General features: G+C 70.2%; 82 protein-coding genes (2 of these 82 cut by a window edge). 46 read left to right on the forward strand and 36 right to left on the reverse strand.

Annotated elements, in window-relative coordinates:
• The 4 genes from AB0B97_RS10310 to AB0B97_RS10325 form a co-directional block, all read right to left on the reverse strand.
• A protein-coding gene (locus tag AB0B97_RS10310; RefSeq protein ID WP_355066448.1) for a branched-chain amino acid ABC transporter permease crosses the window boundary here: on the reverse strand, window positions 1-464 show its 5' portion. 415 nt of this gene lie to the left of the window's left edge; only the first 464 of its 879 coding nucleotides appear in the window; it begins with the start codon at window positions 462-464; the stop codon falls past the left edge of the window.
• 28 nt (window positions 465-492) lie between these two features.
• Complete coding sequence (locus AB0B97_RS10315; RefSeq protein ID WP_234588867.1) at window positions 493-1,215, reverse strand: ABC transporter ATP-binding protein; 723 nt, start codon at window positions 1,213-1,215, stop codon at window positions 493-495.
• A 120-nt stretch (window positions 1,216-1,335) separates the two neighbouring features.
• Window positions 1,336-2,121: an ATP-binding cassette domain-containing protein gene (locus tag AB0B97_RS10320; RefSeq protein ID WP_357492390.1), complete on the reverse strand. Its 786-nt coding sequence runs from the start codon at window positions 2,119-2,121 to the stop codon at window positions 1,336-1,338.
• A gap of 131 nt (window positions 2,122-2,252) precedes the next feature.
• Entirely contained in the window at window positions 2,253-3,149 is an 897-nt protein-coding gene (locus tag AB0B97_RS10325) for an alpha/beta hydrolase (RefSeq protein WP_357492392.1), read from the reverse strand.
• Window positions 3,150-3,331: 182 nt separating this feature from the next.
• On the opposite strand from AB0B97_RS10325, the gene AB0B97_RS10330 reads away from it, so the two are divergent.
• Window positions 3,332-5,593: a catalase gene (locus tag AB0B97_RS10330; protein ID WP_357492394.1), complete on the forward strand. Its 2,262-nt coding sequence runs from the start codon at window positions 3,332-3,334 to the stop codon at window positions 5,591-5,593.
• 271 nt (window positions 5,594-5,864) lie between these two features.
• On the opposite strand, the gene AB0B97_RS10335 is transcribed toward AB0B97_RS10330, so the two are convergent.
• Window positions 5,865-6,734 carry an LLM class F420-dependent oxidoreductase gene (locus tag AB0B97_RS10335; RefSeq protein WP_357492396.1) on the reverse strand — a complete coding sequence of 290 codons (870 nt, stop codon included), beginning with the start codon at window positions 6,732-6,734 and terminating at the stop codon, window positions 5,865-5,867.
• Window positions 6,735-7,016: 282 nt separating this feature from the next.
• Between AB0B97_RS10335 and AB0B97_RS10340 the strand changes: the two genes are divergently transcribed.
• The 3 genes from AB0B97_RS10340 to AB0B97_RS10350 are packed head-to-tail and all read left to right on the forward strand — an operon-like array spanning window position 7,017 to window position 10,197.
• Window positions 7,017-8,042, forward strand: a complete 1,026-nt coding sequence (locus AB0B97_RS10340) for an acyltransferase family protein (RefSeq protein WP_357492398.1) — start codon at window positions 7,017-7,019, stop codon at window positions 8,040-8,042.
• Window positions 8,039-9,181: an alanine racemase gene (gene alr / locus AB0B97_RS10345; protein WP_357492400.1), complete on the forward strand. Its 1,143-nt coding sequence runs from the start codon at window positions 8,039-8,041 to the stop codon at window positions 9,179-9,181. Before AB0B97_RS10340 ends, alr begins: the two co-directional genes overlap by 4 nt.
• Window positions 9,178-10,197: a D-alanine--D-alanine ligase family protein gene (locus AB0B97_RS10350; protein ID WP_357492402.1), complete on the forward strand. Its 1,020-nt coding sequence runs from the start codon at window positions 9,178-9,180 to the stop codon at window positions 10,195-10,197. Before alr ends, AB0B97_RS10350 begins: the two co-directional genes overlap by 4 nt.
• 16 nt (window positions 10,198-10,213) lie before the next feature.
• Here the strand turns inward: AB0B97_RS10350 and AB0B97_RS10355 are convergent, their stop codons facing one another.
• The 4 genes from AB0B97_RS10355 to AB0B97_RS10370 all read right to left on the reverse strand — a co-directional run bounded on the left by AB0B97_RS10355 (window position 10,214) and on the right by AB0B97_RS10370 (window position 13,973).
• Window positions 10,214-10,696, reverse strand: a complete 483-nt coding sequence (locus AB0B97_RS10355) for a hypothetical protein (RefSeq protein WP_234588851.1) — start codon at window positions 10,694-10,696, stop codon at window positions 10,214-10,216.
• Between the two features lie 38 nt (window positions 10,697-10,734).
• Window positions 10,735-12,204 carry a HAMP domain-containing sensor histidine kinase gene (locus AB0B97_RS10360; protein WP_357492404.1) on the reverse strand — a complete coding sequence of 490 codons (1,470 nt, stop codon included), beginning with the start codon at window positions 12,202-12,204 and terminating at the stop codon, window positions 10,735-10,737.
• Window positions 12,201-12,896, reverse strand: a complete 696-nt coding sequence (locus AB0B97_RS10365) for a response regulator transcription factor (protein ID WP_234588846.1) — start codon at window positions 12,894-12,896, stop codon at window positions 12,201-12,203. The genes AB0B97_RS10360 and AB0B97_RS10365 overlap by 4 nt, the downstream gene beginning before the upstream one ends.
• Before the next feature lie 69 nt (window positions 12,897-12,965).
• On the reverse strand, window positions 12,966-13,973 hold the full coding sequence (locus AB0B97_RS10370) for a phosphatase PAP2 family protein (RefSeq protein WP_357492407.1): 1,008 nt from the start codon (window positions 13,971-13,973) through the stop codon (window positions 12,966-12,968).
• A gap of 302 nt (window positions 13,974-14,275) precedes the next feature.
• Here AB0B97_RS10370 and AB0B97_RS10375 point away from each other — a divergent pair, with 302 nt between their 5' ends.
• Window positions 14,276-14,779 (forward strand): winged helix-turn-helix domain-containing protein, encoded by a 504-nt coding sequence (locus tag AB0B97_RS10375; protein ID WP_234588844.1) that lies wholly within the window; start codon window positions 14,276-14,278, stop codon window positions 14,777-14,779.
• Between the two features lie 90 nt (window positions 14,780-14,869).
• On the opposite strand, the gene AB0B97_RS10380 is transcribed toward AB0B97_RS10375, so the two are convergent.
• On the reverse strand, window positions 14,870-19,282 hold the full coding sequence (locus tag AB0B97_RS10380; RefSeq protein ID WP_357492409.1) for a S8 family serine peptidase: 4,413 nt from the start codon (window positions 19,280-19,282) through the stop codon (window positions 14,870-14,872).
• Window positions 19,283-19,525: 243 nt separating this feature from the next.
• On the opposite strand from AB0B97_RS10380, the gene AB0B97_RS10385 reads away from it, so the two are divergent.
• The gene (locus tag AB0B97_RS10385) at window positions 19,526-20,125 is read left to right on the forward strand and encodes a winged helix-turn-helix domain-containing protein (RefSeq protein WP_234588842.1); all 600 of its coding nucleotides are present in this window, start codon (window positions 19,526-19,528) and stop codon (window positions 20,123-20,125) included.
• Between the two features lie 84 nt (window positions 20,126-20,209).
• Here AB0B97_RS10385 and AB0B97_RS10390 read toward each other — a convergent pair whose 3' ends face one another.
• Window positions 20,210-21,100, reverse strand: coding sequence for a diiron oxygenase (locus tag AB0B97_RS10390; protein ID WP_234588841.1), 891 nt, complete (start codon window positions 21,098-21,100; stop codon window positions 20,210-20,212).
• 48 nt (window positions 21,101-21,148) lie between these two features.
• On the opposite strand from AB0B97_RS10390, the gene AB0B97_RS10395 reads away from it, so the two are divergent.
• The 6 genes from AB0B97_RS10395 to AB0B97_RS10420 all read left to right on the forward strand — a co-directional run bounded on the left by AB0B97_RS10395 (window position 21,149) and on the right by AB0B97_RS10420 (window position 27,139).
• Window positions 21,149-21,877: a TetR/AcrR family transcriptional regulator gene (locus AB0B97_RS10395; protein ID WP_357492412.1), complete on the forward strand. Its 729-nt coding sequence runs from the start codon at window positions 21,149-21,151 to the stop codon at window positions 21,875-21,877.
• Window positions 21,874-22,173, forward strand: a complete 300-nt coding sequence (locus tag AB0B97_RS10400; protein ID WP_357492414.1) for a DUF4873 domain-containing protein — start codon at window positions 21,874-21,876, stop codon at window positions 22,171-22,173. Before AB0B97_RS10395 ends, AB0B97_RS10400 begins: the two co-directional genes overlap by 4 nt.
• The gene (locus tag AB0B97_RS10405) at window positions 22,173-23,666 is read left to right on the forward strand and encodes an NAD(P)/FAD-dependent oxidoreductase (RefSeq protein WP_357492416.1); all 1,494 of its coding nucleotides are present in this window, start codon (window positions 22,173-22,175) and stop codon (window positions 23,664-23,666) included. The genes AB0B97_RS10400 and AB0B97_RS10405 overlap by 1 nt, the downstream gene beginning before the upstream one ends.
• On the forward strand, window positions 23,656-24,528 hold the full coding sequence (locus AB0B97_RS10410) for an SDR family oxidoreductase (RefSeq protein WP_357492418.1): 873 nt from the start codon (window positions 23,656-23,658) through the stop codon (window positions 24,526-24,528). The genes AB0B97_RS10405 and AB0B97_RS10410 overlap by 11 nt, the downstream gene beginning before the upstream one ends.
• Window positions 24,525-25,352: an alpha/beta fold hydrolase gene (locus tag AB0B97_RS10415; protein WP_357492420.1), complete on the forward strand. Its 828-nt coding sequence runs from the start codon at window positions 24,525-24,527 to the stop codon at window positions 25,350-25,352. The genes AB0B97_RS10410 and AB0B97_RS10415 overlap by 4 nt, the downstream gene beginning before the upstream one ends.
• A gap of 230 nt (window positions 25,353-25,582) precedes the next feature.
• Window positions 25,583-27,139 (forward strand): OFA family MFS transporter, encoded by a 1,557-nt coding sequence (locus tag AB0B97_RS10420; RefSeq protein WP_357492422.1) that lies wholly within the window; start codon window positions 25,583-25,585, stop codon window positions 27,137-27,139.
• 14 nt (window positions 27,140-27,153) lie between these two features.
• Here AB0B97_RS10420 and nrfD read toward each other — a convergent pair whose 3' ends face one another.
• The 4 genes from nrfD to AB0B97_RS10440 form a co-directional block, all read right to left on the reverse strand.
• Window positions 27,154-28,164, reverse strand: a complete 1,011-nt coding sequence (nrfD, locus tag AB0B97_RS10425; protein WP_357492424.1) for an NrfD/PsrC family molybdoenzyme membrane anchor subunit — start codon at window positions 28,162-28,164, stop codon at window positions 27,154-27,156.
• Window positions 28,161-29,204: a 4Fe-4S dicluster domain-containing protein gene (locus tag AB0B97_RS10430; RefSeq protein ID WP_357492426.1), complete on the reverse strand. Its 1,044-nt coding sequence runs from the start codon at window positions 29,202-29,204 to the stop codon at window positions 28,161-28,163. Before AB0B97_RS10430 ends, nrfD begins: the two co-directional genes overlap by 4 nt.
• 3 nt (window positions 29,205-29,207) lie before the next feature.
• Window positions 29,208-32,483, reverse strand: coding sequence for a formate dehydrogenase (fdh, locus tag AB0B97_RS10435; protein WP_357492427.1), 3,276 nt, complete (start codon window positions 32,481-32,483; stop codon window positions 29,208-29,210).
• A 147-nt stretch (window positions 32,484-32,630) separates the two neighbouring features.
• Window positions 32,631-33,428 carry a PrsW family glutamic-type intramembrane protease gene (locus AB0B97_RS10440; RefSeq protein WP_357492429.1) on the reverse strand — a complete coding sequence of 266 codons (798 nt, stop codon included), beginning with the start codon at window positions 33,426-33,428 and terminating at the stop codon, window positions 32,631-32,633.
• A 116-nt stretch (window positions 33,429-33,544) separates the two neighbouring features.
• Between AB0B97_RS10440 and AB0B97_RS10445 the strand changes: the two genes are divergently transcribed.
• The 3 genes from AB0B97_RS10445 (at window position 33,545) to AB0B97_RS10455 (ending at window position 41,705) form a co-directional block, all read left to right on the forward strand.
• Complete coding sequence (locus tag AB0B97_RS10445) at window positions 33,545-33,943, forward strand: NUDIX domain-containing protein (protein ID WP_357492431.1); 399 nt, start codon at window positions 33,545-33,547, stop codon at window positions 33,941-33,943.
• A gap of 719 nt (window positions 33,944-34,662) precedes the next feature.
• Complete coding sequence (locus tag AB0B97_RS10450; RefSeq protein WP_357492433.1) at window positions 34,663-36,192, forward strand: TROVE domain-containing protein; 1,530 nt, start codon at window positions 34,663-34,665, stop codon at window positions 36,190-36,192.
• Window positions 36,193-36,713: 521 nt separating this feature from the next.
• On the forward strand, window positions 36,714-41,705 hold the full coding sequence (locus AB0B97_RS10455; protein WP_357492435.1) for a hypothetical protein: 4,992 nt from the start codon (window positions 36,714-36,716) through the stop codon (window positions 41,703-41,705).
• Between the two features lie 38 nt (window positions 41,706-41,743).
• Here AB0B97_RS10455 and AB0B97_RS10460 read toward each other — a convergent pair whose 3' ends face one another.
• A complete protein-coding gene (locus tag AB0B97_RS10460) occupies window positions 41,744-42,163 on the reverse strand; it encodes an ASCH domain-containing protein (RefSeq protein WP_357492437.1) in 420 nt (139 codons plus the stop codon).
• Between the two features lie 29 nt (window positions 42,164-42,192).
• Window positions 42,193-42,945, reverse strand: a complete 753-nt coding sequence (locus AB0B97_RS10465) for a glyoxalase (protein WP_357492439.1) — start codon at window positions 42,943-42,945, stop codon at window positions 42,193-42,195.
• 164 nt (window positions 42,946-43,109) lie between these two features.
• On the opposite strand from AB0B97_RS10465, the gene AB0B97_RS10470 reads away from it, so the two are divergent.
• From AB0B97_RS10470 to AB0B97_RS10485, 4 genes are read left to right on the forward strand one after another with little or no spacing between them, the layout of a single operon-like run.
• On the forward strand, window positions 43,110-44,036 hold the full coding sequence (locus AB0B97_RS10470) for a hypothetical protein (protein WP_357492441.1): 927 nt from the start codon (window positions 43,110-43,112) through the stop codon (window positions 44,034-44,036).
• Window positions 44,033-44,485 carry an ABA4-like family protein gene (locus AB0B97_RS10475; protein WP_234582807.1) on the forward strand — a complete coding sequence of 151 codons (453 nt, stop codon included), beginning with the start codon at window positions 44,033-44,035 and terminating at the stop codon, window positions 44,483-44,485. The genes AB0B97_RS10470 and AB0B97_RS10475 overlap by 4 nt, the downstream gene beginning before the upstream one ends.
• A 5-nt stretch (window positions 44,486-44,490) precedes the next feature.
• Window positions 44,491-45,744 (forward strand): histidine kinase, encoded by a 1,254-nt coding sequence (locus AB0B97_RS10480; protein WP_357492443.1) that lies wholly within the window; start codon window positions 44,491-44,493, stop codon window positions 45,742-45,744.
• Window positions 45,741-46,367 carry a response regulator transcription factor gene (locus AB0B97_RS10485; RefSeq protein ID WP_357492445.1) on the forward strand — a complete coding sequence of 209 codons (627 nt, stop codon included), beginning with the start codon at window positions 45,741-45,743 and terminating at the stop codon, window positions 46,365-46,367. Before AB0B97_RS10480 ends, AB0B97_RS10485 begins: the two co-directional genes overlap by 4 nt.
• 3 nt (window positions 46,368-46,370) lie before the next feature.
• On the opposite strand, the gene AB0B97_RS10490 is transcribed toward AB0B97_RS10485, so the two are convergent.
• The 3 genes from AB0B97_RS10490 to AB0B97_RS10500 form a co-directional block, all read right to left on the reverse strand.
• Window positions 46,371-48,161 (reverse strand): gamma-glutamyltransferase family protein, encoded by a 1,791-nt coding sequence (locus tag AB0B97_RS10490; protein WP_357492447.1) that lies wholly within the window; start codon window positions 48,159-48,161, stop codon window positions 46,371-46,373.
• A gap of 70 nt (window positions 48,162-48,231) precedes the next feature.
• Window positions 48,232-52,263, reverse strand: a complete 4,032-nt coding sequence (locus AB0B97_RS10495) for a discoidin domain-containing protein (RefSeq protein ID WP_357492449.1) — start codon at window positions 52,261-52,263, stop codon at window positions 48,232-48,234.
• A 119-nt stretch (window positions 52,264-52,382) separates the two neighbouring features.
• Complete coding sequence (locus tag AB0B97_RS10500) at window positions 52,383-54,308, reverse strand: Na+/H+ antiporter NhaA (protein WP_357492451.1); 1,926 nt, start codon at window positions 54,306-54,308, stop codon at window positions 52,383-52,385.
• A 169-nt stretch (window positions 54,309-54,477) separates the two neighbouring features.
• On the opposite strand from AB0B97_RS10500, the gene AB0B97_RS10505 reads away from it, so the two are divergent.
• From AB0B97_RS10505 to AB0B97_RS10525, 5 genes are all read left to right on the forward strand, one after another.
• Complete coding sequence (locus AB0B97_RS10505; RefSeq protein WP_357492453.1) at window positions 54,478-54,876, forward strand: YbaB/EbfC family DNA-binding protein; 399 nt, start codon at window positions 54,478-54,480, stop codon at window positions 54,874-54,876.
• Complete coding sequence (locus tag AB0B97_RS10510; RefSeq protein ID WP_357492455.1) at window positions 54,863-55,183, forward strand: type VII secretion target; 321 nt, start codon at window positions 54,863-54,865, stop codon at window positions 55,181-55,183. Before AB0B97_RS10505 ends, AB0B97_RS10510 begins: the two co-directional genes overlap by 14 nt.
• A 134-nt stretch (window positions 55,184-55,317) precedes the next feature.
• Complete coding sequence (locus AB0B97_RS10515; protein ID WP_357492457.1) at window positions 55,318-56,493, forward strand: WXG100 family type VII secretion target; 1,176 nt, start codon at window positions 55,318-55,320, stop codon at window positions 56,491-56,493.
• A complete protein-coding gene (locus AB0B97_RS10520) occupies window positions 56,490-56,882 on the forward strand; it encodes a hypothetical protein (protein WP_357492459.1) in 393 nt (130 codons plus the stop codon). The genes AB0B97_RS10515 and AB0B97_RS10520 overlap by 4 nt, the downstream gene beginning before the upstream one ends.
• Window positions 56,883-57,016: 134 nt before the next feature.
• Window positions 57,017-57,364, forward strand: a complete 348-nt coding sequence (locus tag AB0B97_RS10525) for a hypothetical protein (protein ID WP_357492461.1) — start codon at window positions 57,017-57,019, stop codon at window positions 57,362-57,364.
• Window positions 57,365-57,513: 149 nt separating this feature from the next.
• Here the strand turns inward: AB0B97_RS10525 and AB0B97_RS10530 are convergent, their stop codons facing one another.
• From AB0B97_RS10530 to AB0B97_RS10545, 4 genes are read right to left on the reverse strand one after another with little or no spacing between them, the layout of a single operon-like run.
• Complete coding sequence (locus AB0B97_RS10530; protein WP_357492463.1) at window positions 57,514-57,888, reverse strand: hypothetical protein; 375 nt, start codon at window positions 57,886-57,888, stop codon at window positions 57,514-57,516.
• Window positions 57,878-61,339, reverse strand: coding sequence for a DEAD/DEAH box helicase family protein (locus AB0B97_RS10535; protein ID WP_357492465.1), 3,462 nt, complete (start codon window positions 61,337-61,339; stop codon window positions 57,878-57,880). Before AB0B97_RS10535 ends, AB0B97_RS10530 begins: the two co-directional genes overlap by 11 nt.
• Window positions 61,336-63,327 (reverse strand): hypothetical protein, encoded by a 1,992-nt coding sequence (locus AB0B97_RS10540; RefSeq protein WP_357492467.1) that lies wholly within the window; start codon window positions 63,325-63,327, stop codon window positions 61,336-61,338. Before AB0B97_RS10540 ends, AB0B97_RS10535 begins: the two co-directional genes overlap by 4 nt.
• Window positions 63,324-64,610, reverse strand: a complete 1,287-nt coding sequence (locus AB0B97_RS10545; protein WP_357492469.1) for a hypothetical protein — start codon at window positions 64,608-64,610, stop codon at window positions 63,324-63,326. The genes AB0B97_RS10540 and AB0B97_RS10545 overlap by 4 nt, the downstream gene beginning before the upstream one ends.
• Window positions 64,611-64,771: 161 nt before the next feature.
• Here AB0B97_RS10545 and AB0B97_RS10550 point away from each other — a divergent pair, with 161 nt between their 5' ends.
• Window positions 64,772-65,599 (forward strand): DUF429 domain-containing protein, encoded by an 828-nt coding sequence (locus AB0B97_RS10550; protein WP_357492471.1) that lies wholly within the window; start codon window positions 64,772-64,774, stop codon window positions 65,597-65,599.
• 78 nt (window positions 65,600-65,677) lie between these two features.
• Here AB0B97_RS10550 and AB0B97_RS10555 read toward each other — a convergent pair whose 3' ends face one another.
• Window positions 65,678-66,526, reverse strand: a complete 849-nt coding sequence (locus tag AB0B97_RS10555; RefSeq protein WP_357492473.1) for a hypothetical protein — start codon at window positions 66,524-66,526, stop codon at window positions 65,678-65,680.
• 198 nt (window positions 66,527-66,724) lie between these two features.
• Between AB0B97_RS10555 and AB0B97_RS10560 the strand changes: the two genes are divergently transcribed.
• The gene (locus AB0B97_RS10560) at window positions 66,725-67,519 is read left to right on the forward strand and encodes a winged helix-turn-helix domain-containing protein (protein WP_357492475.1); all 795 of its coding nucleotides are present in this window, start codon (window positions 66,725-66,727) and stop codon (window positions 67,517-67,519) included.
• Between the two features lie 128 nt (window positions 67,520-67,647).
• On the opposite strand, the gene AB0B97_RS10565 is transcribed toward AB0B97_RS10560, so the two are convergent.
• The gene (locus AB0B97_RS10565; RefSeq protein ID WP_357492477.1) at window positions 67,648-69,789 is read right to left on the reverse strand and encodes a UvrD-helicase domain-containing protein; all 2,142 of its coding nucleotides are present in this window, start codon (window positions 69,787-69,789) and stop codon (window positions 67,648-67,650) included.
• A 310-nt stretch (window positions 69,790-70,099) separates the two neighbouring features.
• Here AB0B97_RS10565 and AB0B97_RS10570 point away from each other — a divergent pair, with 310 nt between their 5' ends.
• A complete protein-coding gene (locus tag AB0B97_RS10570; protein ID WP_357492479.1) occupies window positions 70,100-73,111 on the forward strand; it encodes an N-6 DNA methylase in 3,012 nt (1,003 codons plus the stop codon).
• Here AB0B97_RS10570 and AB0B97_RS10575 read toward each other — a convergent pair.
• Complete coding sequence (locus AB0B97_RS10575) at window positions 73,092-73,526, reverse strand: hypothetical protein (protein ID WP_357492481.1); 435 nt, start codon at window positions 73,524-73,526, stop codon at window positions 73,092-73,094. The genes AB0B97_RS10570 and AB0B97_RS10575 overlap by 20 nt on opposite strands.
• Window positions 73,523-73,999, reverse strand: coding sequence for a hypothetical protein (locus AB0B97_RS10580; protein ID WP_357492483.1), 477 nt, complete (start codon window positions 73,997-73,999; stop codon window positions 73,523-73,525). Before AB0B97_RS10580 ends, AB0B97_RS10575 begins: the two co-directional genes overlap by 4 nt.
• A 185-nt stretch (window positions 74,000-74,184) precedes the next feature.
• Here AB0B97_RS10580 and AB0B97_RS10585 point away from each other — a divergent pair, with 185 nt between their 5' ends.
• The gene (locus tag AB0B97_RS10585; RefSeq protein ID WP_357492485.1) at window positions 74,185-74,385 is read left to right on the forward strand and encodes an AlpA family phage regulatory protein; all 201 of its coding nucleotides are present in this window, start codon (window positions 74,185-74,187) and stop codon (window positions 74,383-74,385) included.
• A gap of 64 nt (window positions 74,386-74,449) precedes the next feature.
• Here AB0B97_RS10585 and AB0B97_RS10590 read toward each other — a convergent pair whose 3' ends face one another.
• The 4 genes from AB0B97_RS10590 to AB0B97_RS10605 all read right to left on the reverse strand — a co-directional run bounded on the left by AB0B97_RS10590 (window position 74,450) and on the right by AB0B97_RS10605 (window position 90,093).
• A complete protein-coding gene (locus tag AB0B97_RS10590; RefSeq protein ID WP_357492487.1) occupies window positions 74,450-78,574 on the reverse strand; it encodes a DNA methyltransferase in 4,125 nt (1,374 codons plus the stop codon).
• Window positions 78,574-81,507 carry a DEAD/DEAH box helicase gene (locus AB0B97_RS10595; RefSeq protein WP_357492489.1) on the reverse strand — a complete coding sequence of 978 codons (2,934 nt, stop codon included), beginning with the start codon at window positions 81,505-81,507 and terminating at the stop codon, window positions 78,574-78,576. The genes AB0B97_RS10590 and AB0B97_RS10595 overlap by 1 nt, the downstream gene beginning before the upstream one ends.
• Before the next feature lie 51 nt (window positions 81,508-81,558).
• Window positions 81,559-87,798: a protein kinase gene (locus AB0B97_RS10600; protein WP_357492491.1), complete on the reverse strand. Its 6,240-nt coding sequence runs from the start codon at window positions 87,796-87,798 to the stop codon at window positions 81,559-81,561.
• A gap of 402 nt (window positions 87,799-88,200) precedes the next feature.
• On the reverse strand, window positions 88,201-90,093 hold the full coding sequence (locus AB0B97_RS10605) for an N-6 DNA methylase (RefSeq protein ID WP_357492493.1): 1,893 nt from the start codon (window positions 90,091-90,093) through the stop codon (window positions 88,201-88,203).
• Window positions 90,094-90,195: 102 nt separating this feature from the next.
• Here AB0B97_RS10605 and AB0B97_RS10610 point away from each other — a divergent pair, with 102 nt between their 5' ends.
• From AB0B97_RS10610 to AB0B97_RS10670, 13 genes are all read left to right on the forward strand, one after another.
• Window positions 90,196-90,756, forward strand: coding sequence for a DUF4352 domain-containing protein (locus tag AB0B97_RS10610; protein ID WP_357492494.1), 561 nt, complete (start codon window positions 90,196-90,198; stop codon window positions 90,754-90,756).
• A 167-nt stretch (window positions 90,757-90,923) separates the two neighbouring features.
• Window positions 90,924-91,460, forward strand: coding sequence for a hypothetical protein (locus AB0B97_RS10615; protein ID WP_357492496.1), 537 nt, complete (start codon window positions 90,924-90,926; stop codon window positions 91,458-91,460).
• A gap of 118 nt (window positions 91,461-91,578) precedes the next feature.
• On the forward strand, window positions 91,579-94,029 hold the full coding sequence (locus AB0B97_RS10620) for an AAA family ATPase (protein WP_357492498.1): 2,451 nt from the start codon (window positions 91,579-91,581) through the stop codon (window positions 94,027-94,029).
• Window positions 94,026-94,430: a hypothetical protein gene (locus AB0B97_RS10625; RefSeq protein ID WP_357492500.1), complete on the forward strand. Its 405-nt coding sequence runs from the start codon at window positions 94,026-94,028 to the stop codon at window positions 94,428-94,430. The genes AB0B97_RS10620 and AB0B97_RS10625 overlap by 4 nt, the downstream gene beginning before the upstream one ends.
• Window positions 94,431-94,434: 4 nt before the next feature.
• Complete coding sequence (locus tag AB0B97_RS10630; protein WP_357492502.1) at window positions 94,435-95,304, forward strand: DUF6218 family protein; 870 nt, start codon at window positions 94,435-94,437, stop codon at window positions 95,302-95,304.
• 58 nt (window positions 95,305-95,362) lie between these two features.
• Complete coding sequence (locus tag AB0B97_RS10635; RefSeq protein WP_357492504.1) at window positions 95,363-96,532, forward strand: exonuclease domain-containing protein; 1,170 nt, start codon at window positions 95,363-95,365, stop codon at window positions 96,530-96,532.
• Between the two features lie 44 nt (window positions 96,533-96,576).
• Window positions 96,577-97,263: a hypothetical protein gene (locus AB0B97_RS10640; RefSeq protein ID WP_357492506.1), complete on the forward strand. Its 687-nt coding sequence runs from the start codon at window positions 96,577-96,579 to the stop codon at window positions 97,261-97,263.
• Window positions 97,264-97,454: 191 nt separating this feature from the next.
• Window positions 97,455-97,931: a hypothetical protein gene (locus AB0B97_RS10645; protein WP_357492508.1), complete on the forward strand. Its 477-nt coding sequence runs from the start codon at window positions 97,455-97,457 to the stop codon at window positions 97,929-97,931.
• Between the two features lie 22 nt (window positions 97,932-97,953).
• A complete protein-coding gene (locus AB0B97_RS10650; protein ID WP_357492510.1) occupies window positions 97,954-99,753 on the forward strand; it encodes a glycoside hydrolase family 15 protein in 1,800 nt (599 codons plus the stop codon).
• Between the two features lie 59 nt (window positions 99,754-99,812).
• A complete protein-coding gene (locus AB0B97_RS10655) occupies window positions 99,813-100,649 on the forward strand; it encodes an aldo/keto reductase (RefSeq protein WP_357492512.1) in 837 nt (278 codons plus the stop codon).
• Between the two features lie 41 nt (window positions 100,650-100,690).
• A complete protein-coding gene (locus AB0B97_RS10660; protein ID WP_357492514.1) occupies window positions 100,691-101,359 on the forward strand; it encodes a response regulator transcription factor in 669 nt (222 codons plus the stop codon).
• 4 nt (window positions 101,360-101,363) lie between these two features.
• Window positions 101,364-102,554: a HAMP domain-containing sensor histidine kinase gene (locus tag AB0B97_RS10665; protein ID WP_357492516.1), complete on the forward strand. Its 1,191-nt coding sequence runs from the start codon at window positions 101,364-101,366 to the stop codon at window positions 102,552-102,554.
• Window positions 102,555-102,666: 112 nt separating this feature from the next.
• Window positions 102,667-103,158 (forward strand): DUF2231 domain-containing protein, encoded by a 492-nt coding sequence (locus tag AB0B97_RS10670; RefSeq protein WP_357492518.1) that lies wholly within the window; start codon window positions 102,667-102,669, stop codon window positions 103,156-103,158.
• Between the two features lie 48 nt (window positions 103,159-103,206).
• Here the strand turns inward: AB0B97_RS10670 and AB0B97_RS10675 are convergent, their stop codons facing one another.
• Window positions 103,207-105,276, reverse strand: a complete 2,070-nt coding sequence (locus AB0B97_RS10675; protein ID WP_357492520.1) for a phosphocholine-specific phospholipase C — start codon at window positions 105,274-105,276, stop codon at window positions 103,207-103,209.
• Between the two features lie 117 nt (window positions 105,277-105,393).
• On the opposite strand from AB0B97_RS10675, the gene AB0B97_RS10680 reads away from it, so the two are divergent.
• Window positions 105,394-106,410 (forward strand): SEC-C metal-binding domain-containing protein, encoded by a 1,017-nt coding sequence (locus AB0B97_RS10680; RefSeq protein ID WP_357492522.1) that lies wholly within the window; start codon window positions 105,394-105,396, stop codon window positions 106,408-106,410.
• An 85-nt stretch (window positions 106,411-106,495) separates the two neighbouring features.
• A complete protein-coding gene (locus AB0B97_RS10685) occupies window positions 106,496-106,981 on the forward strand; it encodes a DUF2231 domain-containing protein (RefSeq protein WP_357492524.1) in 486 nt (161 codons plus the stop codon).
• Between the two features lie 51 nt (window positions 106,982-107,032).
• Here the strand turns inward: AB0B97_RS10685 and AB0B97_RS10690 are convergent, their stop codons facing one another.
• Window positions 107,033-110,383, reverse strand: a complete 3,351-nt coding sequence (locus AB0B97_RS10690) for a S8 family peptidase (RefSeq protein WP_357492526.1) — start codon at window positions 110,381-110,383, stop codon at window positions 107,033-107,035.
• 318 nt (window positions 110,384-110,701) lie between these two features.
• On the opposite strand from AB0B97_RS10690, the gene AB0B97_RS10695 reads away from it, so the two are divergent.
• The 3 genes from AB0B97_RS10695 (at window position 110,702) to AB0B97_RS10705 (ending at window position 114,382) form a co-directional block, all read left to right on the forward strand.
• Window positions 110,702-112,585 carry a Xaa-Pro dipeptidyl-peptidase gene (locus AB0B97_RS10695; RefSeq protein ID WP_357492528.1) on the forward strand — a complete coding sequence of 628 codons (1,884 nt, stop codon included), beginning with the start codon at window positions 110,702-110,704 and terminating at the stop codon, window positions 112,583-112,585.
• A 235-nt stretch (window positions 112,586-112,820) separates the two neighbouring features.
• The gene (locus AB0B97_RS10700) at window positions 112,821-113,714 is read left to right on the forward strand and encodes a DUF1996 domain-containing protein (RefSeq protein WP_357492530.1); all 894 of its coding nucleotides are present in this window, start codon (window positions 112,821-112,823) and stop codon (window positions 113,712-113,714) included.
• A 74-nt stretch (window positions 113,715-113,788) separates the two neighbouring features.
• A complete protein-coding gene (locus tag AB0B97_RS10705; RefSeq protein WP_357492532.1) occupies window positions 113,789-114,382 on the forward strand; it encodes a DUF305 domain-containing protein in 594 nt (197 codons plus the stop codon).
• A gap of 242 nt (window positions 114,383-114,624) precedes the next feature.
• Here AB0B97_RS10705 and AB0B97_RS10710 read toward each other — a convergent pair whose 3' ends face one another.
• The gene (locus tag AB0B97_RS10710) at window positions 114,625-114,804 is read right to left on the reverse strand and encodes a hypothetical protein (RefSeq protein ID WP_357492534.1); all 180 of its coding nucleotides are present in this window, start codon (window positions 114,802-114,804) and stop codon (window positions 114,625-114,627) included.
• Between the two features lie 54 nt (window positions 114,805-114,858).
• Window positions 114,859-115,343 carry the 3' portion of a TetR/AcrR family transcriptional regulator gene (locus AB0B97_RS10715; protein ID WP_357492536.1) on the reverse strand. 130 nt of this gene lie beyond the right edge of the window, so only the last 485 of its 615 coding nucleotides appear in the window; the start codon falls outside the window, past its right edge; its stop codon occupies window positions 114,859-114,861.

The raw sequence follows: 115,343 nt of genomic DNA on the forward strand, positions 1-115,343 counted from the left end.
AACGCGCTGACCACCACCCCGATCGTGGCGAAGACGAACAGGTCGTACGGCGACAGCACGGCGACCCCGCCGACGGTGAGGGCGGACCGACTGAACGGGACGTCGGCGGGTCGGAACTCGTTGCCGTACACCATGCCCAGCACGGCCTGGAGCACCAGCACCAGCCCGAGCGCGACGATCACCGGGTTGAGCGGCGACGCGTGGTCGACGTGCCGCATCACGACCCGGTCCACCAGCGCGCCGAGCAGCAGGCCGGCGACGATCGCGACCAGGAAGCCGAGCCAGTAGGAGCCGGTCGCGGCGGACACCGAGTACGCGACGTACGCGGCGGCGACGGCCATCGCCCCCTGGGCGAAGTTGACGACCCGCGCCGCCCGCCAGATGAGCACCAGCGCCAGCGCGAACGCGGCATACACCGCGCCCCGCGACAGACCGTCGACGGTGAGGAAGACGAAGCGGTCCAACAGTCCTCCCTCCAGGGGACGAGGTGGGTCAGAAACCGAGGTACGCGTGGCGCAGGTCGTCGTCGTCCCGCAGCGTCGCCGCCGGGGCGGCGATCACCACCTGGCCCAGTGACATCACGACGCCCTGGTCGGCCACGGCGAGCGCGCTGCGCACGTTCTGCTCGACGAGCAGCACGGTCAGGCCCGTGCGGTCGCGCAGGTGGCGCAGCAGCGCCATGGTCCGGGCGACCACCCGGGGCGCCAGGCCGAGCGACGGCTCGTCGAGCAGCAGCAGGCGCGGCCGGCCGACCAGCGCCCGGCCCAGCGCGAGCATCTGCCGCTCACCACCGGAGAGCTGGTGGCCGAGGTGCCGGCGGCGCCTGGCGAGTGGCTCGAAGAGCTGGTAGACCTCGTCGAGGGCACGGCCGGCGTCCGCCCGGTCCCGCCGCCACAGCCCGCCGAGCCGCAGGTTCTCGTCGACGGTCAACTCGCTGATCACGCCCCGCCCCTCCGGCACGTGCGCCATGCCGCGCCGGACGAGCTGCTCCACAGGCGTACCCCCCAGGTCCTCCCCCGCGAGGACGACCTGGCCGGCGGACGGGCGGATCATGCCGGAGAGCGCGCGCAGCAGCGTCGTCTTGCCGGCGCCGTTGGCGCCGACGACGGCGGCGATCGTGCCGGCGGGCACGGTGAGGTCGACGGCCCGCAACACCGGCGCGGCACCGTAACCGGCCACCAGCCCCCGCACCACGAGCAGATCGGCCGCGCTCACGCTGAGCCACCTTTCGTTCGCGACTGCGGGGCTCGCAAACCCGGCTCACTCCTCGCGCTCACGGTGAGCCACCTTTCGTTCGCGACTGCGGGGCTCGCAAACCCGGCTCACTCCTCGCGCTCACGGTGCGGCCTCCTCGACGAGGGCGCCGAGGTAGGCGTCGGCGACAGTCGTGTCGTCGCGGATCTCGTCCGGCGTGCCGGCGGCGATCACCCGACCGAAGTCGAGCACCACGAGCTCGTCGCAGACGGCCATCACCAGGTCCATGTGGTGCTCGACGAGCAGCACCGCGCACGGGTCGGCGTCACGCCGGGGAAGCTGCCGCACCAGCTCGGCGAGCTCGGCGATGTCGTCGGCGCCGAGGCCGCCCGCGGGTTCGTCGAGCAGCAGCAGCCGGGGCCGCGCGGCGAGCGCGCGGGCCAGGGCGACCCGCTGGCGTACGGCGAAGGGCAGCGTGCCCGGCGCGGCGTCGGCGTGCCGGGCGATCCCCAGGTCGTCGAGGACGTCCAGGGCGTGCTCGCGCAGCCGGCGCTCGTCGCGGTCGCTGCGGGGCAGCCCGAACAGCGCCGACGCGAAGCCGGCGCGGGCGGTGTGCGACGCGCCGGTCATCACGTTCTCCAGGACGCTGAGGCCGGCGAAGAGCCCGGTCCCCTGCAGGGTCCGGGCGATGCCCAGTCTGGTCAGCCGGTGCGGCCGTGGTCGCAGCGGACGACCGTCCAGCGTGAGCGAACCCGACTCGGGCGTCACGAAGCCGCAGATCACGTTGAACAACGTGGTCTTGCCGGCGCCGTTGGGCCCGATCACGCCCACCACCCGGTTGGGTGGCACCCGCAGCGAGACGTCGTCGAGGGCGGTGAGGCCGCCGAAACGGACGCCGATGCCGTGCAGTTCGAGCCCGCGCTCCATCACCCATCCCTCTGCCGTGGCGGGTGTTATTTACACTCGCAGTGTACGTTTCTCGGTTGCGGCGTCAAGACCTTCAATGCGCCGACGCGACCGGGGCGGCCGCCACCGGCGACCGCCCCGAACCGACCCGCTCAGTAGCTGGGGCAGGTGTTGCGGTACTCCTCGATCGCCGACCCGCTCGGGCCCGGGCAGAGGAACTGCTCGTAGCGGGTGTCGTCGTCGACGAACCGCTTCAACCAGGCCACCATCTGCCGGGCCGTCGGCGTGTTGACCGTCTGGGGGAAGAAGTGGCTCGCGCCGTTCAACTCCAGGTACGCCTTCTCGGCCGAGGCCGGGATGCTGGTGTAGAACGGCACCGAGTGCGACGCGACAGGCGCGACAGTGTCGCTCTCGCCTCCGATGATCAGCGTGGGCACCCGCAACTCGGACCAGCTCTTGTCCAGGTTCCACGGCGCCAGCGGCACGGCGGCCTGGAGCGACGGCCGAGCCGACGCGGCCTCCAGGGTGCCGCCGCCACCCATCGAGTGGCCGGCGACCGCGAGGCGGCTGCTGTCGATCCGGCTACGCACCGAGCTGCGCTCGGTGAGGTAGTCGAGCGCGGCGAGCAGCTGCCGGCCGCGGCTGTCCGGCTGGTCGAGCCGGGTGTTGGTCTCGATCCCGATCACCACGAAGCCGTGCGAGGCGATGCGCGGTCCGAGCCAGCTGATGCTGGACCAGGCGGCCGTGTAGCCGGGCGAGATGGCGATGGCGCCGAACGTGCCCTCGCTGGTGCTGGTCGGGTAGTAGATGACCCCGCCGCCGAAGCCGGTGACGCTCAGCGAGGACACGCTCTGCGAGGCGGTGGCGAAGGGGCCGCGGCTGGCCTCCAGGATCGCGGCGGTCGGGGCGGGGCCCCGCTCGTACGGGCTCGCCGCCTGCGCGGGGGCGGGACCGGCGAGGACGCCGGCGGCGAGCAGTGTGGCGGCCAGCGCGAGCCGGACGGCCCGAGCGGGCCCGGAACGGGGACGGGTGGTGGTTGGTGACGACACGTCGGGCACTCCCTAGAGTCGAGCGATATCGACGTTCGTCAGTCTTCGCCGCTTCGCTCGACCCCCGCATCGGTGAAATCACCAGTCCCACCCGCAGATCGGATCTACCGCGCGTTTCGACCCTCCGACCAGGGGTAGGGGTGCAGGGGCCTGCCCAAACGCTCCATGGAGAGGTTCACCCAGTGGATTCCAGCAAGCCCGCCGAGGCGGTCAAGAACGTCGTGAAGACCGCCTCCGAGAAGATCGCCGACGCTCTGACGCCCGAGGTGCCCGGCGCCCCGGGCAGCGCACCCCCACCGGTCGAGGAACCGACCACGCCCCACGACCCGCTGCCGCCGAAGCCGGAGCAGGGCCAACCGCAGACCCGTACGCCGACCGGCGCCGAGACCGGCGTGCCTTCGACCGCGAAGGGCCAGCAGGGCGCGTACCTCACCACGGCCAACGGGGCCCGACTGCGCGACACCGACCACTCGCTCAAGGCCGGACCCCGGGGGCCGGTGCTGCTCCAGGACCACCACCTGCGCGAGAAGATCACGCACTTCGACCACGAGCGCATTCCGGAGCGTGTGGTGCACGCCCGGGGCGCCGGCGCGCACGGGGTGTTCACGGCCTACGGCACCGCCGAGGCGGTCACCCGGGCCGGCTTCCTCGCCAAGGGGCGCGAGACGGACGTCTTCGTCCGGTTCTCCACCGTGCTCGGATCGCGCGGCTCGGCCGACACCGTCCGGGACACCCGTGGCTTCGCGACGAAGTTCTACACCGACGAGGGCACCTTCGACCTGGTCGGCAACAACATGCCGGTCTTCTTCATCCAGGACGCCATCAAGTTCCCCGACATCATCCACGCCGCGAAGCCGCATCCCGACCGGGAGATCCCGCAGGCGCAGAGCGCGCACGACACCTTCTGGGACTTCGTCTCGCTGCACACCGAGGCGCAGCACCACACCATGTGGAACATGTCCGACCGGGGCATCCCGCGCTCGTACCGGACGATGGAGGGCTTCGGTGTGCACACCTTCCGCCTCGTCAACGAGGCCGGGGAGACGGTGCTGGCGAAGTTCCACTGGAAGCCGAAGCTCGGCGTGCACTCCCTGACCTGGGAGGAGGCGCAGATGCTCGGCGGCATCGACCCCGACTTCCACCGTCGGGACCTCTACGACGCGATCGAGGCCGGCGCGTTCCCCGAGTGGGAACTCGGCATCCAGGTCTTCCCCGACACCCCCGAGGAGACCTTCGCCGGGATCGACCTGCTGGACGCCACCAAGATCGTCCCGGAGGAACTGGCCGAGGTGCAGCCGATCGGCAGGCTCGTCCTCAACCGGACGCCGACGAACTTCTTCGCCGAGACCGAGCAGGTCGCCTTCCACCTCGGCCACCTGCCGCCGGGCATCGACGTCACGAACGACCCGCTGTTGCAGGGCCGGCTCTTCTCGTACGTCGACACGCAGCTCACCCGCCTCGGCGGGCCGAACTTCGCGCAGATCCCGATCAACCGCCCGCACGCCGCCGTCAACGACATGCTGCGCGACGGCTTCCACCAGCACGCCGTACACGCCGGAGTGGCGCCGTACCGGCCGAACTCGCTCGACGGTGGCAACCCCTTCCCGGCCGGCGACGCCCAGCACGCGTTCCTGGACGTGCCGGTGACCGTGGCGCAGGCGCCCAAGGTCCGCGCCAACCCGGCCTCGTTCGACGACCACTACAGCCAGGTCCGCCTGTTCTGGCTGAGCATGTCGCCGGTCGAGAAGGAGCACATCATCCGGGCGTACACCTTCGAGCTGGGCAAGTGCTACCACCAGGCGATCAAGGAGCGCCAGCTCCAGTGCCTCGCCAACATCGACCCGGTGCTGTGCGAGCAGGTCGCCACCGGCCTGGGGCTGCCCGCGCCGCAGCCGACGGTGCCGCTGGCCGACGTCGCGCCGAGCCCGGCCCTGTCGCAGGTCGGCAAGGCATGGCCCGCCGACGGTCGCATGGTCGGGATCGTCGTGGACCCCGACGGTGACCTGGACGGCGTCCACGAGGTCCGCCGGGCCGTGTTCGAGGCCGGCATGGTGCCGCTGCTGATCGCCCCGCACGGCGGGATGGTGGGCGACATGCCCGTCCAGCGGACCTTCGCCACCGGCCGGTCGGTCGAGCTGGACGCGCTCCTGCTGGCCGGGGCGCCGGTGCCCGCGCCGGACGCGCTGCCCGCCCGCGACGCCAAGGCCGGCCGGCCGGACGCGTCGACAGTCGATCCCCGCGTGCTGCTCCTGGTCGAGGAGTGCTGGCGGCACGCCAAGGCGATCGGCGCCTGGGGCGCCGGCGTCACCGTGCTGGAGCAGGCCGGGGTGGCCGGCACCCCGGGCATCGTGTCCGCCGGCTCGGGCGCCGAGGCGCTGACCGGAGTGCAGCAGTTGATGGCCGCGCACCGGGTGTGGGAGAGGTTCCCCGCCTCGGTCCGCTGACCGGTCACCGACGAGGGCCGTCCCCCCGCTCCGGCGGGAGGGCGGCCCTCGTCGTCGTGGGCGAGCAGCCGGCTCCTCGTCAGCAATTCGCCCTGGATCGGGCGACTCCAGATCGGTGGCGGTCGGCGAGGCTGCCCGACCCGCCGGAAAAACAATTTCCGACGGGCGGAGCAGCCATTTGTTTGAACCTTGTCATTGCGACTCGGCGGGTGCCGCACCAGCAATCCACCGCGAATTGGCCTTGCGTTCACAATGCTCGGCCACGCCCGCGTCAGCCGATGTCGGCCAGCCGCGGCAGCACCTCGTCGCCGAGCCGCCGGGCGAACTCCACGGGGTGCCGGTCCGGCGTGACCTGCACCTCGCTGACGCCGAGCGCGGCGTAGTCGGACACCTCGGCGAGGAACGCGTCGAGATCCTCCAGCGGCGGCTTGCTGGCCAGCACGGTCTTCTCGATGCTGTCGTAGTCGCGGCCCTCGGCGGCGCAGTGCCCGCGCAGCACGTCCAGCTTGTGCGCGATCCCCTCGGCGCCCGTGCCGAACAGGTTGCAGGCGTCGGCGTACCGGGCGACCAGCAGCAGCGTCTTCTTCTCGCCGCTGCCGCCGATCATGATCGGCGGGTGCGGACGGCGCAACGGCTGGGGCGAGTTGATCGTCTCCGTAAGCTGGTAGTGCCGCCCGTCGAACGGCCCGTTGTCGTCGCTCCACATCTGCCGGCAGATCCGCAGCGTCTCCTCCAGCCGCTCGAACCGCTCGGCGACCGGCACCACGGGCACGCCGAGCCCGCGCTGCTCCCGCTCGTACCAGGACGCCCCGATGCCGAGCCGGGCCCGGCCGCCGGAGAGCACGTCGAGGGTCGTCACGGTCTTGGCCAGCAGCCCCGGATAGCGGTACATCACACCGGTGACCAGCACACCGAGCGTCATGCGGCGGGTCTGCGCCGCGACGTAGCCCAGCGTCGTGTACGCCTCCAGCATCGGCTCCTCGGCCGGGGCCAGCGCCTCCATCTGGAAGAAGTGGTCCATGACCGTGAACGAGGCCACGCCGGCCTGTTCGGCGACGGTCGCCGCCTCGGTGAGGGTCGGCGCGATGGCGGCCGGATCGGCCGGAGTCGAGAAATTCCAGTAGTGCAGCCCGAGCTTCATGTTCGGCACCTCCGCGATCGAGCCTAGTAGCGCTCCCCCCGGTTCCCAACGCGTCGCCGGCTCGATGGTCGTGGTTCCCGCACGACGATCCGGCCGAGTCCATTACCGGTTCATGACAATTCGTGGATCGGGCGCGGATATCCGGCTGGCACCTTCTGCTGAGTGATCCAAGAGCTGTCTTTCACCGAATCGCGGCCAGAGGGGTACGACGCCGACACGCGCGTCCGGTTCCGCCACCGACGGCGGCCCGAGGCCGGCGTCGCCTCGGGCCGGTCACCGCGCGTGCAGTGGGCCGACGCCGCGAAGGGCGTGTGCATCATCCTCGTCGTCGCGTGGCACGTCGTCGTCAAGGACTACCTCCAGATCGACTGGCACGTCGGCCTGCCGGTGCCCGGCCTGTGGGGCACGCTCGGCGAGCAGTTCCTGCCGCTGCGGATGCCGCTCTTCTTCACCATCTCCGGCGTCTTCGCGGCCAACGCCGTGCAGCGGCCCTGGCGCACCGTCGGCCGCAGCCGCATCGCCGGGTTCCTCTACCTGTACGCGGTGTGGTTGCTGATCCACACGGCGGTCCTCGCCCTGGCACCGGACTTCCCGACCGACCGGGCCACGTCCGTCCTCGGTCTGCTGGCGCAGCTCACGGTCACGCCCTCCAACCTCTGGTACCTGTACGCCCTGGCGCTCTACTTCACGCTCGCCAAGGCGACCCGCCGGCTGCCCCGGTTGCTGGTGGGCGTACCCGCGGCAGTGTTGTCCGCCGTCGCGGCCGCCGGCCTGCTGGCCACCCCGGGCAACCGCGCGGGTCTCTATCAGAACCTGGTCTTCTTCCTCGCCGGCCTCTACCTGCGGCCGTGGATCGAGCGGTGGGCGGCCACGGCCACCCGGCGGCGACTCGTGCTGACGTCCGGGGCGTACGCCGTCGCACTCGTCGCGATGGCGGCGGCCGGCGCCCAGCGGTGGTTCGGCGTGTGGCCGGTGGTCTCCGTCGTGGCGGTGGCGTTCGGCGTCACCGCCGCCGCCCGGCTGGCGCGGCGGCCCGCCCTCAGCGACCGGCTGGCCGCGCTCGGGCGCATCACGCTGCCCATCTACGTCATCCACATGCCGCTCCTCGCGCTGCTGCACCGGCTGCTGTCCGCCCCGGTCTCGGGGCTGGACCCGGTCGCCCAGAGCCTGCTCGTGCTCGGCTACCCGATCCTGCTGACCGCGCTCGTGATCGGCCTGAGCCTGGCCGTGCACCGCGGCGTGCTGCGGCTGCACGGCCATTGGCTGTTCGCGCTCCCCGGCACGCGTCGCGCGGCGGTGGCCGGATGAGCGCGCTGGCCGAGGCGGTGATCGACCTCGGGGCGATCGCCGACAACGTGCGCACGGTCGCCGCGGTCACCGACACCGAACTGATGGCAGTGGTGAAGGCGGACGGGTTCGGCCACGGGGCGGTGCCGGTCGCCCGGGCCGCGCTGCGCGCCGGCGCCACCTGGCTGGGGGTGACCTCGGCGTCCGAGGCGCTGGCCCTGCGGGACGCGGGCATCACCGCGCCCACCTTGAGCTGGCTGCACCGACCGGACGACGACTTCGACAGGTTGATCGACGCGGGCGTCGACGTCGGCGTCTCGACGATCACCCACCTGCACGCCGTGGCCGACGCGGCAGTGCGCCTCGGCGTGCCCGCGACGGTGCAGCTCAAGGCCGACACCGGCCTGACCCGCAACGGCGCCGGCCGCGACGACTGGCCCGACCTGGTCACCTGGGCCCGCAAGTACGAGGTGGAGGGCACCGTCCGGGTGCGCGGCGTGTGGTCGCACCTGGCCGACGCGGACGTGCCCGGCACCCCCGGGCTGGCCCGTCAGGTGCGGACGTTCGCCGAGGCGCTGCACATCGCCCGCGGCGCCGGCCTCGATCCCGACCTCGTGCACCTGGCCAACTCGGCGGCGGCGCTGTCGGCGCCCCGGACCCGCTTCGACCTCTGCCGGATCGGGCTGGCCCTCTACGGCGTCGACCCGTTCGGCGCGCTCGGCCCCGGCGCGTTCGGGCTGCGTGCGGCCCTGACGCTGCGGACGACAGTGGTCAACGTGAAGCGGGTGGCCGCCGGCACGGGTGTCTCCTACGGGCCGGAGCACGTGACCTCCGCGCCGACGACGCTGGCGCTGCTGCCACTCGGTTACGCCGACGGGCTGCCCCGGGCCACCGAGGGCCGCGCCGAGGTGTGGCTCGGCGGCCGGCGCTGCCCGATCGTCGGGCGCATCGCCATGGACCAGTGCGTGGTCGACGCCGGTGACCTGCCGGTGACCATCGGCGATCCGGTCGTCGTGCTCGGCCCCGCCGGCGACGACGCCACCCCGCCGACCGCCACCGAGTGGGCGCGCTGGGCCGGCACCAACCCAAACGAGATCTTGACCGGCATCGGGGCCCGGGTGGGCCGCGATCATCTCCACGAAAGGGCGGACGTCGCATGACAACGCGACTGGCAGTGCTGTACGGCGGACAGAGCGGCGAGCACGAGGTGTCGCGGCGCTCGGGAGAGAGCATTCTGGCCGGGCTGGACCACGAGCGGTACCAGGTCACCGAGGTGCTCATCGACACCGACGGCGGGTGGCACGTCGACGGCCGTCCCACTCCCCTGCCGCAGGCGCTTCGGGTGCTGCGCGCCCAGGACGTGGTGTTCCCGGCCCTGCACGGTCCGTACGGCGAGGACGGCACCGTCGCGTCGCTGCTGGAATGGCTCGGCGTGCCGTACGTCGGCAACGGCGTCTTCGCCAGCGCGGCGGGCATGGACAAGGGCGTCACCAAGCGGCTCCTCGCCGCGGACGGCCTGCGGGTGAGCCCGGGTGTGACCCTGCGACCCGGGGAGCACCTGTCGCCGGCCGAGCGGCAGCGACTGGACCTGCCGGTCTTCGTCAAGCCGGCGCGGGCCGGCTCCAGCCTGGGCGTGGTCCGGGTGACGGACTGGGCGGCGCTGCCCGCCGCCGTCGAGCAGGCCCGCGAGGTCGATCCGAAGGTGCTCGTCGAGCAGGGGGCACGCGGACGGGAGATCGACGTCGCCGTCCTGCAGTACCCCGACGGCCGGGTGCAGGCCGGGCCGCCCCTGGAGATCCGGGTGAACGGCGCGGGCTTCTTCGACTACGACGCGAAGTACGACGGCGGGGCCGTCTTTGAGATCCCCGCCCCGCTCGATCCGGCCACCACCGAGGTGCTCCAGGACCGGGCGATCCGCGCCTTCCACGCCCTCGACTGCCGAGGCCTGCTGCGGGTCGACTTCTTCCTCTCCGGCGAGGGCGCGGAGCCCATCGTGAACGAGGTCAACACCTTCCCGGGATTCACCGCCGCGTCGCAGTTCCCGCAGATCTGGCAGCGGGCCGGGATCGAGTTTCCCGCCCTGCTCGACATCCTGATCTCCGGCGCGCTCGTCGACGGTCCCCGGGTCGCCTCGTTCGGGCTGCCCCGGCCGGCACGGGCTGTCGATCTGGTGTGAGCGGCGTTCGCCCCGGTCACTCGAGCCAGCAGGGCCACGCTGGCCGGGTGCCGTCCGGCCCGACGAGGGTGACCGGGGTGGCACCGTTTCCCGACATGGAGAACACCACGGTGCAGATGATCTGGTTGGCCGCGACTGTCGACAGCGGCAGCACGGCACCCGACATCGTCACCGTGATGCCGGGCTCGTCGACGCTCGGCGCCACCTTGGCCGGCGCGGCGTCGGATGGCACCTCGCTGCTGAGCCCCGCCTCCCGCTCGGTCGGGGTGGGACCGGCCGCGAGCAGCGCGAGCGCGTCGGCCGGCGACGAGGGACCGGGGCCGGGTTTCGTCGCGCGCAGGACGAGCGCCAGCTCGCCGTGCGAGATGAGGTAGAGACCCGCGCCCGCGGACGGCCCGCTCACCGCGGCGCGGCCGGTGATGACGTCGCTGGGCCGGACTCCGCAGCCGGCAGTGAGCAGGGTGAGCAGAAGCCCGACCGCGAGCAGCGTCCGCGTCACACGTCGGCGCGGCGCCGGACGTGTCCGCCACGCGCCGATCACCGTACGCCTCCGGCGTCCACGGTCTCCGACGCCACCCGGGGCAGGCGCAGCGTGAACACCGCTCCGCAGTCGGGGGTGTTGCCCGCCACCAGACTTCCCGGCTGACCGGCGTGCCGGTGCAGTCGCGCGTTCTCCCACGCGATGGCGAGGCCCAGGCCGCTGCCCTCGGAGCGGGTCCGCGCGGTGTCGGCCTTGTAGAAGCGGTCGAAGACGTGCGGCAGCACCTCCGGGTCCAGCCCCGGCCCGTGGTCGGCGACCTCGATGGTGATCCAGTCCGGTTCGGCGCGCAGGCGTACGGACACCGGCTCGTGGCCGTGCCGGAAGGCGTTGCCGACCAGGTTGGCGACGATGACGTCCAGCCGGCGGGGATCGAGCCGGGCGATGACACCGGACGGCAGATCCGCCTCCACCCGATCGGCCCACCGGCGCAGCCGCAGGGTCGCGTTGACCGCCGCCGCGACGTCGACGTCGTCGAGGGCGAGCCGGGCGGTGCCGGAGTCGAACCTGCTGACCTCGATGAGGTCGTTGACCAGCTGGGTGAGGTTCTGGGTCTCCTGACTGACGAGCCGGGCGGCCTGGCCGGCGTCCCCCGGCAGCCGGTCCGCCTCCTCGTCCAGCACGTCGGTGACCGCCGTCATCGCGGCCAGGGGCGTACGGAGTTCGTGCGACACGTCGGCCACGAAGCGCCGCGCGTCGGCCTCCATCCGCCGCAGCTCCCCGACCTGACGCTCCAGGGTCCCAGCGGTGTCGTTGAAGGTGCGGGCCACGTCGGCCAGTTCGTCGACACCCCGAACGGTCAACCGCGTGGACAGGTCGCCCTCGCCGAGCCGGCGTGCCGCGCGGCCCAGCTCCCGTACCGGCCGCAACACGCCCCGCGCGGCCAGCAGGGCCAGCAGGACGGCGAGGATCAGGGAGAGACCGCCGGTCACCCACGCCAGCATGGCGAGCCGGTCGATGCTCTGCTGTTCGGAGTCGAGGCTGCGCACCGAGTAGACCTCCACGCCCGACGGCACGGACGTTCCGTCGGACCTGTCGAACCTGAGCTGCGTGCCGATGAGCAGCAGGTGCTTGCCGTGGCGATCGACGCGCTGCCAGGCGATGCGACCGCCCGCCACCTCCTGCCGCAGCTCCGGGGTGAGCACGTCGGACTCGTCGACGACGCTCTGCGCCCACAGATCCCCGTAGCGGACCACGGCGTCCCCCTCCCGGTCGGAGAGGCGCTGGGCCAGCATGTCGAGTTCCTCCTGGTTCGGCGGCAGACTGACGATCGGATACACCTTCGACAGCTCGTCGGTCAGCGACGCCACAGCCGCGTCCTGCGCCTGCTGGAGGATGACCGTCCGGGCCTGGAAGTAGCTTCCGCTGGCCACCACCGCCGTGGTGGTCACGCCCAGCAGGGCGAAGGCCAGGAGCAGGCGGACGCGCAGGCCCAGTGCCATGGCCCAGGCCCAGTGCCAGGGGGTCACAGCGGCCCGAACCGGTATCCGAAGCCACGTACCGTCTGGATGTAGACCGGCGCCGACGGCTCGTCCTCGATCTTGGCGCGCAGCCGCTGGACGCAGGCGTCCACCAGCCGTGAGTCGCCGAGGTACCCGTGCTCCCACACGGCCTCCAGCAGTTGCTGGCGGCTGAGCACCTGGCCTGGCGTGTGCGAGAGTTCGAGCAGCAGCCGCAGCTCCGTCGGGGCCAGGCTGACCGGCGCCCCGTCCTTGCTGACCACCAGCGCGGCCCGGTCGATGGTCAGGGCGCCGTGCTGGTGCAGCCCGGGCCGCTCGGGGCCGGGGCGCCGCGAGTCGCCGCCGGTGCGTCGCAGCACCGCCCGGATGCGCGCTTCGAGCACCCGGGCCTGCACCGGCTTGACCACGTAGTCGTCGGCGCCTGCCTCCAGGCCGGCAACCACGTCCATGTCGTCGTTGCGGGCGGTGAGCATGATGATGGGCAGGTCGCCCTGCTGCCGGATCCGGCGGCAAACCTCGAACCCGTCCATACCGGGCAGCATGAGATCGAGGACCACCACGTCGGACGCCGCCGTCTGCAGTCGTTCCAAGCCTTGTTCGCCGGTCGCCACGGCGACGACCGAGTGGCCCTGCCGGGTGAGCGCCAGCTGCAGTCCGTCGCGGACCGTCTGGTGATCTTCGATCAGCAGGACCTGTGGCATGCCGTCCAGTATCCCATCATGAGATTTATTCGCCTTTGGTCGATGTCTCGCGGGTCGGGTATCGACCCGTCAGCGCCCTGCCGTCCTGCTGTCCGTCGCCAGCAGGCGCTCCATGGACCCCGGGTGGGCCGCCTCCCGCTGCGGCCGATCCACCGGTCCCGTGAACTCCACCGACGCCACCAGGAAGACCGCCACGCCCACCGCCAGCGCCGTCAGCACGGCCGCCGCCGAAATGGCCACGAGCGGCCCCCACGGCAGTCCGGCGGCCGGACCGGGCAGCAGCACCCGAACCACCCAGCCGAGCACGATCAACCCCACCGCCCCCTCGGCGAACGCGCGCCAGGCGCGACCGGCGACCGGCATGGCACCTGGGCGCGGCGCGTCGCCGCCACGTCGGAGCGTCAGCGCCGCCGCGGCCAGGCAGAACAGCGCCGCACTCAGCAGGACGCCACCGAGCACGTCACTGAACCGGTGCCAGCCCGCGATCATCGTGGCCGCGCCGATCACCGAGACAGCCGCCGCGCCCGGCACGACCGACCACCGTCGGGCCCAGCCCGGCAGGACCAGCAGGTAGGCCAGCACCAGAGCCGTCGCGACCGCGACGTGGCCACTGGGAAAACTGTTGTGGGTGGTCGAGCCCTCGATCGCGAAGTCCGGACGGGGCAGTGCCGACTTCACCGCACCGGCCGTCACGACCGCGCACAGCACCAGGCCCACACCCGTGAGGCCGGCCAGAAGTCGACGACCGAGCAGACCCACCACCAGCACCCCGCCGAGCAGGGCGGCGAGCGTCGAGGGCCGGCCGAAGTGCCGCAGGACGACAGTCGCCGGCCCGAACAGATCGCCGGGCTGCTCGTATCCGCCACCCCGTTCGGCACGCGGCAGGAGCAGCCCGTCGATCAACTGACCCCGGTCGGTCCACACGAACAACAGGCCGGTGAGGCCCAGGGCGAACAGGAAACAGACAGCCGCTGCGAGCAGCCGCAGGCCCGGCGCAACGGCGGCGCCGCCGGACGGCAGCGCCCGCGCGGGTCGAGGCGAGGACCGACTGACGGGGTACGACGATCCGTGAGGCATGTCGACCATGTTCGGCCGGCCAGGTCCGGACGCCGTCCGTGGATTGTCTTCGTTCTGTCACAACCGCCGGTCACCACCGGAGAAAACCGGGCGATCCCGCTTCCCGAACCCCCGCCCACCCTTCGTTGTCGCCAAGCCGTCCGCACGGCCGTGACGTCGACAGTCATTCACATGCTTACATGCAACTATGTTTTACCCAGCCGAGACGAGCCACCACTAGGGTCAGGACGCCGATCGATGGTCGTCCTCGGCGGTGCGAAAACCATCCGGAGTGATTGTGGGGAACCGGAAGGGGTTGGGCAATGCAGGGAATTCCGGTCGCCTCGCTGGTCATCGGCATCGCGTCCTCGCCGGCTGAGCGCCGGCAGTTGGCCCGCCTGCTCGGCGGGACCGACGCCTTCCTGATCGTCTCGAACGTGGACCAGGCGCGGGAGTTCCTCGGGGTGGTCGAGATGCCCCCCGTCGCACCTCCCCCCGCCCAGACCGTGCTCGCGGAGGTGGCGCCGAGCCCGCAGCCGCCGCCGGATCTGAGCGTCGACTCCGACCGCCGGGTGCTGCGCTGGCGCGACCAGGAGATCGACCTGACCCGACTGGAGCACGACGTGCTGCTCTGCCTGGTCGACGCTCCCGGGCAGGTCTGGACCTACGAGCGACTGCACCTTGAGGTCTGGGGCAACCGACACCTCGGCCGCGGGTCCGACATGCACTCCGTGGTTCGTCGGGTGCGTCGCAAGCTGGCCCGGCTCGACGCCGCCACCACCATCCACGCGGTCCGCGGCGTCGGCTTCCGGCTCGCGCCCGTCTGAGCGCGCGCCCGGCCGTCGCGAAGGCCGGTCCGGCCCGCCTGGTCGAGGACCAGGCGGGCCGGATGGTGCGCTACCGCTTACCGCAGGGTGTCAGCACCGGATGGGTGCCAGCGCGAAGTTCTCCACCGCGGGAGTGGTGGTGTCGATCCTCGTCTGACGGGTCTGGGGCTTCCAGCCGTCCTTGGCGACGATCATCGTGAGCGGGTTGTTCCGGCGGTCCACCCAGTAGGCGTACCTGCCGGCGCTGTCGGTCGCGAACGTCCACGACATCGCCCACGAGTCCACCTGGACCACCGCGCCGGCGATCGGCGAGGTCGCGCCCTGGCAACTGGTCCCGGTCACCGTGCCCATCAGCTTGCCCCAGGTCTTCGGGGGCGTCGCCGTCATGGTCACCGCCACCGGCGCCACCGAGTACGGCGTGTTCTCCTTGATCGTGACCGCACCCGAGTAGGTGCCCGGCTGGTCCACGTTCGCCGTCATCCCGACGGTGACAGTGACCTTCTCCCCCGGCGCGAGGGTGACAGTCGACTTGTCGATCGTCATCCAGCTCACGTCGGCCGCCGCCTCGACACACCCCTCGAAGCCCGGCAGCACCTCACTGTCCGGTGCCGCGTTGAAGCTGCCCGACGAGCCACCGATCTTGTAGAAGCCACACGCCGCGCCACCCCGGTACCGGGCGGTGTTGGCGTTCGGCAGGTTCGACCACGAGCTGGTGGCCGGGTCGTAGGCGAAGCCGGCGTTGCTGATGGCGCCGCCCTGCGAACCACCCACGACGAGGAGCTTGCCGCTGGCCACCGCGTACGAGCTGGCCCAGTTGTCCGTCGGCGCGTCGGCGATGGCGGTCCACGTGTTGGCACCCGGGTCGTAGGCGTAGCTGGCCTTCTGCGCCGCGGTGCCGTCGTTGCCACCGGTGCAGTAGAGAACACCGTCGATCCCGCCGCAGGAGGCGAAGGCCACCGACTTCGGGTAGTTCGCCAGCGTCTCCCAGGCGTCGGTGCCCGGGTCGTAGCGGACCACGGTGTTCGACATCGGCACACATTCCGCGGTGGTGCAGCCGCCGACGGCGTAGAGCTTGCCGCCGACGACGGCCTGCCCGGCCGCGGAACGCGGCGCCGGGTTGTCGGCCAGTTCGGTCCAGCTGTTGGCCCCCGGGTCGTACGACCAGGTGGCGGCGTCGGGGCCCTCGGCGCCCCAGCCACCCGTTGCGATGATCTTCCCGCCGACCACGCCAACGGTCAGCGCGTTACGGGCGCCCGGCAGGTCGGCCGCCGCCGTCCAGGTCTGCGCGACCGGGTCGTAGGCGTAGGTCTTCGCGGTGGAGGCGCTTCCGTCGCCACCGCCGATCGAGTACACCTTGCCGTCCAGGGTGACGACCCGGTTGTCCATGATGTTGGTCGGGAAGTCGGTGATGTCCGTCCACGGGGCGGCCTGCAGGCCGGCCGCGGCGGTGGTCGCCGACGTCGCCTTGCCGGACGCCCTGGCCGCGAACGACGTCGGGACGCTCAGCCGCTGCTCCGGTGCGCCGGCCGCGCCGAGCACCTGCTGCCGGGTCACCCGGGAACCGTCCGCCCGCAGCAACTCGAAGCCGTTGTCCCGCTCGCCGAAGCCGACCTCGACCGGTGCTCCGCCGGTGTTGGTCACGGTGAACGTCCTGGTGGCCTTGCCGCTGGGCATCTGGACCGTCGCGCTCAACTGGGTGGGTGTCACCGACAACCGGCCGGCCGCGAGGACGAAGTTCGCGGCGGTGGCCCAGTCGGGTTCGACGTCGACCTGCTTGCTCTGGCTGACGTAGTTGCCGGCCGTCGCGGTGAACTTGTGGGTGCCGGTCAGCGTCGAGTAGATCCAGTAGAACCCGTCGGGCAGTCCCGGGTCGTCCGGGGTCGCCACGGTGACCGCCTTCTCGGCGGGCCGGTCGTTGCTGGTGACGGTGGCGCCGTTGACGTAGCTGTTGTCGTTCTTGTCGCGGACGTTGCCCACGACCAGACCGCCGTCGACCGGCACGCAGGTGACCTGACTGCCGATGAGAACGTTGTCGACCTCCCACCACCACTCGTACGAGGCGTCGTAGTAGTGGAACCGCACCTGGACCTGCGCCTTGCCGGCCGCCTGCGGAATCGGGATCTCGGTGAGCTTCGGGCCCCGGACGTCGGTCTCCTGTCGGAGCACGTTCGTCCAGGTCGCGCCATTGTCGATGCTCAGGTCGACGTCTGCGGTGTCGTCGTTGAGCTGGTTGAAGTCCTGGTTGAACCGGATGACCGGGGCCGTGACGCCGGTCAGGTCGACCACCGGGCTGACCAGGGAGGTGTCCTGGCTGGTGCCCGCGCCGTAGTCGTCGCTGTCGATCATCGCGAAGTTGCCGGTGCCACCGGTCAGGTTGCCCCGACCGCCGTCGTCGGTGAACTTCCAGACCTGACCGCTGCCCGCGTTGTCCACCACCGTCCAACCGGCCGGGGTGGTCGTCGCGTCGAAGGTCTCGTACTCGCCGTCGGAGCCGAACGTGTAGCCGGGCGCCGTCGTGCACCTGGTGGTGTCGACCGGCACCGCGACGTTGGCGGTCACGTTCCGGGTGCCGACCACGACCTCCTTGGTGACCCTCTGGTAGCCCGGGTACTGCACCTCGTACGTCAGGGTGTACGTCTGCCCGGCCGGCAGCGTGATGCTGTATCGGCCGTTCGAGGGCGTCGTGTAGTCGTACACGCCGGACGGGCCGCTCACGGTCACCTTCGCGTACAACGGCCAGCCGTGGCCGGAGCCGTCGGTGACCGAGCCGGTGATGTTGACGCGCGGCACCGCCGTCAGGGCGACGTCGAGCGTCGTGGTCGCGCGGTTGGCAACAGTCGCGGACTTCGTGGTGCTGCCGTAGCCGAACGCCGACACGACGACCTGGTAGTCGCCGGTCGGGACCTGGGTCGAGTAGGTGCCGTCGGCGCCGGTGGTGATCTCACGCGACGCCGGACCGGTGAGGGTCACTGTCGCGCCGGCGATCGGTGCGCCGGTGGCCGCGTCGGTGACCGTGCCGGCCAGGGTGCCGACGTCGCCGGTCGGGGCGGCGTTGAGCAGCGCGAGGGCGTCCAGCCGGCCCTCACCCCAGACGTTGTTGTCCGCGGCGGTACCGCCGCACTGGTCGTCGGCCTTGTCGACAGCGGTGCCGTTGAGCAGCGCGCGGGTTCCGTCGACGTCACCGATCAGCGACGGCGCCGCCGAGTACAGGAGGGCGATCGCGCCCACCAGGTGCGGGGCGGCCATCGACGTGCCGCTGGCGGCGGCGTACCCGTTGCCGGGAACGCTCGACCGGACGTTCACGCCGGGCGCGGAGATGTTGGGCTTGATCTCGCCGTTCTGCCCGACGCCGCGCGCCGAGAAGCTCGCGATGGTGTTGTTGACGTCGTACGCGCCGGCTGAGTAGTTGCTGGCGAGGCTTCCCGGTGAGCCGCTGGTCTGGCACGCCGGCCCGCTGTTGCCGTTGGAGAAGACCCCGAAGATGCCGGACGCGGCCCAGGCCAGCGTCACGTCCTCCATGAAGGGCTCGTTCGACGGGTTCCGGGTGCCCCAGGAGTTGTTGATGATGTTCGGCCGCTTGCTGGCGTCCGGGTTCTGACCGCGCAGGTCGGTCGGTTCGAGCATCCACTGGCCGGATTCGATCAGCGCCGCGTCGGTCGGGCAGCAGCCGTTCGCGGCGATCCACTTGACGCCGGGCGCGACACCGATCTGGTTCGCGCCGGCGGAGCCGGCCATGGTGCCCATGGTGTGCGTACCGTGGCCGTCGTCGTCGCAGGGCGCGTCGGCGCACGTCCCGGCGGCGTTGAACCAGTTGTAGTTGTGGTCGAACGTGCCGTCGCCGTTGTTGCCGCGGTAGGAGTTCACCAACGCCGGGTGGTCGTACTGCACGCCGCTGTCGATGCTGGCGATGGTGACGCCCTCGCCGGTGACGCCGTACTGGGACCAGACGTCGTCGGCGTTGATGTTGGCAACGCCCCACTCGACGGAGTTGACGGTCTTCTCGTCGGTGCCCTTGGTGAGTTCGGGCAGCTTGTAGGCGACCGGGGCGTAGAGGCCCTCGACCTCGGCGTGGGCGGCGAACTTCTGCGCCATCGCCAGGGAGCCGCTGTTCACCTTGATGGCGTTGGTGGCCCAGAAGGTCTGGTACTTCGTACCCGAGCTGTCGAGTTCGGCGCGGATCTTGCCCTGGCTCCCGGCGGCGGTCTCCCGCAGCGTCTGCGCGACTGCCGCGCCGCGCTTCGTCCAGTCCTTGATGGCACTGGCCTTGCTCAGGTCGGCCCGGTCCTTGAACCGAATCCAGAAGTCCCCTGCGGTCTTGGCCTCAAGCTGGCGGGCCAGCTCCGGGCGGATCTTGTCCCCGGCGGCGGTGCCCGCTCCCAGCGAACCGGGCGCGGCCTGCGCGCCGGAGCTGACGCTGACCAGGCATGTGGCGGCGAGGATCGTCGCCGCGCTGGCGCTGACCAGCGATCTGGCCGTGCGTCTCCATTGTGGACGTCTGAACATCGGTGCTGCCTCCCTCAGAACGACCCAGGGGTGTAGTGGGCCATGGTGAGAGTGCGCGAGATCCAGCTCGGTGGAGCCGAGCGAACGGACCCCCTCATGCCTCCCCATGCACCGCGCGGGTCACGCCGGTTGCCCGAGTGGACACTATGATCGAGAGGAAAGGACGATCAAGAACTTGCTGTGAGCAACTTGTCGCTAACGGTTGCCCTGCTGGCGGCGCGCTTGCCAATCATTGTCAGGACCATGACGACAGCTGGGCAGGGATGCCCATCGATCCCGGGCGGTGTGGTGGCCGAGGACGACGAGACGGCGGCGGACGGGTCCGACCCGACCGACGAGCCGTTTCCGTTGCTGATCGCGGTGACGCCGTCCCCTACCGAGCGCATCCGGCTCGCGGAGCGTCTCGACGGAATCGCGCCGCTGCTGCTGGTGGCCGACCTCGACGAGCTGCGCCGGCTGATCGCGGTGCCGCAGCAACGAGCCGGCCCCCTCGGCGAGCCACAGTCGAGCCCGACGCCCACCGTCGAGCCCGAGCCCGCCCTGGTCATCGACTCGGCCCGGTCCACCGCCCGGTACGCGGGTCGCGAGGTCGACCTGACCCGGCTGGAGCACGACCTGCTGACCTGCCTGATCACCGAACCGGTCCGGATCTGGAGCTACGCCGAGCTGCACCGGTCGGTCTGGCACGACGAGGGACGCGAGCGCAGAGCGGACGTGCAGTCTGTGGTGAAGCGGCTGCGCCCCAAGTTGCGGGCCCTCGGCGCCGGTGCCACGATCGAGGCCGTACGCGGTGTCGGATTGCGCCTCACCGGCCGGCACGAGCCGCGGATCGGGCGTGCCTGACGGCTGCCTGATGTGGGCAGTTCATCGCCACCGTCCCGCCGCCGGCAGAACCCGTCGACGCCGCGCCCGCCCGGACGACGGCCGTCAGATCAGCCCGGCCCGGGCCCACAACCGCCGCCCCGGCCCGCCCACCAGCCCGACGCCCGCGAGGTGGTCGTGCACCCGGGCCGCCGACCACCGCAGCGTGGCCTGCCAGTGCGGGTTGGCGCGGGCGGCGGCCCGGCCCACCGCCGGCGGGATCCCCACCGCCGCGTACGCGTCGGGGTGCACGAGACGGTTGGCGATCGAGTGTGCGGCACGACCGACCAGCAGGCGGGCGTACGCCATGCCCACCGGTCCGGCAGCCGCGACCTGGCGGGCCAGCTCGTCGCGGGCGAACCGCACGTGTCGCGCCTCCTCGACGACGTGGATGCGCGAGACCATCCGGATGAGCGGCTGCAGCGACTCGTCCACCATGATCTCGCGCTGGAACGCGTCGAGGATCTCCTCGGCGACGAGGATCGCGGCGTACATCCGGGGGCCGCTGGCGGTCGCCTTGAGGAACCGGCCGAGCAGGTGGTCGAGCGGGTCCGCCCGGTAGACGGGACAGCCCATCGCCTCGATCAGCCGACCGAACATGATCGAGTGCCGGCACTCGTCGGCGACCTCGGTCAGCGCGTACTGGGCGCGCGGGCTGGTCGGGTCGGCGTCGTAGTAGTGCCGGATCAGCATCTGCATGAGGATCGTCTCGAACCACAGACCGGCGCTGGCCGCGCTGGCCACCTCGTGCTTGGTGAGTTCGATCCGCTGCTCCTCGCTCAACCCGGACCAGAGCGGGGTGCCGTAGAGGCTGCTGCGGTGCGGCGGAAGCCAGTAGGCGCCCGGGGTGTGCGGCGCGTCCCAGTCGATCTCGACCACCGGGTCGTAGCTGGTCCGCAGCGACGACGTGAGCAGCCGTTCGGCGACCGCAGCGCCCTGGGGTTCCGCCGTCTCCATGGTTCCTCCATATTGACGTGACGACCGGTAACTGTTACGAGTAGTAGCATGCAATCGCCGCGTAAGGATGTCAATGGATCCGACCCGCCGGGCGCATCCGACGCCGACGCCCCGAGAGTGAAGGGCAACGGTCGCCGGGACCGCTGGGCAGGCCATCGCGAGCAGCGCAGACAGGCGCTCGTCGGCGCCGCCGTACAGGCCCTGCTGCGGCACGGACCCGAGGTCGACATGGACCAGGTGGCGGCCATCGCCGGCGTCAGCAAGCCGGTGCTCTACCGCTACTTCACCGACAAGTCGCAGCTCTGGATCGCGGTGAGCGAGGTGGTGGCGGCCCGGGTCGTGGACGCCATCGCGCCCGCGATCGAGCAGGTCCGAGAGGAACGCGCCCTGGTCGAGGCGACGATCGACGCGTACCTCGGCGTGATCGAGTCACAGCCCGCGCTCTACCGGTTCCTCATGAGCCAGTCCGGGCAACCCGGCATCCACCAGGTCGTCGCCGGGACCAGTCGGCAGGTGGCCGCCGGGCTGGCCCGGGTGATCGGCGACCGGCTGCGCGCGCTCGGCCTGGACGCCGGCCCGGCCGAACCCTGGGCGTACGGCCTGGTGGGGTTCGTGCAGGCGGTCGGCGACTGGTGGACCACACACGGACAGCCGCTCAGCCGCAGCGCCCTCACCGGCTACCTGACCACCCTGCTCTGGAGCGGGATCGAGGGCGTCCGGGCCAGCGCCGACCTGCCACCCGAGCTGACCCGCGCCCACGAACGGATCGTGCCGTGAGCTATCACGGTCCGGCGAGTATCGCGGGCAACGCGGTACGGGCACACCTCAGCGGACGGTGGGAACCCGTCGACGGCCGCTTCCACTGGGGTGGGCGCATCGAGCCGGACCCGACCGTCGCACGACTGCTGCGCTCCGGTCGCCGCGACGTCGAGCTGCGCATCGCCGACCGGGCCCGGCCCGCCCGACTGGCCGAGGTCGACCCGTGGGGCGGCGTACGGATCACCGGCGTGGGTGATCCGCCCTGGCCCTCGCCGGCCGGACCGGACGTCGCGTCCGAGCATCTGGAGGACTGATGGACACGGACGTTGCCATCGTCGGGGCCGGTTTTGGCGGCCTGGGCGCGGCCATCGCCCTGCAACGGGCCGGCTTCAACGACTACCTCGTCTTCGACCGGGGCGACGACGTCGGCGGCACCTGGCGGGACAACACCTACCCCGGCTGCGCCTGCGACGTCCCGTCGCACCTCTACTCCTTCTCCTTCGCCCCCAATCCCCGCTGGTCCACCACCTTCTCCAGCCAGCCGGAGATCAGGGACTACCTACGCGGCTGCGTCGACCGCTTCGGGATCGGCCCGAAGCTGCGGCTGCGCCACGAGGTGCACGAGGCACGCTGGGACGACAAGCGCCAACGCTGGCTGCTGCGCACCTCCGGCGGGGATCACACGGCCCGGGTGCTGATCTGCGCGGCCGGCCCCCTGAGCGAGCCCGCCATCCCCGATCTGCCGGGAATCGACGAGTTCGCCGGCACGGTCTTCCACTCCGCCCGCTGGCGGCACGACCACGACCTGACCGGCCGCCGTGTCGCGGTCATCGGCACCGGCGCGTCGGCGGTCCAGTTCGTGCCGCGGATCCAGCCGGCCGTCGAGAGACTGACGCTGTTCCAGCGCTCCCCCGCCTGGATCATGCCGAGGCGCTCGCGCCGCATCAGCCGGGTCGAGCAGGCCGCGTTCCGCACCGTCCCCGGCGTGCAGCGGGCCGCCAGGGCCGGGCTGTACCTGCTCCGCGAGACCATGGGTCTGGGCTTCCTGCACCCGACGGTCAACCGCCTCGCCTCCCGGCTGTCCCTGCGGACGCTGCGGCGTCAGGTCACCGACCCGGCCCTGCAGGACAAGCTCACCCCCCGGTACGCCATGGGCTGCAAACGGGTCCTGATCTCGAACGACTACTGGCCGTCGCTCACCCGGCCGAACGTCGACGTGGTCACCGAGGGCATCGCCCGGGTCGTGCCGGACGGCCTGGTCACCGCCGACGGCGTGCACCACCCGGCGGACACGATCATCCTCGGCACCGGCTTCCACGTCACCGACTCCCCCGTGGTGCGGCGCATCCACGGCCGCGGCGGGTGCAGCCTGGGTACGGCCTGGGCGCCCAGCATGCACGCGTACCGGGGCACGACCATCGCCGGCTTCCCCAACCTGTTCTTCCTGCTCGGCCCGAACACCGGGCTCGGGCACACCTCGGTGGTGCTGATGATCGAGGCGCAGTTGCGCCTGGTGCTCGCGGCTCTGCGCCACCTGCGGGCCACCGGCGCGCAGGCCATCGAGCCGACCACGGAGGCCCAACGACGCTGGACCGAACAGATCGACAGGAAGATGGCCGGGACCGTCTGGCAGACCGGCTGTTCGAGCTGGTATCTCGACGCCACCGGCCGCAACACCACCATCTGGCCGGGCTTCGCCACCAGCTTCCGGATGCGTCTGCGCCGGTTCCACCCCGCCGACCACCGGCTGATCACGGCCGGCCACAGCCCCAACGAACCGGAACGGGAGCACGCCGATGCGGTATGACCTGGCGGGCCGGACCATCTTCATCACTGGCGCGGCACGCGGCATCGGCGCCGAACTGGCCCGCGCGGTCGTCGCCCGGGGCGCCCGGGTCGCGCTGGCGGGTCTGGAGGGCGAGCGGCTCCGGCAGCTCGGCGACGAGCTCGGCGCGCACTGGTACGAGTGCGACGTCACCGACCAGGCGGCGCTGGACGCCGCGGTGGCTTCCACAGTGGAGCGGTTCGGTGGTCTCGACGTGGTGGTGGCGAACGCCGGCATCGCCAACCTCGGCACCGTTGCCGTAGGGCCGGTCGACGCGTTGGTGCGTACCGTCGAGGTGAACCTCTGCGGCGCGATCCGCACCGTCAGCGCGGCGCTGCCGCACGTCACCGCCGCGCGGGGTCACGTCCTGATCGTCTCGTCGGCCGCGGCCTTCACGGCGATGCCCGGCATGGCTGCCTACTGCGCGTCCAAGGCGGGCGTGGAGCAGTTCGCCAACGTGCTACGCCTGGAGACGCGCTCGGCTGGCGTCACCGTCGGCACCGCGCATCCGATCTGGATCGACACCGACCTGGTCCGCGACATCCGTGCCGACCTGGCGTCGTTCAACGCCACGCTGCGCCGGCTGCCGTGGCCGCTGTCCACAGTCGTCCCTGTCGAGCAGTGCGCCGACGCACTGCTGAGCGGCATCGAACGCCGCAGACGCAAGGTGTACGTGCCACGGTCGCTGGCCTTGGTGCAGGCGCTGCGGCCGGTGGTGCTCAGCGGCCTCTCGGACGCGCTGATCACCAGGTTGGGCGGCCGCACGATGGTCGGTCAGATGGAGGACGAGGTACGCCAGCTCGGCCGGTCCTTCGGCAGGTCGTCGGTGGAGGGGCGCAGATGAGCATCCACTTCCGTCGCGCGGGCAGCGGTGAACCGCTCGTGCTCATCCACGGCATCGGTCACCGCCACCAGGCGTGGGAGCCCGTGTTCGACAGGCTCACCGCCCACCACGAGGTGATCGCCCTCGACCTGCCCGGCTTCGGGAACTCACCGGTGCCCGACACCGGGATGCCCGCCGACATGGCCGCCACCGTCGCCGCGATGCTGCCCGTCCTGACCGAGTGGGGGCTGGAGCGTCCGCATGTGGCCGGTTACAGCCTCGGTGGGGCGATCGGTCTGGAGCTGGCCGCGACCGGGGCGGTCGCGTCGGCCACCGCCTTCTCCCCCGCTGGCTTCTTCACACCGGCGGAGCGGCGCCGGGCACTGGCCATCCTCAGGATGCTGCGGGCCAACTCGCGCCTGCCCACCCCGATCATGCGGGTGGCGTTGCGCTCGGCGTACCTGCGGGCGTTGTGCTTCGCGCCGCTGATGGCCCGCCCGACGTTGTTGGACGTCGACCGCGCGGTGGGCGACGCGCTCGCCCTGCGGCGAGCGGTGGGCTTCAACGCCGTGGCCCGAGCCTCCCGCGACTACCGCTTCGACTGCCTCCGGCTGGCCGACGCGGCGGTGCCGGTGACCATCGGCTGGGGCGACCATGACCGCATCTTCGCCGTCCACCAGGCCGAGCGCGCCCGGGCCGGGCTGCCGGCGGCCCGCGTGGTGACGCTTGCCGGTTGCGGGCACGTGCCGATGAGCGACGACCCGGATCTGGTCGCCACGCTCATCCTGGAGACCACCGGCGCCGTTCCCCGCACACCGGGACCGGACCCGTCGGTGGCCGCCTAGCGAGGCCGGTTGGCACGGAGCAGGAGCGCGAGCCCGCCACCAGCACTTCCGCGTTTCGGAGTTATGACGAAGTGCGAACCTGCCGCCACGTAACGTGAGAATGCAGCCGGTCAGCGGCTGACGCAGGCGTGCACCGGGCCGCCACCGGGGGCGGCACCGCTCTGTCGGCTACCGGCACGGGCAGCTCTGCCCCGCCGTCTGCCCGTTCAGTCGCAGGAGGTGCGGACCCCATGCTGTCGGTATTCAACCCTCGGCACACCGTCGCTCCCCCGGGATACAGCCGCTGGCTCATCCCGACCGCGGCTTTGGCCGTGCACGTCTGCATCGGCCAGGTCTACGCGACGAGCGTCTACAAGAACTCCCTCATCGCGCACTTCGACACCAGCCAGACGGCGATCGGGGCGATCTTCAGCATCGCCATCGTCATGCTGGGTTCGTCGGCGGCGGTGGGCGGCCGGTGGGTGGAGCGAAACGGCCCTCGCCGGGCCATGTTCGTCTCCGCCTGTTTCTGGGCCACCGGGTTCCTGGTGGGCGCGATCGGCATCGCGACCCAGCAACTCTGGCTGCTCTACCTCGGCTACGGCGTCATCGGCGGCATCGGGCTGGGCATCGGCTACATCTCGCCCGTCTCCACGCTGATCAAGTGGTTCCCGGACCGGCCGGGTCTCGCCACCGGCCTCGCCATCATGGGGTTCGGCGGCGGCGCCCTGGTCGCCGGCCCGCTCGCACGCCAACTGCTCTCGCTGTACGACTCCAACTACAACCCGGACAATCCGGGAGCCGTCGCGTCGGGCCACGCCCTCGTGGCGCTCTTCGTCACGTTCGGCCTCGGCTACTTCGTGATCATGATGTTCGGCCCGTTCAACGTCCGGGTTCCGGCACCGGACTGGCGGCCCGCCGGGTTCGATCCCGCCAGCGTCGCCAGCCGCCCCCTCGTGACACGGGCGAGCGTGTCCGCGACGAACGCGGTACGTACCCGGTCGTTCTGGCTGCTGTGGATCGTGCTGTTCTGCAACGTCACGGCCGGCATCGGCATCCTGGAGCAGGCCAGCCCGATGATCCAGGACTTCTTCCGGGACAACGGCTCCACCGCGGTGTCGGTGTCGGCGGCGGCCGGTTTCGTGGGTGTGCTGTCGTTGTTCAACATGGCCGGCCGGTTCGTCTGGTCGACGACGTCCGACCTCATCGGCCGCAAGCCCATCTACATGGTCTACCTCGGCGTCGGCATGGTGCTGTACGTGCTGCTCGCCGTCGCCGGCCACGCCGCGACGGCGGTCTTCGTGCTGGTCGCCGCCGCGATCATCTCCTTCTACGGCGGCGGCTTCGCCACCATGCCCGCGTACCTGCGGGACCTGTTCGGCACCTTCCAGGTCGGCGCCATCCACGGCCGGATCCTGACCGCGTGGTCGGCCGCGGGTGTCGCCGGGCCGCTGATCGTCAACGGGATCCTCGACACGCAGGGCAAGCCCGGCACCCTGACCGCCTCGGCGTACCGGCCCGCGCTGTTCACCATGGTCGGCATCCTGGCCATCGGTTTCATCGCCAACCTGCTGGTGCGTCCCGTGCCCGACCGGTTCCACGAGCCGGACCGGGGACCGACGTCGCCGGTGGCCAAGGCCACGGTCACCGAGCCGGTCGCCCTCGGCCCGCAGAGCACCCCTGCGGTGCCCGAGCACGTCGGCACCCAGACCGGTCGACTCTGGGTGTCCTGGCTGCTGGTCGCGGCGCTGCTCGGATACGGCATCGTCCAGACCGCCATCACCGCGGCGAAACTGTTCACCGGCTGACGCGTCGCGCCAGTTCAGGGCCGGAGCGCGGGGCCGTTCTTCTCGTCGAGTCTCTCCCGCTGGGGCACGACTGTGTACTTCGGATCGCGCGCCGAGACCCGGCCCGCCTCGAAGACGCCGAACCGGGTGGCGACCGACGAGGCCACGAGGGCCGCGCCGGAGATCGCCGCCAGAAGCCGGCTGCGGCGGCTGACCAGTGCCGCGGCGGTGCCCACGGCGAGCAGCGCCCGCCCCGCGGTGACCAGTCGTCCGCTGCGGCCGTGCCGGTACGGCTCACCGGTCAGACCCAGCCGCTCCAGCCGCCGTCCGCCGACCAGCTCGACCGTTGCGGCGGCGAGGGCGAGTCGCCGCAGCGGGGCGGTCTGCGTGGCCGGCGCCGCGATCAGGCCGACCCCGGACGCGGCGGCGAGCGCGCTCCCGGCGAAGACGAAGGGCAGCGACGGGTAGGCGTCGTGCCAGGACGGCACGGCCGTGTCGGCGAGGAGCACCCCGGTGTACGTGGCCAGCGCCGGCGCGACAGCGGCGGCGGCCAGACCGGCGGCGTTGCCGACCGGGGGCGCCAGCCGGCGGGCGAGGCCGAGCACGCCGTGCTGTGGGATCAGCGGCGCGAGTTCGGCGACCGCCGCCACGCCGGCCAGTGGCCCGAACGCGGCGAGGATCCAGGTGCCGACGGACATGGGTGAGGTCACCTTGGCGACCCGGAGCATGTGGTGGAACCGGCCCGGCCGCCCGAGGTCGTGAATGAGCAGGTACGTGCTGGCGGTGACACCGCCGAGGGCCGTCCACCGGCCGATCGTGCGCAACTCGGGGCGGCCGGTCACCTGGGCGCCCGCGGCGATCAGCGAGCCGCCGGCGGCGAGGCCGCCGGTGAACAGGTAACCCGCTATGTCGTACTTCCAGACCGGTGGTTTGAGCACCGGCCGGCCGTAGTAGGAGCTGAAGTCGGCAGGCGGCACGGTGAGCTGTTCGCCGTCCCCGCCGCGTCTCCGCCGCCGGTGCCCGTCGAGCGGTGTCGTGTCGGTCATGGCCGCCGCCCCAGGAACGCGAGCGCCGTGACGGCAGCCATCGTGAGCGCGGCGAGGCCGGCGCGTTTCCACATCGCCGGCAGATCCCGCGTCGTCACCACCGGATCCGGCGGCAACCCGTACACCTCCGGCTCATCCAACAACAAGAAGAACGCACCATCACCACCGACACCGTCGTTCGGATCCTCGCCATACAACCGCGCCTCAGGCACACCCCGCTCATGCAACGTCGCCACCCGCGCCGCCGCCCGCTCCCGCAACTCGTCCAGAGGCCCGTACTGAATCGACTCCGTCGGACACGCCTGCGCACACGCCGGCGTCATCCCCGCACCCAACCGGTCATAACACAACGTGCACTTCCACGCCCGACCATCACCCTGACGCTGATCAATCACCCCGTACGGACACGCCGAAATGCAGTACCCACACCCATTACAGATGTCCTCCTGCACCACCACCGTCCCGAACTCCGTCCGGAACAACGAACCCGTCGGACACACATCCAAACAAGCCGCATGCGTGCAGTGCTTACACACATCCGACATCATCAACCACCGAAAATCCGACCGCTGCTCCACACCGGTACCCCGCCCCGGCGGCTGCCCACCCGGCATCCCCAGAAACTCGGGCCCACCTGACATGCGGGCCGCCGCGACCGGCGAACCGGGTGGCAGGCCCGGATCCGTGCCGGTGTCGGCGCTGGTCCGCGCGCCCACAGCCGCCGTCGCCGGGCTGACCGTCGGCCCGTCCGGGTAACCCTCGAACGCCGGTATCTCCGGCCCGACCGAACGCGGCTGCTCGACGAACGCGACGTGCCGCCACGAGTTCGCGGTCAACGCCCCCGTGTTGTCGTACGACATGCCCAACAGATCCAGGCCACTCTCCGGAACACCGTTCCACTCCTTGCAGGCCACCTCGCACGCCTTGCACCCGATACACACACTCGTGTCGGTGAAGAACCCCATCCGCGGCGGCGCGTCCACGTAACCGGCGTCCGGCGCCGGATCGAGCGGCCCGTACAGGGCGTTGGCGTGCGGCATCGGTCAGTCCTCCCGGTCACTGCTGCTGTCGGCGACGTCGGTCGTGATCAGCGGCGGGTAGCGGTGGCTCAGGTCTCCCGACCGTCGCCGGTAGTCGACGACGAGTTCCAGCAGCCGCTGGCCCCTCGGACGCCGACCGGGCCGCACGTCGCAGGTGCCGACCTTGCTCTCCTGGATGAGGACGTTGGGGTCGAGGGTGATGCCGAACAGGTCGTTGGCCGAGTCGCCGGTGACCAGGCCCTCGTAACCGAAGTGGTACGGCAGCCACACCTGGTGGATGATCCGACCGTCCACCCGCAGCGGAGTGACCCGGTCGGTGACCAGGACCTTCGCCTCGATGGCCGCGCGGGTGCTGACCAGGTGCGCCCATCCCAGGTGCGTCAGGCCGCGGTGGGCGGCCAGTTCCGGTGACACCTCGACGAACATCTCCGGTTGCAGCTCGGCGAGGTGCGCGACGGTCCGGCTCATGCCACCGGCCGTGTGGTGCTCGGTGAGCCGGCTGACCGTGAAGACGTACGGGAAGACGTCGCTGTGCTGCTCCGGCGGGCTCGGGTTGAGGTAGTTGATCGGATGGGTGTAGACCTTGCGGGCCGGGTTGGCCTGCTGGCGGTAGAGGGGGTTGCGCACCGGCGACTCCACCGGCTCGTAGTGCGTCGGCAGCGGCCCGTCCAGCACGCCGCTGGGCGCGTAGAGCCAGCCCTTGCCGTCGCCCTGAAGGATGAACGGGTCGTCCCCCGCGATGCCCGCCACGCCTGACGAGTTCGGCTCGGGCCGGTACGAGGGCGCCTTGGTCTTCTCGAAGTCCGGCACGTCGTAGCCGGTCCACTCGGCCTTCTCCGCGTCCCACCACACGTACTTCTTGCGCTCGCTCCACGGCCTACCGTCCGGGTCGGCCGAGGCACGGTTGTAGAGGATGCGGCGGTTGGACGGCCACGCCCAGCCCCACTCGAGCGCCACCAGGGACTGCTCCGAGCCGGGCTTGCGGCGCGCGGCCTGGTTGACGCCGTCGGCGTACACGCCGGTGTAGATCCAGCAGCCGCCGGCGGTGGAACCGTCGTCAGTCATCTCCGTGTAGCTCGACAGCGGTCGACCGCTGGCCACCTCGTACCCGTTGATCTCGTAGAGCACCGACTCGGCGCTCGGCTCGGCGTGCGGACCGTGCGTGGGGTAGTCCCAGGTGAGGTGAAGCAGCGCGCGGTCGCGGGCCCGGGTCGAGCCGGCCAGCCGTTCCCTGATGATGCGGCCGAGGTGGTAGAAGAACCACAGCTCGGAGCGGGCGTCGCCCGGCGGCTCGACGGCCTTCTCGCGCCACTGCAACAACCGCTGCGTCTGGGTGAACGAGCCCTCCTTCTCCACGTGCGAGGCGGCGGGCAGGAAGAACACCTCGGTACGACACTGCTCCGGAACGATCTCACCCGTCTCGATCTCCGGGGCACGCTGCCAGAACGTGGCGCTCTCGATCATGAACAGGTCGCGGACGACCAGCCAGTCCAGGTTGGCCATGCCCAGGCGCTGCGCCCGGCCGTGGGCCGAGCCGACCGCCGGGTTCTGCCCGAGCAGGAAGTACCCCTTGATCTTCCCGTCGATCATGTTCAACACCTGCTGGTAGGTGCCGTGGTCGCCGGTCATCCGGGGCATGTGGTCGTAGCAGTAGTCGTTGTCCGCGGTCGCGGCGTCCCCCCAGTACGCCTTGAGCAGGTTCACGGCGTAGGCGCGCGCGTTGCCCCAGAAGCCCTTCTGGCCGGGGTGCCGGATGCTGTCCACCCACTCGTCGAAGGTCGGGTGGTCGGCGTGGTGCGGCATCGGCAGGTAGCCGGGCAGCAGGTTGAACAGCGTCGGAACGTCGGTGGAGCCCTGGATGCTGGCGTGGCCCCGCAGGGCCATGACGCCGCCACCGGGCCGGCCCATGTTGCCCAGCAGCAGCTGGATGATCGCGCCGGCGCGGATGTACTGCACGCCCACGCTGTGCTGCGTCCACCCCACCGAGTAGACGAGCATGCTGGTCCGGTCCCGGCCGGAGTTGGCGGTCCATGCCTGGGCCAGTTCGAGGAACTTCTCCTGCGGAATACCGCACACCCGCTCCACCATCTCCGGGGTGTAGCGGGAGAAGTGCCGCTTGAGGATCTGGTAGACGCAGCGGGGGTGTTGCAACGTCTCGTCCCGCTGGGTGTCGCCGCTCACCGGGGCGCCGTGCGACTCGTGCTCCAGCCCGGCCGCCGTCTCCCGCTGCGTCTCGGTGTCCTGGGGGGAGATGTTCTCCTCGGCGCCCTCGTACTGCCAGCTGCTCTGGTCGTAGCTGGCGTTCTCCTCGGCGAAGCCCGAGAAGAGCCCGTGCATGTCCTCGGTGTCCCGGAACTCCTCGGTCACGATGGTGGCGGCGTTGGTGTACGCCACGACGTACTCGCGGAAGTCCAGCTCGTTGTCGAGGATGTAGTGGATCACACCGCCGAGCAGTGCGATGTCCGTGCCGGCCCGGATCGGCAGGTACGCGTCCGCCACCGCGCTGGTCCGGGTGAACCGCGGGTCGACGTGGAAGACCTTCGCCCCGCGACGCTTGGCCTCCATCACCCACTGGAAACCCACCGGGTGCGCCTCGGCCATGTTCGAACCTTGGATGACGATCATGTCGGAGTTCGACAGGTCCTGCTGGAACTGGGTGGCGCCGCCGCGACCGAAGCTGGTCCCCAGACCGGGGACGGTGGCGGAGTGTCAAATACGGGCCTGGTTCTCGATCTGGAGCGCCCCCATCGCGGTGAACAACTTCTTGATGAGGTAGTTCTCCTCGTTGTCCAGCGTCGCCCCGCCCAGACTGGAGATCCCCAACGTCCGGTTGAGCGGCCGGCCCTCGTCGTCACGGTCTTCCCAGGTCTCGTCCCGGGCAGCCAGGACCCGGTCGGCGATCATGTTCATCGCCGTGTCGAGGTCGAGGTCCTCCCACTCGGTGCCGTACGGCCGCCGGTAGCGGACCGTCGTCTGCCGCAGCGGACTGGTCACCAGGCTCTTGCTCGCCGAACCCTTCGGACAGAGCCGGCCCCGCGAGATCGGGCTGTCCGGATCGCCCTCGATCTGCGTGACCTGCCCGTCCTTGACGAACACCCGCTGGCCACAACCCACCGCACAGTACGGGCACACCGAACGGGCCACGCTGTCGGCGGTGTCGGTGCGGGCGGTCAGCGACAGTGACTGGGCGGACTTGGCCGCCGCGCCCCGCCCGAGCGGGTCGGTGCCGGTGAGCTGGCGGTAGAGGGGCCAGCTCTCGACCCAGCGGCGCACCCCCATCGCTGCACCTTCCCGACGAAAGCTACTAAATGTGAACAGTCCGACAGTAGTTGAGGTGCCGGCCCGGCCGCAGCGGGATCAGCAGAGCGATGCCTCCCCCGGCCAATTCGCACTGGCCGGGGGAGGCATGGTGTAGAAGGGTCGCGATCAGCTCGACGGACGCTGGACCACCAGGCGGTCACCGAAGGTGCGGTAGCGGTGCAGCTCCCAGAACAGCCAGCCGATGCTGACGATCGCCAGCACGACGAAGACCAGCCAACCGGAGAACGTGTCCCAGAGGGTGTGCAGGACGACGACACCTCCGAAGGTGCCGAGGAACCCGAACAGCCGGCCGACGCTCGGGCTGGCCAGCAGCGCCCACAGCGCTCCGGCGGTGAGCCCGGTCCACGCGGTGTGCCCGGCGGGCGCGGTCAGACCACGGATGAACAGGGTCTGCTCCACCGCACCGATGTTGCCCTGCGAACTCAGCAGCGCGGTGAAGGCGTACCCCATCGTCTCCAGCGCGGCGAAACCCATGCCGGCGGCCACACCGATGACCAGACCGTCGGACGGCAGGCGACGACGGTGCTGCGCCAGCGCCGTGAACAGCAGCACCACGGGGACGATCAGCTTCGCCGACTCCTCGATCAGCGCCACGAACAGCATGGGCAGGGCACCGAGGCCGCGCAGGGTGTCGTACTCCAGGGTGCCGGCGACCACCGTGCCGATCACCCCGCCGAAGAACGCCGACGTCACCAGCACCGACGCCGGCACCTGCCAGCGCCCGGTACGGGCCTGGGCGAACGTGAGGAACGTCAGCGGCGCCACTGTCGCGCCGAGCAGGATCAGTGCCGGCACGAAGTTCGGGTTCTGGGTGCGAACGAGGGTCCGCAGCACCGCGAGGTACAGGATCAGCCCGACGACGAGCACTCCGGCCCACGCCCACCGACGAGAACGATCACCCATACGGGGAGTCTCGCGGATCCAGGTTACAAAGACCAGCCATGCTCCGGAGAAGAGGCCCCGGAGGGTACGCCCGACGATCGGTGCCGGGGACCGCTCAGCGTGGCAGGGTCTCCCGCATGGCCACCTACGACGTCGCCCTCGTACTTCTCGTCGACCCTTTTGGGGCGGTGCTGATGCAGCATCGCGACGATCACGCGCCCGTCTCGCCGAACCAGTGGAGCCTTCCCGGCGGCCACATTGAGCCCGGCGAGTCGCCCGAGCAGGCGGCCCGCCGCGAGCTGCTGGAGGAGACCGGCCTGACAGCCGGTGAGCTGCACCTGCTGTGGAGCGGCCCGCGCCCGTACGAGGCGGGCTTCGAGCACACGGTGACGGTGCATGTCTTCCGTGGCACCACCACCGCGCGACAGGAGGACGTCGTGCTCGGCGAGGGCCAGGCCATGGTGTTCGTCCCGCGCGAGGAGGTGTTCGACCGGGAACTGGCCGCCTCGTCCGCGCTGGTCCTGTCCATGATCTGAGGTCCCGGCTCCTCGGCAGTTCGGCCGCCCGGAGTCCCCGGAGGGCGGACACGTATTGGGGTTGTCCGCGCGGCAAGGCGGCCCTACTGTCGTGGGGCACCTCCCGGTGCGCAGGCAACGGCTACTTCCGCATCCAATCGGGGAGACGGGGGTTCGAATCCCACCGCCACTTCGGGTGGCGTCGACCAGCGGCCCAGGTCACCTTGGCCCGCGAGGGCCGGTCGCCGTCGCCGCTTCGATCTCGGGAGGTGCGCTCTCGCCGCACGCCCGGTGCGACCGATACGGCTACTTCTGGTAAAGGTCCGGCAAGGACCTGCGGTTCGAGCCCGCTAACGCCGTGTCCACTTTTGATCTCGGGCGTGCGGTGCGATCACACCGCTCTTGATCACAAGATCACAAAAGCTGTTGCCCGTCCGCGACAGCTGCCGCTACGGTCGTGACCGCACTTCCCGGTGCGGAGGCGACGGCTACATCTGGAGGGGTTCCGGCCCCGGTGAAGGACATCCGTCGCCAACCTCGATCTCGGGAAGCGTCATCACACGCACACCCGGTGCGCAGGCAACGGTTACTTCCCGGCTCCGCAGATGGGGGTTCGAATCCCCCCGACGCCTTCGGGTGGGTGGTTCAACGGACAGAACGGCGGACTAGTCCGCGGCCGACTCTGATCTCGGGTGTGCGCTGTGGTGGCGTCTTCTCGGCCGACTGACGTGGGGGACGTCATGGCCAAGTTCAACCTCAAGCTGCGCACGGGCCGGCATCGGCCGGTGACCGGCGAGGGCGCACCCGGTTTCGTCCGTGAGCCGCGCCTCGAACTGTTCCTGCTCGCTGTCTCGAACATGGTGGGCGAGGCCAGCTTCTACGAGCGCGCCACCGACCGCGACGGCCGATTCCGGGACCTGGTCGCCACCGTCGCCGTCACTGATCCCGACTGGTTCGCGCGCTTCGTACCGTGGCTGCGCACCGGAGCGATGATGCGCTCAGCGTCAGTGGTGGCCGCCCTTGAGGGTGCCCGCGCCCAGGTAGCGGCGGGAATTCCGGGTTCGCGCGCGGTAGTGGACGCGGCATTGCAGCGTGCGGACGAGCCGGGCGAGGCGCTCGCGTACTGGCTGGCTCGTCGTGGCCGGGCACTGCCCAAGCCGGTGAAGCGGGGCATCGCCGACGCGGCGGTCCGCCTCTACACCGAGCGGAGTCTGCTCAAGTACGACTCCGTCGCCAGCCAGGTCCGCTTTGGTGACGTCATCGAGCTGACCCACCCCACCGCCCGGGACGAGCGGCAGGGCGACCTGTTCCGGCACGCGCTGGATCGGCGGCACCGGCGGGACAATCCGGTCCCCCCGTCCCTGCAGATACTCAGGGCGCGGGAAACGCTCATGGCGATGCCTCTCGAGCAGCGCCGGGAATTCACCGATCCGGCGATGCTTGACGCTGCCGCCATGACGTGGGAGGCGCTGGCCGGCTGGCGACAGAGCGCGATGGACGCGGTGGCATGGGAGTCGGTCATCCCGACGATGGGCTACCTGGCGCTGCTGCGTAACCTGCGCAACTTCGACCGGGCCGGGGTCAGTGACACCGTCGCGGAGACCGTGGCCGCCAAGCTCGCCGACCCCGCGCAGGTGGCGAGGTCGCGAGTGCTGCCGATGCGCTTCCTGTCGGCGTACAACGCCGCGCCGAGCCTGCGCTGGTCGTACCCGCTGGAGAGGGCGTTGCAGCACGCCCTGGCGAACGTGCCCGCCCTGGACGGGCGGACGCTGATCCTCATCGACACGTCCGGCTCGATGCAGAGCCCGTTCAGCAAGGACGGCACGCTGCTCTGCTGGGACGCCGCAGCGGTGTTCGGTCTCGCGCTGGCCGCCCGCGCGCAGTCGCCCACTGTGGTGTCGTTCTCCCACGACAGCCTGGTGTTTCCCGAGGTCGCGGGCGAGTCGGTCCTCGCGGCGGTGCGGCGGTTCAAGGACGGCGGCTACTTCCTCGGCAGGGGAACCGACACCGAGAAGGCGGTCCGCGAGCACTACGACCGACACGACCGTCTGATCATCCTCACCGACGAGCAGGCCCAGTGGCACGGTTCGACGAATGTCCTAGCGGCGGTACCGGCGGAGGTGCCCGTCTACACCTGGAACCTGGCCGGATACCGGATCGGGCACACGCCGACCAGCACGAACCGGCACACCTTCGGCGGGTTGTCCGACGCCGCGTTCGCGATGATCCCGCTGATCGAGGCCGGGTCCGACGACCGGTGGCCCTTCTGAACCGAGGGCTGCGGGGCTCGCCCGCCCCGCAGCCCGGGTCAGGGGTGAATGTGAATTCAATGGCGCACTCACACACTCGTTCGGGTGACCACTTATGAGGATTGAGTCGGAATTTCATACGTCTGAGATCGTCGATCCCGGGTTGGCGAACGCAGCGCAACCGCTGCAACCTGCACAACGGGGATACGAGAATGCTTTTCGAGCGACGCCGATGGTTCACATCGGCGCTAGCGGCGGTTGGCGCATTGCTGGCGTCGTCGACGCTTGTCGTTGTGGCATCGGGACAGCCCGCATCGGCGACGGTTCCGGGTCTGCCCGGAGACCCCCAGCCCGGCACACCCGTGTTCACTGAGGATTTCTCCAACGAGAGCGCGGTCGCGGCGCCTATTCGCATTGGCTCCTACACCGGCTCGCCGGGTTCGGTCTACGTGCCTGGGCCGGGTGGCAGCGGCGCGGACAGCGAAACCTACACGGCGGACCCCGCGTGGAGTCCCGGCGCGGGCGCGTGCAACGGCTGGATCATGCGTTCGGACTCGCCGCTGCCGCCCAACGGTGGCAACCCGCCGGTCACCAACAACGACCAGTGCGGGCGTTCGGCCGCATGGAGCCGGCTGCAGGAAATGGCACGCGACATGGGGCTGTTTCAGGGGCAGAGCCCGGAGGTGGCAGCCACCAACCAGGTACTGACCGAGTACAGCAATAGTCCGACAGGCGCACAGGCCGCCGGATTCCAACTGGAGACCGACAGCAATACCATTCCGGCGATCGGCGGTCACTTCTATGCGGTTTCGGCGATCTTCGCCGAGCGGAACTGCACGGTTCCCTCCGCGCAGCGGGCACGCCTTCGCTTCGATCTGCTTCTCAACGGGGCACCGACCGTACTCGCCCAGAATCTGAGCCCGTGCACCGATCCCACCGCCGTGATCATCAACAACACCTGGGTAGCCAAGCTGCAATCGACGGCGTTGCAATTGTCAGTCGCTGACACACCGACGCTTGGCGTACGCCTCTACAACGCGACCGCGACGGGCATCGGCAACGACGTCGCGTTCGACCTTCCACAGATCGTCGACGTGACCCCGCAGCTGGACAAGGCCTTCAGCCCGACCACGATAGGGCAGGGCCAGACTTCCACGCTCACCTTTACCGTCACCAACACCGACGATCTGCAAGCCAAGAACGGGATGAGTTTCACCGACAACCTTCCCGGCAATGTGACCGCCACCGGCGTCAACAGCACGACGTGCTCGGGAGCCGCCGTGACCGCGCCCGCCGGCGCCACGTCCGTCGACTTCACCGGCGATATCGGACTCGGTGTCGCCTCGTGCACGATCTCCGTCCAGGTGACCAGCAACGTGGTCGGCTCGTACACCGACACCGGATGCGTCGCCCCGGACGGCTCGACGATCCCTGGCTGTGAGAGCAACTTCCCCACCATCGTCGGAATCAACCCGCCCGGCGCCACCACCCTCACCGTCATCCCCACGGTGGATCTGGCGGTGACCAAGACCGGAACTCTGAATCCGTACGTGCCGGGTGCACCCCTGACCTACACCGTTGCCGTTACCAACGCCGGCCCGTCCGATGCTGTCGGGGCGACGGTGACCGATCCGCTGCCCGCGCCGCTGGCCGGGTTCACCTGGACCTGTGAGGCGTCCGCCGGCAGCACCTGCGCCGCGTCCGGCACCGGCAGCATCGACGACACCGTGACCGTGGCGACCGGGGGGACGCTGACCTACACGATCACCGGGACTGTGCCGTCGGGCACGACCGGCGACCTGACCAACACCGCCACCCTGACTCCACCGGCAGGCGTCTCGGACCCGGACTGCACGCCGAGCTGCCAGTCCACGGTCGTCATCCCCGCGACGCTGGCAGTTGATCTGGCGATCGTGAAGACCGCGACCCCCAACCCGTACGTGCCAGGGGCGCCCTTCTCCTACACGGTGACGGTCACCAACGGCGGCCCGTCCGACGCGGTCGGCGCGACGGTGACCGACCCACTGCCCGCGCCGCTGTCCGGGTTCACCTGGACCTGCGAGGCATCCGCCGGCAGCGCGTGCACCGCCTCGGGCACCGGGACCATCACCGACACCGTTACGGTCCTGGCCAGCGGAACGCTCACCTACACGATCACCGGCACCGTGCCCTCGGGCACGACCGGCGACCTCACGAACACCGCCACCCTCACCCCACCGGACGGCGTCACCGATCCGGACTGCACCCCCAGCTGCCAATCCACGGTCATCACGCCCGCCGCGCTGACAGTTGATCTCGCCATCGTGAAGACCGCGACCCCCAACCCGTACGTGCCAGGGGCGCCCTTCTCCTACACCGTGACGGTCACCAACGGCGGCCCCTCCGACGCCGTCGGCGCGACAGTCAGCGACCCACTGCCCGCGCCCCTGGCCGGGTTCACCTGGACCTGCGAGGCATCTGCCGGCAGCACGTGCGCCGCCTCGGGCACCGGCAGCATCACCGACACGGTCACCGTCCTGGCCGGCGGAACACTCACCTACACGATCACCGGAACCGTGCCGTCGGGAACCAGCGGCGACCTGAGCAACACCGCCACCCTCACCCCACCAAGCGGGGTCACCGATCCGGACTGCACGCCGAGCTGCCAATCCACGGTCGTCACCCCCGCCGGACCAGTCGTGGACCTGGCTGTGACCAAGACCGCGACCCCCAACCCGTACGTGCCGGGGGCGCCCTTCTCGTACACGGTGACGGTCACCAACGGTGGCCCGTCCGACGCCGTCGGCGCGACAGTTTCCGACCCGCTGCCCGCACCACTGGGCGGGTTCGCCTGGACCTGCGAGGCGTCCGCGGGTAGCACCTGCACCGCCTCGGGCACCGGAACCATCACCGACACCGTCACGGTCCTCGCCGGGGGGACGCTCACCTACACGATCAGCGGAACCGTGCCCTCGGGAACCACGGGTGACCTGACGAACACCGCCACCCTCACCCCACCCGCCGGTGCCACCGACCCGGACTGCACGCCGAGCTGCCAATCCACAGTCGTCACCCCCGCCACGCCGACAGTTGACCTCGCCGTCGTGAAAACACCGACTCCCAACCCGTACGTGCCGGGTGCACCTCTGACCTACACGGTCACCGTCACCAACGGCGGCCCCTCCGATGCCGTCGGCGCGACAGTGGCCGATCCACTGCCCGCGCCCCTTTCAGCGTTCACCTGGACCTGCGAAGCATCTGCCGGCAGCACCTGCACCGCCTCGGGCACCGGCAACATCACCGACACGGTCACCGTCCTGGCCGGCGGAACCCTCACCTACACGATCACCGGCACCGTGCCCTCCGGCACCACCGGCGACCTGACCAACACCGCCACCCTGACTCCGCCAGAGGGCGCCTCAGATCCGGACTGCACCCCCAGCTGCCAATCCACGGTCGTCACCCCCGCCGCACCCACTGTGGATCTCGCCGTCGTGAAAACGGCAAGCCCGAACCCGTACGCGCCCGGTACAACCCTGACCTACACGGTGACGGTCACCAACGGCGGGCCGTCTGACGCCGTCGGCGCGACTCTTTCCGACCCGCTGCCCGCACCACTGGGCGGGTTCACCTGGACCTGCGAGGCATCCGCGGGCAGCGCGTGCGCCGCCTCCGGCACCGGGACCATCACCGACACCGTCACGGTCCTGGCCGGCGGAACGCTCACCTATACGATCACCGGCACCGTCCCCTCGGGCACGACCGGCGACCTCACGAACACCGCCACCCTCACCCCACCGGACGGCGTCACCGATCCGGACTGCACCCCCAGCTGCCAATCCACGGTCATCACGCCCGCCGCGCCGACAGTTGATCTCGCCATCGTGAAGACCGCGACCCCCAACCCGTACGTGCCGGGGGCGCCCTTCTCCTACACGGTGACGGTCACCAACGGCGGCCCGTCCGACGCCGTCGGCGCGACAGTTTCCGACCCGCTGCCCGCGCCGCTGTCAGCGTTCACCTGGACCTGCGAGGCGTCCGCCGGCAGCACCTGCGCCGCCTCGGGCACCGGGACCGTCACCGACACCGTCACGGTCCTGGCCGGCGGAACGCTCACCTACACGATCACCGGAACTGTCCCGTCGGGAACCACCGGCGACCTGAGCAACACCGCCACCCTCACCCCACCCGCCGGCGTCCTCGATCCCGACTGCACACCGAGCTGCCAGTCCACGATCGTCACCCCTGCCGCACCCACTGTGGATCTCGCCGTCGTCAAGACCGCGACACCCAACCCCTACGTGCCAGGGACGCCCTTCTCGTACACCGTGCGCGTCACCAACGGCGGCCCCTCCGACGCGGTCGGTGCGACACTTTCGGACCCGCTGCCCGGACCGCTGTCAGCGTTCACCTGGACCTGCGAGGCGTCCGCCGGCAGCACCTGCGCCGCCTCCGGCACCGGCAACATCACCGACACCGTCACCATCCTGGCCGGCGGAACACTCACCTACACGATCACCGGAACCGTGCCCTCCGGAACCACCGGCGACCTCACCAACACCGCCATCCTCACCCCACCAGCCGGCGCCAGCGACCCGGACTGCACGCCCAGCTGCCAATCCACAGTCGTCACCCCGGCCGGACCAGTCGTGGACCTGGCGATCGTGAAGACGGCAACTCCGAGCCCGTACGTGCCGGGTGCATCCCTGACCTACACGGTCACCGTCACCAACCGCGGGCCATCCGACGCCACCGGCGCGACTGTGACAGACCCGCTCCCCGGACCGCTGTCAGCGTTCACCTGGACCTGTGAAGCATCCGCCGGCAGCACCTGCGCCGCCTCCGGCACCGGCAACATCACCGACACCGTCACCATCCTGGCCGGCGGAACACTCACCTACACGATCACCGGAACCGTGCCCTCGGGCACCACCGGCGACCTCACCAACACCGCCATCCTCACCCCACCTGCCGGCGCCAGCGACCCGGACTGCACGCCCAGCTGCCAATCCACGGTCGTCACCCCCGCCGGACCGGTCGTGGACCTTACTGTCGTGAAAACGGCGACACCGGACCACTACGCGCCGGGCGCACAGGTGACCTTCACGGTGACCGTCACCAACGGCGGCCCGTCCGACGCCGTCGGCGCGACCCTGACGGATCCGCTGCCCGCGCCCCTGGCCGCGTTCACCTGGACCTGCGAGGCATCCCCGGGCAGCACGTGCACCGCCTCCGGCACCGGCAGCATCACCGACACCGTCACCGTCCTGGCCGGCGGAACACTCACCTACACCATCAGCGGAACTGTGCCATCGGGAACGACCGGCGAACTGACCAACACGGCCACCCTGACCCCACCGGCGGGCGTCTCAGATCCCGACTGCACGCCGAGCTGCTCGACGACCGTGGTCCTCGCTGGGCCTGTTCCGCCCATGCCGGTCACGGGCAGCCGTCTGACAGCCCTCGCGACACTCGGGGCAAGCGCCGCTGCTCTCGGTGTCCTGCTGGTTGCCGGGCTGGCCCTGGTACGCCGACGCACCCGCCGCGAGTCCTGACCACGGCCGACGGGACGCGCAGGACGGAGATCGCCCGCTCAGACGGCGTGCACCAGCCGGAAGCGCTGGGCCACCACCAGAGTGTCGTCGTCGACGGTGAAGTCGGGGTCGCCCAGCTCGGCGCGGACCTCGGCGCTGTGCCAGAACGCCTCGTGCCCGGCCCTCCACTGCGCCACCGACTCGTCCCCCTCGCCCTCGTCGAGGGCGTGCCGCAGATCGATGTCGCCGAGTCGGACGACCCGCACGTCGGTCAGTTCGATCACGGCGACCCGCTGGCCCGCGGAGTTCACCACTGCCGACTGCTGGCCGACCTCGGGCAGTGGCTCGTTCGCTCGCTCGTAGCCGACCAGAAGGGCGGACGTGGAGGTTTTCGCTCCGGTGAGGATCGCCGCCACGAGCCGGTCCCGCAGGGGACCCGGAAACGCGAACTCGACAGGTGGAAGATCGTCGAGTTTCATGAGCGGAGCATACCCACGGACACTGAACATCAGGCCTCCTGAGGTCGCCACCACGGTTCGAGCAGAGCCGGGTCGGCGACGAAGCTCCTGACCTGCGCGCGCTCCGGCTCGGTCAACGTGAGCGCGCGCAGCTGGGCACCCCATTCGGGCACCCGGTCGGTCTTGCCCAGCGCCACCGACAGTTCGATCAGCCCGGCGAGCGCCGTCGCCTGCTCGACCGTCGGAGCGTGCTCGGCACGGCGGCGCATCCCTGAGTCCAGCGCCCGGTAGGCGGCCCGGTCGTCCATCTTGAACTCGCGCAGGATCCGCGCGTTGTCGAGCACCCGGGCCAGCCCCTCAAGCTCGGACGACCCGCCGTACTCCATATCCTGCGGCTCGTCGCGCTGGATGAAGACGACGGTGTTGCCCGACGGGTCGACGACGCTGAACCGCGACGCCCCGGCACGGTAGCGGGTGATCCGGGGCACCCCCTTGGCCAGCACCTTGCCGTACGCGCCGCGCATCGCGTCGACGAACGCCGCGTGGTACGGCGCTACCGCGTCGACCATCACCAGGCAGCCACCGGTCTGCTCCTTTGCCGGGTCGAGGCCCTTCGGTGCTGGCCCGTAGTGCAGGGCGAACCCGCTCCACTGGACGACGAGATAGACGTACGGCCGCATCTGCTCGTAGGTCACCTCGAAGCCGAGCGCACGCCAGAAGGCCAGGGTCTCCTCCGGCGCCGGGCAGGGCAGCAACGGCACTGTGGTCTCGTTCGGCTGGACACGGTCCTCATTGGTCGTCATCGTCACTCCGGTCCGCTCGGCAGGCCGGCCATTGTGCCAGCACCGGCGGCGCTGCGGGCGGATCCCGCCTCCTACCCGGGGAGGAGGCGCGCTCCGACCCGGGGCCGCAACCGGGGCCCGCGGTCGGACGCGACAGGCGGGATCGGTCACGAGCATCTACAGGCATGACAACCGTTCTGCGTCGGGCGACACACTGGAACCGCCCCCTCATGATTCTCGTCTGCGCGATGGCGGTGCTCGCCGTCGTCGCCATGGTCGGCATCCTCGTCGACCCACGCGTCCTCACCGGGGCGCCGATCTGGCTCAAGCCGTTCAAGTTCGCGGTGTCGTTCGTGCTGTACGGCGCTACGCTCGCCTGGATGCTCACCCTGCTGCCCCGGCGCAGCCGGATCGCCGAAGGAGCGGTCACGGTCATCGTCGCGGTCGCGGTCCTGGAGAATGTCTTGATCGTCGGCCAGGTGCTGCGCGGGCAGACCAGCCACTTCAACGACAGCACCCCGCTGAACGCCGCCCTGTTCGCGGCGATGGGTGCGGCGATCATGGTGCTTTTCCTCGCGCACCTCGTCCTCGGCATCGTCGTACTGATCCGGCGGATCCCCGACCGGGTCGCCGCGACCGCCGTCGGGTGGGGACTCGGCCTGTCCCTGCTGGGGATGCTCGCGGCGGTACCGATGGCGCTGCCGATGCAGGACCCGGGCATCGAGGGCATCTCCGGGGCGCACAGCGTGGGCGTTGCCGACGGTGGGCCGGGGCTGCCCGTGGTCGGCTGGAGCACCACGGGCGGCGACCTGCGGATCGGGCACTTCGTGGGCCTGCACGCCCTGCAGGCCCTGCCGATCCTGGCGATCCTGCTGACCCGGTTCGCTACCCGGCTCGACGCGCGCACCCGCGTCCGGCTGCTGGTCATCGCGGGCGGCGCGTACGGCGTACTCACGATGCTGTTGACCTGGCAGGCCCTGCGCGGGCAGCCGCTGCTGCGCCCGGACGCCCGCACGCTGGTCGCCGTCGCGGCCCTGGTGGTCGCGACGGCGACCGCCGGCGGCCTGGTCCTGGCCCGTCGGCGCCGCCCGGAACTGGCGCTCGCGGCATGACCGCGACGCTGTTCTCCCTGACGTTCGCGGTGGCCGCGCCGTTCTGGGCGCTGATGATCCTGGCGCCGCGGTGGTCCTGGACCGCCCGGATCATCGGCTCACCGCTGATCGTGCTGCCCGTCGTGGTGATCTACGCGCTGCTGGTGGTCCCGGCGTTCGGCGAGGTGCTGCCGGCCGTCGCGTCGCCGACCCTGGCCGGGGTACGCGAACTGCTCGGGACGCCCGACGGCGCGGCGGCGGGCTGGGCGCACCTGATCGCGTTCGATCTGTTCGTGGGCCGCTGGGCGTGGTTGGACAGCCGGGAACGGGGGGTGCCGGCGCTGGTCATGGCTCCGGTGCTGGTGCTGACCATCCTGCTCGGGCCGCTCGGCCTGGCCGCCTACCTGGGCGTACGGACGCGGTGGCGGCAGCCGGCGGTCGCAGCCGCCGACCGTGAGCACCTAGGCTGACGACCGTGGGGTGGCGGGGACGACTGTTCGACACGTGGGACGCACGCGTGCGGATGGTGCTGCTCGACCTGAGCGGGTTGAGCTATCTGCTTCTGGTGCCCCACTCCGGCCCCGGGCCGACGCCGACGCAGTGGACCCTCGCGCTGGCCGCGTTCGCCGTGGCGCTCCTGGCGTACCGCCGGCCGGTGGTCAACCTCGTGGCGCAGGCCGCGCTGCTGGTGGCTGCGATCTGCCTGATCGACGACATCACGATCAACCAGGTCGGGGCGAGCTGGGCCCTGCTCGAGGTCACCATGCGAGCAGGTCGCGCCCGCACCATCTGGTTGAGCGCCGGGCTGCTGGCCGTGGTCGACCTGACCGACTCGATAGGCGACCCGCTGCGCCAGGTCGCTTCCGGCGTCGTCGGACTGGCCCTGGAGGTCGGCGTGCCGGTGCTGCTCGGCCTGGTCATCCGGACCAACCGGGAGCTGGGCCGGCAGGCCGTCGAGCGGGCGCTTGCCGAGCAGCGGCGGCGCGAGTCGGAGAGCCGCGCGGCGCGCGCCGACGAACGCAGCGCCATCGCCCGCGAGCTGCACGACGTCGTCGCCCACCACGTGGCGTCGATGGTGCTGCGGGTCGGTGTGGCCCGGCACGTCCTCACCGACCTGGACCCCCGGGTGGACGAGGTGTTCGACGACGTGCACGGCACGGGCACCGCGGCCCTGGCGGAGCTGCGCCGGCTGGTCGCGGTGCTGCGCAACCCCGACGGGGTACGCGGTGACGCCGCGCTGACCGCGATCGAGCCCTCGGCGCTCCCCTCGGCGCTCGGCGCTGCCGTCGACCGGGCCCGCCAGGCCGGCATCACCGTCGAGGCCGACATCGACGCGGCGATCGGTTCCCTCGACGCGGTACGTGGCCTGGCGGTGCTGCGGTTGACCCAGGAGGCGCTGACCAACGTGGCACGCCACGCCGGGCCGGCCGCGCGGGCGCACCTGGTGGTGGCCCTGCGCGACGGGGCGGTGCACTGGGAGGTCACCGACGACGGGGGCGGCGTCGACGGCGACAGCGCGCCGACGCCCGTGCCGGCCGGCGGCGGCCACGGCATCACCGGCATGTCCGAACGCGTCGAGGTGCTCGGCGGCCGGCTGGAGGCGGGCCCGACGGGCACGGGCTGGCGGGTGCGGACCGTCCTGCCGAACACGCTCCCCGAGACCGCCGCCGATGCGGCGCCCCGGGCCCGCGCGGCCCCGGCCGGAACACCCACCCGGAGGCCGGCGTGATCCGCGTCCTGCTGGTCGACGACCAGCACCTCATCCGCGCGGGTCTGCGCATGCTGTGCGACGCGCAGCCCGACATCGAGGTCGTCGGCGAGGCCGACAACGGCCGCGAGGCGGTGGTCCTCGCCGCGCGGCTCCTCCCCGACGTCGTCGTCATGGACCTGCGCATGCCCGGCGTCGACGGAATCACCGCGACGTCGCGGATCCTCGCCGAGCGTCCCGCCACCCGGGTGCTGGTGCTGACCACGTTCGGCGACGACGACCACCTCTATCCCGCGCTGAGCGCCGGGGCCTGCGGCTTCCTACTCAAGGACGCGCCCCCGACCGAGCTGCTGGACGGCATCCGCCGGTCCGCCGCGGGCGACAGCCCGTTCACCCCGGAGGTGCTGCACCGCCTCGTGCAACGCGCGGTGCACGCCCGCGCCGAGCCGCCCCGACCCGTGCAGGGGCTTACCGCCCGCGAGCAGGACGTGCTGACCCTGGTCGCCGAGGGTCTGTCCAACAGCGAGATCGCCGAACGCCTCCACATCGGCGTCACCACCGTCAAGACCCACATCACGAGCCTCATGACCAAGACCGACAGCCCCAATCGCGTACGCCTGGCGCTGTTCGCGCGCGGCGCCTGACCGCTACCGGCCGCAGGCGTAGCCCTGCATACCTCTCGGGTTCGCGCCTGCGGCCAGCACGCCCGTGCCCGGGTCCCGGCTGACGGCGCAGAGCCGGCCCAGACTCCACGCGTCGACGAGCCGCACCTCGTGCCCGTACGCCCGCAGGGCCGTCACCACGTCGGCGTCGAACCGGTCCTCCATGAGCAGGACGCCGGGCTCCGAGTCGCGGGGATAGAACGACGCCGGCAGGCTGACGGTGTGCCACGCGGGCGCGTCGATGGCCTCCTGGAGGTGTTGACCGCCGACGAGGTGGCGCAGCAGGAAGGGCACCTGCCACTGGTCCTGCTGGTCACCGCCGGGCGTGCCGCACGCCAGGACCGGCTCGCCGTCACGGTGCACCATCGTCGGGCTCAATGTGGTACGCGGTCGGCGGCCCGGTACGAGCGACGACGGCAGCCCCTCCTCCAGCCAGAACATCTGCAGCCGACTGCCCAGCGGAAAGCCGAGTTCCGGGATCGTGGGCGAACTCTGCAACCAGCCACCACTGGGCGTCGCCGAGATCATGTTGCCCCAGCGGTCGACGACGTCCACGTGGCAGGTGTCGCCCCGGGTCACCCCGTCGGAGCGCACCGTCGGCTCCCCCGTGGTCGGGTCCGGCGCGTCGACGCGGCTGCCGGCGCCGCGTCGGACGTGGGCCGGCAGGCGCGGTTGCGCCCCGGCGGGACGCCCGGGTCGCAGCTCGGTCGACGCGCGGTCACCGATCAACCCCGCGCGCTCCCGCGCGTACGCCGGGGAGAGCAGCGCGGTGGCGGGCACGTCGGCGCTGTCGCCGTACCAGGCCTCGCGGTCGGCGAAGGCGAGCTTGAGCGCCTCGACCTGGGCGTGGACGCCGGCCGCGGTGGCCGTGTCGTACGCGCCGTCGTCGTTGCGCGCGTCGAGGACGGCCAGCGTCTGGAGCAGCACCGGGCCCTGGCCCCAGAACCCGGTCTTCGCCACCGAGTAGCCCTGCCAGTCGAGGGTGGTCGGGGCCTCCCAGGTCGCCGAGTACGCGGCCAGGTCGTCGCCCGTGACCAGCCCCGCATGTGCGCGGCCGCTGGAGTCACGGAACGGCCGCCGGCTGAACTCGTCGATCGCCTCGGCCACGAAGCCCGTACCCCAGGCTCGGCGCGCGGCCTCGATCTGGGCCTCCCGGTCGCCGCCGGCCGCCTGCCCGGCCTCGACGAGTCGGCGCAGCGTGCGCGCGTACGCCGGGTTGGTGAACCTCTCCCCCGCCGCCGGTGGCCGGCCGTCGCGCAGCCAGAGCTGGGCGGACGTCGGCCAGTGCTCCTCGAACAGCGACCGCACGGCCGCCACAGTGTCACCAACCCTGCCCACCAGGGGGTGGCCTGCGGCGGCGTAGCCGATCGCCGGCTCCAGCACGTCGGCGAGGGTGAGCGTGCCGTGCTCGCGCAGCAGCAGGAGCCACGCGTCCACCGCGCCGGGCACGGCTGCCGCGAGCGGGCCGGCCCCCGGGATGAGATCCATGCCGAGGGACCGGAAGTGGGCGATGGTCGCGGCGGCCGGCGCCGGGCCCTGCCCGCACAGCACCTTCGGGCGAGGATCCGCAGCGGTCGCCACGATGGCCGGCACCTCGCCGCCCGGGCCGTTGAGGTGGGGCTCGACGACGTGCAGGACGAACCCGGCGGTCACCGCGGCGTCGAAGGCGTTCCCGCCGCGTTCCAGGACCCCCATCGCGGACTGGCTGGCGAGCCAGTGCGTCGACGACACCATGCCGAAGGTTCCCTGCAGGGTCGGTCTGGTGGTGAACGTCATGACAACACCTCACTGGGGGTCCGGTGGCGCTGGGAAGCGGCTCCGGGCAGCCGCTCCCCAGCGCGCAATGCTAGGGCGTGCCGTACGCCTGGGCGGTGACGGTGGCCTGGCGGGCGAGGCCCGGCCGCGCCGGCCAGGAGATCCCCACCTGACGTGTCTCTCCCGGCAACAGCCAGAAGTAGTTGTCGTCGTAGCGGGCCGGGAGGATCCGGTCGCCCCGCTGGTCGCGGACGGCGAGCCGGATCATCGCGGCGACCGTACGGCCCTGGTTGCGGACCGTCGTGGTGACGGTGTTGCGGCCGTCCACGACGCGTACGGAGCTGGTCGACGTCACCAGACGAGGGCTCGCCAGGGTGTTGAGCGCCCGCATCTGCTCGGCCTTGTCGTAGCGCCAGTAGGTGTTCTCCGCGACCAGCCGGTCACTGCCGTCGCGCAGCTCCAACCGGACCAGGTGCAGTCCACCGCCGTCCGGCGCGGCGACGGCGAACACGGGAGTCGTCGACGAGCGGGCCACGTCCACCCGCTGGCGCTGGGCGGCACCCAGCGAGCGGCCGTTGAGGTCGTACCGGCGGGCGGTGACCGTCACGCCGGTGAGGGCGGCAGTGGTGTGGTTGACCACCCGTGCCTGCCAGGTGCCCGGGTCGGCCTGGACGTGCACCGGCTCGCACCCCTTGCGGGCGCCGTAGTAGGCGCCGTTGACGTCGAGGTCGTAGTCGTAGGTCTGCCAGACCGTGCTGTGCCACGCCGGGTGCGACATCCACAGCAGCAGGCCGGTCGCGTCCTGCCACAGGTTGGCGTTCCACGCCTCGAACATGGCGCGGTGGCTCTCGTAGTTGACGAACTGCGCCCGGGCGGCGAACTCGTCGAGCGAGCCGGACGCGCCGAGCCGGGCGTCGATCGCCGCCTGGTACGTGCCGACGCGCTGGTTACCGATCGTCGACCAGTCGTGGTAGTTCCACACCTCGCCGATCGGCCACTCCGGTGCGTCGCCGACCAGGTTGCGCATGCTCTCCGCGACCGACACCACAGGCATGCCGATCTCGGTGTGGAAGCCGAACGAGTCGGCCTCGTAGATCGTCTCGTCGGTGTAGGTAGTCGGGTCGACCCAGCCGTACGGCCCGCGCCCGCTCACGATGCCGCTGGCGGAGTTGGGGATGTAGAGGATCTCCGGGTGTTCGGTGGCGACGGCCTGCTTGAGGCCGGCGTCGACGATCGGCGGCGGGTCGCCCTCGTTGGCGCCGCACCAGATGACGATGCTCGGGTGGTGACGGAAGCGCCGGATCGTGTCGGCGGCGATGTCGACGTAGCCGGGCGGGTTGGGCAGGAAGCCGCCGGCCTGCCAGAAGTCGTTCCACACGAGGATGCCCTGCTCGTCGCAGGCCCGGTACAACTCCTCGCGGTTGCTGCTGCCCAGCCAGTTACGGATCATCGTGAAGTTCATGTCGCGGTGCATCTCGACCGTGTCGGCCAGCCGGTCGGGCAGCACCCGGCGCAGCAGCTCGTCCCAACCCCAGTTGCCGCCCCGGGCGAACACCGGCACGCCGTTGACGCTGATCTTCAACTCGGTGATCTTGTTGCTGACCGCCTTGACGTCGGTCCACCGCTGCCCGTCGTCGGACACCTGGATGACGAAGTCGCGGGCGTACGCCTGCTCCCAGACGATCGTCACCTGGTCGAAGGCGACCGGAGCACCGAGGTCGACAGCGATCCACTGGTTGTCCTCGAACGCCGACGACCACCGGGTACGCGGGTTGCCGTCGACGGCCCGCTCCGGCCCGTTGGAGTCGCCGTCGGACGACGACGCGGTGGCCGTCCCGTGCAGGGCCAGGTCGACGCCCGGCTCGGCCTGGCGCTGCACCGAGAGCGCCCACATGGACACGCCCCACGACGTCACCCGCGCGCCGGTCTGGATGCGCAGGTGCCGGGCGGTCTGACTGGCGAACGTCTCGACCTGGGTGGCGCGGCTGCCCAGCGGGGTGTCGTTGCTGACGGCCTTCACGTCGGTCCAGGCGTTCCCGTCGGCGGAGACCTGGACGCGGTAGTCCAGGGCGTACGCCTGCTCCCAGACGATGGTGACCCGGTCGAAGTCGGCGGCCGCGCCGAGGTCGACCTGGATCCACTGGTCGTCCTCGGCCCGCGAGGCCCAGCGGGTCGCGGGGTCACCGTCCACGGCCCTGGCGGGCACGTTGGTGTCGTTCTCGGACGACGACGCGGTCGCGTCGCGCCCCCGGGCGAGGTCCGGGCCGGCGCCGTCGGCCACCGACAGCGCGTACATCGAGATGCCCCAGCCGGTGGCGCGCTGGCCGGCCTGGATGCGCACGTGTCGGGCGTGCTGCCGATCGAAGGTGACGGTCTGCGTGGCGGCGCCGTCGACGAAGTCGAGCGGGGGCTGGCCGGGCGGGGAGATCACGATCGGCTGGTGCCAGTCGTAGCCGAACTCGCGGACACCGAAGCGCAGCTCGCGCCGGTCGCTGACCGCGCGCTTGACGGTGGCGGTGAGCGTCAGGTCGTACAGGTGGGGCTCGCCGTAGCCGTTGGGCCACCAGAGGCGGGGCTTGGCGAGGCGCAGGGCCCCGAAACGCTCCGGGGTGAAGGTGACCGTCGCGGATCCGTGCCCGGCGAGGGTCACTGTGGACTCGACGCGTACCTTGTCGAACTCCGCGCGCACGGTGACGGTGGTCGCGGTGGCCGTGGCGTTGCGCACGGGCACCCGGATGGTGACCTCGGCCGTGCCGGTGTCCGGCAGCTTCGGCAGCGTGGTCTCGACGTGCGGGTCGCCGACGACCACCGCGCCGGTGCTGCGCAGCCGCACGTGGTCCCACAGGCCGGTGACCCGGTCACGGACGGCGGGCATCCAGTCCCAACCGGACACCGCCAGGTAGGTGGGCGCGTCGAGGTAGTGGTGGGCCGACTGCAGGAAGGTACGGCCGTCGGCGCCCTTGTCGCCGGGGGTGCCGGGGTGGGGCATCGGGGTGACCCGCACGGCCAGCACGTGGTCGCGGTGGCCCGCGAGAGCGTCAGTGATGTCGAAGGCGGCCCGCGCGAACGGGTGCTTGACGCTGCCGACCCGCACGCCGTTGACCCAGACGGTGGCCTCGTGGTTGATGCCGTCGAACTCCAGCCAGATCCGGCGGCCGGCGGAGGTGTCCAGGCCGCGTGGCAGCCGCAGAGCCCGCCGGTACCACCAGGTGTGCCGCGACAGCGCCTCCGGGATGCGCAGGTTGTTGAAGCCGGCGACCGGGTCGGGCAGGTGTCCCTGCTCGACCAGGGTGCCCAGCACGGTGCCGGGCACTGTCGCCGGCAGCCAGGAGCTGACGTCGACGCCCGCGCGGGACAGCTCGGCGCCGTCGGTGGTGCCCGCGAAGTCGTCCATCGTCAGCGACCAGCCCGATTCCAGCGCGACAGTGCCGTCCGGGGCCACCGTGAGCTCGGGGGTCCGGCCGGTGTTGCCTCCCTCCCAGCTCGTCCAGCCCGCGGCCCTCGGGCGAGGGGACAGGGCGACGCCGTAGACCTGCAAGCCGTTCAGGCCGACCGGGTTGCTGTTCGACCGTGCGGTGACGGTCATCCGGACCCAGCGCGCGGTGACGGGCTGCGCGAGCTTGATCGCCTGCACACCACCCGGACCGTCGCTGGTCTCGTACACCGACCGCCAGTCCTGGCCGTCGATGGAGACGTCGATGCGGTACGCCTTCGCGGCGCTGGAGAGGATCTCGTCACCGTCGGTGTCGGTGTAGTTGCCGTCGAACGGTCCGTCGGCGAGGGTCGCTTCGAAGACCAGGGTGACGGCCTCGACGCGGCACTGCGCCTGAAGGTCCACCGAGATCCACTGCGGATCGCCGTTCGCCGCGCGCCATCCGCTGCCCCGTACGCCGACCTGGGGCAGACCGTCCACGGCGAACGCGGCGGGCGTCGGCGCGTAGTCGGTCGAGGAGACCGACACCGGGCGGTACCTGGCGAGATCGGTGGGCGACGGGCCGCCGGTCTGCGGCGCGGCGGCGCTGGCGGCCACGTCCGGCAGGACGGCACCCACCCCGACCGACGCCAGCAGCGTCGCTCCGGCGGAAAGGAAGGTACGCCGCGAAACGGGCGATGGCTCGGACATTGCGCCTCCAGGGATGGCAACGTTGTCAGATGGCGGGGAAGTCGGTGACAACGTTGTCAGATGGTGGCCTGATGTTCCTCGGGAGTCAAGAGCCCGCGTCCTGTCCACTCGGGAGCGGGCTAGCTGTCCTGGCGCTGGCCACGCTCGCGACGGTGGTACTCGGGCTGGAGGCGCACGCTCGCGAACGCCGACTTCACCGCCGCCGAGAGCGCGGCGATGTCGTACGCGCCGTGGTGGCGCCGGCCGTTGATGAAGAACGTCGGGGTGCCGGTGACGCCGCTGAGGTCGGCGGAGTCGACGTCCTCGGCGATCCGGTCGACGCCCATCCGCTTCGCCATGTGCTCCCGGAACCCGTCGAGGTCCAGGTTGAGCTGCTCGGCATAACCGAGCAGCTCGGCGGGACCGAGCGCGTCCTGATGGGCGAGAAGCAGATCGTGCATCCCCCAGAACGCGCCCTGTTCACCCGCCGCCTCGGCGGCCTCGGCGGCGAGCTGCGCGTGCGGGTGCACGTCGGTGAGCGGCAGGTGCCGCCAGACGTACCTGATGTTGGCGAAGTCGGCAAGCAGTTCCCGGACCACCGGCTCGGCCTGCCCGCAGTAGGGGCACTCGAAGTCGCCGTACTCGACGACAGTCACCGGCGCGTCGAGCGATCCGCGCATGTGGTCGCGCTCCGGATCGACAGGCAGCTTCAGGTCGACGATGGCCTCGGCGACGCCCAGCAGCCCGCGCGCACGCCGTGCCGGCGAGAGCCGGGCGATCCAGCGGAACACCAGCCAGGTGACAACTGACGCACCGACGGTCGCCACGAGGATGCCGAGCTTCGCCTCATCCAGGGCGGGGCCGCTCAGGGCGTGGGTGGCGATCAGGAGCGCGACGGTGAACCCGATGCCGGACACCGTGCCGACCCCCGCGACGGCGAGCCAGCCGACCGGAGGCCGGAACCGGTTGCCGCTCAACCGGGCCACCAACCACGAGGTGGCCACGATCCCGGCCGGCTTCCCCACGACGTACGCGACCACGACGCCGAGCGTGACCGGGGAGGTAACGGCCCTGGTCAGCAGCTCCCCGTCGATCACGATCCCGGCGTTCGCCAGGGCGAAGAGCGGCACGATCACGTAGCTCGCCCACGGGTGGTAGAGCGTCTGCAACCGCTCGTTCGGCGACAGCGCCGAGGTGAGCCCGGCCTGGGCCATGCGGGCGAGCTGCGGGGTGGGCTGTTCCCGGAAGAGGCGGAACTGGTCACTGGCCCGCTGCAGGTCGCCGCGACCGGGAGCGTAGGCGTAGCTCAGCAACCCCATCACCAGGCCCACCGCGACCGGGTCGACACCGGACTCCGAGACGGCGACCCAGGCCGCCACCCCCAGCAGCGCGTAGACCGGCCCGAACCGCACGCCGACGCCCCGGACGAGCAGAACGACACCGAAGATCGCCGCCGCGACGAGCAGCGCCGTCGGCGAGGGGTGTTCGGGGTACGCGATCGCCAGCACCGCGATCGCCACCACGTCGTCGACGACAGCGACGGTCAGCAGGAAACCCCGCAGCCGATCCGAGAAGCGCGGCCCGAAGACGGCCAGCGCGCCGAGCGCGAGCGCGGTGTCCGTTGCCATCACCGCGCCCCAACCCGCCGCGGTGGGACGCCCGGCGTTGATCGCCAGATAGATCCCGATCGGCAGGAGCATGCCGCCGAACCCGGCCAGCATCGGCAACGCCAGTCGCCGCCGTTCCCGCAGCTCGCCGATGTCGAACTCGCGTCGCAACTCCAGCCCCGCGACCAGGAAGAAGAACGTCATGAGACCGCTGTTGACCCAGGTGCGCAGGTCGTGTGTCAGGTGCCACTCGCCGAGCTGGACGGAGAGGGAGGTGCCCCAGAGCGACTCGTACGACGACACGTCCAGGTTGGCCCACACCAGGGCCACCACCACCGCGACGAGCACCACCCGTGCTCCGCCGGTCTCGGTGCGCAGGAACGCGCGCAGCGGAGCGTTGACCCGTCCCTGCCAGGCAGTTCGGGCGGACCACCCCCGCAGCGGATTGTTGCTCGTCACGGAGGCAATCTTCCTGGACGTGACCGTCTCCTGGCCCGGATTCGGGTACGAGGCGAACGTCTCTCCTGGCTGGTCCGGCAACCGGGGCATACACGGAACGCCACCGGTTGGTAGCGTACCGGTGATCTCGCTGGCGGTGGCCGGCGGTGGTCCCCTGGGGAGGGTCAGCATGTGGGCGGACGACGCTGCGCTCGACGCGGCGGGGCGCCGGCTCGACGAGTGGGAGTCGTCGCTCGCCGAACGGGCGGAACGGGCGAAGACGTTGTCGACGCGGATGCGGGAGCTGACCGGCACCGCCCACACCCCCGATCGGTCGGTCCAGGTCACCGTCGACTCGGCTGGCCTGCTGATCGACCTGCAGCTCGACGAGCGCACCCGGCAGCAACCCGCGGCGCGCACCGCCCAGCAGATCCTGGACACCACGAGAGCCGCGCGCGCCGACCTGCTGCGGCAGGTCGCCGACGTGACCGCGGAGTCCCTCGGCGACGACGCGAGCACCCGGGCCATCATCGACTCCTACCGCAGCCGGCTGAGCCACGATCAGGGGTCCAGCGATGCCCGGCGGTGACGGCATCCAGGTCGACCCGGACGACCTGACTGCCCACGCGGCCCGCCTCGACCGCTGCGCCGGCAGCCTCGACACCGCCCAACAGGCCGGCCAGCACGTCCGGTTGGGCACCGACGCGTACGGTCAGCTCTGCGCCCTGATGCCGACGCTGCTCGACGGCCTCCAGCGGACCCTGGTCGACGGCATCGGCGCCGCCGCCGCGTCGGCACGGGACACCGCCGGCAAGCTGCGGGCCGGGGCAGACCACTACCGAAGCTCCGACGCCCACGCCAAGCACCTGCTCGACGAGGTGCGGCAGCGCCCGTGACGTCCAACCCGCTCGTCGCCGCCGCAGCGGACACCCCGCCCAGCGCCTGGGCGGGTGTGTGGATCTGCGAGGACATCGAACTCATCGCGCAGGGCGTCCGCACCGGCAGTTGGATCGACGGCAGCCTCGGCGTGGTGAGCGCGGGCCTCGACGCCCTCGCCTTCGTCTCCGACCCGGTCGGCGCCCTGCTCCAGTACGGGATCGCCTGGCTCATCGAGCACGTCAGGCCGCTCAGCGAGGCGCTCGACTGGCTCGCCGGCGACCCCGCCGCGATCACCGCACACGCCCAGACCTGGCGCAACGTCGCCGCCTCGCTCCACGAGGAGGCAGCCGAACTGACCCGCTCCGTCCGCGACGACGTCGCCGGCTGGGGCGGCAGCGCCGGCCCCGCCTACCGCGCCTGGGCCGCCGAACAACAACAGGCCATCACCGGCCTCGCCCAGGGCGCCGACACCATGGCCGCGATCACCGAAGGCGCCGCCGGCCTGGTGGCCGCCGTCCGGCTCCTGGTCCGCGACGCCATCGCCACCTGCGTGGCCCGCCTCATCACGTACGCGGGCGAACTCGTCGTCACCGGCGGACTTGCCGCACCACTGGTCGTGGAACAGGTCTCGACGCTGGTCGCGTCCTGGGGTGCGCGGATCGCGCGGCTGCTGCGGGGACTGCTGGCCAGCCTGCGCCGGTTGATCCCGGAGGTACGCCGGCTCGGCGACCTCATCGAAAAACTCAAGCAAGCCCTCGGACGACTCACTCGACTCGGGCCGGCCGACCGGATGGGACAGCGCCGCGACTGGGCCGACCCGAGGGCTCGGCCGCTACCGCCCGAAAGGATGCCCGATTCCTACCTCTCCGCTGGGGATCCGGTTTACTACTCCGATCGCTCCACGGGAGTTGGCTACGACGAATTGACGATGCGGAACTTTGACAAGGCGCGGCCGCTGGATGGACACCATGACGTCGTCGTACACGGCACCGACCAGGGATACTTCGTCCCGGGCAAGGTCTCAGCAGACGGAGCGCACATGGACGGCAACGCCACCAACGCGGCTCAGATCGCCGCCGCGGTTCGGGACAATCCCGCCTACGATGGTGGCCCCCTCCGTCTGGTTTCCTGCTATGCCGGCACGGTCAAGCCCGGATCCGACGCGACGCCACTCGCTCAACAGGTCGCCGACGAACTCGGGGTCAGCGTGCTCGCGCCAACGGCCCGAGTGGGAACCCAGCGATGGGCCGCAGAGCCCCAACCGCCAGTCGTCGAGAGCGGCGGCTCCTGGGAGGTCTTCGTACCGCGAGCGAAAGGTCAACGATGAAGACTGTGGGGTTCTTTCGAGAACTAGGACCAAACCAGACCGAGGTGTACGCGGAGAGCATCCACGCGCACGTCCACGCGGAGTCACTGCCCGACGCCGCACAGGTCGAAGACTATCTACGTCATGGACATGGCCTCATCGACGTCATGGGCGCGGAGATCGACGTCCTCGGCAGTGGCCGACACCTTGTCGGAGGCGCATCGGTGCTGACGGACGGCGAGTGGTTGTGGCGCGACGACCTCCGCTACTACCTGGCCACATACCGCGTGCAGCTGCCCACGGAATTTCTGCAAACAGTGCGTGGCAATCACTACCGCGTGCCCGATCTCCGGGAAGATCAGCTTCGGCTGGCCGGCGAGGAAGCGACACGAATCCTTGGATACCACTGACAGACCGACCAGGGCTTGGCCCCAGAACCTGACCAAGAAACGCCTACACGTTTCGCAGTTCACCCGCCTAGTTGACCGAGAGCGCACGGTTCATCAGGACCGACCGTCGGTCCGCGAGTATTCATCGTGGGGAGATGATGGCTGGCCTCATCGTGCTAAAGCCCGGCGTCGACTGGATCTCGTCGGGAGGGTTGTTCGACTGGACGCTGGAGTTCCTGATCTCTCGTCTCTCTGACAGACAGACCGCTAAACACTTGCAGGAGATCGTCGACAACAACCTCGGCTCGTTACCGGTCGGCGACCTGTCCGCTGCAGCACAGCTGGAGATCGTGAGTCATTGGCGAAACGACCTGGTGACAACTGGCGAACTGCAACTGCCGGAGACCGAGCACAAGGTCGACGTCATCCACCATCTTCAGGAACTGGTGGACGCAACCTACTCAGCCGGGTTCCCCGACTCGAGCACTCCTGGTAGTCGATGACGCTGTGCGGTCCCCTCACCGCAGGAGCATCTGGGCCGGGTACGAGCTCTTCGACCTCATCGAAGTGGCTGCGGTCGTGGATGGGAACTGCCCCGAGGAGCGCTCGCTAACGCGATGACGACCCCGGCCAGGCACGGTGCACCAGCAGGTTAGCGTCGATCCGCGCCCGTTAGCTGGAACTCGTACCGGTCGGCCTCGCGCGCAACGGCGCGGACAAGAGTTCGGAAGGTGCCCGCGGTGATTCCGTCCTTCGGCGTCCACCCGTGGGCGATCATTCGACCGTCCGCGTCGACCCGGAAGCCCACCAGCTTGCTGTGGCGGTTCTTCTCCCATGCCTCGCGGTAGAGGCGCTCCCACTGCCCGACGATGTCAGCTCCGGCGACCACAGCAGTGAGGAGATACCCCTCCGCGCCGTCGTGTACGTGTACGGAATGTGATCGGCCATTGGCGAAGGAAACTCTCACCTGCTTTCCCTTTGGCCGCATGTCATCGGTCTCGCAGAGCCGACGCCAGTCATCGCGCATGCCGAACATCCCGCTCCAACTCCGCCCTAAACTCCTTGAGCAGTCGATCGCGTTCGGGAAGATGCTCCCGCTCGATCCCATCAGCGAGCGTCGTGACCCGCCGGATCAGCGCCGCGACCCGAGGCAGGTCGTACGTCGGCGTGGTGAGCAGGACATCTTCCTCCACGGTGACGTCGTAGCTGCCGCCGCGGGCCTCGACGGTACCGAGCCGGGCCGATATGCTGGCCGACCGCCTCGCCAGGTCATCCCACTGGTCCGCGGTGCTGATCCGTCCGATGGGGCTGACACACCGGACAACGAGGTACGAGCCTTCCCGTTCCAGTTGCAGACTGAACGGCTGCTGTCGCCCGCCGGCGAAGACGACCGTGCCGAGGAGCCCGCTGTCGCCGGGCTGGTTCCGCTCCCACTCGACCGCGAGGTCGGGCAGGACCCCGCGCGCCAGCGCCTTGAAGCGCTCGAACTGCTCCATGGCGCTCGTCTCGTCCACCGCCAGCGGCCGGGCCTGCCCGTCGAGGTGCTCCGGTCGTACCGGAAAGGAGGTCCTGAGCGGTTCGGCCGGCGGCGGTGGGACGTCCTCGTCGGCCAATGCCTCCCGGCTGACGTCGAGGTGGCCGTCGCCCGTGGTCGGCAGAATCAAGCCTTCGTGCATCAGCCGGAGGAAATCGTTAATCCTGCGCAGTACTCGACGGACCTGCAGGCGTTCCACAGTGTCGGTGAGATGCGGGTAGTACACCTGCAGCCGATCGTCGCCGTCCGCACGGTCCAGGGCGGTTAGCCGACGCTCGCTCTCGGACCGCACCCTGTCGATCCGTCCGATCCGCTGCTCGATCGCCGACGGTGTCCAGGCCAGACCGTAGTGGTAGACGCGGGAGCAGAAGGTGTGCAGATCCTCCCCTTCCTGAAGGAGGTCGGTGCAGATCAGCACGAGCGGATAACCGGGGAGACGGAACTGCTGCACGTGGCGCCTGTTGACCCGGCCGGACATCCCGGCGACGGGCTCCTGCGCGGCGAAGAGTCGGCTGACAAGAGTGCGTGCTTCTCGCAGATCGACCTGCCTCGCATCGGGCAGGTTGGTGTCGAGGATGAGCTCGTAGTGCTCGGCCAGGGCGGCAAGCTCATCCAACCCTGCCCACTGTCGGGTGCCGGGCGAGGCGGCTGCCTGGCTTTCGAGTTCATCGAGGTAGGCGGTGATCGCCACGTCCGGCCGATCGATCGCGGCGGAAGGCTCCAGCGTTGGCAGGTGGTCGGTGACCACGGCGTACAGGTCGAGGAAGGCGTGCCCGAGGCGGGCAGCGGCAGAGAGGAACTGCGCGCGGAGATACTGCTCGCGAAACGACTCGCCCGGGTCGCCGCCGGTGGGCTCCGGCCAGATCAGGCCACGCAGCTGCTCTCGCCCGCGAAGCTCCGTGAAGAAGGTCCTGGTCTCCAGCAGATCCGGGTCCGCCTCCGCCGAGACGGCGCTGCGCTTCTCCGGACGGTACATCTCGCGCCAGATCACCTCGGCACGTTCCCGATGTGGCCCCTCGTGATGGGCGAGCAGTTCGAGCGCGGCGGCCTGGACAGCGTCGAACCGCGCCGCGCGGGTCGCCTGCTTCGCCTCGGTCAGGTAGTGCCGCGAGTGCTCGCGGATGAGCCGGTCGACCTTGTCCCGCTCCTGGCCGAGCGCGCCTGCCAGCAGTTCCCCGACCTGTCCCGGACCGGCGCCGAGAAGCGTCATGACGTGGTTGTCGTCAAAGAAGGTGCCGAGGGCGCCGCCCTGGTTTCGGAACCGCCCCTGGACGGTCGCGCCGCTGACGATGCCGCCGGGTCCGGCACCCCGGAAGAACCATGCGAAGAACGTGTCCTGTCCGCCGGCGTCATCGTCCTCCCGGACCTGTTCCACCACCATGGGGGCGCCCGCGTCACGCAGAGACCGCTGTCGGCGGAACTCGTCGATGGCGTTCTCGAAGGCCGGCCGATGCCGCTCCTTCAACCGGTTGCGTAGACGGTCGACGAGCCAGTCACTGTACTCATCGTCGAGCTTGCGCTTGAGTTCGGTGACGGACGCGACCCGGCGGACGAAGACCAGCCCCTTGCGGCCGTCTCGCCAGGACGTGGCGAGGGTACCGATGAGAGCGTCCATCTTCGGGTGCGGCAGCTCGCGGCCGAACCGCCGGAAGTGGTCACGGGCCAGGTCGTTGAGCATCGGCACGTCGATGCCCTGCCGCTCGACCACGTCGGTGGCCTGCCCGGCGTCGTCGAAGTTACCCTCGACGGCTTCGTCTGGAATGTCGTCGGGGTCCTCCGTCGCGGTCGGCTTCTTCGCGACGCTGGTTTCGAGGAACGACTCGAACGACGCCAGCATGCCGACCTGGAATCGGGTGCCGAACCGCTCGTCGTCGAGCAGTTCGCTCACCTTCTTCTGCACCAGCGCGACGGTCAGTCGCTGGCGGTCGTCCGAGATCCGGATCGGCTCATCGTGCTCGGCGACGCCCCCGCCGCGCCACTCCCGCCGGTAGAGATTCTTGGTCAACTGCTGCCCGGAAACCTCCAGCGATGTCACCCGACGAATCAGGAACTCCCCTGCCGCCTCCCGCCGCTGCTGCTCCGTGGCGTCCTGGTCCCGTAGCGGCCGGAAGGGCTCAGCCAGCCCGAAGACATCGAGCTGATTCCACAGTTGCCGGTAGTCGTCGTCCACCGGCGTCGCGGACAGCAGCAGCACCTTGCCGGCCCGCCGGCCGTACTTCTCGCGCAGTCTCCGGTCGACGTCGGCACTGTCGCGGCCGAGCACGGTGGCGAGAACCCGGTTTCGGGAGGACGACTGCGGTCCCCAGCCGTGCTTGAGGTTGTGCGCCTCGTCAACGATCACGAGATCGAAGTGAGGCAAGGCGGCGTTTATCGCCTGCGCGAACCGGTCCTTGATGACGTCCGCCTTGGCCCGCAGGTCGACCAGGTCGTCGGGAAGCCACGGGACCTGCGCGCACAGCCGGTCACGCAGGTTGCGGCGCTGCTGGGCGTCGCGGCGCAGGGGCAGGCTGAAGCTGGGGAGACGGACGAAGAAGTCGCGGTCGGGGCCGACTGCGGTCTCCTCCAACAGTTCGATCAGATTCCGGCAGTGCACGAGCGGTCGCGCCGGCAGCCCACCCGGCATCCGCACCCGCAGGTCGTCCACGCGAGCGTTGTTCTTGGTGAAGACGCCCTGCTCCCGCTGCCACTTTTGCTGGATGTTCTCCCGCGGTGCGATGACGAGCACTCTTAGGTCCGGCGCGAAGTGACGCAGCAATGCGACGACGCCGAGCGCCACGTACGTCTTGCCCATGCCGACCTCGTCGGCCAGGTAGGCGACACGATGGCGCTGCAGGATGTTGTGCAGGGCGACGGCCCCGTGGAGCTGATCCCTCGCCCGCTGCGGATTGTGGATCATCCGGTCGAAGTCCAGCAGCTGCGCTGCGGTGTCGACAGTGATCATCATGCCGTCACCACCGCCGTCTCGCCCAGGAACCGGGGCTCGTACCAGTCGAGGAACTCCCCCATCTCGGCGTCGTTACGCGCAATGAGCTGCTCCCGCAGGACGGCCCGCACGCTGAGAGCCTCCTCCAGCCGGGAAGCCCCGGCCGGATCCGACGCCCAGAACGCGGGGAAGTTGCCGCGTACGTGATCGGCGAGCTGTTGCGCGCAGAGCACCATGAGGTAGCGATCCAGCGGATCCCCCGCCGTCTCGTTCGCCATTTGCTCGACCAGGACGGGCACCGAATCGTACTTGGCGCCGAACATCCGGAACCGAGCCTCCTCGACCCGTTCTTGGTCGAGGGCGTCGTGCACGGCGCGACCCAGCGAGGCGAACCCGTGGAATATTCCGGCAAACCGATCGAAGATGGTATCTGGAGGGGCCGCCACCGTCAGCCTTTCCCCAGGTCCGCGCAGCGCCTCGCCGTGCGCGGACAGGTAGGCGTTTCGCTGCTCCGCGGTGAGCATCGACCAGTAGCGGAGGATGTCGGCCGGGGTCAGATCGAGCAGAATCGACGGGCGATGCGCCATGCCGGTCTCGTGGACGAGGACGATTCCGCGCTGATCACCGGCGACCGCGGTGAGGAAGCTGGTCTCGCGGAGCCGCTCGCACAGGATCGCTGCCTCGTCGACGGGCAGCGCCGTCCAGACGGCTCGCTCCAGCTGACCGACGTCGAAGAGGTGAACACCGCGGTCGTACACCTGGATGGGCGGGCTCTCGCCCGCGCCGTCCCACAGGACCTCTGCCTGCCCGGATGCCCAGTCGTACCGCGCCAGCAGCGGCACGTAGCCCTGGTCGACGCCGTCGTCCTCGCCGACCGGTTGCGCGAACGGCGGTGGTTCCTCGATCGCCTCCAGCCAGAACCGCGGGCGCCGGTCGATGGCCACCTCCGACAGCACCCCGCTCTCGACGTTGCCGCTGCCCGAGTGCGCCGGGCTGGTCAGGTTGAACGACCCGACGAGCGTGATCTCCCAGTCCTTGGTGAAGAAGCGGTACACCTTCGCGTGTACGGTCCGGTGCGCCGCTAACGCCGCCTGCTTGCCGCCGCGTGCGAGGATTGCCTTGGGCAGCCGACCCCATTCGCCGCCTCGCTCGCGCACCCAGTCGTAGAGCTCCGGGCGGCACCGCGCTAGCCCGCCCTCCTCGGGCAGCAGCACCCGCCACTTCCTCGGTTGGAAACGGTCGATCAAGGTCTCGAGCGGCACCGACGCGTCCGCATCGTCGAGGTACGGGGAGAGCACCTCCAGGTCGGCGTGACGCAGCCACTGGCCGGCGACGGCGTCGAGCTGGTCGACCAGCGACTGGGCGCCGCGCCGCCCGTTGAAGAGAAAGTGCGGGTGCATAAGGCCGCTCGCCGTGCGGTGCACGATCGGTTGTACGGTACGAAGCGCACCGCGAATGTCGTCCAGAGCGGCGTGGGTGTCGAAGTTCTTCGCCATGGTCCGCAGGTGCCTGAGGAACCCTCCAATCTCCGGTGCGGTCCGCGACCGGCCGGACTCGGCGATCTCCTCCAGGTGGGCGCACTCCACGTTCTCCCACCAGCCCGCCTGGGTCAGGTTCGCCGATCCGGTGAGCACCACCAGCGACCGTTCCTGCGTCGACGTGTCCCGCACGAGAATGAACGCGTTCTTCGGATGGAAGTAGCCGGTGCGGGGCCGGACCGGAATACGACGTACGTCCAGGCAGGCCGATCCGTCACCCGTCACGAGCGCGCCAGGGTCGTAGTAGACGGCGACGCGACCAGCAGTTGGGCGTAGCGCCTCCTCGAGCTGGACGCGCCGGATCTGCGGGTCCTGGTGCAGTTGGAGGTCAAAGAGAGCCGGGAGGATCTCGCGCTCAAAGAAGCCGGGATCGAAGCGGAACGTGCAGAAAACCGCGGCCAGCACCTCACGGCCGTTGATCTTCTCGCGCAGCGCCTCGGTGAGTACCGCCCGGGGAATGCCCTCGCTCACGCCTCACCCTCCCCGATCGCCGCCAGCATGGACACAAGTGACGGGATGAAGTACGGGTACCACCACAGCTTCCGAATTTTGTCACCGGTGGGCAGATCGGCCGGCTCGTCGCGGAACCGCACCCGCACCTGGTCCTGGTCGGTCACCTCAAGCCAGGCGAGCGCCCCACCGCGCTCCCGCATCACCGCGGCGTTGCGCTCCGCCAACGCCCTGATGAGCTGCGGATAGTCGCCGTCGGCGAGAGCCTCGGCGATGTGTGGCCATTCCTGACCGGGCAGCGCGGAGACCGCAAGCGGGTCGACTGAGTCGAGGCGGTCACCCCAGGACGATCGAAGGTCAGCCACGACCTTGTCGAGGTGGACGCCGTTCCGCCCGAGCAGGTAGCTGAAGAGCAGGGACGCCGGCGCGAGCACGGATTCGCAGGCGATGACCCGGCGCACCAGGTCGGCGATATCGCTCCAACCGCGCGACTCGGCGTCGTCGGCGATCGCCATCAGGTACGGCCGTGAGGGCCAGACGGACTCGGATGGCCTGGCTTCGAGGAGAGTGGCGAACCTGGGCTGCCGCCCCTCGGTCGGGTCGCCCTGGCCGCCCTCGACCAGGTGGTGCCGGTAGAAGTCGACCTCCTGCTGCGACATCGCCGGGCTGAAGATGCTCGCCACCGACTTACGCTTCTCGTTCGCGCCGAGGTCGAACACCACCCGGTCCCGCCGCAGCTCTCGGACGAGGTAGTGGGCATCCGGCCCCCACCCGGATTCGAGTCGCGGAATGTAGACGGCGTCCACGAAGGCGGCTGCCTCCGGGGTGAGCCGCGCGGGGCTTCCCGACGCGACGAGCCCGGATGCCCGTGCAGGGGCCGTGTAGTTACCGAGCAGCCCGTCCGTTCGCTGATTGCTGAGAATTTGGTGCTCCGGCTGCGCCGACAGGTGCACCTTCCCGCCGTTTCCGCCCGCCTTCGCTGCGCGGGCAGCGATCCGCTGCAGCCCGAAGAAGCCCCGATGACCGCATGCGACGTGCCGCACGTAAGCCGCCATCTGTTCCCAGACCAGGAAGGCGTTCGTCGGGTTGTCCAACTCGTCCGCACTGGCGAGCTCGGCCAGTCGCAACCCGACGAGCAGGGTGGTGAAGCCCTCTAGCGAGTCCGTGACGGTGGTCAGATTGCCGATGAGCGGTCGTCCCGTTGCCGACCAGACAGCCTGCGCGCCGAGGCCGTCCCGTGATCCCTTTACGCGAGCACGAGGATCCAGGTCGGTCAGGAAGAGCGCCACAGGCGCAATCATCATCAACTGGAATTCGGCTGCCAATCCTCCGTACCGACACAGATCTCGGGCGGTCCGCTTGGGGTGGCGGCATGCACGGCTCGGCTGCCGTCGGTGAATTGACCGGTCGCGACCCGGAGCAGCGGACGATATGGATGTTCGCTCAACCCCACTAGGTTGGTCAAATGCTGACGGCGGGGATCGATCTTGCGGCGGAGGACACCAACACCGCAGTGGCCTGGATCCGGTGGACGCCAACCGGGGCGGTGCTGGAAGAGTTGGTCATCGGCGCTGGCGATGACGAGCTTCTGCGAGCCGCGTCGAGCGCGGACAAAGCCGGGATCGACTGTCCGCTGGGTTGGCCAGAGCCGTTCGTGGAATTCATCCTCGCCCACCACCGTGGCGAGCTGGCCGCCCCGACCGACCTGATCGGCCGCGATTGGCGCAGGACGCTGGCCTGGCGTCGCACCGACGTGGTGACCCACGCGCTGATTCGTCGCCCCTTGCTTAGCGTGGCCGCGGATCGGATCGCACACACGGCCATGCGGTGTGCCGCCCTGCTGGCGCGGCTCGCCGAGGAAGGGCAACCGGTGGACCGATGCGGCGGCGGAACGGTCGTCGAGGTCTACCCTGCGGCATCGCTGAAGCAGTGGGGGCTACCACATCAGGGATACAAGGGGCGGCAGAACAGCGGTGCTCTGAACGATCTGGTCGATCGACTGACCGCCGCCGCGCCATGGCTGCAACTCGGCGACTTCGAACCGGTGTGCCGGGACAGCGACCACGCCACCGACGCTGTCGTGGCAGCCCTGACTGCTCGTGCGGCTGCCGTCGGCCGAGCCACCCGCCCCAGTCCAGATGACCAGGGCGCTGCCGCCACCGAGGGTTGGATCGCACTACCGACCACACCACTGACCAGCCTCACCACCTCAGCGCGAAGGGCTGACGGCAGGCCTGGCGAAGACCGCGGGGGCGAAGTCCAGGCTAGCGGGGCCACCGCAGGTTCGTCCTGACCCGGCGTGCCCCGGTGAGCGCCGCTGGCCACGGACGTCCTGTATAGCAACAGCTCGCACCACTCGGCCAGGACAAGGTCACTCCAGTGGCGTCCACCGAGCGAAGCCGCGGGCCAGCACGATACGACGCAACTGCCTTACGCCAAGCTCGAAGTCGTCAACATCGTTTGGGTGAATATCGCGGGGTAGGGCCGCGAACGTGGCAGCAGCCTCGTCAAGAGCGTCCAGCACGGCGAATTCGTCGGACTCCTCGGAGACCTCTTGGGCGGTCACCTGCTGCGAGCCGTCGTCGGCGAACATCAAGTATTCCACCTCGTCCGGCCTCAGCTTGAGCTCCCGCGCCCACGTGGATACCAGACACAGGTACCGGCGGTAGTCTTCGACGTTCCAGTCCAGACTGACGTCGCAGTCGGCGTGCTGCCAGAGCCACCGCTGTACGCGCCGATCGAGCACTAGCGCTGGTGCTGCCTCCGCATCGCTGCAGAAAAACAGGTACTTGGTGGCGAAGGAAACGCCAAGGTAGCGAAGGCGGTGCCGCTTCAGCCATTCGAACGCCTCAGCCCCGCCATCGCGGCGCGTTTTCAACGCCACCTCGCGGAGAATCCGGGGCGCCTCGTCGTTCTCGCGCAGCACCCGGGCGGTTCGGAACGCGCCGTACCCAACCCGCCCGTACCCCCACACCATCGCTGTGACGAACGCCTGGACAGCCTTGTCCTCGCCGTCACCAGCGCGGCGGCCGCGTTCTGCCACATGGTCGCGGTCGAGCCGGTCCGGAAGTTCCCCGAGGAGGTTCTGATGCTCCATCAAGCTGGCGAGCCACGTTGACCGGTTCCAACGGATCCCGCCCTGGGGCCGTCGCCCCTTGGCGTCCCATCGACTAAGGAGTTCCCGCAAGCGGTTCGGAACAGGGACGCAGTCGTACGACATGAAGACATGCTCTCACCGGCCTGGATCCAGACGTAGGAACAGACAGGCGAGGGCGAACCACCTATCAGGCAGGACTGCGACCACCTTCCGACGGTCCACAATCCACGTCGCCGGTACTCAGCCGACCGACGCCTTCCCAAGATTTCTTCTGTCTGCAACACTGTCACCTCAGCAACCCTAGGCGCAGAGAGGCAGCCGATGGCACCAACCATCCGAGTGGACGACGAGGTGTACGCCCTACTGCAGTCCAAGGCCGAAGCGTTCGTCGACACGCCCAACACAGTGCTGCGGCGGCTCTTGAACCTGACCGGAAGTGTCGTCGCTGATCCCGCAGAAGGCCCAGCAAGGAGAGCGGATGTGAAGCCGGCATCGTCCACCAAACTCGCTCGGCTGCTTGCCGACGGCATCCTCGTTGTCGACGAGCGCCTCGTGTGGGATCGGCGAAATCAGGGGAAGCAACACGAGGCATTTCTCACGAACGACGGTCGGCTACGCCTGCGGGACGGTTCCCTTCACGACACTCCTTCGAGCGCTGCGCGTCATCTCGCTGGTTATGAGGTCAACGGTTGGAGGGCCTGGCAACGTCAGCGCGACGGGAAGTCTCTCAGCGACATCTGGGCGGAACATGGCCAGCCGGATACAGCAACGACCGGCACGGAAACTAACGGGCCGTCATTGAAGGTGCCGCCTCAGCGTCCTGCCGGACGAATGCGCGGTCAGACGCCGCAGAAGGCCTTCCGAAGGTACATCCTGGCGATTCTTCAGGAGGCCGGCGGTCGGCAGGAGGCCGACAAGTTGCTCGCGGAGCTCGAACGCCGCATCGAGCACACCTTCCTCGAGGGCGACTACCGGATCGTCGATGGGCCCGAAGTGCGGTGGCGAAACGCCGCTCGCTGGGAGCGCAAAGACATGGTCAACGATGGATTGATCAAGCGATCCGAGAATCGTGGCGTGTGGGAGCTGACATCGAAAGGAATGAACGCGCCGACGTGACGCGTCGAGGAACACGTCGGCAGCGCGACCAAGCATCAACACGTTAGCCGTCCACCTCGACGTCGACCGGGATCCCCGTCAGCTCCGGCGCAAACTTGCGGCGGAGCTCAGGGTCACCTGGGCTAGCTTCAACCGGCGAACGACAAGAACATGCTGGGCGCTCCGCTCCACGACACATGCAGCGCCTCCCGCGCCCGCGTGCTCGCCACGAACAGCAAGCACCGCTCCCGAAGCAGGTCACTCTCGTGCTGCAACGGATCCGCCTCGGCCGGCGTGACCTCCTTTGCGAACGGCACCGCCCGCGCGGTAACGCCGACCACCGCCACGCACCGAAACTCCAACCCCTTCATCGCATGCATGGTGGCGAGCCGTACCCCGTCGACGTCCGCCCCGGGCTGATCCCGCACCCGGACCGCCGGAATCCCGGCGGCAGTCAACTCCTCCTGCACGTCGCCCAACGTTGTGCTAAACCGAGCGCACACGGCGATCTCATTCGCCTGGACGCCCTGCTTCAGCCACTCCCCCACCCGCTCCACGAGCGCCGCAGTCTCGGCCTGGTTCGTCGGATACCCCGCAGCGTGGGGCCGCCTGCCGTGCAGCAGCGACCGGTAGCCGGCGAGGCTGTCGTCACCATCGCCGCCGAGGTCCTCGACCCGCGACCCGGAGAGCACCCCGGTTGCCCAGGAGAGGATCTCCTCGGTGCTGCGGTAGTTGACCCGCAGGCGGCTGCTGCGGCCGGTGACGGAGATGCCGAGAACGTTGAGCGAAACTCGAGAGTCGTAGATCCGCTGGTGAGGATCGCCGGTGATGAAGAGGTCGTCCGGACCGGGCGCTACCACGGCCCGCAGCACCCGCCACTGAGCAGGATGCAGGTCCTGCGCCTCATCCACGACAACATGGTCGTACCCGTGGACGGTGAGGTCTGCGGCACCGTGCAGCTGCGCCGCACGCGCGCAGATTTGCAGGTGGGTGTTGCTGCCGGCCGCCGACAACTCCTTCTGGAACATCTCGACGGCGTCCCACACCCGATCGCGCTGCCGCGACCCCAGCGCCGAGCCTCTCCCCCGCCGGTTCGCCGCGCGGTATTCCTCCCTGGTCTGCACGTTGTGCGCCAGGACCACGTGGCGGAACTCCTGGGCGAGGAACTGCTCGGTCCAGGGCAGCTTCAGCCTCCCGCTCACCCGCCGCCAGACCTGCCGCTCGTCCAGATCACCGATCGGGGTTGGCACCCGCCCGGCGAGGGCCCGCACGGTGCGGTGGGCGACGGCGTTCACCGTGGTCACCTCCACCCGCGCCAACTGCTCCTCGTCGTCGAGAAGCAGCGTCAGGTGCTCCCGCAGAGTCGAGGCCAGGGCATTGGTGTACGTGGTCAGCAGCACCCGGCTGTCGGGCGAACGGGAGAGCAGGTGCTTGACCCGGTGCAGCGCCACCACCGTCTTCCCCGTACCCGGGCCACCGGTTACCTGGGCCGGCCCGTTGTAGGAGACCCGGTACGCGACCCGCCGCTGCGACGGGTGGAGGAACACCCGCCAGGCGGCGAACGGCTTGTCGAGGATCTCGGCGAGTTCGTCCGGCCGGGTAACCAGGGTGATCCGGTTGACGGTGTTGGCGATCGCCACCGCCAGACTCTCGCTCGGCTCCGGCGTCGCGTCCGCCGGCCGGCGCTCGGCCACGACGTCGCGGTAGACCTCGTCCGGCGTAAAGCCCTCGGCGAGGTACTGCAGCACCTCGAACTGGTCTTCGGGCAGCAGCGTGCCGAAGGCATCCAGCTGGGGCTTGTCGATGATGGTGCGTACCGCGCGCAGCACCTGGTCGTCGATGCCGAGGTGGCGCAGCACTGTGTCGGAGTGCCGGGCGAAGAGCAGCGTGGGAGCTTGGGCGGCGGCCTTCTCCAGCGCCGGAGTCAGTTGCTCGATGGCGGCGACGTTGCGGACTTCCAGGGCTCGGGTGGCGGTGTTGACGGTGTAAAGGCGCTTGGCCGCCCAGTCGTACGCGTCGTCGTGTGACACGACGTTGAGCAGCAGGAAGGTGTCGCTGCCGTCGTCGGGCGCCAGCACCACGCCACGCCAGAAGTCGTTGATCCGGATAGTCCGCATCCGCGGGTCGCGGGCGTTTGTCACCGACTCCAGGTGCAGGCCCTTGTCGGCGCGCAGCTCGGCGATACTGAGCTGCTGGAACTTGTCCATCGCCTTGCGCACGCCGGCCTTGATCGGCTTTTCCAGGACGTCGTAGCTCTGCCAGAAGCTGTTGGCGAAGGCGAGCTGCGGCACGGGCGCTCTCCTCCATGGTTGGTCGGAAGGGTGGACGTGACCCTACCGGCGGACGGCGATTCTCGTGCCAGGCAGCACCATGTCAGGTCGGCGGGATGACGCGACCGACGGTATCCGTTCATGGTCACCACCAATTCGTCACGTTTGGTGATTGTCGATAACCCGACAGTAGTTCGCCTTCTCTGGATCTCGCGTCCGACAATATCCAGACTGATGTATGGCCAGCTCGGACGGTACGCCCAACGGAAGCCGAAGCCGCCACAAGCCAGTCGCGCCAGGGGTGGGTGCATCCGAAGGCTTCCCCGCCTCGTTGCAGCCGCTGCTGGCGCGCATCGCAGATCGCCGTGCTGCGCGTAGCGAGGCAACCCTCCAGGCCGACATTCGACAGCTCCTGCTGGCCGGTGACTTCGGCCTCGTCGACAGCCATCTCGACGTCGAGCTGGAGGCTCCGGCCGGCGGTGGTCAGCGCATCGACATCGACATCGGCTTCACCGTCATCGAGGTGAAAAAGCAACTGCGCGCCGGGCGGACACTCCATGAGGCCGAACGCCAACTCGCGGGGTACGTCAGATCGCGAAGCCAGGAGACCGGGCAGCGGTACGTCGGCATCCTCACCGACGGCGCCACCTGGCGTGCGTATCAGATGAGAAGCGGCTCGCTGACCCTGGTCGACAGCCACACCGTTGCTGCCGCCCGCCCCGACGGGCTGGCCCTGTTCTACTGGCTGGAAGGCGTCCTGGCGACGAGCCAGCGCGTCCCACCGACTCCGGGCGAGGTGGCTCGCCGCCTCGGCGCAGAGAGCACTTCCCACAAGCTCGACCTTGCGGCACTGGCCGCTCTCCACGAAGAGCACGCGCAGCTGCCGACCGTGGAGTTGAAGCGACAGCTGTGGGCGGAGCTACTAGGAAGCGCGCTGGGCACGCAGTTCGTAAACGATCCGGGCCTCTTCGTGGAGCACACGCTGCTCATGAACAGCGCGCACATCATCGCGCACCTGGTCGTCGGCATCGACGTCATGGAGTTGCAGCCGGAGGGCCTGATCACCGGGCAGCGGTTTGAGCAGGCCGGCATCCTCGGCGTGGTCGAGCACGACTTCTTCGGCTGGACCACGGAGGTGCCCGGCGGTCGGGAGTTCATCCACGGCCTCGCCCGCGGACTCGCGCGGTTCGAGTGGACAAGGGCTGACCACGACATCCTGAAGGTGCTGTACGAATCCATGATCGGCGCCGAGACGCGCAAGCGGATGGGCGAGTACTACACCCCGGACTGGCTCGCCGAACATCTCGTCGAGACGGTCGTCACCGATCCGCTGCGGCAACGGGTGCTGGATCCGGCCTGTGGCTCCGGCACGTTCCTCTTCCACGCCGTACGCCGCTATCTCGCAGCGGCCGAGGCGGCGGACGTACCGATGGACGCCGCCCTGACGCAGCTCTCCCACCACGTAGTCGGCGTCGACCTGCATCCTGTCGCCGTGGCGCTTGCGCGGGTGACCTACCTGCTCGCGATCGGGCATGACCGCCTCACCGATGACCGGCGAGGGCCCATCACCATCCCTGTGTACCTCGGCGACAGCATGCAGTGGCGGGAGCGACTGGACCTCTTCACGGATGACCACGTGCGGATCAGCGCCGGCCACAACGCGAGCCAGGTCGAAGACTGGTTACGCTTCCCTCAGCACCTGCTCGACGATCCCGGCCATTTCGACCGGATCGTCGCCACCCTCGCCAGCATGGCGGCGAAGCCGCGAGATCCGGACAACCCTCCCTCCCTGGAGGGGTTCTTCCATCGGATGGACATCGCGGCTGACGACCAGCCGATGATCCTCGACACCTTCGACGCGATGTGCCGGCTGCACGACGAGGGACGCGATCACATCTGGAGCTACTACCTGCGCAACCTGGCCCGACCGGTCTGGCTGGCCAGGAAGAAGAGTCGGGTGGACATCCTCATCGGCAACCCGCCGTGGCTGTCCTACCGCCACATGCCGCGGGAGATGCAGGCAAGTTTTAAGAAGTTCTCCCACGACCGCGGGCTGTGGCACGGCAGCAAGTTCGCAACGCACCAGGACCTCTCGACTCTCTTCGTCGCGAGAGCGGTCCAGCAGTACCTTCGAGACGGCGGTGCGTTCGCCTTCGTCCTGCCCAACTCGGTGCTCGACCGCGAATACTTCGAGGGCTTTCGCAGCGGGTGGTATGAGGATCCCGGCGAAATGACCGGCGTCGCCTTCACCGGCTCCTGGGACCTGCGGCGCCTTCGTCCCCATCCCTTTCCGCGGGGTGCCAGCGTCGTCTTCGGTGACCGGGCCACCCTGAGCACCTACCGACGGCTGCCGTCGGTGACCGAGCGGTGGACCGGACGTCTGCTGGCGAGTGCCAAAGCATGGAAGTTAATCGAACCCCTCATCACCCGAGAGCCAGCCCACCTGGTCCATGGCGAACCAGCCCTCGCCGAGTCACCGTACGGGCCGCGGTTCTCGCAAGGCGCCACGATCGTGCCGCGCATGCTGTTCTTCGTCGAAGCGGAGGCGGGAGGGCCACTCGGCCTCAGCGCCGGCCGTCGAGCGGTTCGCTCGGCGCGCAGCAGCCTCGAAAAGACGCCGTGGAAGGGCCTTCCCGCTCTCGCAGGCGTCGTGGAAACGGAGTTTATCCGCCCGGTCCTACTCGGCGAGTGCATCGTTCCGTACCGGATCCTGACCGCCCGACAGGCTGTGCTGCCGCTCGATGGGTCCTACCTGATGACCGGCACCAACCACCGGCTCGACTACCACCCCGGCCTCGCCAGTTGGTGGCGGCAGGCGGAAGCCGTCTGGGAGGCCAACCGCAGCAGCGACCGCCTCACCCTGGCCGAGCGACTCGACTTCCACCACGGGCTCACCGCCCAGTTCCCCGCGCCGCTACTCCGGTTGGCCTACGGCGCGTCCGGCATGCACGTCGCCGCCGCCATCGTCGACGATTCCGCCGCAATCATTGAACATAAGCTCTACTGGGGACCGATCGCGTCCCAGAACGAGGGCCTTTTCCTGTGCGCGATCCTTAACAGCTCCACGCTGACCGAACTCGTCCGGCCGATGCTGTCCTACGCCAAGGACGAGCGCGACGTCGACAAGCACCTGTGGAACCTACCCATCCCCCTGTACGACGCGGGCAACGCGATGCATCAACGTTTGGTCGAACTCGGCCGGGACCAGCACACGACCGTTGCCGAGGGGCGCTTCGACGAGGGCATGAGCTTCGTGACGATGCGCCGCCGGATCCGCGCTGAACTCGCCCGGCACCCGGCCGCCGCCGAGATCGAGGCCATCGTCAGGGAGATGCTCGGGTGACGGACCCGGGCGCCTCCTGCTGGCATTCCTTCGACCCCGGCAGCGCGGCGACCCTGGCCAGCACCTGTCGAAACGCACCGTCCTGGTTGTCCGGCCCGCTTTCGACGCCTTCGAGCCGGACCCACTGGCCGTTGTACCACTCGCTGATGTCGAGCCGGACCCGGACGATCCGGAGCCGGAGTGGACCGGCTGGGTACTGGTAGTCGGACTCGGCGAGCCGGACCACGTTCCCGGGGGTGACGGACACGCACGGGATGACCGGTGCGCGAGTCACCGCCGCCGCGGGCACCACCTCGACCTGACCGTGCGGGCGCACGCGCGGCTGTGGTCGGGGCCCGGCGTACAGCGCCGCCCGCCGCGCCCGCAGGATCAGCCGGTTGCGGATCTGCGCGGGCGACAGGTCAAAGGCGTTCATTTCCAGTACGTCCGCGGGCAGCGCGTGATGATCGAGTCGGCCCAGGCCGCCCGGGGACAGGTGCCGTCGGCCCGGCAGTCCTGGCACTTGGGGTTGCGCGGATTTTCCGTTGGGCGCCGCCAGTGCTGGTCAACCAGCCCGTTCGCCCGCGCGAGCTGGGTGGGAGTGACGAAGAAGTCGCCGCCCGCGTCCGGCAGCACGGGCTCGACTGGCTCGCCGCCGGCCGGCGCATCGCCGTCCGGCGTCGCAAACCTCCCCCGGTTCCGCTCGCCGTGCCGATCCGGGGCGTAACGACCCGCGCGCTGATTCCGCGCAGCAGACCCCGCCGCCCGTTCCTCGGGCCGCTCGTAGACGAACCCGCCGTCGCACCGCGAGGTCACCCGCGGCCCCGGTACGACGTGCTCGACCACCAGCCGCCGGGAGCGCCCCGGCACGTCGCCGTCCGGCACCGCCTGCCCGGTCAGATCGATCACGACCTCCCGAGGCCGCAAGAACCACTTCCACCGCCTGCCCATGCTTCCGCCACGCCTCCCCTGCTGACCGCCCCAACAACTTCCCCGAGGTGAACAGATGCACAGCCTACACGCTTAGGGCGCATGTGAAGAGAGCACTCGCACAGAGAGCGTGTGTTCAGTTCGTGTGCTCTTACCGTCAGCACGTGGGAGAACTTCGGCTGGTCGCGAGCCAGGAGATTCAGGAGATGCTGGGCGTCTCGCGCACGCGCGCCTACCAGATCACCAACTCGAAGTCCTTTCCCGATCCAGCGGCCGTCCTGTCCGTCGGGCGAATATGGCGGGCAGAGGACGTGGAGCGGTGGATCAAAGACCACCGGCGGGATCTGCAGGACACGGAAGAGTGAACACAGAGGGCACCCAGGTAGCGCTCCGCCCTGGATGCCCTCTCGTCAGTGCCGTCTAGCCAGATCAAACCTGGCTTGCTCGTTGAGCGTCGTGCTCCCTCGACCGCTGCCGAGGAATGGTTGGGGCTGCCGAGTGACGGGGACCGTGTCCGGGCGGCGGGGTGAGGGTTGACGTGTAGGTCTCGCCGTCGATCAGCGGGCTGGTCAGGCTGACACCGGCAGCGGCCATCCGGTCGTACTCGGCGAGGACCAAGCCCTTGGTCCGGTAAATGCCATACCTTGCGATTTCGTTGTACTTCAGGCCACCGTTGTCAGTCTGAAAGGTCTCGAGGATGTAATCCGCATCGGGACGAGAAATCCCGTAGAGATGGAAGAAGTATGCGTCCAACTCGGCGCGAAGCTGGGCACGGCGGCTTTCATCCCATCGAAACGGAGCGCCTGAGTCGCCGAGGTCGCGGGCGAGCCCCGCCATGTCGTAGGCCGTGTAGACGAGTTCCAGGACGCGTGGCGTGAAGAATGGTGTGTGCGGCTCCAACATTGTCGGAGTGGGCACCGGAAGCTGCTTCCAGATGAAGAGCGCCATGCTGACGCCGCCGATTTTTTGCCGGCTCACGTAGTCAAAAACCAGCGAACTCTGACCTGCCACGAGCGCTGCGGCCAGCGCGGCTGAAAGACGTGGATATATAAGAGGTAGCTTGTGGCCCACCGCTACACGGGGGACGAAAGCCGGAATTGCCGTTCTCGCATTGGTTGCGCTCGTGACATCGCGATAGCTGACAAGCCAGTCCCGATCCCATTGCAAGGCATTGAGTTTCTTCGCCACATCGGTTTCTGCAACCCAAAGGTTTGGCTGGGCAAGCCGGCCGGGGGAATCGTGCTCTTCGGCCACGAGATAATTGGGCTGATTCTGACGTTTCACAGCGGTTTGGCTCTTTACCACGTCCGCCGCTCGATGGTCGAAGAAGCTTACCATCTTTGCTTCGTACAGCGGGAGCATCTTTGCGGTGTCCTTCATAAAGGCGTTTCCGATGAGACCCCATCCCTCAGCCTCAAGCTCTTGCCGCGACTTGAACATGTTTGAGTCATGGGACATGTTGAATAGACCCTGCGACGATCTAAGCTGCCAAGGATTGCCGTTAGGATCCCCATCCTTAACCAAGACAGGCACCCGCCGGTAAATGTCCATCGTCAGCGTGGCATCGCGACGCGTTCGAAATACAGGGCAAGTGCCAGTATTCGGATTGAGGAGTCTGATCTCCGCAGGTGTCAGGGAAAACTTCTTCTCAAATATTTCGAGGTCCGCTGGGTCATACAGGAAGAACGCGAACTGCGCGGCTGACTCACTTAGCCCGGCGCCAGTCAGAGACAAGATACTGAACCTGGCACGAGAGTCAACGTCCGGAAACAAGCCGCGACGGTTCTCAAAATCATACAACGCCGCCAACGATCCAGTTCGCACAAGATCAGTGAAGAAGTACTGGGTCCTCGCATCCGTGGCGATACCGGTGGGGACTACAAGGGCCGCCCGGCCGCTGGCGCCCACAAGGTTCCGAACCGTTTCTGTGAAGACGGAGTAAGTGTTCAGATTGCCCTGCCCGGTCAAGGGTAGGTGACCAGAACGGCGCAAGAAATGACTCTGCTTGTAGCTCTCGTGTTTCGCCAACTCGAACTCCTCGAAGAGGTGCCGTGTGCCAGGGTCCTCTCGGAGAGAAGCAACTAGGCTCTTCCGGTCGGATGCCTTCGTAGCGGCGGCCACATCCGGTAAGAGTTGGGCAAAAAACTCTTGCTCCTTAATATCCACTGTGTCCCAAGGTGGGTTGCCGATGACGCAGTCGAAGCCTCCAGCCCACCCCAGATCCGTCTCGATTTCGGCCGCGGACTCAGGGACTCGGAAGACGTCGGGAAACTCAAGATGCCAATGAAAGAACAGGTGCTGGCGACGCAGTCGGATGACTTCGTCGTGAGTAGCTTGCGATACGGCAGCCGCGTTGGAACCCTCAATAGCACGGAACACACCATGGGTGACGGCTTGCGGCGATCCCTTAGTCTTCTTCCACATGAATGAAGCACACCAGGCGTCGGCGACCTGCTTCGCATGGGCATATTCAGCCGCGATTTCCCACTCATGATACGCGGACGCCTGCCTGCGAACATTACGAAGCGTGCCGGAGGGGGCCGCCGCGATGCGCCTAAGACCTTGTGCGAATGTCGTGTTGGCGACCATTACTTCACCATTCAGGTCGAAGAGACTCCCCTGTCCCACCCGCTCCGTAGCGTTTTGCATCTGCAGAGCCTTGGCGTATGCCCGATCGTCGCCCTCCGTTGCCTCGAAGGCAGCACTGGGAATGCCGTCCCGGAGGAGCTTCGGAGTGGCCCCGATCAAAGAATTGCCGCACTTGATGTGTGCGTCCAGGAAGCTCAGCGGCTTGCCCGGCTCCAGCGCCTCCATCCAGAGGGAAACCTTGGCCAGTTCGACGGCCATCGGGTTGAGGTCGACGCCGTAGATGCAGCCGGCGACGACCTCGTGCAGGGCGTGGCGTACGGCGTCGACCGTCGGCTCGGGGTTGCGTTCGCGGACCGCCGCGACCCGCTTGGCGATCCGGCGAGCCGCCGCGACCAGAAAGTGGCCGGAGCCGCAAGCCGGGTCGCAGACGGTGAGCGACAGCAACTCGGAGACGATCGCGTCGGACGGGTCGGGCTGCCCGGCCGCCGTGGCGGCCATCTCGCCGCGCTTCACCGCATCGTCGATCACCGGGTCGAGTGCCGAGTCGAGTAGGCAGTCGATCAGCGAGGACGGCGTGTAGTACGAGCCGGTGGTCTTGCGGGTGTTGCCGGCGAGTTCGACAAGTTCGAAGGTACGGTCCACCGCGCTGTGCTTCGGCACCAGCTCCAGCAGGGACTCGTAGATCGAGCCCAGCTCTTCGGCGTCCAGGTTGCGGTAGTCGACCGACCGCCAGCGCCGCGAGCTGCTGTCCCGCACCAGCGACAGGTGCCGGATGGCGGTCAGCAGGGAGTCGTTCGACAGGGCCAGGCCGTGCAGCGGGGCGTCGGCCTCGTTGTAGTCGAAGAGGCCACCGAGGCCGGGCAGGCCCAGCTCCGGGCGACCGTTCTCGTCGCCGAGCGCGTCGAGAACGATTCGCAGCGCCTGGTAGAGGTCGCTGTGCCCGGTGCCGCGGCGGCGCCGCGCCCGCGTCCGCAGCCGGGCGGACGAAAAGTAGCCGGCGTACCGCTCGCGGGCCTGCTCGTCGGCGTCGGGGTGGTGCAGCGCGTCGCGGTCCTCGGCGACGAAGAGGAAAAGCAGCCGGTAGACCAGGCGCAGCAGGGCGTTGTGCAGGGCCTGCGGGTCGACGTCCTCTCGCAGCGCGCCGTTGTTCGGGTGGCGCAGGAAGCCGGTGCCGAGCGCGGTGATCGCGTTCTGGACGCCCTTGCGGAGCTGGTCCAGGGCGCGGGTGCCGGCGGCGATCGCCTCCGTCCGCCATTTCTCCAGCCAGCAGCTCGACGGCGCCGCGCCGTCGGCCACGTCGAAGCGGGAGACGTGCAGCAGCCGGTACAGCAGCACGAACTCGCTGAACAGCTCGCCGTCGAAGATCGCCTCCAGGTCGAACTCGACGTACGCGGCGGTGGCCATCGCGCTGGAGTCGCGCAGCAGCCGCAGCTGCCGACCATTGGTGAGCACACCCCACAGGTGGGCCTCTGAGCGGTTCAGGCACTCCTGCACCAGCGACTGCGGCGGCACGGTGCCGGCGCCGCCGGGTCGCTTGTCCAGCGTGGCGTTCCACCCGGCCAGGTGGACCGGCACGTGGTTCCAGCGGTGGCTGATCGCGAAGGTCTTGCCGCCGTCATCGGCGGTGATGCCGGCGGCGCCCAGCGCGGTCAGCCGGCCGAAGCCGAGCTCGTCGAAGAGTGGTTCGAGCCACTGCGTGACCGCCAGGCCGGTGGGATCGGCGGGGGTCTCCGCCTCCGGGGCAACGGGGAGTTTGTCGCGCAGGTCCTTCCAGATGGACTTGAGGTAGTCCCAGTGCCGTTCGGCGTCGTCGCGCACCGACCGGGAGCCCACCACGCGGTAGTCGGCGGGCTTGGAGCCGGTGACGTCCTTACCCTCCGCGATTCGGAGCAGCATGTCGGCGGGGATCAGCCCGCCGATGGTGTGGACGGCGGAAAAGACCTGGTTGCGGGCGGTGGCGGACATCAGGCGACTCCTCCGGCGGCGGGGGTGGAAGCCGGCAGATAGACGTAGGCGCCGAGGATGTCGGCGGGCTTCTGCGCGGTGACGGTCAGGCCGCGGACGATCTCGCCGGCGGCGCTGCGCACCCGGCGGTGCGAGGCGAGGAGTTCGGCGGCAAGCTCCTCGCCGTACGCCTCAAGGTGGACGGTGGCTGCGGGCAGCTCGTCGAGGATCCGGCTCATCGTGCGCTCGCCGAAGTCGCGGTCGGTGTTCTCGTCGGCGGTCGCGTCGAGCAGCCTCAGCGCGTCCTCGGTGGGCAGCCAGGTGGCGTTGGTGGGTGCGCCGGCGAAGGCGAGCAGCCGGGCGTCCTCGGCGACGAGCTGCCGTACCCCGGCCCGGGACGGCAGGGTGAGGTGGAAGCGGTAGCGGACCAGCAGCAAAGTGGTGCGGCCGGTGACGGCCCGGGTCCGGATCACGCCGCAGCGGCGGGCCGGGCGGGGGCCGGCGGCCTTCTCGTCCAGGGCGGCGTTGAGGACGTAGCCGGCGAGTGCGACCACGGCCGGGTCGGTGCGTACCAGGGCGGCCTCGCCGCGCGCGACGGCCGCCGTACTGCGGAACGGGACCGGGCGGCCCAGCTCGACGACGTCGCCGCCCAGCGCCGGGGCGAGGCCGTCGCGGAGCCCGGCGGGAGTGCCGCTCAGCTCTGCGGTGAAGTCTCCGGAACCACCTGGGTCGTCGCGCAGCACGCCGTCGAGGGCGCGCAGTGACTGGCGTACGAAACCGCGGACCTCTGCCGCCCGGCCGAGCGTGTCGCGGACCGCGGCGACCTCGCGGGCTACCTCCTCCGGGCGGATGGAGTGCTGGGCGAACCGGGAGCGGGAGGTCTTCTCGCGCTCCGCCGCGGACTGCCAGTCCGCAGCCAGGGCGGCGGCCTTCTTGTCGATCGCCTTGTATTCGTCGACGTCGAAGAGGCTGCCCTGCTCACCGTCGCGGCCGCGCAGTAGCAGCCACTCGACGATCGCGTCGGTCACCCCGGAGGAGGCGGCGTCGGGGACGGAGACGGAGATGCCGAGGTCCTTGCGGATCTGCCGGTGCTTCTTGATGAGGACGTCGAGGACCTTGCCGTCGATGCCGTTGTCGCTGCCGTAGAGGGTGATGACCCGTACGACGGTGCGCTTCTGGCCGTACCGGTCGACCCGGCCTTCCCGCTGGTCGTGGCGGGTGGGGTTCCAGGCGAGGTCGTAGTGGACGACGGCGTCGAAGTGATGCTGGAGGTTGACGCCCTCGGAGAGGCAGTCCGTCGCGATCAGCACCCGGCGGGCGGCGGGATCGTCGCCGGCCGCCTCGGCGAGCTCCTCGATGCGCTGGATGCGCTGCTGCGGCGAGAGGGTACCGGTGACGGCCTGCACCACGGTCTTCTTGCCGAGTTTGCCGTCCAGGTGCTCGGCGACGTACTCGGCGGTGGGGATGTAGCGGCAGAAGACGATCGGGTGGTACCCCTCCTTGAGCAGGGCCTTGAGGTGGGTGACCAGGGCGGCCAGCTTCCGGTCCTCGGTCGGCCCCTCGAGCTGGGCGGCCTGGTCGGCCAGCTCGGCGAGCCGCGCGCCGGCGTCGGCCACGCCGCCGGTCTCCGCGCCGGGGGCCACGTCGAGACCTTCCAGGGCGTCGCTGTCGGAGAAGTCGCTGGTGAGCGGGGCGCCGAGGCGGTCGGCTTCCTCGGCGGTGCCGGCCGTCGCGGTCGCCGAGCGGGTACGCAGGGTCTGCGCGGCGGCGCGCGGCGAGGACACCAGCGAGCGCAGCAGGGCGATCGCCGACCACCAGGCGATCCGGGCCTCCCTCCGGCCCTGCTTGTCGGCGGCGCTCACCCGCTCGCTGGCGTACGCGATGGCGTCGTCCAGCAGGGCACGGTAGGCCGGCGACAGCCGGTAGGTCTCGTCCTTGAAGTGCCGGTCGGCGGGGAACGACGTCTCCTCGGCGAGGCTGTCGTCGGCCAGCCCGTCCTCCCGGGTCAGGTACTGGCGGACGTCGGCGCGCTTGCGGTGCACGAAGTACGGGGCAAGCATCCGGCGGCCTGCGTCCGAGCCGAGGTCGACCGTCGCGAGTTCCGGCTTGACCAGGCCCAGCAGGTTCCGGAAGGCGCTCTCCTTCCCGCTGTGCGGGGTGGCGGTCACCAGCAGCAGGTGCCGCTCGGGGTCGGCGGCCACGCGTTGCAGGAGCTCGAAGCGGAGCTGATTCTGCGACGAGGTGTTGTCGTCGGCGGCGACGCAGGTGTGCGCCTCGTCGACGATGACCAGGTCCGGGCAGTGCCGGACGAAGTCGTCACGGTGCCGGGTCGACTTGATGAAATCCGTGGAGACGATCACGTGTGGGTGCTTGTCGAACAGGGACTGACCCAGGTCCAGACCGCGCTCCAGCCGGGAAACCGTGGAGGCGAGGACCAGTTCGGCGTCGATGCCGAACTTGGTACGCAGCTCCGCCTGCCACTGCTCGGCCAGTGCCGGTGAGCAGAGCACGGCGAGCCCGCTCGCGCTGCCCTGCGCCAACAGCTCGCTGGCGATGAGGCCGGCCTCGACCGTCTTGCCGATGCCCACGTCGTCGGAGATCAGCATGCGGACGGTCTTCTGGCGCAGCGCCATCATCAGCGGCACCAGCTGGTACGCCCGCGGCTCCACGGCGATGCCGGCGAGGGATCGGAATGGTCCGGCGCCGGAGCGGAAGCCGATCCGCAGCGCGGACCGGAGCAGGCCCGCCGCCTGGGCGTCGCCGAGGTCGGCCGGCGACGGGTGCGCGAACTCGGCGCTGCTGACGGTTTCGAAGCTCGGGAAGACGGCCGCGATGTCGTCGTCCGCGCCGCCGAGGGGGCGCAGAACGAGCAGGTCGGGGGCGCTTTCCGGCAGTACGACCCAGTCACGGCCGCGGGCCGTGACGAGGGAGCCGGCGCTGAAGGGGGTGGTCATGAGGGGTTCCTTGCGCGTCGTGGTGTTCTGTTGTCAGTGCGGAGTGAGGGGTCAGCCGCTGGCTTTGGTTCCGAAATAGTTGGCGTGTTTCGCCGCGATGGCGGCCCAGTCGCCGTTGTGGGGAAAGCGGACGACGTCCCAGCCCCGGTCGTAGAGCCGTTCCTGCGCCTCGGTGTCGCGTTCGGCGACCGCGGCGTGGTCGTGGACCGGCCCGTCCACGAAGACGGCCACGTTGGCACCGGGCAGCCGGTAGACGTAGTCGGGCCGGGCCAGCGCCTCGGTGACGAAGGTCTGCGCCTCGTCCGGCAGGCGCAGGCCCCGCTGCTTGAGCCAGGTGATGAGCTTCGACTCCAGCGCGGTGTCCGACTGCGCGGTGAGACGCTCGAGCTGCTCGGTCCGCGACTCACCCTGACCGGTGGGTGCAGCCTTGGCTGCAGCGATGCGCAACAGCAGGTCGCGCACCAGGTGCCGGTTGATCGACCGGTGGTTGAGCTGGTTGCCGTAGGTCAGCAGGCACTCGTAGCAGCCCTGAGCGCAGGGACGATCGGGGTGCGGGCCGCCCGTGTCAGTGCCGTCGGGCTCGAAGTGGCAGATCGCCAGCGCCTCGGCGGCCGCCCGCGCCAGGGCGGTCGGGTCCGACTGCATGAGCCGCAGCACACCGGCGCCGCCCTCGGCCGCTTCGGTGAACAGCATCCGCTCGCGCGGCCCGTCGTTCGGTGGCAGGAGTTCCGTGGTCAACTCGGAGTCCTCCAGCTCGAAGGCCGCCTCGATGCCGCGCTCCAGCGCATACATCAGGGAGAGCGCGACCGCTTCGTCGAGCGGCTCGTCGAGCTTGAGGACCAGGATGTTGCGCCGGTCCTCCACGTACGGGATGACCCGCTTCTTACGGCGCTTCTCGTTGCCGTCGGTGTCGATGAGGGGCATCTCGCTGGAGTCGCCGGAGGCCTCGCCAGCGTCGCGCTCGTTCATCCACCGCCCGTCGGCCGGGTCGAGCCAGAAGCCGTCCGGCTCGTCCGTCTTGGACCGGACCCGGCCGATGTTGGTGATACGGACGGTGGCCGAGTCGCCGTAGGAGAGGACTGCCAGGCCGCCGACGGCATCCGAGACAATGGCGTCCCGGCGGCCGGGGCGTGCGCCGTGGTCGTGGAAGCGGTACGAGGTGACCAGCCGGAAGCCGGCCCGGCGTCGCTCCTCCTCGTCGGAGGAGATGCGCTCACGGCGCTTGGTGTAGACGGTGTGCAGATGCAGCAGGCCGGTGGTCCGCTCGCCCAGCACCTCACCGCACATCTGACAGCGGTCGGCGTTCTCCTTGATGTCGTGGTGGTAGCCGCAGTGGTGGCACCGACGCGCCTCGCCGGTCACCACGTCGCCGGCCGCGTCCGGGGGCAACTGGATCCGGGTGACTTGATAGCGCGCACCCTCGTGGTAGATCAGGGCGCCCGGGCCGAACTCGCGGATGGCGAGGAATCGTGGTCGCTGCAGATAGTCGCCGTCACCGAACTTGCGGCCGATGGTGGGTACGTAGGCGGCGAGCGGCAGCCGCGGGAACGAGTAGCCGGGGAGGAATCCCTCGCTGGCCAAGTAGCGGTACGGGTTGAAGTCCGACAGCACCGACTTGCTATCGACGCTCTCGTTCTTGAGCAGGTTGAGCTGGGTCTCGGCCTCCTTGCGGCGGCCGACGGCGATCCGGCGATCGCGTTCGGACAGGGTGTGGTCGAGGACCCGCCGGTTCTGCTCGGCCTGGTCGACGAGAGCGGCCTTGAACAGGTCCCGCCAGCGGTCGAAAGCCCGGTCGAACCGCTCGGACGTGGTCCGAACGGTGTCCTCGATCCACTGGTCGTCCCACCAACTCGACTGGGCGTACTCGGACAGCAGGCCGGCGAAAACCGTGCGTGCGGCGGCGGCCGCCCGCTCCTGCGACCGGCTGTCGTGCAGCGCGGCCGTCATGTGGTCGTGCAACGCCAGGGCCGGGTTCGGCCGGCGGGAATCCTCCGGGTAGCTGATGTCGATGGTCTCGGGTATGGCACGCCCCAGCTTGATCCCCGCCTCGGCGAGCCAGATGGCCTGCACGTGGGACCGGACGAGGTCCTCGTTGGCCAGATCCAGGCGCGGTGGCGCCACCGCGCCGGCGACCATCCGGGCCGAGCGGCGGAAGTAGTACTGGTCGTGGCTGTTTCCGGTGGCGCAGTAGGTGGTGACCAGCGCCGGCTGACCCGACCGGCCGGCGCGGCCGCTGCGCTGCGCGTAGTTCGCGGGCGTGGGCGGAACGTTGCGCATCATGACGGCGTTGAGCTCGGAGATGTCGACCCCGAGCTCCATCGTCGGCGAGCAGTAGAGCAGCTTGAGCTCCGCCTTGCGGAAGGCCTCCTCGCGCCTTTCCCGCTCGGCCGGGTCGACCTGGGCGGTGTGCTCGCGGGCGGTCAGGCCGGCGAGGGTCCCGGCGGCCTCTTGGTAGAGGTCGCGGAAGAAGGTGTTGACCCGGGGGCCGTCGCCGCTGGCGTAGGTGCGGGTCAGCGGGTCGTGGGTGCCAATCTCGCCGGAGCCGGCCCGCCAGATGAGGGAGGCAGCCGAGACGCGGTAGCCGGTGGCACTGGCGCCGGCCGGCCGACGGAAACGACCGGCCCGCTGCGGCGCGGCGTCGATCCTGGTGATCACGCTGGCGTTCGCCAACACCTCCAGGAGATCGACGATCACCTGCTGCGCGTCGTCGAAGCCGAGCTTCTTGCCGAAGTGCACCCGTCGCAGGTACTTGCCGAACTTGCCCCGGCCGGAGAGGAACAGCCCCGAGCGGTCCATGCCCGGCCGCGACGGCTGCGGGTACGCGGTGCCAACCTTGGGAGCGTCGCTCGCGGACAGCACCCACGGGTCGATCAGACGTTCCTCGCTCGCGCGCTGCAGCGAGTCGAAATCATCCCGGAAATACTGCACGTCGATGGCGAGCGACCGACGCATCTCGTTCAGCAACGCCCGAATGATCTCGACGCGCTGGCCAGGCTCCGCCTCGCGAAGGACGTTGTGGCTCTTCGACCAGCGCTCCTGGTTCTGCGCAAGCCAGTCGAGGTCCTGGTAGTCGATCTCCAGCAGGCCGGTCTGCTCCAGGTTGGGCATGGTGATGCGCCAACCCCGCTCAAGGTCCAGATAGAGGCGGAAGGCGACGACATCACGCAGCGTCTTCGCGGCATTGCGCGCCATCGAGGGCGGGAGGTCGTCACCCCGTGCGTAGTCCGCGACCTGGAGACACAGGGCCGTAGTCACGTCGGAAGCCAGGTCCTCGTGGTTGATGCCCTCCTCACCAGCGTCCAGCGCCGCCTTGTACAGCGCTCCCCGCAATTGGGTGATCTGCACGAAGTCGTTGAAGTGGCCGGCCTGCAGCGAGGCGTCCTGTCGGTTGTCGACGAAGGTCAGCAGCTTGCGGGCCTTCTTGTCGAGTGCCTCCGGCGGCGCGCTCATCAGGGAGCGCACGATCGAGGCGGAGACCAGCGAGGTCGCCGAGGAGCGCCCCTCCTGATCGAGGGTGGCGAGCTTGGCGAAGTCCTTGCCCCGAGTCTGCTCGTAGCTCACACCGCAGTGGGCACAAAAGAGGAACGGCGAGGGGATAAACGCCGCCTTCAGTGTTCCCCGACCCTCGTATCCGTACGGGTCGACGGTGACCGCGACCGGCAGCCGCTCCCGGTGGGAACTGCGGACGGCCTCCTGCCCGTTGTCGTCGATCTCGAGCCAGGACTCCGGGATGCGCCGGCCCTCAATGGCCTCCTCACGCGTGTTCGGCCACGGCCGGTCCGTGTCGATGTAGAGGTAGCCGTCGGTGGCCTTCCCGCCCGTGGCGACGATGTCCCGGCGCGGTTCGTAGACGACGTTGCCGTCCCGAGTGGTGCGCCAGACCGTCAGATACTCCTGGCCGCATTCGCGGCAGAAGGCGAGCGGCAGCAGGATCTTCCCGTCCGAGCCGGGTAGGACGAGCTGGTAGTCCCGGGTGAGGTGGCGGGTGAGCTCGTCCTCAAGGGTCACGTGGACCGTGTCGCCCTTGGAGAGGAACTGGTGCAACCGGAAGGCGAACAGCGGCCGCTCGGTGACCGGGTGTCGCGCCTCGGAGCCGGCCTTCAGGGTGCGCCGGATCGCCTGCGCGCACTCCGCAGCAGTCAGGCCGCTGGCCTCGGCCAGTTCGACCGCGGCATCCTCGATCTTGGCAGGCTTCTGGCGCACGAGATGCCCTACGGCGTCCACAGCGAGACCAAAACGCGTCTCGATCCAGCGGGCCAGCGGATCGTTGACCAGGTCTCGGTAGGCCCGTGGTGCGCCGGGTGCCCGCAACCGATCCACCGGCACCGTTTCGGGTGCGGCGGCCGTGGCGCGGACGAGCGTCTCGCCGATGACGTTCGCCGGCGTGACCTCGACGCCGAACAGGGTGCTGGCGACCCGCGCGACGACCACCCGCTGGTCGTCGATGGTGCCTTCGCTGGCGATGGTGGCGGAGGTTCCGATGCACTGCAGCTTTTCCGCCTGGCAGGCCTCACGTACTCGGCGGATGAGCAGGGCGACGTCGGCGCCCTGACGGCCCCGGTAGGTGTGGAGCTCGTCGAAGACGAGGAACTCCAGCCCCTTCGCCATCTTGATCAGCGACCGCCGGTCGTCGGGGCGGGTGAGCATCAGTTCCAGCATCACGTAGTTGGTGAGCAGGATGTCCGGCGGATTGTCGCGGATCTCCTTACGCCGCTCGTCGCTCTCTTGACCCGTGTACCGGGCGTAGGTAACCGGCTCCCGGCCAGGCCCGTACCCGTCCTGGAGGTACTTGTCGAGTTCTTTGAGCTGGCTGTTGGCGAGCGCGTTCATCGGGTAGACGATGACCGCCCGCACCCGCTTTGCGGGTTTGGGCCTCTCCTGCTGGCGCGCCTTGAGCACCTTGTCGACGATCGGCACGATGTACGACAGCGACTTGCCGGAGCCGGTGCCGGTGGTCAGGACGTAGGAGGCGCCGGACTGTGCTTTGGCGATCGCCTCGCGTTGGTGCTGGTGCAGGGTCAGCGAACGGCCGTCACAGGTCGTGCCGCCCTCGGTCTTCCTGGCCTGGAAGATCCGCGCGCACTCCTCGTGTAGCACACCCTGGCTGACGAGTTCCAGGATGGAGCCGCCCGAGGCGAAGAACGGGTTGAGCGACACCCACGGGTCGGGCCACTGCGATTTGGCGTCCAGGTCGTCCTCGACAAAGGCGGCGATCCGGTCGTCCCGGATGATCGTGCCGCCCTCGGTGAATGCACGGTAGTCCTTGATGAGTCGCTCGTGCACCCCGAAGACGTCCATGCCGACGCCGGTCGTGTCAACGCGCGCGTCCTCCTCGGCAGGGGCCGGCAGCACGGCGGCGTCGGTGCCGCCACGCACCTCCGTCAGGTACCGCACCGGGTTGAAGATCTCCCAGCCCGGCACCGTATCGGCGCCCTTGGCAAAGAGCAGAAGCGCCTCGCGGACGCTCACCGCGTCCGCCGGACGGTCTACAGGGTCCTTGGCCAGCAGGCGGCCGATCAGCCTCGCCATGTCGTCCGGCACATCCGAGCGCATCAGCCGGATCGATGGCACCGGCTCCTCGAGGTGCTTCTGGTACAGCTCGTGAGCGGACTCGCTCAAAAAGGGCGGCACTCCCGTCAGCAGCTCGAAGAGCACGCAACCCAGCGCGTACAAGTCGGCTGCCTGGGTGACGGCTGCGGCGAGGAACTGCTCGGGCGCCATGTAGCGAGCGGTGCCGACGGTGACGCCGGTGCTGGTCACCTTGCCGGCCTCGCCGTCTTCGAGAATCCGGCCCATGCCGAAGTCGAGAACCTTGATGGCGCCGGTCCGCAGCAGCATCACGTTTGAGGGTTTGAGGTCACGGTGGACGACGCCGGCGCCGTGCGCCGCCGACAGTCCGTCGGCGATCTGGGCACCTACCGCGGCAACCCACGCGATGGGCAGCTGTGGATGCTCAGACACCAGATCCCGCAGGGTCTCTCCGTCGAGGAGTTCCATCGCGATATACGGCAGTTCGTCGGCACCCGCCGCTCCGGCGATGATGCGCGGTAGGTGAGCGTGGCGGAGCTTGCGCATGATGCGCACCTCACGCTCAAACCGTTGCCTGGCCTTGTTGTCGGCAGACGTGTCGATGAGAGCCCCGGAGCGGCTACGGAGGATCAGCTTCAGCGCAACCATGCGGTCGGTGGAGCCCTCCGCTGCGGCCATGTCCTCAGCCCGGTGGACCTCGCCCATGTTGCCCTTACCGATGGCACTCAGCAGCCGGAACCGGCCGGCCACCCAGTCGTTCATCCCCGTCACCCTCAACGCCCCCCGACTTGTTGTCGACGGCGAACGCGCTGCCACCTTCTACCGAGACGTCGGCTGCCCACTCAGCCCACCACGGTCCCACCTGAAGGACTCGCCCCGATACGTGAATGCGAAGGTTCGTTGCGATGCCGTCCGTGGAGTATCGCTGGCCGTGGCCAGCGGAAAATCCTCCAGTCGGCGGAAATGATCAACCGATAGTTGAGGGCTTGACAACGCGCCCAAGCCGTCCACTTGGGCCGCATCTCACTCGATCTATGCTGCTATCGGTAGATCATCGACTGCCACGCCGAGGCGCAGATCTGGCCTGAGCAGCCATTTGTCGTTCGGAGTCGATACTGGCGGCTCATCGGATTCGGCCAGAAGCTGCGCCCGCGGCAGTAATGATCAGGGCTGCAGGAGCCCGCGGGCGAGTCCGTCCACCATGAGCTTCACCAACGCGTCCCCGATCTCTGCCGCTTGTCGGATAGCCGACTCCATGGCGTCCAAGCGGCGGAATGCGTCCCCGTGCGCGCGTTGCTCGTCGAGCGGCAGTCGCCGCACCTGCGCCCGTCGAATGTCGAACCGCATCGTCCCCGAGAGACTCGAAGACTGCTTCTCGTTCGCCGACGTGCGCAGCTGGCCAGCCAGAAACCACGGATCCAGCGCGGCCGGGTTGGGTCGCAACAGGTAGAGGTTGCGCCCCGACAACGCCCCCTCTTCGGTGATCACCCGAGGGATGAGCTGCCGCGCGATCACCGGCACCACCACGTCCCCCACAACGAGGGGGATCTCCTGCCCGAAGCGGTCGTCGACCCGCCCGGACGCCGCCACCCCTGCGAGCACGTCCTGAACGGTAAGCACTGGTGGCCCGTCGGGTGCGGGTGTGGACGTGCCGGCGCGAACCGGGCCGATGAGTTGCAGTGCCCCGCTCTTCGCTAGCTCCCCGACCGTGAGGAAAAGGCCCTCCGGCCCGTCGGGCGCCGGCGTGACCTGCGGTAGCAGCGCCGGCAGCTCTCCGACGATGGCGGCCAGCCGCTCTCTGGTGCGTAACAGATGCTCGCCGGAAGCCTCGCCCACGACGGCCGGTTGGCGACGCGCGGGGGTGAGGTCGACCTCCTCGTCGAGCAGCTCGATGACCGGGACCGCGCGGGCGAACCCGGCCTCCTCGACGTCGCCGTCGGGGGCGGCGGCGAAGGCCCGCCACGCGGCCAGCACGCGCGGCGCGGTGTCGGTCAGATCGCCGCCTGCGGCGTCGATCAGCAGCGCCCGCGCCGGTGGCGGCGCGTCCGTCGCGGCGCGTCGCAGCACCCACAGATGCAGGGGTACGCCATGCGGCGCCGCCACCCCCGGCGGGAGCGCGATGACGGCGCGGAGATGGCCGCGGCGCAGCAGTTCGCCGCGGATCCGTTTGCCGGCACGCCTGCTGGCGACGGTGGGTGGCATCAGCAGGACGGCGTGTCCGTCGGCCCGCAGGTGGGCTAGGGCGTGTTGTACCCAGGCCAGCTCAGGTTCGGTGCGGGGTGTGGTGCCGACGATCCAGCGGGGATCGTGTCCGAGTTCGTCGTCGCCCCAGTTCGTGGCACCGAACGGTGGGTGGCAGACGACGGCATCGACGGCGCGGCCGGCGAAGGCGTCGGTGCGCAGTGAGTCGCCGGCGCAGACCTCCCCGGGTACGTCGAGCAGGGCCAGCCACAGTCCGGCGAGTCGGGCCAGGTCCTGGTCGAGTTCCTGCCCGTAGACGGAGGTGCTGCCGGCGCGGATGGCGGCCCGGAGGATGGCGCCGGAGCCGGCGGCCGGGTCGAGCACTGAGCCGCCGCCGACGTTGGCGAGCCCGATCATCAGGTCGGCGAGGTCGTCAGGGGTGGCGAAAGGGCGGCCGGGCCCTGGTGCGGAAAACCGCTGCCACAGCTCGTCGAACGCACCCTGCGGGCCCAGCTCGTCGGCGAGTGCGTCGACATCGGGCAGTAGCGGTGCTAGCTGCGCGTCGGGGTGGCCGCTGCGGGAGCCGCGCTGTCGGGCCAGCAGGAAGGCGCCGACCGCCGCGAGACCGGCGGCCGGGGAGTCGCTGGCTGCGGCGAGGTGTCGCCAGAGCCGGTCGGCTGTGGCCAGCTCCGGGAGTTTGCCCTGGGTGCGTAGCCACTGCTCGACCTGGATCAGGTCGAACTCGGGGCTCGCCGTCGTCCCGCCCACCGGGGCGGGGAAGTCGGGATGCCGCTTACGCCAGTTGCTGACCGCAGCGCGACCGACGCCGGCGAGCCGGGCGATCTCCGCTGCCGTGATGGTCGGGTTCTCCTGCACCTCGAAAGTCTCGCACGCATGTCAAGTACGAGATTGTCTGTTGACACCGTTCTCGGACGATGCTCTTATTGACGCCGCAACGTTCACATCAGGAGGACAACGATGCGCAAGACCACGACTCTCGCTCTGATCGCCACCGGCCTCATCGCCCTGGGCTGCGGCTCCGGCGCCGCTGACAAGGCGGGCAACTCCAGCGGCGACGACAAGGCGAGCGGCTCCACCAGCGACGGAGGCGGCGCCAAGGCCGAGGAGAAGCCGGCGAAGACCGCGAAGATCGGCCAGCCGGCCCGCGACGGGAAGTTCGAGTTCACGGTCAAGTCGTCCAAGTGCGGCGTGGCCAAGATCGGCAGCGACGTGCTCGGCGCGAAGGCGCAGGGCCAGTTCTGCCTGGTCACGGTCAACGTGAAGAACATCGGCAAGGAAGCGCAGATGTTCGACGGAAGCAGCCAGAAGGCGTACGCGGCCGACGGCACCGAGTACTCCGCCGACACCGGTGCCGCGATCTACGCGAACAAGAACGCCGAGACGTTCCTCAACGACATCAACCCCGGCAACCAGGTGACCGGCGTCGTCGCCTTCGACATCCCCAAGAACGTCAAGCTCACCAAGCTCGAGCTGCACGACTCGATGTTCTCCGGCGGCGTCGACGTCACCCTCGGCTGACCTCTCCCCCACCCCGGGGCGGGCAACCACCGCCCGCCCCGGCTGTTCACGGCCTGCCTGTTCACAGAAGGAGCCTCGCCATGATCGATCCGACCACCCCCGAGCCGCCCGACCAGCCGGCTGCTCCGGCTTCCGCGGCATCGACGGCAGTACCGTCGGAGGACAGGATGACCGACGACACCACGCCGACCCGACACGCCCGGACTCGCGCCTACGTCGTCGGTGGGCTGGCTCTCGTCATCGCCCTCTGCGGCGGCGTCGGGATCGCTGCCCTGTCCGGGGATGATGCCGAGCCGGTCGCTCAGGCGAGCGCCTCGGCAGGAGCGCGTCCCAGCACGGCCGCGCCCGCGACCCTCGCGCCCTCCACCGTGGCCCCGACCACGGCCGCCGCCCCCACTACCGCTGCCTACGACTCGCCGACGAAGAAGGACTTCAAGCTCGGCGTCAAGATCCTCAAGAAGAAGTGCTTCGGCAGCGCCGGGTGCAATATCACCTACCGGATCGACGTCACCTACACCGGCGCCGGTCTGGATCCGTCGAAGACGTACGAGGTCACCTACGAGGTACGCGGCGGCGACGACCCGATGGTGAACACCTTTGAGGTCACCGGTGATACCGCCTCAATGCAGCAGGAGGAGGACGGCGGCACCAAGCGTTCCACCGACAAGCTCTCCGCCGTCGTGACCGATGTAGCCGAGCTGTAGAGGTCCGAAGCAGCAAGCGCTCCGCATTTCGCCGGCAGTCGCCGGCCCACTTCCACCGCTCACCCCGGGCGGGCCGACGAGTCGTCGGCCTGCGGACACCACACGCCTGGAGACGACCATGACCCAGCCGCAGCAGCCCACCACACCCCTGATCGAGCTGATCTTCGACCGGCTCGCCGCCGACGACGTGCCGACCGAGACCGCCGAGCTGGTCCTCGCCGCGCTCCAGGCCGAGGACGACCTGACCGCAGCCCTCGCCGGCACGCCCATCCGGCTCGACCCGCGCTCCCCCACCGGTGAGGGTCCACCGGAGCGCATCTGGCTGAAGTCGGTGACCGTCGCCGGGTTCCGCGGCGTCGGCCCGGAGCGGACCCTCCCGGTCGACCCGGGCCCGGGCCTCACTTTGGTCGTGGGCCGCAACGGCTCCGGCAAGTCCAGCTTCGCCGAGGCCGTCGAACTAGCCCTCACCGGTGACAGCGCCCGGTGGGCCGACAAGACCAGCGTCTGGCGTACGGGATGGCGCAACCTGCACAGCCCCGACCCGTGCTGGGTCGACGTCGAGCTGCGCGTCGACGGGGTGGCCACGCCGACGCGGGTGCACCGCGCCTGGCCGGTCAGGGCCGAGCTGGCCGACGCCGAGGTGACAGTCACCAGCGCCCAGGGTCGGCACGAGGGCCTGTCCGAGCTGGGCCTTGCCCGCCCACTGGAGCTGTACCGGCCGTTCCTCACCGCCGCCGAGCTGGGCAAGCTCGCCGCTGGCACGCAGAGCCAGCTCTTCGACGCGCTCTTCGCGATCCTCGGCCTGGACGCGCTCACCGACGCCGACCAGCGTCTGCTGCGCGCCGCCCGGCCGCACGACACCACTATCAAGGAGGTACGCGGACAGCGTGCCGCCCTGGCCAACGCGCTTACTGACATCGCCGACGACCGGGCCCGACGGACCGCGGCACTGCTGCGCGGGCGGGGAGCTGTCGACCTGGGCGCGGTGACGCCGATCCTCGACGAGCCGGACGAGGCGACCACCGACCGGGAGGTGCTGCTCTGCCGGGAACTCGCCGACCTCGCCCCGCCACCGGTCGACGAGGTGATTCGGCTGGCCGGTCAGCTGCGGGAGGCGGCGAATGAGGCTGTGCGGTATGACGGTGGCCGGTCGCGGGCCGCGCTGCGCACCGCCGAGCTGCTCCGCCTCGCCCTCGAACACCACGAGGACGAGGGCGACGGGTCGTGTCCGGTGTGCGCCACCGGCACCCTCGACGGTGGGTGGCGTGCCACCGCCGCGCAGTCGCTGACCGAGCTGCGGCAGCGCAGCGTCGCCGCCCAGGCGGCGTCAACTCGGCTCACCGCTCTGCTGCGGCAGGCGCACCACCTGATCGACGACCTCGCGGTGCCCGAGGGGCCGGGTTCGGAGGCGGCGGTCGGGGCGCTGCGGGACGCCGTGGCGGCGCTTCGGCGCGTACCCGGGAAGCCTGCTGACCTGGCCGACCAACTGGTCGCGCGGTACCCGGCGGTGGTGGCGGCGGCGGACGCGGCCCGCGCGTACGCCGAGGGGTTCCTGCGGCAGCGCGACACCGGATGGCGGGCCGCGGCGGCTGACGTGCGTGAGTGGGTGGCCGCCGCCGACGGGCTTACGGCGCGGGAGGCGGCCCTTGCCCGGTTGAAGGCCGCGCGCGCCTGGCTGAAGGACGCCGGTACGGCGATCCGCAACGAGCGGGTCGCGCCGTTCGCCGGGCACTCGCAGCGGATCTGGGCGCAGCTGCGGCAGGAGAGCAACGTCGAGTTGGGTGCGATGACGCTGGAAGGGGTGAACACCCGTCGGCGGGTGGTCTTCCCGGTCAGCGTGGACGGCGCCGACAACGGCACGGCGTTGGGCGTGATGAGTCAGGGTGAGATGCAGGCACTCGGGTTGGCGACGTTCCTGCCGCGTAGCTGTGCCCCGGAGAGCCCGTTCCGGTTCATCGTGGTCGACGATCCCGTGCAGAGCATGGACCCGTCGAAGGTGGACGGTCTCGCCCGGGTGCTCGCCGAGCTGGCCGAGCAGCGGCAGGTGGTGGTCTTCACTCACGACACCCGCCTGCCCGACGCGGTCACCCGACTCGGCCTCGGCGACGCCCGCATCGTCGAGGTGACTCGGGCGGAGAAATCGGTGGTGACGCTGCGGTCCGGCTCCGATCCGGTGACCCGATACCTGGACGACGCGCATGCGTTGGCGCGCAACGAGGAGATCAGCGCGGAGGTACGCGGTCCAGTGGTCGCGGAGCTGTGCCGCTCGGCGGTGGAGGCGGCGTGCCACCGGGCGGTCTGGCGGACCCGGGTCGCGCGGGGCGTCCGGCACGCCGATATCGAGGCGGCCATCGAGGACGCGTCCCGGCGGGTCGCCACCACCGTCGCCCTGGCGGCGTTCGACGACGCCGAGAAGGGTGGAGACGTGCTCGGCTGGCTCGGTCGCCGGCACGGACGACGGGCCGTGAACGCGTACCAGGCGTGTCGGGAAGGTGTGCACGGCGCGTACCTGGCGGACCTGCCCGGCCTGGTCGCGGACGCCCGCCTCCTCGCGGCGGCGTTGTCGTGACCGCGCCGACGCCACAGCGCTGCCTGGCGGCGGCCGACCAGTTGCTGCGCGGGTCCGGTCTGCTCGGTACTGCCGCGGTGGGCGCCGGTTGGTGGCCGCGGGCCTGTGCCTGCCTGATCCGGCTCGCCCTGGAAGGCGGCATCGACAGCTACTGGCAGCGGGTCGAGCCGGCCGTGGCGGTGTGCCGGCAGGGCCGTGCGAAGCAGTTGATGCTGCGTGGCCGGCTCGGCCCGGGTGCCGAAACCGCTCGCCGGGTGGCGTTCGCCTGGGCGACGTTATCTACCGCCACGCACCACCACTGCTATGAGCTGGCCCCGACGGCGGCGGAGCTGCGCCGCCTGCACACCGAGGTGAGCACCCTGCTCGCGCACCTCCAGCCGACCGCCAGCACCACGAACTGACCCCATGGGCACAGCACCCGCCTACCGCGACGTCCTGACCCGCTCGCACCGCACGCGTGATCTGTTCAGACATTTGCGTCTGGACGGTGCGCGCGATGAGATGCCGCTCCGGTTGAGCCGATGTGACCACGTTGACACCTACTGTGATGCTCCCGTCGTCGATCATGGAGGATGCCGAATGGCAGCACCCGAGGAAGCAGAGAGCGAACTCTCCATACCCGTTGACTACGTGCCCGGTGCGCGCGGTCACGCCGTCCTCGCCGTCGGCCCCGGCACGGACGGCGCCGAGTCCCTTGCTGTGTGGCGGCTCAGCCCGACCGGACGCGCCGGCGGGGCGTGGGTGGTACGCCTCGATGAAGTCACGCAGGACGAACAGCTCACTCGAATCATGCGGATGGTGCAGGGGCGTTGCCTGGTGGGGTGGGACCGGGAAACGCCGGTCGCGATCCTGGACCGGCTCGCCGACGTACTGCCACAGGAACTGATCAGCACGCTGCGGGGGTACGTGCTAGCGGTTCCTGAACTCCTCACGGAGATCACTGAGCACCGGTCCGCCTACGCCGAGGCGGTCGACCGGCAGCGTGCGGTGTCCACGTCGAAGCTCGCCCCACTCGCTTGGCACGCCGAAGTGCCGGATCACGAGGATCTGGCGGTCCGGCTCGCCGTGCAGCCCCGCGCCGCATCGCCGGTCGCGGGGACGGCGCTGGCCCTGACATCGGCTGTCGCCATGACCGCTCAGCTCTGGCAGGACACCGAGCAGGCGCGGTATCGCCGACGGTACCTGCGTGCTCTGGGCGAGCCGCAGCCGTTGCCTTCCCGGTGGCTGGCCTGGCTGCGCGCGGCCGCCGACAACTCCGCTCCGGCCACGATCTAAGGAGTCGACTCGACGTGTACGCAGTTATCGACCTGGAGACGACAGGCCTGCGCACCAGTTGGCACGACCGCGTGGTCGGGTCGCCGTCATCCATCTCGACGACGCCGGGCAGCTGACCCACGAGTGGTGCAGCCTGGTCAACCCCGACCGGGATCTCGGCCCGCAACTCATCCACGGCATCTCGGCCGCCGAGGCACGGCGCGCACCGCAGTTCAGCCGGCTCGCAGGTCACCTCGCCGGTCTCCTTCGCGGGAGGGTGCTGGTCGCCCACAACCTGCATTTCGACGCCGCTTTCCTCCTCGCCGAGTACCGCCGGCTGCAGATTGAACCGCCGATCAGCCCCGGCGAGGGCTTGTGCACGATGCGGCTGGCCGCGCACTTCCTCCCGTCGGCCGGCCGCAGCCTGCACGACTGCTGCCGTGCGGCGGGAATGCCACCGCACCAGGCACACTCCGCTCTGCACGACGCGCGCGCAGCCGCGCAGCTTCTGGCCCGCTACCTGCGGGACGCGGGCACGCCACCGCCGTGGACGTCCGTCATCGACGCCGCTGCGGCTGCCCCCTGGCCGCCCTTGGCTGCCGAAGCAGTGGTGCCGGTGCCGCGCCGAGAACTGGGGCACCGGGAAGAGCACTTCCTGGCCCGTCTGGTGGACCGGCTTCCGCGGCTCCGCGAACCGCAGGGTGATGCGTACCTGGACCTGCTCGACCGGGCACTGCTTGACCGGCACATCTCCGACAGTGAGGCGGACGCACTCGTCGCCACGGCCGAAGATCTCGGCCTCGCCCGAGTCGACGTCGACCACCTGCACCGCACCTACCTGGCGAGTCTGGCGGCCGTGGCGTTGGAGGACAACGTCCTGACGTCGGCCGAACGCCACGATCTGGACCAGGTTGCCTCGTTGCTCGGGCTGCAGGTCTCCGACGTCGACCATGCCCTCAAGACCGCTCGTGACGCCGACGTGGCCCGACCACACACCAACGGTTGGCGGCTCCAGCCCGGCGACGTAGTCGTCTTCACCGGGGCGATGGAGCCAGCACGCTCCTTTTGGGAAGAGGACGCTCGGACTGCGGGGCTGCAGGTTGGCGACAACGTCACCAAGAAGACCCGGCTCCTGGTGGCTGCCGACCCCGATTCGATGTCCGGCAAGGCCAAGAAGGCCCGGCAGTACGCCGTCCCGGTCGTGCACCCCATCGCCTACCAGCGCATGCTCGCCGACCTCAATCGGTAAGCGTATTCGCCCCATAAGACGTGACGAGGCAAGGAGTTCAAGGCATGGCAACAGACGCCGTCGACGAACCGGTTCCGGAGCAAGCCGTAAGTGGGCAGCGGGTCCTCGACCTCCTGGACAAGGCCATCGCCGTCCAGAACCCACTGGTGCAGAAGAACATCGCCCGTGCCCGCCAACGGAACCCCGAGGCGACACCAGCAGAGGTGATCCGGGGTCTGGAGCGAATGTACGTCAGCGCACTGACCGGAACGGGTGCCGCGGTGGGAGGAGCAGCGGCGGCGCCCGGCGTCGGCACAGGTATCGCACTGGCACTGTCCGCCGGCGAGGCGCTCTCGTCCCTGGAGATGAGCGCCCTCTTCGCGCTCTCGATCGCCGAAGTCCACGGCGTCCGCATCGACGAGATCGAGCGCCGTCGAACGATCGTGATGGGAATCATGCTCGGCGGGTCCGGCTCCGCCACCATCACCAAGGTCGCCGAGCGTACGGGGCAACACTGGGGACGTCAGATTGTCGCCAAGGTGCCCCTGGAAAGGCTGCGTCAGATCAACAAGATCCTGGGGAAAAACTTCATCACGAAGTACGGAACCAAGCAGGGCATCATCGTTCTCGGTCGAGTGGCGCCGTTCGGTATCGGCATGGTGATCGGTGGTGGCGCCAACGCTGCCCTCGCCACTCTGGCTGTGCGGGCCGGCCGTCGCGCGTTTGGCCCACCTCCGCCGTCCTGGCCGTGATCGACTATCCCGTCCGCCGAACTCGTCAAGGGACGTCTGGGCGAGCAGGTCAGCGCGGCACGTCCGGTGGCTTATGGTGAGAAACCGGGCACCCGGTGGGCGGGTGTCCGGTCCGGGCCGTGGGATTCACGCTGCTCAGCCGGAGGGTGGACCGATGACCGAGAACGCCCGCGACGTCGTCGACTGCTGAGATGGACTGGGCCGGATGGGCGTTGTTCGGGTTGGTGGCCACCGCGGCGCTCACCGCGGCGATGATCACGGCTCAGCTGGCCGGCCTGACCCGGCTCGACCTTCCTCTGGTGCTCGGGACCTTCGTCACCGAGGATCCCGACCGGGCGCGGGTCGTCGGGTTCTTCCTGCACCTCTGCGCCGGTCAGGGTTTCGCCCTCGGTTACGCGGCCGCATTCGCGCTGCTGCACCGGGCCACCTGGTGGATCGGCGCGCTGTTCGGGATTGTGCACGTCGGGATCGCGCTGACGGTGATTCTGCCGCTGCTTCCCGGTGTGCACCCGCGGATGGCCTCGCAGCGGGCGGGGCCGGCCAGCACGGCGGTGTTGGAGCCGCCCGGTCTGTTCGCCGTCAACTACGGCATCCAGACCCCCGTGGTCACTGCTGTCGTCCACGTCGTCTACGGGGTCTTCCTCGGGTTGCTCCTCCAAGCCCGGTGACCCTCACCCCGGAGCGATCTCCGTGACTGGTAAGCCGCCGATCAGCGACTACGGCCTGCTGGGTGACACGCGTACGGCCGCCCTGGTCGCGAGTGACGGCGGCATGGACTGGCTCTGTGTGCCCCGCTTCGACGGCGATCCCCTGTTCGGCAGGCTGGTCGGGGGCCCGGACGCGGGAACGTTCCGGGTCGGCCCGGCCGGGCCGGCCACTGTCGTCGAGCGGCGGTACCGGCAGCACACCGCCACCCTGGAGACGACCTGGGCGGTGGGCGGCGGCCGGCTCCGCCTCACGGAGGCGATGGTGGCCGAGGTCAGCGGTCGTCTGCTGCCCACGACACTGATCGTGCGACGGCTGTCGGCCGAGCAGTCGGCGGTCGACGCGGTGGTGGAGTTCGATCCCCGCCTTGGCGCACGGCGCCGCCGGCCCCGGGTCCACCACCGACGCCAGGGCCTCGTGTGTGAGTGGGGGGCGCTCGCGGTCGCGCTGGACAGCACGCCCAGGTTCCGGATCGAACCGGGTCGGCCCACCTCGATCACGGTCCGGCCCGGGCGGCCGGTCACCCTCGTGCTGGCCGTGGCGCACCGCGAACCGGTGATCCACGTCGAGCCAACTGTCGCCTGGGAACTGCTCGTCGCAGACGAAGCCCGGTGGCGATCCTGGACGGCGGAGATCGACGACCGGCTGCCGTTCCGCGAACACGTCGCACGAAGCCTGCTCACCTTGCGGCTGTTGACCTACTCGCCGTCGGGAGCGCCGGTGGCGGCGCCCACCACGTCACTGCCCGAGGACCCCGGTGGGGTACGCAACTGGGACTACCGCTACGTCTGGCCCCGTGACGCCAGCATCGGCGTGAGCGCCTTCCTCAGCGTCGGCAAGACCGACGAGGCCCGAGGTTTCCTCGCGTGGCTGTTGCACGCCAGCCGGTTGCAACGGCCACGCCTGCCGGCGCTGCTCACCCTGCACGGCCGGCACGTGCCGGCGGAACGGGAACTGGTGGGTTGGCCCGGCTACCTCGACAGCCGTCCGGTGCGGATCGGCAACGGCGCCGCCGGCCAACACCAGCTCGACGGCTACGGCTGGGTGATCGACGCCGCCTGGGCGTTCGCCCAGGCCGGGCACCGCCTCTATCCCGAGACGTGGCGGGCGGTGCGCGGTTTCGCCGACGTCGTCGCCGGTCGTTGGCAGGAGCCGGACGCCGGCATCTGGGAGGTACGCGAGCCCGCCCACCACGTCCATTCCAAGCTCATGGGCTGGCTCGCGCTGGACCGCGCCCTGGCCATCGCCGACACGCACCGCCTGCCGGACCGCCAACGTCGACGCTGGCAGGAGGCCCGAGACGCCATCGCCGCCGAGGTCCGCACGCGCGGCTTCGACCCGACGGCCGGCAGCTACGTCCGCAGCTACGGGTCGCAGGACCTCGACGCGGCGCTGCTCGTCCTGCCGCTGCTCGGCCTGGACGGGACCGGGTCACCCCGGGTACGGGGCACCATCGACGCCATCCGGGGTCGGCTGTCCGCCGGCGGTCCGCTGCTCTACCGCTATCCGCCCGGCCGGGACGGCCTCCCCGGCACCGAGGGCGCGTTCCTGCCCTGCTCGTTCTGGCTCGTTCAGGGACTTGCCCGCACCGGGCGTCGCGGCGAGGCCGTCGAGCTGTTCCAGGCCGTTGTTGATTACGCCAGCCCACTCGGCCTCTATCCCGAGGAGGTGGACCCCGCGACGGGCGCCCACCTCGGCAACTACCCCCAGACGCTGACCCACGCCGCCCTCATCCAGGCCGCGCTCGCCATCCGAGACTCCCCCACTGGTGACAGGTCGGCCTGAGGGATCGTCCGGGCGGGAGGCACGGCCCACGGGCGGCTCGCGCGGGTAGGGTTTCGATCATGACGATTCCGCACCTGACGGCCGCCGACGGCACCACACTGCCGGCGATCGGGCTCGGCACGTACCGGCTGAACGGCTCGGCGGGTGTCGACGCGATCGGGCAGGCGATCCGGGCGGGCTACCGGTTGCTCGACTCGGCGGTGAACTACGAGAACGAGGGCGCGGTGGGTCGGGCCGCTCGCGCGGCGGGCGACGTACGCGGTGAACTGGTGGTCACCTCGAAGCTGCCGGGGCGGCACCACGGCTTCGACGAGGCGCTGACGACGATCGAGGAGAGTGTGTTCCGCACCGGCCTCGACCGGATCGACCTGTACCTGATCCACTGGCCGAACCCCAGTGTCGACAGGTACGTGCAGGCGTGGCGCGCGCTCATCGAGGCACGGGAGCGCGGGCTGGTGAGACACATCGGTCTGTCGAACTTCCTGCCCGAGCACATCGACCGGCTGGTGGCCGAGACCGGGGTCGCTCCGGTGGTCAACCAGATCGAGGTGCATCCGTACTTCCCGCAGCGGGAGGCGCTCGCCTACCACCGGGAGCACGGGATCCTCGTGCAGGGTTGGAGCCCGCTCGGCCACGGCAACGACCTGCAGCGGCATCCCGTCATCACCGAGATCGCGAACGCCCACGGCGTCAGCCCGGCGCAGACCATCCTCGCCTGGCACGTGGCCCGCCAGGTGATCCCGCTGCCCAAGGCCGCGTCGCCGCAGCGGCAGATCGAGAACCTGGACGTCTTCGACATCACACTCAGCGACGCGCAGGTCGAGGCCATCACCGCGCTGGGCCGCCCGGACGGGCGGCTCGCGGACCAGGACCCGGCGGTGTACGAGGAGTTCTGAGCCTCCCAAGCGGGATCGTGGCCAGGGGGAATACTGGGCGGGTGGAGATTGACCGCCCGCGCCTGCTGCTGGTCGAGGACGACGGCGCGCTGAGCGCGCTGCTCACCGACCTGCTCACCGAGGAGGGGTACGAGGTCGAGGTGGCCGGAGACGGGCAGAGCGGCCTGCACCGCGCCCTGGCCCGCGACTACGACGTGCTGGTGGTCGACCGAGGGCTGCCCGTGCTGGACGGGCTGGGGTTGGTCACCCGGTTGCGGGCGCGGGGTGTGACGTGCCCGGTGTTGCTGCTCACCGCCCGGGGCACCCTGGACGACCGGGTGGAAGGGCTCGACGCGGGTGCCGAGGACTACCTCGTCAAGCCCTTCGAGGTTCCTGAACTGCTGGCCAGACTGCGGGCACTGCGCCGTCGACACCAGGACGCGGCGGGCCGGTTGCCGCTGGGGCGGCGACGGTGGCTGGACGTGGGAAACCGACAGGTGCTCGACGAGGACGAGGAGATTCCGCTCTCCGCCCGCGAGTTCGCCGTACTGCGCGCCCTCGCCGGCCGGCCGACGAAGGTCTTCACGCGTGCCGAGCTGCTGAGCAGCGCGTTCGACCACGCCGCCGCGCCGGGCAGCGTCGACGCCTGCGTGCACCACCTGCGTCGCAAACTGGGTCGGGGGGCGATCCGTACGGTGCACGGTCTCGGCTACCGGATCGGCGCGGTCTGACGGCGTGGACGAGGCCCGACTGGTTCAGGCCCGACGGCGCAGTGTGGCGCAGACCGCCGGGGCGATCGGCGTGGTGCTGCTGCTGGTCGGTGCGCTGATGTTCGTCCTCACCAGTCGGCAGGAATCGCGGGCGCTGAACACCGAACTGGCGCAGGTGCTCACGATGGCCGAGGACACCGACGACCCGCCGCCCGGCGAGTTCCTGGCCCAGCGGGCGGCCGGCTCCGGTGCCGTCGAGGTGACCGAGAGCGCCTCGCCGGAGCTGACCCGGGTCCTCGGCGATGCGCTGGAACGGCAGCCGGGGCGCTTCGACACGGATGCGGGAGACGACCAGCGGGTCCGGGTGTTGGTCGCCGACCGAGCGGACGGCAGCCGGTGGGCCGTCGCCGCCGACCTCGCGCCGCTGCGTCAACGCCAGGGGCAGCTCGGCATCGCGCTGCTGGTTGCCGAACTGGCCGGCCTGACAGGTGCGGTGGTGGCCGCGGCGCTGCTCGCCCGGCGGGCGGTCGCGCCCCTGGCCACCGCGCTGACTTTGCAACGGCGCTTTGTCGCCGACGCCTCGCACGAATTGCGCACTCCGCTCACCGTGTTGCACACCCGTGCGCAGGTGCTGGCCCGACGATCCCAGACGGAGCCGGCGGCGCGACTCACCGACCAGCTCGACCAGCTCGTGGCGGACACCCGGGCGCTCGGCGACGTGGTCGAGGACCTGCTGGTGTCCGCCGCTGCCGAGCATCAGCCACCACCGGCCGCGGTCGTCGATCTGAGCGAGGTGGCCCGCGAAGTGGTCGCGAGCATGCAGGAGTACGCCCGGGAGCGGACGGTCGAGCTGCGCGTGGAGGCCTCCGGCGAAACCCCGGTCCGCGGAGCGCGCACGGCGCTGCGCCGAGCGACGACCGCCCTGGTGGACAACGCGATCGGGCACGTGGCCGCTGGCGGGCACGTCGCCGTGACCGTGCGACGGCACGCCGGTCAGGTGTCCGTCGAGGTCACCGACGACGGTGTGGGCCTCGACCCGGCCGAGGCGGACCGGCTCTTCGAGCGCTTCGCGCACGGCACGGCCGGGGCGGGCCGCCGGTTCGGGCTGGGCCTGGCGCTGGTGCAGCAGGTCGCGCACGCGCACCAGGGGTCGATCACGGTGGCCGGCGCTCCAGGTGCGGGTGCCACGTTCACGCTGCTGCTGCCGGCAGCCTGAGCGACCCACCGACGCGGTCGCTGGGTCGGATGACGTTCGATACCGCAAGAACTTCGCAAGAAATCGGCAATATGGTGACGGGCAGTGACATCCCGAGCGCCGAGGAGACCCCGTGCCCGACACCGTCAACGGACTGCCGCTGCACCCACTCGTCGTGCACGCGGTGGTGGTCCTCCTGCCGCTGGCCGCGCTCGGTGTCGTCGCGCTGGCCGTCCGACCGTCGTGGCGGGGCCGCTACGGCGTTCTCGTCGTCCTGATCACCGCGCTGGCGACGGCCGCGATCCCGCTCGCCACCTCCAGCGGGGAGAGCCTGGAGCACCGGGTCGGCGACCCGGGCGAGCACGCCGAACTCGGTGACACGCTGCTCTGGTTCGCCCTGCCCCTGCTGATCGCCGCCGTCGCGCTGGTCTGGCTGCACCGCCGCGACACCCGCCCGGGCGGCTCCCGACGAACGCCGAGAGGGCTCGCGGTGGTGGTCGCGGTGCTGGCCGTGGTCGTGGCGGTCGCGAACCTGGTGCAGGTCTACCGGGTGGGTGACTCCGGGGCCAAGGCCGTGTGGGGCAACACCCCGGCCGCCTCCGCCGGGCACGGCGACGACGACTGAAACGCCGCGCCACCCGGGCCGGTAACGACCCGGGTGGCGCGGCGCCGGTCAGACGAGCCCGCCGAGGGCCGGGTCGCTGATGCTGTCCTTGCCGTTCTCGACGTGACCGGCGTACCGGCGCTCGAAGCCGGCGTCACCCGCGACGGTGAGCGCCAGGTCGTACCAGCCGTGGGTGCGGGTGAGCTCCCACGTCGCCCGCTCCGCCTGGCCGGGCCGCAGCGCCAGCGTCACCGGACGGGAGTGGTAGCCGTCCTGGACGGTCACCTCGACCCGCTTCGCGCCCCGGTTGCCCAGCGTGAGGACGATCTTGTGGTCGTGCTCGTCGTACGCGGCGGTGACGTCGAGCTGTGACCGGCCGCCGGTGAACCGGCGGTAGAAGCCGTTCGGCCCGTGCACCGACAGGTCGTAGGAGGACTCGATCGCCCAGGTGTCCGTGAGGCGCTTGCCCGGCTCGACGGTGTAGCTGCGCGGCGCCGCCGTGCTGCCCGCCTGGCGGACCTGGAAGACCGCGCCAGCCCCACCGGTGTTGCGGAAGTCGATCCGGAACGCGCCGTCGGTGACCTGGCCGTCGGCGTGCAGGGTGTACGGGATCGGCCGCGCCGGGCGCACGCCGCGCTCCTGCTTCGGCAGCCGCCCCTTCGCCGGGGGCACCGGCACCTCGTCGGGGTGCCGGACCAGGTCGTCGGGCTTGAAGTCGTCCGTGTCCGGCAGCTTGACCTCGCGCGACCGGTTCGGGTGCCGGAAGTCGAAGGCCGTGGTCAGGTCACCGACGACGGCCCGCCGCCACGGGGTGATGTTCTTCTCGACCAGGTCGGGCCGGCCGTGCCCGAACCGCGTCTCCAGGAACTTGATCAGCGAGGTGTGGTCGAAGACCTGGGAGTTGACGTAGCCACCGCGGGTCCACGGCGACACGATGATCATCGGGACGCGGATGCCCAGGCCGTACGGGCCCGCCGGGTGGTCGGCGTCGCCGGGGAAGATCTCGTTGGTGGTGGGCACTGTCGACTGCCCGTGCTCGCGCGTCTGCGCAGGCGTCGGCGGCACCACGTGGTCGAAGAAGCCACCCTCCTCGTCGTACGTGATGAAGAGCGCCATCTTGCTCCACACCTCGGGGTTCGCGGCGAGGATGTCGATGACCTGCGAGATGTACCAGGAGCCGTACGCCGGCTCCCAGTTCGGGTGCTCGGTGTACGCCTCGGGAGCGGTGATCCAGGAGACCTGCGGCAGGCGTCCCGCCTCCACGTCCGCCCGGAAGTCGGCGAGCAGCGCCTCCGGGTCGCGGCCCTGGGTGCGGATCTCGGTGCCCGTCTTGGCCTTGTCCGCGAGCGGCGTTCCGGGCTGCGCGTTCTGGTACTGGTGGAAGTAGAGCAGCGAGTTGTCGCCGTAGTTGCCGATGTACGGGTCGTTCGTCCAGCCCCAGGATCCGGCGGCGTTGAGGCCGGTGCCGACGTCCTGGTAGATCTTCCAGGAGATGCCGTTGCGCTCCAGCCGCTCCGGGTACGTCGACCAGTCGTAGCCGGCCTCCGCGTTGGTGATGACCGGGCCGCCGCCCTTGCCGTCGTTGCCGACCCAGCCGCTCCACATGTGGTAGCGGTTCGGGTCAGTCGGGCCGATCAGGGAGCAGTGGTAGCTGTCGCAGACGGTGAAGGCGTCGGCGAGCGCGTAGTGGTAGGGCAGATCCTGGCGGGTGTGGTACGTCATCGCCGTGACGCCCTTGTTGGGCACCCACCCGTCGAACCGACCGTCGTTCCAGGCGGCGTGCCCGTCGTTCCAGCCGTGCGGCGGGTCCGGCAGGAAGGTCTGGCCGAGGTCCTTCACCTCGGGGCGGAAGGGCAGCAGCTCGTCGGCGCCGTTGGGCTGGTGCCACACGTCCTTGCCGGACGGCAGTGTCGCCGGATGCGGGTCGCCGAAGCCGCGTACGCCGCGCATGGTGCCGAAGTAGTGGTCGAAGGACCGGTTCTCCTGCATCAGGATGATCACGTGCTCGACGTCGTTGATCGAGCCGGTCCGGTTGTTCGCCGGGATGGCGAGCGCCTTGCTGAGGTCCAGCGGGAGCGCCGCACCGATCGCGGGAACACCCATTGCCTTGAGGAACGTACGGCGATCCACCGTGCCCATAACTCCGCCTTTGCGCGATCTGGTCGAGAAACTGGCGACCGGACGCTATCGAGGTCTGGTTGACGGCAGATGGCCATAATTCGGCCGGGCGGAAGCACGCCGACGTACCGTGAGGTCGTGCCGACGAGAGACGTACTCACCAAGGCTGACCTCGCCGAACTCCGCCGTTCGGTGCTCGGGACGGCCGACCCGCTCGGTGTCGCCGCCGACGTCGCCGAGGCGGCCCGGCAGGGCCGGCTGGAGGATCCGGACGACGCCGGGGACGCGCTGACCCTGGCCGCCGAGATCGCCCAGATCCGGGCCCGGCCCGACGCCGCGATGCGGTACGCGGACGAGGCGCTCGCGGCGTACCCGTCCGCCGACGATCCCCGGGCCGGCGTCGTCCGCGCGCTGCGGGCCCGGGTGATGTTCCAGGCCGGCGACCGCGACGACGAGGCGATGGCGGAGCTGACCGCGCTGCGGCCGCTGCTGCTCACTCAGCCCGACGCGCCCGCCTACCTCAGCGCGGCGCTGGACGCGGCAGGCCGTTCGGCGATCGCCGAGACGTGGCTGAGCGAGGCGGTCGACAGTCTGCTGGGTGACCGGACCGGAGTGACGGCCGATCCGGAGGTCGGTCCGCCGGACGCGCCCGGGGTGCTCTTCCTCCTGCTGCAACAGCGCCACCGGGTACGCCGGAATCTCAACCTGACCCACGACCGGCAGGACGATCTGGCCGACCGCCTGGAGAACCAGCTCGTCCGCCGCGCGGCGGAGCGTCAGGGCGGTGATACCGATCTGCTGCTCTGGCCTCGGGACGAGTTCGACAGTCTGCTCGCCGCGCACCCCGAGCTGACCGACGTGTACGGGCCGGACTGGGACGCGCACCGGGCCCGACTGGAGAAGGAGCTGGTACGGCTGACGGCTGACGGCCGGACCGGGCTGGGCGTGTTCAGGGCGACGGTGGCCGGCCTGGACGCGTTCGCCGGTCGACACGACGGCGGCCCGACCAACGCGGCGATCCGCGCCGGTTACGCGGCCGAGGTGTCGGCGCGACCCAGCTCGCGGGTGCCCTGGCCACCGGAGCGCAACGATCCGTGCTGGTGCGGCTCCGGCCTGAAGTACAAGAAGGACTGTCTCCCGCGGTCGCGGAGCTGACAGTTGGCTCTGGGCACGCTCAGTCGGTACCGATAGCCTCCAAGCCTGGATCATCGAGATCCGCTCTGGCCGGAGGAGTCGCCGAATGTTCGAAGAGTTCCTGGGCATCCCCGCTCACCCTCTCGTGCTGCACGCCGCTGTCGTGTTCGTGCCGCTGCTGGCCCTTCTGACAATCGCGTACGCGCTGGTCGCGCCGATCCGGCCGCACACGCGCTGGGTGCTGGGCCTGCTCGCCGTGGGCGCACCGGTCGCCGCCCTGCTGGCGAAGCTCACCGGCGACGCGTTCTTCGCGCGGATGCGCTCCGCCAACCGCGTCACGCCCGAGTTCGTGCCGAAGCTGGAGGCGCACCAGGATTTCGGCGACCTCACCCTCTACGCCGCGATCGGGCTGGGGGTCGTGGCGCTGGCGCTGGTCTGGTTCGTCGCGCCGCGCGGCGCCGAAGGCGCGCGCGCCGGTCGGGCGCTGACGCTGGCGTTGCAGGTGCTGTCGGTGGTGGCCGCCGGCATCGCCGTGTACTACGTGGTCCGTACCGGCGACTCCGGCGCGAAGGCGGTCTGGGAGGGCCAGTGACGAGCGCGGGCGCGGCCCGGCCGGAGCCGGACCGCACCCGCGCGGTGACCGTCAGCCGGCGTGGTACGCCCGGATGATGGTCTGGTCGATGCCACTACCGCCGTTGGCGGCGGCCTTGACCCGCAGCGAGACGGCCTGCCCGGAGGCGACCTTCGGCAGGTCGACGCGGTAGGTGTCGCCGCTGCCGGTGACCCGGGCCGCCTTCCAGGTGGCGCCGTCGTCGGTCGACGTCCAGACCTGCATCGACGTGACCTTCTGCGCCCGCACGCCGTGCGCCTGGCGGACGGTCAGCTCGGCAGTTCCGCCGACCGGGTGGTTGTCGTGGTCCATGGGCAGGGCGTAGTCGACAGCGAGCAGCGGCAGCGGCACGCTCTGCGTCCCGTCCGGCCCGGCGGACCGGAACGTCCACGAGGTGGTGGCCCGGGTCGAGATCGGCAGGATCAGGCTCGTGTCGACGTCGAGGGTCACCCGGTAGTCGGCCATCGCCTGCGGCACCGTGAAGTCGCCGAACGGGCCCTGCCGCTGCTCGACAAGCTTGCCGTCGCGGTACAGCGACAGCGTGCGCTTCACACCGATCGCCTCGCCCCGCAGGCAGTCGGCCCGCTGGTGCTGGTCGGTCAACGACACGAGGTCGAGGTGCAGGTTGCCCCGCGTCCGGGCCGGTGCGGTGGCGCAGCTGGAGTCGACGCCCGCCGGGTCGTCGTACCAGTCCGAGTGCAGCGGCTGCCGCGCCCAGACCTTGCTCTGTCGACTGCCCGGCTGGTAGCTGCGGGGCGCCTCCTGGGCCGCCAACCCTCCGTAGACACCCTCGTCGGCCCAGACGATCTCGGGTGTCAGGTAGTCGGTGCGCGTCGGCGGCAGCGGCCCCTCGTAGGTCTGGGTCACCGGTACACCGTCGACCGTGGACCCGAGTCGCACCAGCTGGGTGTACATCTCCGGTGAGTCGGTCTGGTGGAACCGCTCGTCGATGCGGGCCAGCCTGGCCTGCTCCGCCCTGGTCACCCGGTACGTCGGGTCGGCCGGCACGCCGCCCGCGTACTCGTGCACGAGGTTGTAGCGGTACGGCTCGGCCGTGCCGGCGGGCGAGTCCAGGTTGACTGCCGCCCAGGTCCGCCGCGACCCGATCGAGGGCTGCGGCAGCGCGGTGCTGCGGACCGTCGTCAGCTTGCCGAAGCCGCTGATCTGGTGCCACCAGGACAGGCCGTTCGCCGCGGTCTGGAAATTGGTGAAGTCGACCCGGGTGGGCGTGGTGGGAACCCCGTCGACAGTGGCCGTCACCGGTTTGGCCTCCGCCGGATCGAGGGTGACGGTCCGGGCGGCCCGTACGTCCAGGTCGGCGTCGGCGGTGAGGGTCGTCTCCAGCACGTCACTGTCGACGTAGTAGGCGACGGAGGCACCGAGCACCGAGTACCGGCCGGCCGGAACCCGCAGGGTGAAGGTCTCCCCGGGAGTGCCGGACCCGCCGCCGTAGTAGATCTGGGGGTCGGTGAGGTTGGCGACCATGAGGTTGATCCAGGTCTCCGCGCCGTCCCGCAGACCCGGCAGCGGCTTCGTGTTGATCGTCAGGTCGTAGCTGGGAGGCTCGACGTAGAAGCTCACCGGGGTTACCGCGACGACGGTGCGCCCGGTGCGGGCGGTGACGGTGGCCAGGTAGAAGCCCGGCCGGCTGGCCAACGCCGCGCGGTTGATCCGCAGAGTCGCTTCCGCCGTCGCTCCGCGCCTGGGCGTCACCCGGCTCGTCGACAGCGACGCCGCGCCGCGCGGCACCGGCTGGCCGTCGTGGTTGACGACCGACACGTCGAGGTCGAGGACCGTCGTGGCCGGGGTGGCGCCGCCGGTCCAGCTCAGCGTCGTGGTGCTGCTGCCGGACTGCGGGTACGCGAAGGTGCCGAGGTTGACCACCGGCTGGTCGCTGGTCGGGCCGCCGAGGGCCCGGGCCGCGTTGAGCCGGCCGGCCCCCACGGCGTACGCGTCGACGCCGCTGAGCGGGTCGGCGGCACCGACGAGCGCCGCCTTGAGCTTCGCGCCGGTCCAGTCGGGGTGACGCTGGGCGAGCAGCGCGGCGGCACCGGCGACGTGCGGCGTGGCCATCGAGGTGCCGCTGAGGCCCTCGTAGTACCTGTCGATCGGGTCCTGGAGGTTGGTGCCGGCGGCACGGGCGGCGACGATGTCGACGCCGGGCGCGACCAGCTCCGGCTTGGCCGCGTGGCTGTTCACCAGCGGTCCGCGGCTGGAGAAGTCGGCGAGCTTGTCGTCGCGGTCGACGGCGCCGACGGTGAGCGCGCTGGTGGCGGACCCGGGCGAGGAGATCTGCGCGCCGCTGTTGCCCGCCGCGATGACGAAGAGGACGCCGGTGGACGTGCTGAGCCGGTCCACGGCCAGCGAGAGCGGGTCGCTGCCGTCGTCGGCCTCGCTGCCGCCGAGGCTCATGTTGATGACGTCGGCCCGGGTGGAGGCCCACTCCATGGCGGCGATGATGCCGGAGTCGGCGCCGGAGCCGTGGTCGTCGAGGACCTTGCCGATCACCAGCCCGGCGTCCGGCGCCACACCGCGACGCTGACCGTGGGCGGCCGCGCCGGTGCCGGCGATGGTCGACGCGACGTGCGTACCGTGGCCGTTGTGGTCGACCGCGTCACCGCCCTCGGCGGTGAAGTCGGCCCGCTCGACGACCCGGCCGGCGAGGTCGGGGTGGGTGAAGTCGGCGCCGGTGTCGAGGACCGCGACCCGCACGCCCTTGCCGGTGTAGCCGGCCTTCCACGCCTGCGGCGCGTCGATCTGGTCGAGGTTGCGGTCCAGACCGGCGGGCTTCGCGCCGCCGGTCAGCGCGGTGGCGCGGACCTTGCGGTCGAGCCAGACCTTCTTCGCGCCGGCGAGCAGCGAGTCGGTCGCGAGCTTCGCGGAGGCCGGGCTCTTCTTGGGTACGTGGCCGGCCACCGCGCCGATGCTGGGCAGGGAGCGCACGTCGCCGAGCGCGGCCACCCGCGCCGAGGCGGTGGCGGGCTGCACGATGACGGGCAGCGTGGAGGTGCTCTCGTCGTCGTACCCGTCGGCGATCAGCGCGGTGACGTCGAAGAGGTCGGGATCGAGGGTCGAGCCGATCTGGGACTCGACGCGGGCGGGCAGGACGTGCAGGTGGCCGTCCGGGCCGCAGGTCTGGCGGAGCACGGTGTTCGCGTCGACGGGCCGTACCGTGGCCTGCGGGCATCCCGAGCCGGTGCTTTGGACGGTCACCACGTCCCCGGTGAGCAGGGTGACGGTGTGGGTCTTCGAGTCGGCGGAGGCGCCGGGTGCGCCCGGCAGGACTCCTCCGCCGGGACCGGCTGTGGCGGTGCCGCCGGGCACGGCGGTCAGCGCCGTGGCCGTGACGGCGACGGCCAGCAGCCAGCGTGTTCTTCTGAGCATTTCGCTCCCTGTCTCATGTGGACAAATGCGCCTCTTGGGCGACTTTTGCAAGATCATATGTCTCGGTACGCGATCTTCGGCAGCCTGCGACGAGCACTTTTTCTTCCCACCGGGCAAGGGTTTCCGCCGTGTGTCGGCACCGTGCCCGGTTCGATGTCGGTTCGATTGCGGCCGCCTCCCCGGCCCGGAAAACGGCCGGCGGTGACCACCCGAGGGGATCGACGCGACGCCCACCCGCACCTAGCATGGCGACGAATGGATCTTCGCGATTGGTCCGTGCCGAGACCCGGCAGCCAGCCCGACCGAAGGGAGACGCGCATGCGTCGACCCCGCCATCTCGCACTTCTCAGCGTCGGCGTGTCCGGCGCCCTGGTGCTGAGCGCAGCCCCCACCGCGACGGCCGCGCCGCCCGCGCCTGCCACGCCCACCGGCATCGTGGTGGCCGACGGCATGACCCAACCGGTGTTCTCGCTCGCGGACGCCATCGAGGAGCGGGTGTACGTCCAGACCCCGGTGGACACCGACCACGACGGCCGCCCCGACCGGGTGGCGATCGACATCTCCCGCCCCCGGGAGACCGCCACCCAGGGCTTCAAGGTGCCGGTCATCTTCGAGCACAGCCCGTACCGCAAGGGCACCTGGGGTGACGTGCCGTACCCGAGCGTGCTGGTCGACGACCTGCCGCAGAACGGGGTGACCGACCGCTCCGGACGTCGGGCACTCGACATGGGCGTCCAGCGGGCCGAGGCGAAGGCCAACCTGCCCGGCTCACTCGACGACTACTACGTGCCCCGCGGGTACGCGGTGGTGCTCGGCCAGAGTGTCGGCACCGGCGACTCGGACGGCTGCCCGACCAGCGGCGACCAGGCCGAGACGCTCGGCACCAAGGCGGTCATCGACTGGCTCAACGGGCGGGCCAAGGCGTACGACGTGAACGGCGCACCGGTCACCGCCGGCTGGACCACCGGCGCGGTCGGCATGACCGGCGTCTCCTACAACGGGACGCTGCCCAACCAGGTGGCCACCACCGGGGTCAAGGGCCTCAAGACGATCGTGCCGGTCTCCGCGATCAGCAGCTGGTACGACTACTACCGGGCCAACGGCCTGGTGGTCGCGCCCGGGACGTTCCAGGGCGAGGACCTGGACATCCTGGCCCAGTACACGGCCGGGCAGGCGCGCGCCGAGGGGCAGTGCGCCGACGAACTCGCGACGATCACGAAGGAGCAGGACCGGGTCACCGGCGACTACTCGGCGTTCTGGAAGGACCGCGACTACCTGGACGCGCGCGACGTCAAGGCCAGCGTCTTCGTCGTGCACGGCCTCAACGACTGGAACGTCAAGACCGAGCACTTCGCCGGCTGGTGGGACGAGCTCGCGAAGCGCGACGTGCCGCGCAAGATCTGGCTGCACCAGGGTGGGCACGGCGGTCCGGGCAGCAACGCCTCGGTGACCCTGCCGGACGGCCACACCTGGACCTACAAGCAGACCGAGAACCGCTGGTTCGACTTCTGGCTGTGGAACGTGCGCAACGGCATCATGGACGAGCCGACCGCGGTGCTCCAGCGCGAGGACCGGGCCTACACCACGTACGCCAACTGGCCCGACCCCGCCGCGCGTGCGGTCGGGTTGCGGTTCGCGGCGACCGACGCCACCGCGCCGGGCGCTCTGACCACTGGCAAGCCGCCGAAGGCCAAGATCGAGCAGAGCTTCGTCGACGAGGGCCGGACCATCCACCCGGACACCCTGGTGGCCGATCCGGACACGGCCAGCCCCAACCGGCTCGCGTACCGCTCCCCCGAGCTGACCCAGAGCGTGCGCATCTCGGGCCGACCGGAGATGCGGCTGCGGATGGCCATCGACAACAAGCCCGACGCGAACCTGACCGCGTACCTGGTGGACTACGGCCCGGCCGGGTCGAGCGCCGCGCCGACCGTGGTGACCCGGGGTTGGATGGACCCGCAGAACCGCAAGAGCGCCGCGCGCACCGAGCCGGTCAAGCAGGGCAAGCTGTACGACTACCGGTGGACGATGGAGCCGAAGGACTACATCTTCCCGGCGGGGCACCGGATCGGCGTGGTCGTCTTCTCCAGCGACCAGGAGTACACGTTGCTGCCGTTGGGTGGCACCGAGCTGCGGGTCGCTCCGAACGACAGCGAGGTGCGGCTGCCCGTGGTCGGCGGGCGGAGCGTCCTCGGTTTCTGACGTCCTCGTCTCACGAAAGGGGCGGTCCGACACGTCGGGCCGCCCCTCCCGTCGCGTTTTCCACCAACCGCGCACGTATTGACAACCGTCGACGCGGAGCACAGTCTGATGTGGTGAGAGCGCTCTCTCGCCCCGGTTCCCGGGCCACCATCCCCTTTCGGCCAGGACACCCTCCGACGTCTTTCGGCGGCGGCGTCGGAGCTGTCCCTGACCCGTCCCCGACAGGAGTCACGAGATGGACAGGGCCGCACCCCTCTCCCACGTCCCCCGCCGGCTACGCCTCGCCACGGCGATCGGCGCCCTGCTGACGCTCCTCGGCACGTACCTGGCCTGGACCACCGACCGGGCCGACGCCGCCCCGGTCGCCAACGTCATCCGGGTCGCCGAATTCCCCGCCGACTGCGCGTACAGCCACCGGCTGCCCGACGACCCGATCGTCTTTCCCGGGCTGCCCGGGGCCTCACACATGCACAGCTTCTTCGGCAGCACGGTGACGAACGGCAACACCACGCTTCCCGACCTGGTGAAATCCACCAGCACCTGCAACCCGGCGGTGGACGTCTCGTCCTACTGGGTGCCGACCCTCTACCGCGACAACGTCGCGGTGGAACCGGCCATCGCCACCTTCTACTACCTCGGTGAAGGTGTCCGCGCCGACGTCGTCGCCAACACCCAACCGATCCCGCAGGGCCTGCGACTCGTCGCGGGCAACGCGAAGGCCACCGGGCCGAACGACAGCATCGCCCGCTGGTCCTGCCTGCACGCCGGGCAGGTGCCCCCGTCGAAGGACTTCGTCACCTGCCCCGCCGGCACGATGCTGGAGTCGTACCTGGACTTCCCGCAGTGCTGGAACGGTCGGGACCTGGACTCGCCGGACCACAAGAGCCACCTGGCGTACCCGGTGAACCAGGCCTGCCCGAGCACCCACCCGGTGCACGTGCCGAAGTTGCGGCAGGTGCTGCGGTACCCGGTCAACGGCGACCCGTCGCACTTCCGGCTGGCCTCCGGGCCGGGCTACACCATGCACGGCGACTTCTTCAACGCCTGGCCGACAGCCGAGATGGCCCGCCGGGTCCAGGACTGCATCCGGCCGGTCATCAAGTGCGGGCACGACGGCCGACCGATCTGAGCCGACACCGTCGCACCCGAAGGGGGCGGGTCCGGTCACGCCGGGCCCGCCCGCCGCGGGCGGAAGGAGGCCGTATGCGCGCCCGCGCCGCGCTGCTCACGACGGCGGTGCTCCTCGCCGGCTGCGCCGGCGGGACACCCGCGGACAGCGCCGGGCCACCTACTGTCGCGCCGGCCGCGTCCACACCGTCGAGCGTCGGATCGGCGGGCTCCTTCAGCCCCACCGACATCGCCTGGCTGCAACTGACCGCCGCGATGACGGACCGGCTGCTACCGGTGCTGGACCTGGTGCCGACCCGGACCACCGACCCCGCCTGGCGACGGCTGGCCGCCGACGTGCGGGCCAGCAACCGGGCCGACCTGAGCCGGTCCCGCCAACTGCTGCGCGAGGCGGGAGCGCCGACGACCAACCCGCACGAGGGCCACGACATGCCGGGCATGATCCCCACGGACGAGCTGACCGCGCTGCGGTCGGCCACCGGGGAGACGTTCCACCGCCTGCTCGCCGCGCACCTGCGCGCGTACCTCACGCAGACCGTCCGGGTCGCTACCGCCGAGCAGAAGAGCGGCGTCCACCCGGCCACCACCACACTGGCCACCACAGTGATCCGATCGAACACCACCCACCAGCAGAACCTGAACACTCTCGCCCCCACCCCGCCCCGGTGATCAAGAGGTTCGCGTCATCCCAGCGGCGTGTCGTGACGCGAACCTCTTGATCACCGGTGGATCGGTGGGCGTGCGGTGCGGGTGAGCTGCTCGTCTGCCCAGAGCTGGCGTTCGGCGCACCTCGGGGCGGTGACGACGGACGAGGTGATCGATGCCAGCCCTGGTGGCAGCGATGACCGCGATGAGGATTGCCAGTGGTAGCGGCTGACCGGCGACATGCGGCCTCCGCGACAGCCGGAGGTTCAGCTTCCGCCCATGCTCGACGAACTGTTGTCCGACGAGTTGCCCCGGCGTGAGGTGTAGCGACCCGCGAGTCGTCCCGCGCGTGCGCGACGGCCCAGCACCCCGATGATCGTCAGCAGGAGCGCCGCACCGAGCACGATTCCGCCGCCCAGCAGCGCCGCCATCGTTCCGATCGACATCCTCGACCTCCACACTCAGCAGACCGGCAGACGGGCGATCGTCCCACCCTCCCGTCAGGCGCGGGAAGGGCTGTCGCCGCCGGCCCGCAGGGAGTCGATGGTGAGGTCGAGGGCGGCCTCCAGGTGGTCGATCCTGCCGGTGGAGAGCAGCAGCAGGACGCCGCCCTGGATGCCGGCCAGCAACGCCGCCGAGGCGCGGTCGGCGTCCACGTCCGGGGCGATGTCACCTGTCGACTGCATGTGCCGGATGCCCACGGCGATCGCCTCCTGCCACCGCCACATGAGCCCGGTCACGATGGCCTGCGCGCCCGGCGCCCGTCGGCCGGTCTGGCCGAGCAGGCCGTTGAGCGGGCACTTCACGCCCTGCGCGAGGTAGCGCTCGATGAGCCGGTCGCGCCACGCCTGCCAGGCCGGCCAGGACGTCAGGTTGCTGAGCATCGGCTCCTGGTCGGTGAGCACCTGGTCGGCCTCGTGCTGGGCGACCGCGAGCAGCAACTCCTCCTTGCCGTCCGGGAAGTAGTGAAAGAGCTGGCCCTTGC

It is taken from the genome of Micromonospora sp. NPDC049004, assembly GCF_040649315.1.
Classification (GTDB): Bacteria; Actinomycetota; Actinomycetes; order Mycobacteriales; family Micromonosporaceae; genus Micromonospora.

Coding starts and splice junctions, on each gene's coding strand:
- AB0B97_RS10450 (WP_357492433.1), top strand. CDS start 34,663: ATGGCCAAGTTCAACCTCAAGCTGCGCACGGGCCGGCATCGGCCGGTG.
- AB0B97_RS10615 (WP_357492496.1), top strand. CDS start 90,924: ATGACCGACGACACCACGCCGACCCGACACGCCCGGACTCGCGCCTAC.
- AB0B97_RS10375 (WP_234588844.1), top strand. CDS start 14,276: ATGCAGGGAATTCCGGTCGCCTCGCTGGTCATCGGCATCGCGTCCTCG.
- AB0B97_RS10370 (WP_357492407.1), bottom strand. CDS start 13,973: ATGCCTCACGGATCGTCGTACCCCGTCAGTCGGTCCTCGCCTCGACCC.
- AB0B97_RS10380 (WP_357492409.1), bottom strand. CDS start 19,282: ATGTTCAGACGTCCACAATGGAGACGCACGGCCAGATCGCTGGTCAGC.
- AB0B97_RS10365 (WP_234588846.1), bottom strand. CDS start 12,896: ATGCCACAGGTCCTGCTGATCGAAGATCACCAGACGGTCCGCGACGGA.
- AB0B97_RS10320 (WP_357492390.1), bottom strand. CDS start 2,121: ATGGAGCGCGGGCTCGAACTGCACGGCATCGGCGTCCGTTTCGGCGGC.
- AB0B97_RS10490 (WP_357492447.1), bottom strand. CDS start 48,161: ATGACGTTCACCACCAGACCGACCCTGCAGGGAACCTTCGGCATGGTG.
- AB0B97_RS10420 (WP_357492422.1), top strand. CDS start 25,583: ATGCTGTCGGTATTCAACCCTCGGCACACCGTCGCTCCCCCGGGATAC.
- AB0B97_RS10590 (WP_357492487.1), bottom strand. CDS start 78,574: ATGTCCGCCACCGCCCGCAACCAGGTCTTTTCCGCCGTCCACACCATC.
- alr (WP_357492400.1), top strand. CDS start 8,039: ATGAGCGCGCTGGCCGAGGCGGTGATCGACCTCGGGGCGATCGCCGAC.
- AB0B97_RS10440 (WP_357492429.1), bottom strand. CDS start 33,428: ATGGGTGATCGTTCTCGTCGGTGGGCGTGGGCCGGAGTGCTCGTCGTC.
- AB0B97_RS10690 (WP_357492526.1), bottom strand. CDS start 110,383: ATGCTCAGAAGAACACGCTGGCTGCTGGCCGTCGCCGTCACGGCCACG.
- AB0B97_RS10710 (WP_357492534.1), bottom strand. CDS start 114,804: ATGTCGATCGGAACGATGGCGGCGCTGCTGGGCGGCGGAATCGTGCTC.
- AB0B97_RS10705 (WP_357492532.1), top strand. CDS start 113,789: ATGCGCGCCCGCGCCGCGCTGCTCACGACGGCGGTGCTCCTCGCCGGC.
- AB0B97_RS10530 (WP_357492463.1), bottom strand. CDS start 57,888: ATGCGCGATGACTGGCGTCGGCTCTGCGAGACCGATGACATGCGGCCA.
- AB0B97_RS10575 (WP_357492481.1), bottom strand. CDS start 73,526: ATGAACGCCTTTGACCTGTCGCCCGCGCAGATCCGCAACCGGCTGATC.
- AB0B97_RS10430 (WP_357492426.1), bottom strand. CDS start 29,204: ATGCCGCACGCCAACGCCCTGTACGGGCCGCTCGATCCGGCGCCGGAC.
- AB0B97_RS10505 (WP_357492453.1), top strand. CDS start 54,478: ATGTGGGCGGACGACGCTGCGCTCGACGCGGCGGGGCGCCGGCTCGAC.
- AB0B97_RS10520 (WP_357492459.1), top strand. CDS start 56,490: ATGAAGACTGTGGGGTTCTTTCGAGAACTAGGACCAAACCAGACCGAG.
- AB0B97_RS10700 (WP_357492530.1), top strand. CDS start 112,821: ATGGACAGGGCCGCACCCCTCTCCCACGTCCCCCGCCGGCTACGCCTC.
- AB0B97_RS10695 (WP_357492528.1), top strand. CDS start 110,702: ATGCGTCGACCCCGCCATCTCGCACTTCTCAGCGTCGGCGTGTCCGGC.
- AB0B97_RS10610 (WP_357492494.1), top strand. CDS start 90,196: ATGCGCAAGACCACGACTCTCGCTCTGATCGCCACCGGCCTCATCGCC.
- AB0B97_RS10595 (WP_357492489.1), bottom strand. CDS start 81,507: ATGACCACCCCCTTCAGCGCCGGCTCCCTCGTCACGGCCCGCGGCCGT.
- AB0B97_RS10390 (WP_234588841.1), bottom strand. CDS start 21,100: ATGGAGACGGCGGAACCCCAGGGCGCTGCGGTCGCCGAACGGCTGCTC.
- AB0B97_RS10630 (WP_357492502.1), top strand. CDS start 94,435: ATGGGCACAGCACCCGCCTACCGCGACGTCCTGACCCGCTCGCACCGC.
- AB0B97_RS10475 (WP_234582807.1), top strand. CDS start 44,033: ATGACCGCGACGCTGTTCTCCCTGACGTTCGCGGTGGCCGCGCCGTTC.
- AB0B97_RS10600 (WP_357492491.1), bottom strand. CDS start 87,798: ATGAACGACTGGGTGGCCGGCCGGTTCCGGCTGCTGAGTGCCATCGGT.
- AB0B97_RS10685 (WP_357492524.1), top strand. CDS start 106,496: ATGTTCGAAGAGTTCCTGGGCATCCCCGCTCACCCTCTCGTGCTGCAC.
- AB0B97_RS10460 (WP_357492437.1), bottom strand. CDS start 42,163: ATGAAACTCGACGATCTTCCACCTGTCGAGTTCGCGTTTCCGGGTCCC.
- AB0B97_RS10675 (WP_357492520.1), bottom strand. CDS start 105,276: ATGGGCACGGTGGATCGCCGTACGTTCCTCAAGGCAATGGGTGTTCCC.
- AB0B97_RS10640 (WP_357492506.1), top strand. CDS start 96,577: ATGGCAACAGACGCCGTCGACGAACCGGTTCCGGAGCAAGCCGTAAGT.
- AB0B97_RS10535 (WP_357492465.1), bottom strand. CDS start 61,339: ATGATGATCACTGTCGACACCGCAGCGCAGCTGCTGGACTTCGACCGG.
- AB0B97_RS10335 (WP_357492396.1), bottom strand. CDS start 6,734: ATGAAGCTCGGGCTGCACTACTGGAATTTCTCGACTCCGGCCGATCCG.
- AB0B97_RS10510 (WP_357492455.1), top strand. CDS start 54,863: ATGCCCGGCGGTGACGGCATCCAGGTCGACCCGGACGACCTGACTGCC.
- AB0B97_RS10395 (WP_357492412.1), top strand. CDS start 21,149: ATGCAATCGCCGCGTAAGGATGTCAATGGATCCGACCCGCCGGGCGCA.
- AB0B97_RS10545 (WP_357492469.1), bottom strand. CDS start 64,610: ATGATGATTGCGCCTGTGGCGCTCTTCCTGACCGACCTGGATCCTCGT.
- AB0B97_RS10350 (WP_357492402.1), top strand. CDS start 9,178: ATGACAACGCGACTGGCAGTGCTGTACGGCGGACAGAGCGGCGAGCAC.
- AB0B97_RS10455 (WP_357492435.1), top strand. CDS start 36,714: ATGCGTTCGGACTCGCCGCTGCCGCCCAACGGTGGCAACCCGCCGGTC.
- AB0B97_RS10495 (WP_357492449.1), bottom strand. CDS start 52,263: ATGTCCGAGCCATCGCCCGTTTCGCGGCGTACCTTCCTTTCCGCCGGA.
- nrfD (WP_357492424.1), bottom strand. CDS start 28,164: ATGACCGACACGACACCGCTCGACGGGCACCGGCGGCGGAGACGCGGC.
- AB0B97_RS10525 (WP_357492461.1), top strand. CDS start 57,017: ATGATGGCTGGCCTCATCGTGCTAAAGCCCGGCGTCGACTGGATCTCG.
- AB0B97_RS10415 (WP_357492420.1), top strand. CDS start 24,525: ATGAGCATCCACTTCCGTCGCGCGGGCAGCGGTGAACCGCTCGTGCTC.
- AB0B97_RS10560 (WP_357492475.1), top strand. CDS start 66,725: ATGGCACCAACCATCCGAGTGGACGACGAGGTGTACGCCCTACTGCAG.
- AB0B97_RS10645 (WP_357492508.1), top strand. CDS start 97,455: ATGGACTGGGCCGGATGGGCGTTGTTCGGGTTGGTGGCCACCGCGGCG.
- AB0B97_RS10550 (WP_357492471.1), top strand. CDS start 64,772: ATGCTGACGGCGGGGATCGATCTTGCGGCGGAGGACACCAACACCGCA.
- AB0B97_RS10405 (WP_357492416.1), top strand. CDS start 22,173: ATGGACACGGACGTTGCCATCGTCGGGGCCGGTTTTGGCGGCCTGGGC.
- AB0B97_RS10445 (WP_357492431.1), top strand. CDS start 33,545: ATGGCCACCTACGACGTCGCCCTCGTACTTCTCGTCGACCCTTTTGGG.
- AB0B97_RS10465 (WP_357492439.1), bottom strand. CDS start 42,945: ATGACGACCAATGAGGACCGTGTCCAGCCGAACGAGACCACAGTGCCG.
- AB0B97_RS10620 (WP_357492498.1), top strand. CDS start 91,579: ATGACCCAGCCGCAGCAGCCCACCACACCCCTGATCGAGCTGATCTTC.
- AB0B97_RS10470 (WP_357492441.1), top strand. CDS start 43,110: ATGACAACCGTTCTGCGTCGGGCGACACACTGGAACCGCCCCCTCATG.
- AB0B97_RS10385 (WP_234588842.1), top strand. CDS start 19,526: ATGACGACAGCTGGGCAGGGATGCCCATCGATCCCGGGCGGTGTGGTG.
- AB0B97_RS10555 (WP_357492473.1), bottom strand. CDS start 66,526: ATGTCGTACGACTGCGTCCCTGTTCCGAACCGCTTGCGGGAACTCCTT.
- AB0B97_RS10410 (WP_357492418.1), top strand. CDS start 23,656: ATGCGGTATGACCTGGCGGGCCGGACCATCTTCATCACTGGCGCGGCA.
- AB0B97_RS10655 (WP_357492512.1), top strand. CDS start 99,813: ATGACGATTCCGCACCTGACGGCCGCCGACGGCACCACACTGCCGGCG.